Source organism: Amycolatopsis sp. NPDC114505 (assembly GCF_055633615.1).
Genome location: NZ_JBVKDV010000002.1, coordinates 1,227,489 through 1,339,714, shown reverse-complemented (window position 1 = coordinate 1,339,714; position 112,226 = coordinate 1,227,489). Strand labels below are relative to the sequence as shown.

Here is a 112,226-nt window from a genome sequence, read left to right as displayed (position 1 = left end):
TGCACGTGACCGATTCGACCTCGCCCGCGAAGTCGAGGAAGACGTCGGCGCCGCCGGTCCGCGCCGTGAACCGGACCACGGCGGTCGTCGCGAACTCCCGCTCCCCCGCGGTCAGGTCGAGGTCCACCGCGTACTCGACGTCCGAGACCTCGGCCGACCGCGCCGCCGCCTCGGCCCGCGTCAGGGTCATCGTGCGCGGGCCGGCACCGTCGGTCGGCGGTGGACGAGCCGGCCCTCGGCCGCGTCCTCCTGGTTGGCCCGGACGAGCGCGTCCCGCACCAGGTGGTGGTCCGGCGAGTGCCGGCACACCGGGTCGGTGCGGCCCGCGTCGCCGGTCAGCGCGAAGGCCTGGCACCGGCAGCCGCCGAAGTCCAGCTCCTTGCGCGGGCAGCCGCGGCACGGGTCGGGCATCCAGTCCGTGCCCCGGTACGCCTCGAACGCGGGCGACTCCGCCCAGATCCACGCGAGGTCGTGGTCGCGCACCGAGGCGAACTCCATCGGCGTGATCTCCGCGGCGACCGGGCACGGGTAGACGACCCCGTCCGGGGCGACGGTCAGCGCGTTCCGCGCCCAGCCACCCATGCACGGCTTGGGGTAGGGCTCGTAGTAGTCCGGGAGGATCCAGAGCAGCTCCAGCCGCTCGGCCAGCTCGGCCTTGCGGCGTTCGTAGACGCCGACCGCCGCGTCCAGCTGGGTCTTGCTCGGCATCAGCGGCTCGCGGTTGCGCAGCGCCCAGCCGTAGTACTGGGCGTTGGCGAGCTCCAGCCGTTCGGCGCCCCACCGCACGCAGACGTCGATGATCGCGTCCAGCCGGTCCAGGTTCAGCCGGTGCAGGACGACGTTCATGTTCAGCGGCAGCCCGGCGTCGCGGATGATGCGCGCGGCCGCTTCCTTCTTGTCGAACCGCTTGCTCGCCGCGACCAGGTCGGTCGACTCGGCGGCGTCGCCCTGGATGCTCAGCTGGGCGCTGTTGAGCCCCGCCGCGACGAGCGACTCCGCCCGTTTCTCCGTCAGCCCGAGGCCGCTGGTGATCAGGTTCGTGTACAGGCCGAGGCGGCGACACTCGGCGACGAGCGTCTCCAGGTCGCCGCGGACGAGGGGTTCCCCGCCGGAGAAGTGGACCTGCACGACGCCGAGCTCGGCGCCTTGGCCGATCACCCGTACCCAGTCGCCGGTGGTGAGCTCGTCCTGCCGCTCGATCAGCGCCAGGGGGTTCGAGCAGTAGACGCAGTGCAACGGGCACCGGTGGGTGACCTCGGCCAGCAGGCCGTAGGGCCGCGGCGTGCCGGTCACTTGACCACCACCCAGCCCCGGCCGCTGGCGTCCTCGAGGAACGACATGACGTCGCTGGTGAGATCGGTCGCCTCGAAGTCGCGCTCGAGCTGGTCGACCAGCTGCCGCACGGTCCGGCTGCCGTCGCACAGGCCCAGGATCGCCGCACCCGACTTGTTCAGCAGCACGACCCGTTCGGGCAGCAGGAGCAGCTCCACGTCCCGGACGCTGTCGTGCTTGAGCATCGCCTTGGTCGCCAGCCGCGGGGTGGCGGTCAGGTCGCCGGTGCCCATCACGAGCTCTTGCCGTACGCGAGCTCGACGGCGTCGAGCAGGCTCCAGAGGACGTCGCACTTGAACTCCAGCGCCCGTGCGCACGCGTCCTGCTCGTCCCGGGACGTCGCGTGGTCGAGCACCAGCTCGAGCAGGTGCGCGATGTCCTTGGGCTGCTGGGTGAGCCGCGCCCGGAAGTACTCCAGGCCGCGCGGCGCGATCCACGGGTAGTGGTGCTCGACGTCGGCGATCCGCCGGCTGAGCAGGTCCGGCGCGAACAGCTCGGTCAGCGCCGACGCCACGGACTCCAGCCACGGCTTCCGGCGGCAGAAGTCCACATAGGCGTCCACGGCGAACCGCACGCCGGGCAGCACGGTGTCGTTGTCGAACAGCTCTTCGCGCGTCAGGCCGACGGCCTCGCCGAGGCGGACCCACTTTTCGAGGCCGCCTTCGTCCCCGGTCCGCCCGTCGTGGTCGATGATGCGCTGGATCCACCGGCGCCGGTCGTCCCGGCCGGGCAGCTTGGTCAGGATGAACGCGTCCTTCACCGGCAGGTTCACCTGGTAGTAGAAGCGGTTCCGCACCCACCCGCGGAACTCCGCTTCGGTCAGCGAGCCCGCGTGCATCCGTTCGTTGAACGGGTGCAGATGGTGGTACCGCTTTTCTCCGATCGACCGCAGGCGCGCTTCGAACTCTTCCGCGGACCAGGCGTTCACACTTCCACCTCCAAGCCGGCTCGTCCGACCTCGATGCCCAGCCCCGTCAGCCACTGCCGTTCCGGGGACTCTTCGTCGAGGATCGGGTTGGTGTTGTTGATGTGCGTGTAGATCTTCCGCTTCGCGCCGAGGGCGGCCAGCGGGCGAGCGGAGCCGTCGGCGCCACCGACGGGCAGGTGCCCCATCGAGCGTCCGGTCCGGTTTCCCGCGCCCTGGCACGACATTTCGTCGTCCGTCCAGAACGTGCCGTCCAGGAAGACGCAGTCGGCCGACGCCACCTGCGCGGCGAACTTCCCGTCCCACCGGGGCAGCGTCGGCGCGTAGACCACGGTTCCGCCCGTCACCTCGTCTTCCAGGCGGAAGCCCACTTCCCACTCCGGGGCGGAGGGGGGCGAATGCTGTGACCGCCCGACGTAGCGCGGCGGTTTGGCCCCGGTCGGGAAGGCGGTCACGCGTAACCGGTCGTCCAGGTCCAAGGGCGTGCCGGTGCCGAGCGGGGACCAGGAGATGTCCGCGTAGTCGCTCAGCAGCTCCCGGACCGGGAAGGACGAGGTCAGCGCTTCGAGCACGGGAGGCGCCCCGTACACGGTCAGCGCCGACCCCTCACGCAGCACCAGCAGGCCGATCGTGTGGTCGAACTCCGCGTCCGTCAGGAGCACACCGGCCACCGGTGTTTCGCGGATTCCCGGGCCCGGGTGCAGCGAGGGGTCCGCCGCGATCTGGTGGTGGACGTCCGGGGTCGCGTTCAGCAGGAACCACCGCTCGCCGTTCCCGGAGACCGCGATCCCGGCGTGGGTCGTCGCGGCTTCGGGTTTCGCGCGGGCCTTCCGGCAGCCGCCGCAGGCACAGTTCCACTGCGGATAGCCGCCGCCGGCCGCGACTCCGAGACAGTGCACGAACATGTCGCGTCCTCCCGGCTCGTTTTCCTCCCACCACCTTCTGGGCCGGCGCCGGCCCTGGCAACCGGTCCCGAACGACCGGCTCCGGATCACGGACGAACGGCGACCGTCCCGGCACGAGCGGTCCGCCCCCGGAAGGGTTATTAGGTGTGCGCATTGGGGGATAGCGGTTTCGCATGTGCCGGTGTGTTGCCGCGCATCGGATGAGCGGGTGATGGTTGGCGGACTCGACCGATCACACAGCGATGAGGAGAATGTCGTGCAGTTGCAGGTGGCGTTGGACGTACTGGACCTTCCCGCGGCGTTGACCCTGGCCAACCAGGTCGCCGACCACGTCGACATCCTCGAACTCGGCACCCCCTTGGTGAAATCCGCCGGCATCAGTGCGGTGAGCGCGATCAAGGCCGCCCACCCGGACAAGCTGGTGTTCGCCGACCTCAAAACGGCCGACGCAGGTGAGCTGGAAGCGGCGCTGGCGTTCGAAGCCGGGGCGGATCTGGTCACGGTGATGGGGTCGGTCGATGACGACACCATCCGCGGTGCTGTCGCGGCGGGGCGCAAGTACGGCAGGCAGGTCGTGGCGGACATGATCGGTGTCGTCGACGGACGTGTCGCCCGGATCCGCGAAGTCGCCAAGCTCGGTGTCGCGTTCGTCGAGATCCACGCCGGCCTCGACGAACAGGCCCGCCCCGGGTATTCGATCGCGCAGCTGCTGGAAGACGGCCGGCTCGCCGGAGTCCCGTTCTCGATTGCCGGTGGGGTGAAGGCCGACACGATCGGATCGGTGCGGGACGCGGGAGCGGTGGTCGCGGTCGCGGGTGGGGCGATCTACAACGCCACCGACCCCGCCGCCGCGGCAGCCGAGCTGAAGAAGCACGCCACCCGCTGACCCACCCCAAGACCCGGAAGGAGTCGGTGTGGAAGCCCGGAAATCGGCCACCCGCGACACCTACAGCTCGTTGATGCTGCAGGCCGCCGGAGTGATCCGGTTGCGCTACGTGGAATGCACCCAGGACACCGGCCTGTCCCCCGCCGCGGCGAACGAGCTGGCGGACGTCTTCGAGAGCGTCGCCCACGGGGATCCCGCCTTCGACCAGGTCGATCCGAAGGAGGCGATCGCGCTGGCGAACCGCCTGCTCGACGACGACCACCCCGAGCTCTCGGGGATGTGGCCCGGGATCCGCTGAACGCGCGAAGGATCGATCGCAGCTCGACGAGGAGTAGACGATGACCACTGACGTCGCCACCGAAGCCCCCGCCCGATCGGCACCCGCGGGTGACCCCGCGCTGATCGGCGTACCCACCTTCATCGTCGGCGCGACCGCGCTCGGCCTGGTGCTGACCGGGTACGTCCCGGCGGCCGCCGTCGGTGCGTCGATCGCGATCATCCTGCCCGCGACCGGGGTCGGCCAGCTCGTCGCCGCGGTGTGGGCGGCCGCACTGGGCGAGAGCGCCGTCGCCGCCGTGTTCGGGGTGTTCGCCGGGTTCTGGCTCAGCTACGCGGCTTTGGTGCTCGGCCTGATCCACGGCTGGTTCGGCGTCTCCCCCGACGCGGCGGTCGCGACGCAGGGCCTGTTCCTGATCGCCTGGCTGGTCACGATCGGCTTGCTGACCCTGACCACCCTGCGGCTGCCCGCCGCGTTCACGGTCCTGTTCGCACTGGTCGACGTCGCGCTCGCGCTGGTGCTGTACGGCACGGTGACCGCCTCCACGGCGGCGACCACCGCGGGCGGGTACGCGGTGTTCGCGTTTACCGCGGTCGGGGTGTACCTGTTCGCGGGCGCGGTGTCCGCCGCGACGGGCGGCAAACCGCTGCCGCTGGGCCGTCCGGTGCTCAACTGACGTGACCCCGGGTGGGCGCGCTCGAACGCCCACCCGGGGTCAGCCGCGACGGGCGGCAAACCGCTGCCGCTGGGCCGTCCGGTGCTCAACTGACGGGACCCCGGGTCAGCCCGCCGAGGTCCGGATCCCGGCCAAGCGGGCCGCCGCGGTGAAGCCGTCGTCGGTGCCCGGCCAGTGGGCGCGCACGGCGTCTATCCCCGCTCGGCGGACCACACCGCGCAGGACGGCGGTCGCGATGATGGCGTCGTCGGCGTGGCCCAGCACCGGGATGAAGTCGGGGATCAGGTCGATGGGCAGGGCGAGGTAGACCAGCAGCAGGCCGAGCCGGATCCGGATGCCGCGGGGCAGCGTGGGGTCCGCGGCCAGGCGGCGGATGAGCCTCAGCACGTCGGGCAGCAGCCGCAGGGCCTCACGCAGGAGACCGCCCCGGGGCCGGACGAGGACGAGCGCCACGATCAGCGCGAGCCACGCCAGCACCAGCGCGACGCCGGCGCCGATCAGCAGGTCGCCCCACAACGAGCCGGTCACCGCTCTTCCACCGCGCGGAGCCGGGGCGCCGGACGGTCGGGCGCTTCGGCGTGGAGGGCGGCTTCTTCGAAGTCGGCGAGTTCGGCCGCGGCCTCGTCGACGGCGTCCCGCGCGTCCTGGCCGCCCGGTGCGGCGAAGTAGTCGCGGGCGGCGATCTTGTCCATCCAGCTCCGGAACCGGTGCAGGTCGGCCTCGGACTCCTCGACCTCGGCGTAGGTGACGTTGCCGCGGGCCCGTTCGTCGGCGAGCTCCCGGCGCAGCGCGGGCAGCCGTTCGAGGACTTCGTTGTATTCGACGTCGCGGGCAGCGTTGAACTCGGCGATCACGCCGTCCTCCTCCGCCGGGTCGGTGAAGGTCATCGCCAGTACCCGCGCGGTGCCGCCCTGGTGGCGCACCCGGTCGACCAGGCGGCGGATCTCCCGCACCACCCCGGTCCGCGCGGGCAGCAGGCACACCGACTGCTGCAGGTAGAGCGCACCGAGGGAGCGGAGCTTGCGCCAGACCTGCACCCGCAGCGAATCGGGCCCACCGGCGGTCGACACGCTGATCACCAGCCAGCCGTGGTCACGCGGTTCGATACTCACGGTGCCATGTTACGTCCGTAACATCAGGCTGGTCCAGCCGTAACCAACTGCCGGGCCAGCGCATACCCGCGGGAGAGCGTCTCGATCGGCAGCGGTTGCGTGGCGAGGACACCCTCGTGCAGCAGGAGCAGCTGGGTGGCGAGAACGGCGGGGCTCGGGCAGCGCGCGGCGGTGGCGAGCTCTTCGAACAGGGCGAGCAGCCACCGCTTCTGGTCCGCCGCGACCCGGTGCGCGGGGTGCGCGGGATCCGGGAGCTCGGCCAGCGCGTTGACGAAGGCGCACCCACGGCCGTTGGTCTCGCTCCAGATCCGCAGGGCCTCGAAGGGCGCCGTGACGGCCTCGACGGGGTCGTCGCAAGCGTCCACAGTGGACTGGACGAGCGACCGCCAGCGCCGGTCACGCTCTTCGAGATAGGCCGTGACGAGGTGGTCCTTCGACCCGAACTGGTTGTACAGGGTCCGTTTCGTCACGCCCGAGTGCTCGGCGATCAGGTCGACGCCGACCGCCGTGATCCCGCGGTTGTAGAACAGCTCTTCGGCGGCTTCGACGACGCGGCGGCCCGCCGCCGTCCGGTGTCGCGGATCTGGCACCCGGCGCTCCTTCACTGATCGGTGTACCGTGACCGATGTTCACAGAACAGTATATCTATTAAGGCGGTGACGGGAGCATGCGCGCTGCGCGGATCGCGAAGCACGGCGGACCCGAGGTGATCGAGCTGGTGGAGGTGGCCGTACCGGCCCCCGGGCCGGGCGAGGTGCTGGTCCAGGTCAGCGCGGCGGCGCTGAACAACACCGACCTGTGGACCCGCGAAGGCGCCTACGGCCGCCCCGGGGACCCGTCGGCCCTGTCGGGCTGGCGAGGGCCGATCGGCTTCCCGCGCATCCAGGGTGCCGACGTCGCCGGCCGGGTGGTGGCGACCGGCGACGGCGGCGACGAGCGCCTCCTCGGCCGCCGCGTCCTCGTCGACCCCGCGATCTACGACGGCGAAGGGCCGGACGCGAACCCGGTCGGCCTGATGGGAAGCGAGCGCGACGGCGGGTACGCCGAGTACGTGACGGCGCCCGCCGAGCGCGTCCACGACGTGACGGAGTCACCGCTCACGGACGACCAGCTCGCGACGCTGCCGACCGCCTACGGCACGGCACTGGGCATGATCGAACGCGCCCGGCTCCGGACGGGCGAGACCGTGCTGGTCTCGGGCGCGTCCGGCGGGGTCGGCCTGGCCCTGATCCAGCTCGCCCGCGCCCGCGGCGCGAAGGTGCTCGCCATCAGCAGCGGGCCCAAGATCGACGCGGTGCGCGAGGCCGGCGCGCACGCCGTCGTGGACCGGGCCGGGGACATCGCCGGCCAGGTCCGCGCGGCCGCCCCGGAGGGGGTCGACGTCGGGCTCGACGTCGTGGCCGGAGCCCTGGTGGGCGCCGGGCTGCCGTTGCTGCGCGAGGGTGGCCGGTGGGTGATCGCGGGCGCGCTGGGCGGGTACGACGTGTCCTTCGACGTCCGCCGGCTCTACCTGCACAACGCGCAGGTGATCGGGTCCGCCATGCACACTCCCGCGCACTTCGCCCTGCTCGTGGACCTGGCCCGGCGGGCCGAGATCGAGCCCGTCGTCGCCGCGACGTTCCCCCTGTCCGAAGCGGCTCGGGCGCAAGAACAGCTGGCCCGGCGGGAACACGTGGGAAAGATCGTCCTCCACCCGCGGTGAGCCCCGGCCTCACTCGCGGCACCGCGGGGCGGCGCCGACGTTGAACCTCGCCATCAGCTCGGCGAAGGTGCGGATGTCGTGGTCATCGGGAAGGAGACCCTTTCGGAGGAAGAATGCGTACCGGTGTTCCGCCCACCCGATCACCGCGGGCGGGACACCGGCCGGGTCGGTCAGCGGCCGTACGCTTCGAGCAGCCGCAACCAGACTTCGCTGACCGTCGGAAAAGCCGGGACCGCGTGCCAGAGACGGTCCAGCGGGACCTCCCCCGCGACCGCGATCGTCGCCGCGTGCAGCATTTCCGCCACGTCCGGGCCGGCGAGGGTGAAGCCCACGATCACCCGGCGGTCCTCGTCGACGACCATCCGGGCGTGCCCGCGGTACCCCTCGGCGTGCACGGCGGATCCGGCCGTGGCGGCCAGGTCGTGGTCGACGACGCGGATGCGCAATCCGGCGGCTTCGGCGGCGGCCGCGGTCAGGCCCACCGAGGCGATCTCCGGATCGGTGAAGACCACCTGCGGCACCGCGCGTTCGTCGGCGGTCGCCGCGTGCCGGCCCCAGTCGCCGTCGTCGACCGCTTCGTCCTTGACGCGCGCGACGATGGCGTCACCCACCGCGCGGGCCTGGTACTTGCCTTGGTGCGTCAGCAGAACACGCCGGTTGACGTCGCCGGCGGCGTACAGCCACCCGCCCTCGACGCCGTCGGCCCGCAGGGTGGCGTCGACCGTGAGCCAGGCACCCGGCTTCAGGCCGACGGTCTCCAGGCCGAGGTCCGCGGTGTTCGGCGTGCGGCCGATCGCGACGAGCAGCTCGTCGGCGTCGACCTGCTCGCCGTCGGTGAGCGTGATCGACACCGTGCCGTCGTCGGTGCGCTTCACCGACGCGGCCTCGGCGCCGACGCGGACCGAAACCCCCTTGTCCCGCAACGACTCCGTGACCAGTTCGCCGACGAACGGCTCCGCGAGGTGCAGCACGCCGTCGCGGGCCAGCATCGTCACCGACGAGCCCAGCTCGGCGAACGCGGTGGCCATTTCCGAGGCGACCACCCCGCCGCCGATGACGGCGAGCCGGCCGGGAACCTCCTTCGCCGCCACCGTTTCGCGGCTGGTCCACGGCGCGGCCTCGCGGAGGCCTTCGATGTCCGGGACCAGTGCGCCGCTGCCGGTGGCGACGACGACGGCGTGCCGCGCGGTCAGCGTCGTGGTGGTGCCGTCGGCACCGGTCACCTCGACCACCTTGGCCGAGCTGATGCGGCCGTGGCCGCGGACCAGCGTGATGCCCGCCGACTCGAGCCAGGACACCTGGCCCTCGTCGTTCCAGTGCGAGGCGAAGGAGTCGCGCCGGGCGAGCACCGCCGCCACGTCCAGCTCACCCGTGACGGCTTCCCGGGCGCCGGGCACCCGCCGGGCCGCGCGGAGAGCCGCTCCGCTGCGCAGCAGGGCCTTGGTCGGCATGCAGGCCCAGTAGGAGCACTCGCCCCCGACCAGCTCCCGCTCGACGATCGCGGCGGTCAGCCCGCCCTGGACCACCCGGTCGGCCACGTTCTCCCCGACCGGGCCCGCGCCGAGGACGACGACGTCGTAGGTGGTCACGTCAGTTCCCCCGGGCGGCGCGGCCGAGCCGGATCGCCGAGACGAGGAAGAAGATGCCGCCGAGGACCGCGTACCCGGCCACATTGGTCAGCGCCGGGTTCGGCGCCGTGGCACCGATGATGAAGTTCGCCCCGGCGAGCACCGAGATGCCGCCGCTGAGGATCATCGGCCACTGGCCGCCCATCTTGCGGCGGCTGACGGCGACGATCAGCTGGATCAGCCCGGCGACGATCGCCCAGGCGCCCCACACCCGCAGGACCCCCGGCACCCCGGAGGCGCTGGCGATCCCCAGGCCGACGGCGGCCAGCAGGCTGATCGCGATGTTCACGTACAGGCCGCGCGCCGTCCCGGTGGCGCGGGAGGAACGGGAGTCCACCACGGCCGCCGCGACGTCGAACAGCGGGTAGACGATCACCAGGGTGATGCCGAGGGGCCCGAGCTGCGCCTTGGTGACGAACAGCAGGGCCGCCCAGACGATGGCGAACCCGAACCGCACGAAGTAGAGCCGGCGCAGCGCCGGGGCGATTCCCGCGGTGGCGGGTGAGTCGACGGTGGTCACGATGATCCTCTCGAGGCAGTGGTGAACGCCCGGCACGAGACCGAACGTTCTATCTCAATTCAGCATGGCGGCCGGCTCACGCACTGTCAAGACAGAACGTTCTATCCGAAGTCTTACGTCAGGCCCAGCGCCGGTATTCGTCGGCCGGCAGCGGGTGATCCACCGGCACGACACGGGAGTCGACCGCGGTCAGGCACCCGGGACAGCACCACTGCCGGAAGACGATCTCCGCGTCGACGTATTCCAGCGGGTCATGCCAGATGTGCGGACCCGCTTCGGTCGGCGCGGTGTCCCGGCGGGCCAGCGCCGCGACGAACGCGCCCCCGGCCAGCGGCCCGATCTCGGTTCCACAGTGGACACACGCCACCACGCCGCTCTCCAATACCGCGAGGTTGTCGTCGATGCGGCGCTCCCAGCGCAGGTCCGGCGGGCCGATCGGAACGAGGGCGGTAACGGCCAGCCCGGCACCGGACGCACGCCGGCGACGCAGCTTCTCGCGCGCCTCGCCGGTCGCGGCCACGTCCACTTCACCGGAGCGGAGCACGACGCCATAGACGTCCCGGGCGGCATCGGCCGACACCCGTACTTGCGAAACGTCTTCGCGGACGCTCTCGGGCGAGCGCAGCAGCGGGTCGCCGTACCCGCCGCCGGCCTGCCAGTGCAGGTAGAGCGCGTCGCCGGGACCGAGGTCCGACTCCCCCTCGCACGGCAGCACCTCGATCTCCCCGCCCAGCTCGCCCAGGTGGGCGGGGATGGTGACCGCCTGGGCGAGCTGGGGTTCACGGACTCCGCGCACGACCAGGTCGAGCTGCGAGTTGCCCGGATAGCCGCCGGCCAGGCCGACGTTCTGGTTCGCGACCTTGCCGGTGCCGGAGACGACCAGGGACAGGGTCCCCGTCTGGTCGGGGTGCTGGACGTAGCAGACCGAGCCGCTCATCCCGCCCCGCTGCCGCCCCGGTCCACCGGAGTCGGTCTGCTCACGCCGCCACAGCGCGACGAGCGGGTACAGGTACTCGGTCATCTCGACGTCCGGCGCCCGCGCGGCGGGGATGATCAACCGGCCGCCGGTGTCGACACCGTCGTGGTACACCTGCGCGCCGTAGCCGCCGGCCATGACGTCGAAGATGGGTGACACGAAGCCTTTGCTGCCACCACCTCGAACGTCCACACCGGACACCACGCAGAGGTCGGTGGTGCCGTTGCAGATGGACTGCACATCGGTGCGGTGGTCCGGTTCGGCGTCCAGCATCTTGGCGAGGACCTCGGCGACCAGGTTGCCCGATCCCCAGGCCGGCCCGAAGGGACCTTTGCCGACCGCGGCCGGGAAGGACGCGTTGGTGATGGTGTCCTCGTCGGTGATGATCTCGAAGCAGCGCATCAGCCCGCCCGCGGCCCACGGGATGTCCCCGGCCAGCAGCGGCAGCATCGTGAAGACGATCCCGGCCCGCAGGCCCGGGTACGGGCAGTTGATGATGCCGGTCTGCCCGGCAGTGCCGCGGAAGTCGAAGACGAGCTTGTCCGCTTCCTTGGTCATCGCGACCTTGATGGCGTGCAGGCCGCGGTCACCGGTCCCGGACTGTTCCTGGTAACCGACCGCGCTCCAGGTCCCGTCGGGCAGCGTCGCGAGCTTGGCGCGCAGCCGGCGTTCGGCGTCGTCCATCATCCGGCGCATCACGGACTTGACGGTGTCGGCGCCGTACTTGGTGATGAGCCGGAGGACCTGCTCGGCCGCGTTCTTGTTGGCGGCGATCTTGGCGCGCAGGTCGAGGCCGACCAGGTGCGGCAGCCGCGACCGGCGGACCCAGGCGTCGGCGACGTCGCGCTGCAGCACGCCGTCGCGCACGACCTTCAACGGCGGCGTCGGGACGGCCTCGCCGAAGACGTCCTGGGCGGACGGGCTGAAGGAGCCCGGTCGCGGGCCGCCCAGGTCGACCTGGTGGGCGATGGCCGTCGTCCAGCCGAAGAGCTTGCCATCGTGGAAGATCGGGGCCAGGATCGCCGCGTCGTTCTGGTGCAGGCCACCGCCGATCCACGGGTCGTTGCACAGGAACATGTCACCCTCGGCGATGCCGGGGTTGTCACTGCGGTGGCGCAAGGTCCAGGTGATGGCCAGGTCCATCGAGCCGATCAGGCCGATGTTGTAGGTGCCGACCTGGACCTGCTCGCCGAGCTCGTCGCAGATGGAGAAGTTGAAGTCGTTGGACTCGGTGACGACGTGCGAGCCCGACATGCGCCGCAGCGTCTCCCCCATCTCCTGCGTGATCGCCCACAGCCGGTGCCGGACGACCTCGTAGGTCAACGCGTCGACGTCGACGGCGCCGACCTGGTGCAGCGGCAGGGTGGGCGAGATCTGCCGCAGCAGCTCCTCGCGCGGCATGGGCCGGCTGGTGAACTCGTCCGCCCCGGGGATTCGAGAAGTCATGATGTCCTCACTGGTAGCGCAGCACGAGGTTGCCGAGGTGGTCGACGCGGCCGGTGACCCCGGCCGGGACCACGACCACTGTCGTCGGGACGTCGACGATCGCGGGCCCGACGAGCTCGTGGCCCGCGCGCAGCCGTGCGTAGTCGTAGACGGGGGTCGGCACGAAGCCGGTCCGCGAGTCGAGGCAGACCGAGCGCTCGCCGAGCAGGGCCTCCCGCGGGTCGGGCCCGGCGGCCTCGGGGATGGCGGGCAGCGCGATCGGGAAGCCGAGGCCCGCCTTCGCGCGCACGCGGTAGGTGATCGCCTGCACGCCGGCCTCGCGGTAACCCGCACCGCTGCCGTTGATGCGCTCGTACTGCTCTTCGAAGCGTTCGAGGATCTCGTCGCCGGTGCGCTCGGTGAACTTCGCGTCGGGAACGGCGGTCGCGAGCTCGGTGACCTGCATCGAGTACCGCAGGTCGATCTCGCGGTGCAGCGACACGTCGTGGAACTTCACCTTCTGCCGGTCCAGCGCGCGCTGCAGGTCGGCCTCCAGCCGTGCGAAGTGCGACTCGAGCACGGCGGGGCCGACCGGGAAGGACGACGGGTCGGACAGCTCCGCGCTCAACGCGACGTCCGAAGCCGCCAGCCCGTAGGCCGAGAAGGCGGACGCGACCGGACCGAGCGGCACCACGACCTCGCTGACGCCCAGGTCCTGGCAGTAACCGGCGCAGTGTGCGGGTCCCGCTCCCCCGAAGGCGTAGGCGACGAAGTCACGCGGGTCGTAGCCGGCCTGCACGACGGCCCGCCGCAGGAGGTCGCCCGCCTGGGCGTTCTGCACCTCGTGGATGGCGATTGCGGCCTCTTCGACGGTGAGGCCGAGCGGCTCGGCGACGTGCTCGCGGATGGCTTCCCGGGCCAGGTCCAGCCGCAGTGGCTTGCGCCCGCCGAGCAGCCCGCGCTCACTGAGGATGCCGAGCACGAGGTTGGCGTCGGTGTTCGTGGGCCGGGTCCCGCCGTTGCCGTAGCAGGCCGGGCCGGGGACGGCTTCGGCGCTCTGCGGGCCGAGCCGCAGGTTGCCGCCTTCGTCCACGGACGCGAGCGCCCCGCCGCCGGAGCCGATGGTGTGCACGCGGATCGTCGCCGCGTTGATCGGGAACTGGTTCACGATCGAGCCGGGCGCCATGACCGGTTCGCCGTCGACGATCAAGCCCGCGAGGAACGTCGTGCCGCCGACGTCGGTGGTGATGACGTTGCGGTGACCCAGTTGTTCGGCCAGGCGCATCCCGCCGATGACGCCGCCGGAGAGGACCGACCCGATCGTGGTGATGGCGTGCTCCGGGGCCCGGTCGGCGGTGATGGTGCCGCCCTCGCTCTGCATGACCAGCAGCGGTCCCTTGAGGCCGCCCTCTTCCAGGTGCTTCTGCAGCGGGAGCAGGTAGGTGCGCAGCCGCGGCCCCACCTGGGCGTTCATGATCGTCGTGGAGGTCCGCGCGAACTCGCGGATGCGGGGACTGACCTCCGAGGACAGCGTGACGTACAGGTCCGGCGCGATCTCGTGGACCAGCTCCCGCACGCGCTGCTCGTGGACGCCGTTCTTGAACGACCACAGCAGGCAGACGGCGATCGCCTCGACACCCTGGTCCACCAGGGACTGGGCGACGCGGCGGACCTCGTCTTCGTCCAGAGGCACCAGGATCTTCCCGGCGTGGTCGATCCGCTCGGTGACCTCCAGCGCCCGGTTCTTGGGGATCAGCGGCGCGGGCTTGCGCTGCCGGAGCGTGTCCTGGATCTCGTGGGCCGACCGGCCGAGGGTGCGGCCTTCGGCGTTCATGATGTAGATCGCGTCCCGGTGGCCCTTGGTGGCGATCAGCCCGACGTCGGCGACCTGGCCCTGGACGAGCGCGTTGATCGACGCGGTCGTGCCGTGGGCGATGAAGTCGGTCTGCGACAGCAGTTCGCCGACCTCGACGCCGAGTTCGGCGGCGAGGTCCTCGATCGCGCGCATGACCCCGGCTTCGCGGTTCGGCGGAGTCGTCGGCGTCTTGGCGGAGACGAGCCGCCCGGCGCCGTCGGAGGCGACGGCGTCGGTGAACGTGCCGCCGACATCGATGCCCAGTGCGTATGGCATGTCCGTTCCTTACCGCTGGCGGGCGGCGACGCGCCCGGTGACTGTGTGGAGGAGCCGGTCGGCCCGGGCGTCCGCGCCGCCCATCCAGGCGACGTGCTGGTCCGGGCGCACGAGCAGCAGCCCGTCGGGGTACCGGCCGGGCAGGTCGACGACGGCGAGCGGGATCCCGAGGTCGCGGGCGGCGAGGGTCCACGGCGTCACGGCGACGCCGGGGTCCGTGCGGAGCAGGGTGAAGCCGGGGCCGAGGACGTCGAGCACGGAGCGGCCGTCGTCGAGCCAGGCGTGCGGCAGCCGGAAGCCCGGTCGCGCGCGGTCCTGGTGCTCGCCCATGGTGATCGCGGCCTGGTCCTCGCCGCCGACGACGAGCGGTGAACCCGCGTAGTGGTAACCGAAGCTGAAGCCGTCGGGTGAGTACCGGCGCGGCTCGGTGACCGCGAGCCGCTCGGCGAACTCGGCGCGGGCCCGCTCGCCGTCCGGGCCGTCGAGGTGGATGTCGGGCGAGACGTCGGCGAAGGACGTGCGGGCCTGGGCGCCCACCGCGGCGGCGAACTGCTCGCCGACCGGCTTGCGCTCGAGTTCGTAGGCGTCGAGCAGGTCCGGCGGGGCCCATCCGTGGTGGACCGCCGCCAGCATCCAGCCCAGCGTCGCCGCGTCCTGGATGCCGGCGTTCATGCCGAACCCGCCGACGGGGATCCAGATGTGGGCGGCGTCGCCGGCCAGGAACACCCGGCCGCCGCGGTAGCGCCCGGCGACGAGCTGCCGGCCGGTCCAGCGCACCACGCCGAGCACCTCGTGCTCGACGGGCCGGCCGACCGCCTCCCGCAGCAGCTGTTCGGGATCTTCGTTCTCGGTGTCGTGGCCGGGGGCGAAGGCGACGTGGTTGAGCCACAACGACTTCCCGTCGATGGCGATCAGCGACGCGATCCGGCGGCCGTAGGTCCAGTACGTCCAGGCCCGGTCGCGGGCGGCCAGCCGGCCCAGCTCGGGCGAGCGGACGAACGTGGACACGAACTGCTGGATGGCGTCGACGCCTTCGTACCGGATGCCCAGCTGACGGCGGACCGTGCTGTGCGCGCCGTCGCAGCCGACCACGTACGCGCAGCGCAGGGTGCGCTTCTCCCCCGCGGTCTCCACGACGGCCTCGACGTGGTCCTCGTGCTGGCGGAGCTCGACCAGCCGCGTGCCGCGTTCGAGGGTCACCCCGGGCAGCTTGCTCGCGCGCCGCTCCAGGATGGGCTCGAGGTACAGCTGCGAAATCCGGTGCTGCGGCTCCGGTGTCGGCCAGCTCTCCTTGCCGGCCCCGGCCAGGACGTCGCGAGTGGACGGCAGATCGAGGCGGAAGATGTCCTCGCCGCTCAGGGTCGTCCGGTAGTGGATCGACGCCGGGTAGTCCTCGGGCAACCCGGCGCGCCGGATCTCGTCGGCGAGCCCGAGCCGCCGGAAGATCTCCATCGACCGCGCGGACGTCGTGTTGCAGCGGGGGTTGACGGGCCGTTCGGCGGTCGCCTCGACGACGTGACAGGCCACCCCGCGCTGGGCCAGGTCGATGGCGAGGGTCAGGCCGGCCGGGCCGGCGCCGACGATCAGGATGGCGGTCATGCGCTCAGGAACTCCCCTACCAGCTCGGTGAACTCGGCCGGCCGGTCGACGTGGATCCAGTGCCCGGCGCCGGCCACGACGTGCAGCCGGCCGTGCGGCAGGGCGGCGGCGAGACGTTCGGAGACCGCGACGGGCGAGACCCGGTCCCGTTCCCCGTGCAGGGCGAGCACCGGCGTCGTGATCCTGGCCGGGTCGACGGGTGGCGGGCCACCGGCCGCGGCGGCGAACATCGCGCGGAACGCTCCTTCCGCGGCGGGGCGCAGAGCCTGCCTCAGCCGGAGCTCGGCGAGGTCGTCCAAGAGTCCTTCGTGGACGCTCTCGTCGGCGACCAGGCGGCCGAGGGTGGCCCGCATGGACTCCTTGGTCGGGTTGTCGTAGAAGGGCACCACCGCGGGCGGCGGCCCGGTCCCGGCCCCGCCCATGACGACCGCGCGCCCGACGCGGTCCGGCGCGACCGCCAGGAGGGCCAGCGCCGCGGCCCCGCCGGCGGCCGAGTTGCCGACGAGGTGCACGCGGTCCAGGCCGTGGCGGTCGAGCAGGTCCAGCACCTGCCGGGCCCGGGCGATCGCCCAGGCGTGCGGCCCCCGGAGCCCGGCGGTGCCGGCGATCTGCGTGCCGAACCCGAGCAGATCGGGGGCCAGGCACCGGAACTCGGCGGACAACCCGGACCGCACGCTCGCCCAGTTGCTCGCGGCGTCGACGCCCGGTCCGCCACCGTGCAGCAGCACCAGGGTGGGCACTTCAGGCCTCCTCTGTGGATCGTAAGTCGGGCCGCCCGGTCATGCGTCGGCCACCGCGCTTTCGACGGGCTGGGTCGACGCGCTCCGCGACGAGCGCCCGAAGCGGGTGAGGAACAGGACCGCGAGGGCGCCGAGCACGCCCGGGATCGCGAACACCCGGTACATCGAGCCGGGAGCCCAGCCCGCCTGCAGCAGGAAGCCGGCGAGCAGCGGCGCCAGCACGGCACCGAGCCGGCTCACCGCCACCGCGAGGCCGAGGGCCGTCGCGCGGGCTTCGGGCGGGTAGAGGCTCGGGATGATGACCGTCATCCCGGAGACCGTCCCGTTGAGGAACAGCCCGACCAGCACCGCCACGACGAGCGCGGTGGCCAGCGTCCCGAGCGACACCGAGAAGAGGATCAGGGCGAGGGCCCCGATTCCGAAGTAGGCCGCGGTCAGCCGCCGGGTGCCGGCGCGGGCCGCCAGCAGTCCGAACAGGACCGCGCCGGTGACCCCGCCGAGGCTGAAGAGGACGCCGCCGCTGATGCCCTGCTGGCTGGACATGCCGGCCTTCAGCAGCAGGCTCGGCGTCCACGAGCTGGCGAAGTAGAACATCAGCTGCGCCGCGATGAACGCCACCCAGACCAGCGCCGTCCGGACGGCGTTCCCGCCGCGGAACAGGGCGTCCAGGGCCACTTTGCGCGAAGACGCGGGCACCGCGGGCAGGTCCGTTTCGGGGGCACGGCCCATCGAGGCGAGGATCCGGTTGAGCTTCTCCAGCGCCTGACGCGGCCGCCGGGCGACGAGGTAGTCCATCGACTCGGGCAGGGAACGCAGCGCGACGGCGAAGAGGATCGCCGTGGCCACGCAGCCGAACACGAAGACCGAGCGCCAGCCGAACGCGCCGATCAGGATGCTCGACGCGATCCCGGCGATGACCGAGCCGAGGCCGTACCCGGTGGTGATCAGCGCGACGACCAGCCCGCGGCGCCGGTGGTTCGCGTATTCGGAGGTGAGCACGGGCAGGCTGGCCGCCATCGCGCCCACCGCCGCCCCGGTCACCAGCCGGCAGGCGAGCAGCTGGCCGAAGTCCTGCGCGGCGGCGGCGGCGAGCATGCCCAGCGACGCGAGGGCGAGACAGCCGAGCGTGAGCCGCCGTCGTCCGACGCGGTCGGCGAGCGGGGCCAGGAAGAGCCCGCCGATGGCCATGCCGGCCAGTCCCCCGCTGAGCAGCACCCCCACTCCCGACGGGGAAAGGCCCCACTCGCGGGTGATCGCCGGGCCGACGAAGGACGTGACCAGGAGGTCGAACCCGTCGACCAGGTTGATCACGAGGCAGAGCGCGACCGCCCTCACCTGGGCGCGGCTCATCGGTGAGTTCTTCACCTGTTCGAGAACGTTCAAGGCAAACCTCGCTTCGTTGCGGCGGTCGGTCACGCCCCGGGGAAAGCTCTGTATGTAGCGCTCACTCTACAACTTGGAGCACGCGTTGGCTATGCCCGAGTGCGTGACCGGTCGAGAGCGAAAGCGAAGCGGGTGAAGGACAACTGCCGCGGCGAAGGCGCGCGCGGGCTACTTCGCGGCGGTGCCGGTGCGGAACTGCAGGATGCCGTCGACGCCCTGCAGGAAGGTGTCGCAGACTTCCGCCGGGTCCGACAGGCAACCGGACACCATCGCGCCGTCCCGCAGCATCACGAAGTGCCGGCCCGCGAGCTCCGGCGGCGTCTCGCCGACCTGCGCGAGCAGGTCCGTGACGGTGCTACGGAACCACTCGCGGTGGGCGAGAACGGCCTTGTGCACGGGGTGTTCGGGGTCCGGGTACTCCGCGACCGCGTTGAGGAAGGCGCAGCCACGGAAGTGGGCCGACCGGATACCCTCGGTGATCGACTCGGCGATGGCCCGCAGGAGGTCGGCCGCCGGCAGGTCGGCGGCGAGGGCCTTGTCGACACCCTCGCGCTCCATCTCGGAGACACCCTGCAGGTAAGCGAGGACCAGGTCTTCCTTACCGGGAAAGTGCCGGTACAGCGTGGCGCGCGTGACCTGCGCCTCCGCGACGATCCGGTCGATCCCCACGGAGTGCAGGCCCTCCGCGTAGAAGATCCGCGTCGCCGTCGCGAGCAGCCTCGACCGCGCTTCGGACACCTTGCCCCGTGTGCTGTGCTCCATCCGTTCGAGTCTAGCAGAGAGAACGGTCGGTATCTCCCCGCGAAGCCGGGGTCAGGAGGCGCTCCAGCCCCCGCCGAGGACCCGAAGGCTCACGACTTCGGCGCAGCGAAGGGGTTGGCGTCGGCGTGGTGGTGACCCCACTCGTCCGGGCGCCCGAAGTCGTGCGGGACCCAGTCGTCGCCCACTTCGATGCCGCCGCAGCCGATCTCCAGGTGGAACCCGCTGGGATTCCGCACGTAGAAGGAGATCGCCTTGTCGTTCATGTGCCGGCCGAGGCTGATCGAGATCGGCACGTCGTGGGCCTTGGCCCGGTCGTACGCCCGCCCGACGTCGTCGATCGAGCCGTGTTCGAGCTCGAGGTGGTGGATCGACGGCGTTTCCGCGTTCGCGAGCGCGATGCTGTGGTGCGTCCGGTTGCACCGGAAGAAGAACAGGCCGGGGGCGCGGTAGTCGGTGAGCTTGAACTCGAGCACGGACTCGTAGAGCTCGCGCAGTTCCGGCAGCTTCGGGCCGGCCAGCACGAAGTGCCCCAGGCCCGTGACGCCGGCCGGGCGGTCGGCGCCGAGCCGCACCTTGGCTTCCCCGACCGCCAGCTCGACGCGGTACCCGACCGGGTCGGTGAACCAGCGCAGGTGGGTGGCGCCGCGCAGGTCCCGTTCGTCGGCGGTCCCGTCCGCGACGGCGAACCCGGCGTCGGTCAGGCGTCCGGTCAGCCGGTCCAGCTCCGGGACGGAGTCGACGACCCAGCCCAGCTCGCGCGGTCTGTCCTCAGTGGACGGATGGAGCGCGAGGCGGTACTTGAACTCGTCGAGCTCGGCCAGCACGACCTCGGCCGTGCCGGACTTGGCGTGCGTGACGCCGATTCCCAGCGTGCGCCCGAGCAGTGCGGTCCACGCGTCGACGTCGGTGACGTCGAGCCCGACGTAGCCCAGCTTCCTGATGCCCACGGGTCATCCCTCCGCTGCCGCGGCGGCGCCGCCCCGCAGGAACTCGCGGACGATGTGGTTGAACTCGGGTGCCCGCTCGTACTGGACCCAGTGGCGGGAACGCGGCAGCACGCGCAGCTCCGCGTCGGGGATCCCCTCGAGGATCTTCGTCGCCCAGGCGAGGGGAACGGTCTGGTCCTCCCGCCCCCAGACGAGCAGCGTCGGGGCGGCGATGCGGCCCAGGTCGGGCGTCAGGTCGCCGAAGTCCGGCGGGATCGGCAGCTCGGGGTGGGCCCGGAGGCTCGACTCGTAGCGCTCGTCGATGAGCTCCTCGGTCGCCAAGGACTCGTCGAAGACCATCAGGCGCACGAACTCGGCCATCGCTTCGCGCGAAGGCTTTTCCGCGGCCATGTAGGCGAAAAGGTGCTCGAGCCCGACGGGCCAGGGCGGGGCGTCCGCCGGGAGGACCCCGCCCGGCGCCATGAGCACGAGCCGGTCCACGCGGTCCGGGTACCGCATCGCGATCCGCATGGCGACGGCGCCGCCGTAGGAGTTGCCGACCAGGTGCGCCCGCTCGATCCCGAGCGCCGTCATGGCTTCGCACACCCGGTCGGCGGCGTGGAAGATCAACGGCTCGGCCGACTCGGGCCGCGGGGACCGCCCCCAGCCGGGCAGGTCGACCACGACGTTGCGGTAGTCCTCGAACGCGGGCAGGTTGCCGCCGAAGTTGCTCATCCCCGTGGCGCCCGGCCCCGAGCCGTGCAGCCACACGACCGGGTGGCCCGAACCGGCCTCGGTGCAGGCCAGTCCCGCGTCACCGCCATCCAGAGTACTCGTCACCGTGCCACCCCATTCGTTGTATGTAGCGCTCACTATACAACGGGCGGCAGTGTTATCAAGGCCGGATCGGACGGCGGTGGTCTCGGCTAGCGCTTCCGCTTCGCGGCACCGCGCCGCTGCTCCGCCAAGCCGCGGATCAAGGAGACGAACGGCGCGACCTGCGAGCTGTAGCTCAGGCCGTCGAAGCTGCTGGTCACCGAAAGCCCGTCCGTCAAGGCACGCCCCAGCACGGCCAGCTGCTGCACGAGAGCTTCGTTGTGCTTGCCGCCGTTCGGCGCGAAGACCGGCGTGAGCGCGTCCACCCAGGACGCGTGGGCGTAGTCGCGGACGCGGCGCACGGTCGCGTGGATGGCCTCGGCCTCCTTCTGCGGGCCGACGCTGATGGCGACCAGGAGCTGGAGGTAGTCCGGCCGCCGGTCGAGGGAGTCGCAGGCCGCCGAGAACCACGCCTCGAGACGTTCGAGCGGCGCGAGGTCGTCGAACGAGGACGGGTTGGGGAACAAGGCGTGCAGCTCTTCGAAGGTGCGCTCGAGGAGCGCCGCGAGAACGCCGAGCTTGTTCCCGAAGTGGTAGTAGATCGAGCTGGGCGGAAGGCCGGACTGCGCGGAGAGGTCCGAGATGGCCATGCCGTCGTAACCCTTTTCGCCGACGAGGGCACGAGCCGCGTTCAAGATGACCTCTCGGCTGCTCAGTCCGGCAGCAGCCGGCGCGGAGCCGGAATCCCTCACCATGCGGTCATGATAGGTCCGCGCCGGCGCCACTCCCCGGCCGGAGGGATGTTCCCGCGCGTCGCGTTCGAGTACGGGCACACGGCGTGGGCGGCGAGTGAACCGCCCGACGCGGCCGCGGTGGCGCGGCGTCAGGCGACCGGGACGAGCGGCGCGTCGAGGAGGCTCCGGTCGCCGTCGATGCCGTGGGCCAGCGCCGCCGCCACGTCCTCGTGGGGCGTGCCCAGCCGGACCGCGCTGGCCTCCTCCAGCAGCCGGTACTGCTCCCCGCTCAGCTCGACCGCCAGCGCGTCGAGGTATCCCTCCAGGTGGGCCGGGGTGCGCGGGCCGACGATGGGGATCATCGACGTCCGCACCCGCGCGGCGCGCTGCCGCAGCCAGGCCAGAGCGACCTGGACCGGACCCGTCCCGATCTCCCCCGCGACGGCGAGCACCGCGTCCAGCACGGCGGAACCCCCGGCTTCCGTCGCCCGGCCGCTGAGCCTCCCCTGCTCGCCGTGGCGGTACTTGCCGGTCAGCAGGCCGCCCGCCAGCGGCGAATACAGGACGACGCCGAGTCCGTGGGCCTGCGCCATCGGGAGGAGCTCCCGGTCCGCGGAGCGTTCGGCCAGGCTGTACTCGGTCTGGATGCCGGCGAGCGGCGGGTGCCCGCCCAGCTCCGACCGGACGGCGGCGCCCGCGACCCGCCAGGCCGGGAAGTTCGACAGTCCGCCGTAGCGGATCTTGCCCGCGCGGATCAGGTCCTCGAAGCCGGCCAGGATCTCCGCGGTCGGGGTCACGCCGTCGGGGAAGTGCGGCATGAAGACGTCCACGTAGCCGGTCTTCAACCGCCGCAGGCTTTCCTCCAGCGAACGGATCATCGTCTTGCGGCTGTTGCCGGTGGTCCCCGGCCGGACGCCGGCCTGCCTGCTCCCGCTGTACTTGGTGATCACGACGAACTCGTCGCGGTCGCGGCCGAGGAGCTCGCCCAGCACGGTTTCGGCCTCCCCGTTCTGGTAGACGTTCGAGACGTCGAACGTGGTGCCGCCGGCCGCGACGAAGGCCTCGAAGATCGCCTTGGCGCCCGGCAGGCCGGCGGCCGTGGGTGCCGACCCGAAGGTGGCGGTGCCCAGGACGTACTCCGAGACCCGCAGGCCGCTCTGTCGTCCGAATGTCCGGTAGCGCACGGATGTCTCCTCGAGGCACGGCGGTGGGGTATGGTTCGGACGTTAGCACAAAAAACGAATGGTCGTTCTTTTATGCCGAGAGTCACGCAAGCCCACCTCGACGCCCGCCGTCAGCAGATCCTCGACGCGGCCCGCGCGCGCTTCGCCGGCCACGGCTTCGCCCGGACGTCCATGCCCGACCTCGTCGAGGCCTCCGGCCTGTCCATCGGGGCGATCTACCGGTACTTCAAGGGCAAGGACCAGATCGTCGCGGCCATCTGCGAGCAGTCCACCCAGGCGCTCCCCGCCGAGCTGACCGCCGAATCCACGGCCGGGTTCCTCCACCACATCCGCACGATGGCGCGCGAGGAGGACCACGCCCGGCTGGTCGCGCAGATCTACGCCGAGGCCGCGGTCTCCCCACCGCTCGCCGCCGTCGTCCAGCGGCAGCTCGACGACCTGCGCACCGACGTCGCCGCACTCCTGCCCGGCCGAGAGCCGGCCGAAGCGGCGCGGATCGCGGAGGCGTTCGTGGCCCTGTGCCACGGCTACACCCAGCAGCTCGCCGTACGCGGCGACGTCGACCCGGCCCCCTTCACCGCGGCGCTCGTGGCGATCATCGGGTCGTGAAGCTCAGGCCGGCGGCCAGTTCCGCGGCACGGCGTCGGCCGGGGTGTTGGCGCGGTGCCCGCAGCGCCTCGACGACGTAGGCGCCGGGAGCCGCCGTCAGTCGGCGGAGAGCGCGAAACCGTGCAGGGACAGCGCGGAGGGCGCGGGCAGCCTCCCGTTCGCCGCGTCGGCGCGAAAGGCCTGGAGCAGGTACGCGACCAGGCGACGGGACGCCGCCGCATCGGCGGGCAACGCCGTCACCAACCCGCCGTGGGCCAGGAACGCCACCGCGAGGTCCGAGAGCCGGAAGTCGGCCCGCAGCTCCCCCGCCGCCTGCGCCCGGCGGATCAGGGTCGCGAGCGCTCGTTCGGTCTGGCTTCGCGACCGGCTGTGGGCCGCCGCGGCGTCCGGGAAGGCCGCCATGAACGCGGCCGGGAAGCCCCGCTCCTCCCGCTGCAGCGCGCAGATCGTCTCGAACAGCCGCCGGAACCCGTGCCATGGGTCGGGATCGGCGATCGCGTCGGTGAAGGCTCGCGTGCACGTCTCCATCTGCCGCGTGAACGCGGCCCGCACCAACGCGTCGCGCGTCGGGAAGCGCCGGTACAACGTCGCGACGCCGACACCGGCGCGCCGGGCCACGGTCGCCATCGGGGCGTCGATCCCGCGCTCGGCGAAGACCGCGCGGGCGGCGACGAGGATGCGCTCCTGGTTGCGCCGCGCGTCCGCCCGCAGCTCGGTCGGGGCCGCTATCCGAGAAGGTGCTGCGGGCATTGTCTCTCACCTCGGCAGAAACGGATGATCTCGTCCATTTGCGAGTCTACGGTCACGGGCAAAGCCCCCTGACGAAGGTGAGAACGGTGACCGACCGCACGATGAAGGCAGTGCTCTTCGACCGCTACGGCGACCCCGACGTGCTCTACGTCGGCCAAGTTCCGCGGCCGGCCCCGGCACCGGGCGAGGTTCTGGTGCGGGTACGCGCTTTCAGCGTCAACGGCGGTGAGCTGGCGGCCCGCGCCGGAAAGCTCCGCCTCCTCACCGGGAAGAAGTTCCCCCAGCGAGTCGGGCTGGACTTCACCGGCGAGGTCGCCGCCCTCGGTGCCGGCACGACGGCGTTCGCGATCGGCGACCGCGTGTGGGGCGTCCTGCCGCGCACCGCCGGCTTCGGCAGCGCCGCGGAGTACGTCACGGTGGCGGCCGATCGGGTCGGCTTGGTCCCCGGCGGCCTGGACCTGGTGGACGCCGCGGCGCTGCCGGTCGCCACCACGGCGGTGACCGCGTTGCGGGACAAGGCCGCGCTGCGCCCCGGCGAACGGCTGCTCATCCGGGGCGCGGCGGGCGGCGTCGGCAACGCCGCCGTCCAGCTCGGACACGCGTACGGCGCCGAGGTCACGGCCTTGGCGCGGGCCGCCAACCTCGACTTCGTGCGCGAGCTCGGCGCCACCGAGGCACTCGACCACCGGACCGCCGGGCCCGCCGAGCTGGGCCGGTTCGACGTCGTCCTGGACACCGCGGGCACCGACCTGGCGAGCTTCCGGCGGCTGCTGGCGCCGGGCGGGCGCATGGTCACCATCGCCTTCGACCTGACCAGAATCGTCACCTCGCTGGGCTCGATCGCGGCGAGCGCGGTGCACGGCCGCGCCCGGGTGCGCGCGTTCAGCGGCAATCCGAAGCGGCCGGAGTTCGACGACCTCGCCCGGCACGTCGCCGAGGGCAAGCTCGAGCCGGCGGTCCACAAGGTGTTCTCCCTGGCGGAGACGGCGGCGGCACACCGGGCGCTGGAAGCCGGTGGCGTGCGGGGCAAGTACGTCGTCGAGGTGGGCTAGGCGATCAGTTCCGCGAAGCGCTCCGGACTGACGTTGCCGCCGCTGATGAGCACGCCGGCCCGTCCGGACACGGGCACCTGGCCGCTGATCAGCGCGGCCAGGCCGGTCGCGCCGCTGGGCTCGAGGACGAGCTTGAGCCGCTCGAAGGCGAACCGCATCGCCTCCCGGACGGCGTCGTCGGAGACCAGCGCGATGGCGTCGACCAGGTGCCGGTTGATCGAGAACGTCAGCTCGCCCGGGATCGAGGCGGCCTGGCCGTCGGCGATGGTGCGGGGAACGGGGATCGAGACGCGTTCGCCCGCCTCGAGCGAGCGCTTGGTGTCGTCGCCCGCCGCCGGTTCGACACCCACGACGCGAATGCCCGGTCGCAGCGCCTTCGCGGCGGTCGCGCTGCCCGCGATGAGGCCGCCACCGCCGACCGGGACGACCAGCGTGTCCACCGGACCCGCGTCTTCGAGCAGTTCCAGCGCCGCGGTGCCCTGGCCGGCGATCACGTGCGGGTGCTCGTAGGGCGGGATCAGCGCCAGGCCCCGCTCGGCCGCCAGCGCCTCGCCGAGCGCGACCCGGTCGCCCGTGTACCGGTCGTAGGTGACGATCTCGGCGCCGTACCCCCTGGTCGCGTCCACTTTGGACTTCGGGGTGTCTTCGGGGACGAGGATGACCGCGCTGCTGCCGAGCTCCCGGGCGGCGAGCGCGACGGCCTGCGCGTGGTTGCCCGACGAATACGCGGCGATGCCCTTCGCCAGCTGCTCCGGCGACAGCCGCGAGGCGGCGTTGTACGCGCCGCGGAACTTGAAAGCGCCGATGCGCTGGAGGTTTTCGCACTTCAGCAGGACTTCGGCGCCGACGAGGTCGTCGAGGGTGCGGGAGCGCACGACCGGCGTCCGGTGGGCGACGCCGGCCAGGCGGGCGGCCGCGTCGCGGACGTCGTCGAGGGTCACGAGCGGGTTCACGGTGCTCCTTGGTCACGGATTTCGGCGAGGTAGGTGTAGGCCGAGGCGCGGGAGATGCCGATCCGCGCGGCGACCCGCGGCACCGCACCCCGGACGGCGAAAACGCCCCGGTCGCGCAGGCCGCGGAACAGGTCGAGGCGTTCGTCGCGGCCGAGCGCGGCCCAGGGTTTGCCCAGCCGCAGCTGGTGTTCGTCGACGATCGCGGCCACCACGGCGCCGACGTCGTCGCCGAACGTCGTGGTCGGCGTTTCCGCGGCGGTCCCGACGTCGGCGAGCTCGCCGACCAGGGTCCGCAGCTGGCCCAGTGCCGTCACGTCGAGGTTCACGCACAACGCGCCGAACACCGTGCCGCCGCTGTCCCGCAGCACCATCGTCGAGGACTTGACGAGCTTCCCGGACGCCGTGCGGGTGACGTAGTTCAGCTGGTCCTCGGCGTCGTCGCCCCGCGCGAGCAGGCCCATGCCGATCTCGCTCATCGAGCCCCCGACGCCGCGTTCGGTGACCGAGCCGGCGATCGCCACCACCGACGTCTCCGGGCGGCGGAAGTCGTGGACGACGACCTCGCAGAACGAGCCCAGCGTCGCCACGATGCCCTCGGTCACCGGGGCGAGCGCCGCGAGGATCGCGTCCTGCTCAGACATCGCGCACCCGGGCGAGGGCTTCGACTTCGACGACGGCGCCGTAGGGCAGCGCCGCCGCGCCGATGCAGCTGCGAGCCGGCCGGGGCTCGGCGAAGAACTCTTCGTAGACGCGGTTGAGGCCGTCCCGGTCGGCGATGTCGGTCAGGTAGACGACGACCTTCACCACGTCGGCCCGGCCCGCTCCGACCGACCGCAGGGCGGCGTCGAGGTTGGCGAAGGCCCGGGCGCATTCGGCGTCGAACCCGCCGGGCACCAGCGCGCCGGTCTCGGTCACGCCGAGGCGGCCGGAGACGGTGACGAGGTCGCCACTGCGGAAAGCGGCGGGATACGGGTGGTCGTTGCTCACCAGACAGACTGTACAAGCCGTGGACTGAACGTCCAGATGATGCCCGTCACGCGGTCAGCGGATGCGGTCGATCACCGGCACGAGCCGGCGGAGCAGGGCGACGAGCTGCTCGCGCTCGGCGGAGGAGAACGTGCCGAACGCTTCGGCCTGGCGTTCGCGCCGGCGGGCCAGGAGCCGCGCCAGCCGCTCGCGACCCTCCGGCGTCAGCGTCACCAGGACTTTGCGCTCGTCTTCGGGTGACCGCCGTCGCGTCACCACCCCGGCGCCTTCCAGCTGCTGGAGCATCCGGGTGGCCGTGGGGATGGACACGTCGGCGGCGGCGGCGAGCCTGCCGACCGGCAGCTCCGGCTCGCCCGCCAGCGGCTCGAGCATCGTGACCTGCGGCAGCGACAGCCCGGCGTCCCGGTCCGCGCCCGCCGAGCGGGCCTTGCGCATGGCGAAGAACACGGCGTCGGCCGCCTGCACCAGTTCGTCGACCTCCGCCGCGTTCGGAGGCTTGTTGCCGGTCGTCATGCGAGCTACTCTAGCAAAGCAATAGTTAGCAACCTAGCTATTAGGAGGCTAGACATCATGAGTGACCGCATCGACGTCCACCAGCACCTGATCCCGGCCCGGTACCAGCAGGCGCTGGCGGACAGCGGCCGGACCGCGGGCGGGTGGCCGATGCCTGCGTGGAGCCCCGGTGCCGCGCTCGCGATGATGGACGAGGCGGGGATCGCCACCGGGGTGCTGTCCATCAGCGCGCCGGGCGTCCACTTCGGCGACGACGCCGCGGCCCGGGACCTGGCCCGCGAGATCAACGACTTCCAGGCGGAGCTGGTCAAGGACACTCCCGGCCGGTTCGGGCACTTCGCCGTGCTCCCGCTGCCGGACTTCGACGGCGCGGTCGCCGAGGCGGCGCGGGCACTGGACGAACTGCACGCCGACGGCGTCGTCCTGCTGTCCAACTCCGACGGCCACTACCTGGGCCACCCGGCGTACGAGCCACTGTGGACGGAACTGGCCGCCCGCGACGCCGTGGTGTTCGTGCACCCGGCCGAACCGCCGATCCCGCGGCTCGACGGCCTGCCCAGTCCCCTGCTGGACTTCCCGTTCGACACCACGCGCACCGCGCTCGACCTGGTGGCCCACGGCGTGTTCGACCGGCATCCGGACCTGCGGATCATCCTGTCGCACGCCGGCGGCTTCCTGCCCTTCGCCGCGCACCGCTTCACCGGCGCGGCGATGTTCAACCCCGGCACCACCCCGGAAAGCATCATGGCCGGGCTGCGGAAGTTCTACTTCGACACGGCCCTGTCCGCGTCGCCGACCGCGCTCCCGTCGCTCTTCGCGTTCGCCGAACCCGGCCACGTCCTCTACGGCAGCGACTTCCCCTTCGCGCCGAAGGAGTGGCGCGGGGAGTTCGACCGGTACCTCACCGCCTACGACGGCCCCGGTGCCGAACGCTTCCCCGACGTCGACCGCACCGCGGCGGAAGCGCTGTTCCCCCGGCTCCGCGCTCGCTGACGGTCCCCTCCGCGGGAGGGCCCGGGAATGAAACCCGGGTCCGGGGTGTTGATCAAGGGCATGTCCGACGAAACCGCAGAATTCAGTCCCACCGAGTGGGTGCAGGGTCAGACCAAGACGATCCTGGAGACCGGAACCACCGAGGGGATCGAGGTGCTCGGGTCGCCGATCGTGCTGCTGACGCTGCGCGGCGCGAAGACCGGCAAGCTGCGCTACACCCCGGTCATGCGGGTGGAGCACGCGGGCAGCTACGCGGTGGTGGCGTCCAAGGGCGGCGCCCCGGAGCACCCCGTCTGGTACCACAACATCAAGGCGCACCCGGAGTTCCCCCTGCAGGACGGAACCACGACGAAGACCTACGCGGCACGCGAGGTCGAGGGCGCCGAGCGCGCCGAGTGGTGGGAGCGCGCGGTGGCGGCCTACCCGTCGTACGCCGAGTACCAGACGAAGACCGACCGGCAGATCCCGGTGTTCGTCCTCGACCCGAAGTAGCACGACGGCCCGGTCTGCCGCGGCAGGGTACCCGCCGCGGCAGACCATTCCGTGTCCCCCGCACCTCGCCACGCGGTCAGAATCCCGAGTTCCCCGTCCCTCGGACGAGTGAAAAACCGCCCGGGTTGGTCAGCCCGCCGGACGCCGCGCCCGTCACCGACGTGTTCGACACCGAACCCGACCCCGCCGAGCTGAGGTCGATCCCGTAGGTGCCGGCGCCGGTGATCGTCACGTGGTCCAGGCTGAGCTGGGTGATCTTCCGGCCGACGATGGCCGCGCCCGGGTCGAGGCGCTCGTCGGTGACCTGGACGGCCTGCCGGGTGGTGTCGGTGATCGTCAGGTCCGCCAGCACGATCGGGGCGCTGATGTCCTTGGTCAGCGCGAAGATCTGCACGGCTCCGAACGGCTTCTTCCAGTTGGGCTCGTCCCCGCCGGTGCGGACCAGGGTGTTCCGTCGCACCGCCGTGGTCCCGCTGAACGCCACCGGGTTGAAGCGCGTGCTCACCGCGATGCCCGACGACGCCGCGACGGTGTCGCTGATCAGGTTGTCCTCCGCGCGGTTGCTCGTGCCGCCGTAGATCCCGACGCCGTTCGCCAGCATGGGCGACTGCACGGTGTTCGCGGTGAACGCGCTGTTCGTCACGGCGTTGCCTTCGGAATACATCGCCAGCGCGTCGTCACCCGTGTTGCGCAAGACCGACTGGTCCACGCGGACGTTGTTCGTGACCCCGCCGCCGGCGTGGATGTTGACGCCGTCCGCGTAGGTGTCGCGGACGCGCAGGCCCACGGCGTACAGGCCGTCGGTGCCGGAGTCGGCCCAGAGCCCGACCTTCGTGTGCTCGACCCAGAGGTTCTGCAGCAGCGAGCCGGTGCCGAAGTTGCCTTCCAGCGCGGCGTTCCCGTTCGCGTCGTCGCGGGTGCGGTTGTCGCCGAAGATCGCGAGGTCGGCGATCGTCACGTTCGGGCCGCTCGCGAAGAACCCACCCTTGAGGCCAGTACCTTGCAGCACTGACGACCACGGCCCGGCGCCGAAGATCTTCACGTCGGCGACGCTGATCGGCGCGCTGATCCGGAACGTCCCCGCCGGGACGTAGAGCGGCTTGTTCTGCGACCGCGCCGCCGCAATCGCCGCCGTGATCGCGGAAGTCGCGTCCGAGCCGTTGTCCGGCACGGCGCCGTACGAGGTGATCGACAGCGAGCCGGCCGGTGCGGGCAGGGCGGCCGGTACCTGCTCGGCGTCGATCAGGTCGACGTCGATGGTCGATGCGGCCGCCGAGTCCTTCTGCAGCTTCAGCACGGTGCCGGCCGGGAAGTCCCCGATCGTCGTGCGGACCTCGTCGAAGAACCGGTGCGCCAAGCCCTGCGACGGCGTGTTGCTGAACGGGTAGTCGCCGTAGACCCAGCTGTACTGCGACGTCAGCGTGAGGTCCTTGACCTTCGTGCCGTTCGCGTAGAGCGCCAGCGGCGCCGTGGTGCCGGTTCCGTCGGCGGAGTCCGGGATCGAGAACCGCACGACGACCGCGTTCGCCGGTTTGGTGAGGGTGACGGCGACCGACTGGCCGGTGCCACTCAGCCGCACCGCGCGGCGGCCGCTCGCTTCCGACGACACCGTGCGGTAGGTGCGATCCGCCGCCGGCGTGGTGGCGCCGCCCGCGAGGGTCCCCTCCTCGGCCTCGTACTCGGTGTACGGGGTGGTCGCGCCGCGCGTGGCGGCCGCCGTCTCGCCGCCGACGGTCACGCTGTCGACAAGTACGTCACCTCCGGTCGCGGACGTGCTCGCGAGGCCGACCGTGTTCAGGCCCGCGCGCAGGGGAACCGAGATCGTGGCGGTGCGCCACCCGGTGCCCGAGGTCAGCGAGACGCTGCCGGCGTCCTGCCCGTTGGCGGACACCGCGAGCACGCGGTTCGCGCCGCTGGTGTTGGCGAACCGGACGGTGGCGGTCGCGGTGCCGGCCGAAGCCAGGACGACGGTCCGGATGACCCGTGCGCCGACGTGGTCGAAGCCGGCGACGTACCCGTTGCCGTTGTAGCCGGAAGTCGCGGTGGCGAGGGTCGCGCCGGAGGACAGGAACGCGCTCTCGGCTTCGCCAGGACCGGCCGGGGTGTTCGCCGACACGGACAGGTTGTCGAGGTTGACGTTCCCGCTGTCGGTGGTGTCGTAGAAGTAGGCGACGGTGTGGGCGCCCGCGGAGAGCGTCTCGGTCTCGGTCGCCCACGTGTCCCAGTTCGCGGTCGTGGGGAACGAAACCTGCCGCAGCTTGACGCCGTCCACCAGCAGGGAAAGCGTTTGCGGGACGCCGCTTCCGTTCGCGTAGCGCAGGGTGAGGTTCGTGGCGCCCGTGGCCGTCACCGAGAAGGTCGTCTTCGCGGTGCCGCGGTTGCCGTCGGTGTACCCGCCGACGAACCCGCTGCCGGTGTAGCCCGCGTGGTCGGTCGCCACCACCGCACCGCCCGTCAAAGCGGCGGACTCCGTCTCCAGCACACCCGATTCCGACGTCGATCCGGCGGTCACGTCGAGGTAGTCGAGGTTGACGTTGCCGTTGTCGGCCGTACCGAACGAGTAGGCGACGTGGTGAGTGCCGGACGACAGCGTGGCCGTCGTGCTCGCCTGGCCCCAGGTGTCCCAGTTCGCGGTCGCGGGCAAGGAAATCTGCCGGGCGGCACCGTCGATCGACAGGGACAACGTCCGGGCCGAGCCGGTGCCGTTGGCGTAGCCGAGGACGAGCGTGGTCGACCCGCCGGTGGAACTGACCGTGAAGTCGGTCTTGGCGGTGCCGCGGTTGCCGTCGACGTACCCGCCGACGAACCGGCCGCCGCTCGCACCGGGGTGATCGTTCTGGGTCACCGCGCCGCCGGACAGCGCGGCGGACTCGGCTTCCAGCCTGGTCGTCGCCGCGGCGGCCGGTGGTGCGGTGGCGAACGACGCGACGACCGCGGTGACCGCCAGCAGCAATAACGGTTTCTTCATGAGTCGCTCCCGAAATGGGTCAGTGGAGTCAGCCTTTGACCGCGCCGCTGAGCGCGTCGCCGCGCAGCACCAGGCGCTGGAACACGAGGAAGAGAGCCACGGGGATGACCGTGGCGATGGCCAGTGCGGCCAGGAAGACGTCGAGCTCCACGAAGGTCTGCAACGCGGGCAGCCGCACCGAAAGCGGCTGCACCGCCGGGTCGGGCAGCACCAGCATGGGCCAGAGGAAGTCCTTCCAGGACGCGATGACGGCGAACACCGACACCACGCCGAGGATCGGCTTCGACATCGGCAGCACGACGAACAGGAAGATGCGCAGCGGCCCGGCGCCGTCCACCCGGGCCGCCTCGAACACCTCACTCGGCAGGTTCGCGAAGAACCGCTGCACGAGGATCACGTTGAACGCGTTGGCCCCCGAGGGCAGCCACACCGCCCAGAACGTGTTGATCAGCGACAGGTCGACCATGCTCAGGTACAGCGGCACCAGCAGCACCACCGACGGCACGAACAGCGTCGCCATCACGATCGCGGTGACGACCTTGCGGTAGCGGGGTTTCAGGACGGCGAGGGCGTACCCGGTGGTCGTCGCGACGAGCAGCTGGACCAGCCACGCGCCGAGCGCCACCCAGATCGTGTTGAGGAAGTACTTGCCGACCTCGACGCGGGTCCACGCCGTGACGAGGTTGGCGAAGTCGATGCCGTGCGGCCACAGCGCGAGGGGGTCGCGCAGGGTGTCCTGGGTGGGCGTGACCGCGGCTTTGGCCAGCCACAGCAGCGGGCCCAGCCCGGCCGCGAACAACGCGGCCAGCAGCGCACCCTGCAGCGTCCGGGTGAGGCGCCGGACGCCTGGCCGCCGCCATTCCGTGGGGGCGATCAGGCCACGGTCGACGCCGCCGCTCATGACGTGCTCCAGGACCGGGTCAGCCGCAGGAAGACGGCGGAGAAGAGCGCGAGGGTCCCGGCGAGCAGGACGCTGAGCGCGGTGGCCGCGCCGTAGTCCCCGCCGAGGCTGTCGGCGAAGGCGTAGTTGTAGATCAGCAGCAGGATCGTCGTGGTGGCGTGCGCCGGGCCGCCGCCGGTGAACAGGAACGGTTCGAGGAACACCTGCGTGGTGCCGATGATCTGCAGGATGAACGTCGTCAGCAGCACGCCGCGCAGGTGCGGGAGCGTGACGTGCCGGACCTTGCCGCGGATGGTCGCGCCGTCGAGCTCGGCGGCTTCGTAGAGCTCGGGCGGCACGCTGGTCAACGCGGCGAGGTAGATGATCACGGTGCTGCCGGCCGCGGCCCAGGTCGCTTCGATGACGAGCGAGCCCATCGCGGTCGACGCGGACTGCAGCCACGGCGCCGGCCCGATCCCCACCAGGCCGAGGACCTGGTTGAAGAGGCCGTCCGGGCCGGCGTCGTAGAACACCTTCCACAGCAGCACGGCCACGACCGGCGGGATCACCACCGGCAGGTAGGCCAGCGCGCTGAACAGGCCCCGCCCCTTCCGGACCTCGCTCATCAGGACGGCCAGCGCGAGCGGGATCGGATAGCCGATCAGCAACGCCAGTACCGCGAAGAGGCCGGTGTTGCCGACGGCGGTCCAGAACATCGGGTCGCCGAGCACGGTCCGGTAGTTGTCCAGGCCGACGAACACCGGTGCGGTGACGAGGTTCGTCCGCTGGAAGCTCATCAGCGCGGACTTGCCGATGGGCAGCCAGGCGAACATCCCGAAGACGACCAGCGCCGGCAGCAGGAACAGCACCGGGGCGAGGCCGCCGCGGCGCACCCACCGCAGCGGCCTTCGCCGGGCCCGTTCCCGGACCGGTGCGGGCGCGTCGATCCGGGGCGGGGCCGCGGTCGTCACGGCCGGTCCAGCAGGGCCTGCACCTGGGTCTGGGCGTCCGCGAGCAGCGCGTTGACGTCGGCGCCCCGGTCGGTGAGGACCTTCTGCACCACGGTGTCCAGCACCCCGTAGACCTTCTGGGTCGCCCGGGTGGGCTCGGGCAGCAACGGCTGGCCGAACATCTTGCTGGTGTACGGGGTCATCTGCGCCAGCGGCACGGTGACGTACCGGCTGATCCACCGCAGCCGCTCGTCGTAGGTGGCTTTGTCGAACACCGGCAGCTCGGGCGAGCCCACGGCCTGTTTGGCGTCGGCGTTGGTCTTCGCGTCGGCCTCCGCCGCGGCCTGGTCGGTCAGCTTGCGCAGGTAGTAGAAGTCGATCCACTTCACCGCGGCGGACTGGGTCTTCTTCGACGCCTTGACGTTGACCACGGCGAGGGTGCCGCCGCCGAGCGCGCCGGCGTCCGGGCCGGTGAGCGGCAGCGCGGTCACGCCGTAGTCGGCGGGCTTGATCGCGTTCTGGGCGAGCAGGTCCTTGTAGTTGCCGCCGCCGGAGACGTACATGCCGATCCGGCCGGCGGCGAAGTCCTGGTTGATGCCGTTCCAGTCGTAGAGGAAGTTCGCGCCCATGCTGTCGTCGTCCCAGCGCATCGCGCGCAGGTTCTGCAGCACCTGGCGCAGCTGCGGCGTGTCGATCGTGGCGGTGGCCTTGTCGCCGTCGAGCTTCTCGGTGCGGCCGCCGAACGCGTAGTCCTGGGTGACGAGGATCCAGCCGCCGGTGTTGTCCTTGGTCATCTGGGCGTACCCGGCGGCGCCGGTGCGCTGCGCGATCTGCTTCGCGGCCGTGCGGACTTCGTCCCAGGTGGACGGTGGCTTGTCCGGGTCGAGGCCCGCCTGCTTGAACAGCGTGCGGTTGTAGTGCAGGGCCTGGGTGTAGGCCGCGATCGGGATCGCTTCCTGCTTGCCCTGGGCGTCCTGACCGGTCTTCGCCACCTCCGGGTTGAACTTCCCGGCGTAGGGCAGCTGGGCGACGTCGGCGCTGATGTCGGCGATCTGGTGGCGCTCGATCAGGCCGCGCCCGTCGGTGAACGGGACGGTCACCACGTCCGGCAGCGTGCCGCCGGCCAGCTGCGCGGTGAACTTCGTGGGGTCCCACTTGAACTCCTGGACCACCAGGTCGATCCCGGGGTTCGCCTGCTCGAACTGGGCGACGCGGGCGGTGAACGCGTCGACGGCGCTCTTGTCCTGGCCGGGCTCGAGGGCGACCTTGACGACGGTCTTCCCGTCGGCGGTGGTGTCCCCGCCGTTGTCGGTGCCGCAGGCCGTGAGCACGCCGAGCCCGAGCGCGGCGGTGAGCACGATGGTGAGGGTTTTCGAGGACATCAGTGTCCCTCCTTAACTACTGAAGGCGTAGCCAGACGGCCGTGTCGGCGGGCAGCAGCCCGGAAAGCTCGCCGCTGCCCAGCAGGACCTCCGCGTGCGGGGGCAGCGGCCGGGCCTCGGTGGTGAAGTTGACCAAGCAGGCGAAGTCCTCGCCGCGGCGGAAGCCGAGCACGCCCGGCGCCGGCTCCAGCCAGGCGAAGTCCTCCCCGGCCAGCGCCGGGAGCGTGCGGCGCAGGTCCAGGACGGCGCGGTAGAGCATCAGCATCGAGGACGGCGTGCTTTCCTGGCGCCGCACCGAAAGCTCGGCCCACGTCGCGGGCTGCGGCAGCCAAGCCGTCGCGTGCGGATCGGTGCTGAAGCCGTAGCTGGCCCCGGTTTCACCCCACGGCAACGGGACCCGGCAGCCGTCCCGGCCGGGGTCGGCACCGCCGGTGCGCCGGAAGACCGGGTCCTGGCGGGCTTCCGCCGGCAGGTCGTCCACTTCGGGCAGGCCGAGCTCGTCGCCTTGGTAGATGTAGAGGGACCCGGGCAGGGCCGCGGTCAGCAGCGCCGCGGCGCGCGCCCGGCGGTGCCCGAGCTCGAGGTCGGTCGGGACGCCGAAGGTGCGGGCGTGCAGGAACGAGCTGTCCGCACGGCCGTAGCGGGTGACGGGCCGGGTGACGTCGTGGTTGGACAGCACCCACGTCGGCGCGGCCAGCACCGGCCGGTGGCTGGCGAGGGTCTCCGCGATCGACTCCCGCAGCTGTTCCGCGTCCCACGGGCGGCGCATGAAGTCGAAGTTGAACGCGCTGTGCATCTCGTCCGGCCGCAGGTAGCGGGCGAACCGGGCCGGGTCGTCGAGCCACACCTCCCCGATCAGCACCCGCTTCTCGGGGTAGGAGTCGGCGACGGACCGCCAGGAACGGTAGATCTGGTGCACCTCGTCCCGGTCCACGAACGGGTGACCCGCGCCGGTTTCGCCGTCCAGCTCCGGCAGCGCCGGGTCCTTGACCGGCATGGTCGCCGAGTCGATCCGCACCCCGGCCACCCCGCGGTCGAACCAGAAGCGCAGGACGTCCTCGTGCTCCCGCCGCACCTGCGGGTGGCTCCAGTTCAGGTCGGGCTGTTCCGAGGCGAACAGGTGCAGGTACCACTCCCCCGGCCGGCCGTCGGGCTCGGTCACCCGGGTCCAGGCCGGCCCGCCGAACGTCGACGGCCAGTCGGTCGGCGGCAGCTCGCCGTGCTCACCCCGCCCCTCCCGGAACCAGAAGCGTTGCCGCTGCGGGGATCCCGGCCCGGCGGACACCGCGTCGAGGAACCACGCGTGCTGGTCCGAGACGTGGTTCGGGACGACGTCCACAATGGTCCGGATCCCGTGCTCGCGCGCCTCGGCGATCAGGGCTTCGGCCTCGGCGAGCGTGCCGAACGCGGGGTCGATCGCCCGGTAGTCGGCGACGTCGTAGCCGCCGTCGGCCAGGGGCGAGGCGTACCAGGGGGTGAACCACAGGGCGTCGACGCCGAGCGAGGCCAGGTACGGCAGGCGGGACCGGACGCCGGCCAGGTCGCCGGTGCCGTCGCCGTCGCCGTCGGCGAAGCTGCGCGGGTACACCTGGTACACCACGGCGTTGCGCCACCACAGGTCCTGCCCGGTTTCCCGCGGCTCGGCCACGGCCGGTGAGCTGAGCGTCGTCAACGGTCCCCCTCGGCGGTTTAGCGCTATACCTGATGGCAGGACGTTAATGTGCGCTTGCTAGGCTGTCAACACCGGAGTCGGGAAGGACGGTGCGCGTGCGGGTCACACTGCGGGAGGTCGCCGAAGAGGCGGGCGTCAGCATGATGACCGTGTCGAACGTGATGAACGGCAAGGCGGCGCGGGTTTCGGTCGCCACCCGGGATCGCGTGCACCGGATCGCGGCGGAGATGGGGTACGTCCCCAGCGCGTCGGCGCGCAGCCTCGCCAGCAGCTCCTCGAAGCTGATCGGCCTGCTGGTGCCGGCGGCCGACGAGGACAGTCTCATGATCAGCCCGCACCACATGGCGATCGCCGGGCACGTCGAGCGGGAGCTGCGGAAGTCCGGCTACCACCTGCTGCTGCGCGGCATCGCGCGGCTCGAGGAGGTCACCGAGGCACTGCACTCGTGGAGCCTCGACGGCGCGATCCTGCTCGGGTTCGTCGACGAGCAGATCGACAAGCTGACCAAGGCCACGGCCGGGCCGGTCCCGATGGTCGCGATCGACAGCTACTCGCGCAACCGGCTCACGACCGGCCCGCGGTCCGACGACTTCGTCGGCGCCCGCCTCGCCGCCGCGCACCTGCTGGAGCTCGGCCACCGGAAGATCGTGTTCGCCGGGCCCGCGTTCGGCCGCGCCGGCGTGGTCCGCGAACGGTTCGACGGCTTCCGGGCGGCGTTCGCCGACGCCGGGACGCCGTGGGACCCGGAGCTGGTCGAGGTCGTCAACACCACGCACGACGAAGGGTTCGGCCGCGGAAGGGTTCTCCTGGACCGGCATCCGGGCACGACGGCCGTGTTCGCCACCGCGGACGTGCTGGCGGTCGGCATCATGGAAGGCCTGGCTTCGGCGGGGGCGACGGTTCCCGCCGACGTGTCCGTCGTCGGGTTCGACGACCTGGAGTTCAGCAAGTACGTCACGCCGAAGCTCACCACGGTCACCCAGGACATCGGCCGCAAGGGAGCGACGGCGGTCGCGATGCTGATGGAGGCGATCGAGCACCGCACCCGCCCGCGCCGGCCGGTGACCCTGGACGTCACCCTCACCGTCCGCGACTCGACGGCCCCGCCGAAGAAGAATGGTGGACAGCGCCGCGGATCATCAGCATGATCTCCGCATGCTGACGAAAACCCCCAGATATGTGACTATTCGGGCGATCGGTGTCACAGTGCTGGCCGCCGCTTTGACCGTGTCCTGCGCCGCGAAATCGTCGAATGCCACGGGAAACGTTCCCGCACCCTCCACGCCGGCCGCGACCAGCAGCGAAAACGCGCCGGCCACCGATGCGACGGCCGCGGCGTCGACCGCGGAACAAGCGCTGGCCCGGTGGGTCGGCGCGGTCGTTTCCGGCAACTTCGCCCAGGCTTGCGCCGTCATGGCCGATGCCGACCAGACCCCGCCGAAGGTCTTTTCCCCCGAAACGTGCGCCGGCGAAGACAAAACGATGAAATCGATGCGCAAAGTGCTCGACGGACTGCGCACCGCGTTCACGCCGGACAAGGCGGCGAACCCACCCCAGGTCGAGGTCGCGGGCCCGGCCGCGACCGGCGACTCGACGAAGATCCCCGCCGGCAAGATCTCGGTCGACGGGAAGACCCTCGACGACATCGTCCTTTCCCATTCCACCGGCGTGAAGCCGGGCCAGACGAACATCACGTTCAGCCTGCAGAAGCTCAAGGAAGCCTGGTACGTCACGAACTTCGACCTGGACTTCTGACCCCGGCCGCGCAGTCCGCCCCCGGCAGGCGACGGCGCGCCCCGGCGCCCAGCCCGAACCCCGCTAGACCGCCTGCTCCGTCCACCCCACGATGTCCGCGACGACCTCGGCGCGGTTCGTCTCGTTGAGGATCTCGTGCCGGGCCCCCGGGTACACCCGCGTGGTCACGTCCTTCAGTCCCGCGTCCCGGTAGCGCTGCACCAGGACCTCGAACAGGGCGAGGTTGCCGTTCACCGGGTCCTGGTCGCCCACCGCCAGGTACACCGGCAGGTCCGAACGCATGCGCGCGACCTCGGCCGGGTCGGCGAGCCGGCGCGCGCCCGCGAACATGGCCTTGGTGCTCGCCGGGTCGATTCCGAAGCCGCACAACGGGTCCGCCACGTAAGCGTCCACTTCGGACTCGTCGCGGCTGAGCCAGTCGTAGTCCGTGCGCTGCGGCTGGAACGGCGCGTTGAACATCGCCAGGTCCAGCGGCTGGTCGAGATCCAACGCCGGCTCGAGGACGTCCAGCGCGGCGGTGCCGGTGAGGATCACCGCGTCGACGTCGGCGGAGTGGTCGAGCAGGTACTGCTGCGCGGCGAACGAGCCCATGCTGTGGGCCAGGAGCACCACCGGCACGCCGGGCTGCTCGGCACGGGCCCGCGCGGTGAGCACGCCGAGGTCGGCGACCAGCGCCGGCCAGCCGTCCGGGCCCAGGTCGCCGGGCTCGCCGGTGATCGACGCGCCGTGGCCGCGGTGGTCCTGGCCGTAGACCGCGAACCCGCGCGCGGTGAACGCGCGCGCGACCCGGTCGTAGCGCAGGACGTGCTCGCCCATCCCGTGGGTCAGCTGCACGACCCCGGCCGGCGCGCCGTCCGGGTCCCAGCGGTAGGCGGTCACGTCGGTGGGCAGGGTGAACTTCGCGTCGGGCATCGGCGCCTCCTCAGTCGGCCCACCCTGCCGCACCGGCGGGGGCGATTCGACCCCCATCGGGAGGGTTCTTCTCTCCCCTTGGGGAGCAAAAATCCCTCCCGGCTGGGCATTCCCCACGGGCGCCGTCAGACTCGGCCGAACAGAGCAACCGACGAAGGGAGCCGGCCGTGACCGACGACGTTCACCCCGGGCCGCCCCGCTGGCACGCTCCGCAGCCGGCCGACGCGATCCTGCGGACCGCGCGGGACCTCCTGCGCATCGTCGCGACGCTTACCGGAGACCCCGACCTCGCGAGCGGGGTCCGTGACCTGACCTCCGCCGAATCCGCCCTGCGCGCGGCCGAACACCGGGTGCTGCGGCAGCTCGGCCACGGCGAAGGCATAGCCGCCGACCGGCTGGCGGCCGCACTCCCCCGGCTCGGGAGCACCCTCACCGCCATCCGGGACCTCCGCCTCGAAGCCCGCGCCGCCACCCTCACCGGCGTGCAGCACGCCCTGGCCCGGCTGCGCTCGGTGACGTCGCTGCGCGACCTGACCACGCAGATCCCGGTGGAGATCAACCGGCTCGGCTACCGGCGCGCCCTGCTGTCCCGGGTGTCCGGCCCGCAGTGGAGCGCGCGGGCGGCGTTCGCCCACGACGACCCGCAACTGGCGCGCGACCTGGTCGAGGTCGGGTCGTCGCTGCCCGGGCGGATCGGCCGCGAGCTGCCCGAGACCGAGGTCGTGCGCAAGCGGCTGCCGGTGCTGGTCGAGGACGCCCAGCACAACCCGCGGGTGCACCACCGGCTGATCACGCTCGCGCGGACCCAGGACTACGTCGTCGCGCCCCTGGTCGGCCGCGGCGAGGTCGTCGGCCTGCTGCACGCCGACCAGCACGCCGAACGCCCGAAGGTCGACGAGTTCGACCAGCGGCTGATCGGCCTGTTCGCCGAGGGGGTCGGCTGCGTGTTCGAGCGCGTCGTGTTCCTCGAGCAGCTCGGCAGCCTGCGGGAACGGCTGCGGGAGCAGACGCGCTCGGTGGACGACCTCCTCGACGGTTTCCTCGGCCCCGACGTGCTCGCCGCGCCCACCACCCCGGCCGACCCGCTGGGCCACCTCGAAGGCCCGCTGGCGGCGCTGACCCGCCGCGAGCTCGACGTGCTGCGGCACCTGGTCCGCGGCCGGACCAACACCGAGATCGCGGCGGAGCTGTTCGTCGCGCCGGGAACGGTGAAGTCGCACGTCAAGAGCGTGCTGCGCAAGCTCGGCGTGGCCAACCGCGCCGAAGCGACGTCGCGCTACCACGCGTTGATCCGCCGGTAGCCGTCTCCGGGAGAGGCACGGGGGAGAAATCTCTTCCCCGGGGGTGATGCACGCCACGTCTCTTGGCCCAAAGATTGGACCAATAACGTGCACCGTCGCCCGTCTTCCCGGAGGAACCCGCATGACCACCACGCCCGAGGTCACCACCCGCCCGATCCCGGACGAGATCGCGCGGCAGGTCGTCCTGCCCGAAGGCCACCGCTACGACGTCCCGCTGTTCGAGGCCTACCGGTGGCTGCGGGAGAACCACCCGCTCGGCCAGGCCGACGTCGAGGGCTACGACCGCGTCTGGCTGGTCAGCAAGCACGCCGACATCATGGAGATCGAGCGGCAGCCGCACGTGTTCACCAGCGGCGGCGGGGACGAACCCGGCTCGCACAACCCGATCCTGCAGAACCAGGCCGGCGACGCGTTCACCCGGCAGCTCACCGGCGGCAGCCTGCGCATCCTCGAGACCCTGACCTACCTCGACCCGCCCGAGCACACCGCGGTCAAGGACATCGCGAACGACTGGTTCCGGCCGGCCAACCTCAAGAAGTGGGAGGACCGGATCCGGACCCTGGCCAAGGAAGCCATCGCGAAGCACCTGCGCAGCGACGGCAACGACCTCGACTTCGTCCAGGACTTCGCCGTCTACTACCCGCTGCACGTGATCATGAGCCTCTTCGGCGTCCCCGAAGCGGACGAGCCGCGGATGATGGCCCTGACGCAGGAGTTCTTCGGCACCGCCGACCCGGACGCCCAGCGCGAGGACATCGAGCCGCTCACCCCGGAGGCCGCCGCGCAGCAGTGGTCCGCCGCGATCAACGACTTCTACGCCTACTTCGACCAGCTCGTCGAGGACCGGCGCGCCGCCCCCGGGGACGACCTCGCCACGATCATCGCCCGCGCCCGCAAGCCGGACGGCGAGTACTACCCGAAGGAGGTCGCCTACGGCTGGTTCATCGCGATCGCCACCGCCGGCCACGACACGACGTCGAGCACGATGTCCGGTGCGATCGAGGCACTCGCCCAGTTCCCCGATCAGCTGGCGAAGGTGCGGGAGAACCCCGCGCTCATCCCGGACCTCGTCAACGAAAGCCTGCGCTGGGTCTCGCCGGTGAAGCAGTTCACCCGCCAGGCCACCCAGGACTACGTGCTGCGCGGGCAGCGGATCCGCAAGGGCGACCGGTTCATGCTGCTGTACCAGTCGGCCAACCGCGACACCGACGTCTTCGACGCCCCCGACGAGTTCCGCCTCGACCGCAAACCCAACCGGCACATCGCCTTCGGCTACGGCCCGCACATGTGCATCGGCCAGCACCTGGCCAAGCTGGAGCTGCGGATCATGTTCGAAGAGCTGCTGCCGCTGCTGAAGAACGTCGAGATCGCGGGTGAGCGCAAGGCGGTGATGACGAACTTCGTCGGCGGGCTGCGGAAGCTGCCCGTGCGGCTGGAGCTGGCGTGAGCGAGCGGGTCCTGATCGTCGGTGCCGGTCACGGCGGCGCCACCCTGGCCGGCCTGCTGCGGCAGGCCGGCCACCGGGGCCCGGTCGAGCTGTACGGCGACGAGGCGGACCTGCCCTACCACCGGCCTCCGCTGTCGAAGAAGTTCGCCCACGGCGAGCTCGAACAGTGGCTGCGCCCGGCGGAGTTCTACCGGGAGCAGGACATCACCCTGCGCCTCGGCGAGGACGTCGTCACCCTCGACCTCGCCGGACGCCGGGTGCGCACGGCGTCCGGCGAGACCCGCCCGTACGACCACCTCGTGCTGGCCACCGGCGCGAGCCCGCGGCGGCTCGAGCTGCCCGGCGCCGACCTCGCCGGGGTCGTTTCGCTGCGCACCCTCGCCGACGCCCGGATCCTGCGCGAGTGCGTCGAAGAGCGGCGGGCGCTGGTGATCGTCGGCGGCGGGTACATCGGCCTCGAAGTCGCCGCGGTCGCGCGGGCGAACGGCGTCGACGTCACCGTGCTGGAACGGGAAGAGCGGGTCCTGGCCCGCGTCGCCAGTCCGCGGCTCTCCGAGATCCTCGCCGGGCACCACCGCGCCCGGGGCACGCGGATCGTCACCGGCGCACGGCTCGGGCGGCTCGCCGGACGGGCCGGCCGGGTCGCGGCCGCCGTCCTCGACGACGGCACGGAGATCCCGTGCGAAGCCGTGCTCGTCGGGGTCGGCGCGCGACCGCGTCAGGAGCTGGCGCTCGCGGCCGGCCTGCACTGCGACCACGGTGTCGTCGTCGACGAGCACGCCCGCACCAGCGACCCGCACGTGCTCGCGATCGGCGACGTCACGCGCCGGGCCGGGTGCGTCCGGCTCGAAAGCATCCCCGGCGCCACCGAGCAGGCCCGCCAGGCGGTCGCCACGATCACCGGCGGCGCACCGAACCCGGCCGAGGTGCCGTGGTTCTGGTCCGACCAGTTCGACCTCAAGCTCAAGATCGCCGGGCTCGTCCCGGCCGAGCCGAGCACCGTCGTCCGCGGCGACCCCGCGACCGGCCGGTTCGCCCTGTTCCACCTCGACGGCGGCGCGCTGACCGCCGTCGAGTCGGCCAACAGCCCTGCCGAGTTCATGGCGGGCAAGAAGTTCCTCGCGGCCGGCACGCGGCTCGACCCGGCCCGGCTGGCCGACCCGTCGACCCCGCTGCGCGACGCCGTCGCCTGACCACCCGGAGGAAACCCGTGCCCGACGTCACCTACGAGCTCCCCGACGGCAGCGTCCACCAGGTCGAAGTCCCTTGTGGACAGAGCGTGATGGACGGCTCGGTCCGCAACAACCTGCCCGGCATCGTCGCCGAATGCGGCGGCAGCTGCTCGTGCGCCACCTGCCACGTGTTCGTCGAAACCGGACAGTCCACTTTCGACGATCCGACCGACGAGGAGCGCGAGCTGCTCGAGTACGCCGACGGCGCGCGGCCGAACTCACGGCTGTCGTGCCAGCTCATCCTCTCCGACGGCTGCCCCGGGGTGCGCGTCACCGTGCCGGGCACCAACGGCTGATCCCCCTTCCCCTTCCGGACAAAGGAGTGCGCATGGACATCACGGCCGCCGTGGCCACCGAGCTGGGTGGCGCGTTCACCCTGCAGCGGGTCACGCTCGACGATCCCGGACCCGGCGAGGTCGTCGTCGAGATCGCCGGGGTCGGGCTCTGCCACACCGACCTCGCCGCCAAGGACGGGCACCTGCCGTTCCCGCTGCCCGGCGTGTTCGGGCACGAGGGCAGCGGGGTCGTCACCGCCGTCGGCGAGTCCGTCACCAAGGTGGTGGTCGGCGACAAAGTGGTGCTGAGCTTCAACAGCTGCGGCGAATGCCGCGAGTGCGAGCGCGGCGAACCCGCGTACTGCCACGAGTTCATGGCCTACAACTTCGGCGGCGCGCGGCCGGACGGCCGCAGCACCCTGCACGACGACGGCACTCCCCTGGGGTCGGAGTTCTTCGGGCAGTCGTCGTTCGCCACGCACGCGATCGCGCACGAGCGCAACCTCGTCAAGGTCCCCGGCGACGCGCCGCTCGCCGTGCTGGGCCCGCTGGGCTGCGGGGTGCAGACCGGCGCCGGCGCGGTGCTGAACTCCATGGACTGCCGGCCGGGAGCGGTGCTGCTGGTGCTGGGTGGCGGTTCGGTCGGCCTGTCCGCCGTGCTGGCCGGAGTGGTCCGGGAGCTCGCGCACATCATCGTCGTCGAGCCGCACGCGGGACGCCGTGACCTCGCCCTGTCCCTGGGCGCGACGCACGCGCTCGACCCGGCCGCCGGGCCGCTCGCCGACCAGGTCCGGGCGATCGTGCCCGGCGGCGCCGACTACGCGATCGACACCACGGGCATCGCCGACGTGCTGCAGCAGGCGATGCAGGCCCTCGCGCACCGCGCCACGGTCGGCATCATCGGCGTGCCCGCCGACCCCGAGGCGGCGCTGGCGCTGAACCTCATCCAGGCGCAGGTGCTGGGCGTGCGCGTGATCGGGATCGTCGAGGGCGACAGCGACCCCGACGTGTTCATCCCGCAGCTGCTCGAACTGCACCGGACCGGCCGGTTCCCGTTCGACAAGCTCGTCACCACCATGCCGTTCGACCGGATCAACGAAGCCGTGGCCGCCCAGCACCGGGGTGACGCCGTCAAGATCGTGCTCGTGCACGAGGGAACCCGGGAGCAGTCATGACGATCGACTACGACCAGCTCTACGTGGGCGGTACGTGGGCCGCCCCGGCCACCGGCCGGCGGATCACCGTGCACGCGGCAGCCACCGAGGAGGTGCTCGGCAGCGTCCCGGAAGGCGCGGAGGCCGACATCGACAACGCCGTCGCGGCCGCCCGGCGGGCCTTCGACGACCCGGCGGGCTGGCCGCGCTGGGAGCCGTCGCGGCGCGCCGAAGTCCTCGAACGTTTCGCCGTCGCGCTCGAGAAGCGCCGCGCCGAGACCTCGCGGCGCGTCAGTGCCCAGAACGGCATGCCGATCGGCCTGGCCCAGCAGTTCGAGGGCGGCTTCCCGCCGGTGCTGCTGCGCTACTTCGCCGGGCTCGTCACCGGTACACCGCAGGAAGAGACCCGGCCGGGCATGCTCGGCGGCAGCTCCCGGGTGCTGCGCGAGCCGGTCGGGGTGGTCGGCGCGATCGTGCCGTGGAACGTGCCGCAGGCGATCACGTTCCTCAAGCTCGCCCCGGCGCTGGCCGCGGGCTGCACGGTCGTGCTGAAGCCCGCGCCGGAGACGGTGCTCGACGCGCTGCTGATGAGCGAGGCCGCCGCGGAAGCCGGGCTGCCGGAAGGCGTGCTCAGCGTCGTCCCCGGCGGGCGCGAGCTCGGTGCGTACCTGGTGTCGCACCCGGGCGTCGACAAGGTGTCGTTCACCGGGTCGACGGCGGCCGGGCGCTCGATCGCCGAGACGTGCGGGCGGCTGCTGCGGCCGGTGACCCTGGAGCTGGGCGGCAAGTCGGCGGCGATCGTCCTCGACGACGCCGACCTGGCGTCGACGATCGAGAGCTTCTTCGCCGCCACCCTGCTCAACAACGGCCAGATCTGCTGGCTCGGCACCCGGGTCCTCGCGCCGCGGTCGCGGTACGCCGAGATCGTCGACACCGTCAGCGACCTGGCGAAGTCGTTGCGCATCGGCGATCCCCTCGACGAAGGCACCCAGCTGGGCCCGCTCGTGTCGTCGCGGCAGCGCGACCGCGTCGAGTCCTACATCGCAAAGGGGCTCGGCGACGGGGCCCGGCTGACCGCCGGCGGTGGTCGTCCGGCCGGCCGTGACCGCGGCTGGTACGTCGAGCCCACGGTGTTCGCCGACGTCGACAACGGGCACACGATCGCGCAGGAGGAGATCTTCGGCCCGGTCCTGTCGGTGATCCCGTACTCGTCGGAGGACGAGGCCGTGGCGATCGCCAACGCGACCGAGTACGGGCTCGGCGGCACCGTCTGGACCGCCGACCCGGACCGCGGTGAGGCGGTCGCCCGCCGGGTCGCGTCGGGCACGGTCGGGATCAACGCCTACGTCAACGACCCCACCGCGCCGTTCGGCGGGATCAAGTCCAGCGGGCTCGGCCGCGAGCTCGGGCCCGAGGGCCTGCACTCCTACCAGGTCTTCAAGACCGTCTACCTCGACCCGCAAAAGGGGTAGCCGGGCTCTCCCATTGGGGAGAAATCCCCGGTCGCCGACGGCGGCGCCCTTGATAACGATCGTTCACAGACCTAGGTTCGGGTCAGGGCGGTCGCGAGGGTGCCGCCGTCTCGCCGTTCTTCCGATGACGAAAGGACCACTCGCCGATGGACGAGTTCACCGACGTGACGTACAAGGTCGACAACGGCCTCGCGTGGATCACGATCAACCGGCCCGAGCGGTACAACTCCTTCCGCGCCCGCACCGTCGACGAGCTCGTCAAGGCGTTCAAGCGGGCCTGGAACAGCGACGAGGTCGGCGTGATCTGCCTGACCGGCGCCGGCGACAAGGCGTTCTGCACCGGCGGCGACCAGAAGCAGCGCGCCGAGACCGGCGACTACGGCCCGTCGGACTCCGGCCTGTTCGAGATCGACGCGCTGCACCACGTCATCCGGGACGTGCCCAAGCCGGTCATCGCCGCGGTGAACGGCTTCGCCATCGGCGGCGGCCACGTGCTGCACGTGCTCTGCGACCTGACGATCGCCGCCGACACGGCGAAGTTCGGGCAGAACGGCCCGCGCGTCGGCTCCTTCGACGCCGGCTTCGGCACCGGGTACCTCGCCCGGATCCTCGGCGAGAAGCGCGCCCGCGAGGTGTGGTTCCTGTGCCGCCGCTACACCGCGGCCCAGATGGAGAACTGGGGCCTGGTCAACCAGGTCGTGCCCGCCGCCGAGCTGCACGACGAGGTGCGCAGGTGGGCCGACGAGATCCTCGCCCTCTCCCCCACCTCACTCAAGGTGCTCAAGCAGTCGTTCAACACCGACACCGAGCAGTTCGCCTCCACCGGCCAGCTGGCGTACTCCTACCTCAAGACGTTCGGCGAGTCGGCCGAGGCCCTGGAGGGCATCACCGCCTTCAGCGAGAAGCGCACCCCGGACTTCTCCGCGTTCCGCGGAAACTGATAACGGTCGTTCACGATGCGGTTCACCGAAGAGCAACGGGCGTTCGCCACCGCGGTGCGCGAGTTCTGCGCCCGCGAGTGCGGGACGAGTTCGCAACGCGAAGCCCTCACCGAGGGCGGTGAGCTGGACACCAGCCGGGAGCTTCTGGAGCGCCTGGCCGGGCACGGCTGGCTCGGCGTCTCCGTGCCCGAGGAGTACGGCGGGGCGGGCGCGGGCATGGTCGAGGAATGCCTCTTCCTCGAGGAGACGGCTCGCGGCCTCGCCCCGATCCACGCCTACGGGACCGGCCTCACCGCGGCGCAGACGTACCTGCGCTACGCCACCGAGGAGCAGAAGAAAGAGGTCATCGGCGGCCTGTGCCGGGGCCGGGTCGAGGCCATCGCGCTGTCCGAGCCGGGCGCGGGCTCCGACCTGGGCTCGGCCCGGCTGAAGGCGGTCGCCGACGGCGGCGACTACGTCATCACGGGCCAGAAGACGTGGACCACGGCGGCGCACCTGGCCGACCACGTCCTGGTGCTCACGCGCACGTCGTCCGGCGCGAAGAAGCACGACGGCCTGACGCTGCTGGTGGTGCCGGCCGACGCGCCGGGCCTGACGATCCGCCCGATCGCGACGATGGCGGCCCACACGGTCAACGACCTGTACTTCACCGACGTCCGGGTGCCCGCCGCGAACGTCGTCGGCGAGGTGGGCCAGGCGTGGCGGCACCTCATGCGCGGGCTGAGCGTCGAGCGGCTGATCATCGCCGCGATGTCGCTCGGGGCGGCGGAACGGGCGCTCGACGACGTCGTCGCCTACGTGGGCGAGCGGGAGCAGTTCGGCCGGACCATCGGGAGCTTCCAGGCCGTCCGGCACCGGATCGCGGACCTCGCGACGGAGATCGCGTGCAGCAGGGCGTTCGTCTACGACGTCGCCGAGCGCATCGACGCCGGCGAGGAGGACCAGCTGGCCCGCGAAGGGGCGATGGCCAAGCTCAAGTGCACCGAGGTCGCCAAGCTCGCGACGCTGGAGGCGATGCAGCTGATGGGCGGCGCGGGGTACGCGCGCGAGTACGGCATGGAGAGCCAGGTGCGGAAGGCGCTCGCGCCGCCGATCTACGGCGGGGCCAACGAAATCCAGCGCGAGATCATCGGCAAGAGCTTCGGGCTCTGATCGGGAAGGTGGGCGGATGAAGGCGATCTTCGCCCCGGACGTGCTGTCCGGCCAGCGGATCCTCATCACCGGCGGCGGCACGGGGCTCGGCCGCGGCGTCGCGCGGTACCTGACGGACCACGGGGCGGAGGTGCACCTGTGGGGCCGCCGCGAAGCGGTCCTGGCGGAGGCGGCGGCCGAGGCGGGCGCGCACTTCCAGGCCGTCGACGTCCGCAAGGCCGACCTGGTGGACGCGGCGATGGCGGAGATCTGGGACCGCCACGGCCCGTTGACCGGCGTGCTGAACAACGCGGCGGCCAACTTCATCGCCCCGACGGCGAGCTTGAGCGCGCGGGCGTTCGAGGCGGTGAGCGGAACGGTGATGAACGGCTCGTTCAACACGACGCACGCGGCCGGCCGCCGCTGGATCGCCGAGGGGCGGCCCGGCGTGGTCCTGTCCACGCTGACGACGTGGGTGTGGTCGGGTTCGGCGTTCGTGGTGCCCTCGGCGATGGCCAAGGCGGCGGTCCACGCGATGACGATGTCCCTGGCGGTGGAGTGGGCGCGCTACGGGATCCGCCTCAACGCGCTGGCCCCGGGCCCGATCCCCACGGACTACGCGTGGGAGATGCTCAACCCGACGGAGAGCAGCGCGGTCGGCGCGACGCAGGTCGACCAGATCCCGATGGGCCGCGCGGGCACGATCGAGGAACTGGCGAACCTGACGGTGTTCTTGTTCTCGGACGGCTGCAACTACTTGACGGGCGAGACGATCGCGATGGATGGTGGGCAGAGATTGGCCGGACCGGGGACATTCGCGGGCTTGACGTCACTGTCCGATGAGGACTGGCGGGAAGTTCGGGAACGGTCGCAAGCGGCCAGCGCGGTGGCGAAGTCGCAGCGGTCGGTCTGAGCAGGCCACGAAGGGGTTCTTTGCGATGATTGATCACCCTTTCTTGACCCGGACATCCGGTTTCGAGCCTTGGTCCAGATAGCAGTAGAGCCTCGAAAGCACGTCGCGCGCACCAGCACCCTGTGCGCGTTCAAGAGCGCGCCGGACCTGCGGGCTGCGCACCGCCAGACGAATGTCCTCCGCAATCAACTGATCGGCAGTCTCATCAGGCTCTTCCTGACCGAACGCGCGCAACCGGGACTTCGCCCGCACGAACTCGTAGAATTCCCAGCCACGCTCGCCCACATCATCGCGGCAGACGATCGCACGGGTAAGGGCATCGACAGCGCCGGAGTCATCGGGCGGGACCCGCTCAGCCAGTGCGAATCCAAGTTCGCCCCAATAGCGATGATTCGTAGGTTCGACCGTCGCCAATGCCTGGAAAACCGTTACCGTCCGCGCCATGACGAGTTTCGTTTCCGGCGATTTCCAGGTTTGCCGTCGCTGAGTCCACGCAAGCTGGAACATCTGCGCCCTCGCCGCAGGCGAGGCGTTGCGCAATGCGCTCACCAAGTCCTGCTCGACCACCTCGGGCTCATCATCGGCCAGTTGTTGCATCACCGATCTCATCGCGTCGCTGTCCTGGGTAAGCCGCCTGCTGACCTCATGATCGACCAGCGACTTCAGCTCCCCGAGATCGACTTTTCTGAAGATCTGAGTCAACCGGGTACGAGTGGCGACGTATCCCCCCAAGAAGCCCGCTACCGCTCCGGCGATCACGATCGCCCCCGCGATGACAGGGGCATCCGAACGATCACCGAACGCGGCCCCCACTCTGGAGAACAGACCGGCCGAGGCCGAGACCAGTCGCGTCAGCTCGATGAGTCCGACACCGATGAGGATCTTCGTCAGCCAGTCGGAGACCTGTTCGAGGTTGGTGTTGACCAGGTGGGTGGGCGCCTGGTTGCCGGCTCCCCGTTGCTCGCCGACCTGGAGAACTCTCGGTATGCCGAAGAGAAACCCGAGAAGACCACCGCTGAGCGCAGCCGCGAAAAAGACGAGAACGCCAGCAAACATGGGCTCGCAAGCCTTCCACATGGTCGACGGACAACGACATGACGTCAACACCTGTCGTCCGCACGCGGCTTGAAGTTACAGAATCGCCGGGCGTTCACCTGTTCAGCCGTCTTGACGAATGCGCTATCAGCATCCGGTCGCGCGTTGGGCTGCGTCCAGGAACGACTTCACCAACCCCGGGTCCGCGTAGTACTCATCCACCGCCCGCCGTCGGCCGTACTCGTACAACACCGCCAGCTTCCACAGCGCCAGCGTCGTGTACCAGTCCAGTGTGGACAGATCACGACCAGTCCGTTCGGCGTACCGCAAAGCCAGCTCCGCCCGGGTCGGATAACCAGGCTCCAGCGCCGCCACCCCCAGCTCCTCCGTCGGCGTCAGGGGTTCGTCCGGCGAAGGCCACGAGGCCAGGAAGTAGCCGACGTCGAAGAGCGGGTCGCCGATCGTGGCCAGCTCCCAATCCAAAACCGCCGCGATGCGGCCCGGGGCCGCCAGGATCACGTTGCCCAGCCGGTAGTCGTTGTGGACGATCGATGCGCCGGACTCCGGGGGCACGTGCGCGGCCAGCCACGCGTGGACCTCGGCGAACTCCGGTGGCGGATTTCCCGATGCGTCCGCGACCAGCCGGCCCATCCGGCGGAAGTGCCGCGCGTTGAACCCCTCCGGGCGGCCCAGGTCGGCCAGGCCGCGGGAACGCCAGTCGACCGCGTGCAGCGCCGCGAGCGTGTCCGCCAGCGCGAAGCCGATCTGGCGCCGCGAAGACGGCGTGTCCAGCGGGGACGGCGTCCGCTCGGTGACGACCGGGCCTTCGACGTGGCTCATCACGTAGAACGGGACGTCCAAGACCGCCGGCGCCACCGCCAGCACCTCCGGCACCGGGACGTCCGTGCCCGCCAGGGCGCCGATCAGCCGGGCCTCCCGCAGCATGTCGTGCGCGCCCGGGGGGACCGGGGGCGGTGGGGGACGGCGGACGACCACCTGGCGCGCGCCGTCCGACACCAGGAACGTCAGGTTCGAATGGCCGTCGCCGATGCGGCGGGTCGTCACCGGGCCCGTGCACAACCCCCGCGCGGCCAGGAACTTCTCCAACGCGGCCCGCGAAGTCGCGTCCCAGTTCCAGGTCACCGGGTGCTCTCGATCAGGTGCTGGAGGTACTGCCCCGGCCAGTGCGTCTCGAACTGCCCGGCCCCCTCCTCGCCGTCGATGGTCGCGTGGCACGCGGCTTCGTAGATGACCGTTCCCATCGGGTCGCGCGTCGGCAGCTTCACGACGCCGAACGCGTCCAGCACCAGGTGGGTCGTCTCGCCGGTGATGTCGACGACGTCGGCCTCCAGGCGCTTCTGCGTCATGTCGTCGTCGTAGTCCGCGTGGTGGCGGATGTGCGACACCGGGATCGTCACACCGTCCTTGACGACGTACCCCGCGAAACCCCACTCGCCGCGGGCGATCCAGATCCAGCCGTTCACTGCCCGGCCGCTCTCGGTGTAGGCGATGAACCACTTCCAGTGGTGCGGCACGCCCCAGTTCCGCACACCCCACGAGTGGTCGCGGTGGCCCTTGCGGTCCAGGGTGACGCGCCGGCCGGCCACCTCGAGGAAGCCGGTCACGTGCCCGGTCTGCTCCAGGCGGTTCTCCGCGAACCACGCGGGCAGCCCGTCCGGGTTCGACCGGTAGCTGAACGCGTCGTGCAACGCCGTGAAGTCGTACTCCAGCTTGACGTCGTCGCTCGTGTAGGACACCGAGGCGGTGCGCCGGAGCTCGGGCTGCTTGACGCCGAGCCCTTCGAAGTGGAAGTTGTCGAGGTCCGCGTCGTCGCCGACCACGCCCTGCGCGAGCTTCACGGCGACCGGCTCCGGTCCCCACACCGACACGTTGTAGCCGGTCTTGCCGCGGTCGGTCAGGTACAGGTACACCTGAAAGCCCAGCTGCTCGTCGGGCAGGATCATTTCCCAGAACAGGCTGTCGCGCATCCGGCCGCCCGGCGCGGGCCGGTGCCGGAGGTCGTCGGCCGGCCCGAATCCGGGGTCGATGTCTCCGAGCGTCGTCATGGATGCCTTACCTTCCGGTGAACTGCGGCCGGCGCTTGTCCTTGAACGCGGCCAGCGCTTCGGTCATGTCTTCGCCGCGGGTCAGCAGCGCCTGCCCGCGGTTCTCCAGCTCCAGCGCCCCGGCGTACGAGGTGATCTCCTGGTTGCGCTGCAAGGCCTGCTTCGACAGCTTCACGCCGCCCGGCGAGTTCCCCGCGATCTGCCGGGTCAGCTCGAGCGCTTCGCCGAGCAGCCGCTCGCTCGGCACGACCCGGTTCACCAGGCCGATCCGCTCGGCCTCCCCAGCTTCGAAAATCCGCCCCGTGTAAGCGATCTCGGCCGCCCGGCCGGGACCGACCAGGCGGGTCAGCTGCCACGACGTGCCCAACTCCCCCGCCGACAGCCCGACCTTGACGAAGGCGGCGTTGAACTTGGCCGTCGGCGCGGCGAGCCGGATGTCCGCGCTCAGCGCCAGGGACAGCCCGCCGCCGGACGCGGCGCCGTGGATCGCGGCGATCACCGGGAACGGCAGCTGCCGCAGCGCGGCGAGCCCGCCGGTCGCGAGCTCCTGGAACTTGAGGAACTCCCGCACGCCCATGCGCGTGATGACCTCGATCTCGGCGAGGTCGAACCCGGCGCAGAACGCGCGTTCGCCGGCGCCGGTGAGGATGAGCGCGCGGGCGCCGCTGTCGCGCAACGCCCGGGCGGCGGTGCGGATCTCGCCGAACATCTCGACGGTCATGGAGTTCAGCCGGTCCGGCCGGTTCAGCTTGAGCAGCAGGACGCCGGGTTCGGGCTCCTCGATGAGGAGCGTCCGGAAGTCGGGCACGGCGGTCTCCTAACGTCCGGTGAAGTTCGGCGCGCGCTTCTCCTTGAAGGCGGCGAGCGCTTCGGGCATGTCCTCGCCGCGGGTCAGCAGCGCCTGGCCGCGGTTTTCCAGTTCGAGCGCGGCGGCGTACGAGCCGATTTCCATGTTCGCCTGCAGCGCCCGCTTCGACAGCTGGACGCCACCCGGGGAGTTCGCGCAGATCAGCCCGGCCATCGCCAGGGCCTCGTCGAGCAGGACGTCGTCGTCGACCGTGCGGTTGACCAGCCCGATCCGCTCGGCTTCGTCGGCCAGGACGAACCGGCCGGTGTAGGCGATTTCGGCGGCGAGCGCGGGCCCGATCGTCCGGGACAGCAGCCAGGACGCGCCGAGGTCGCCCGCCGACAGTCCGATGCGGACGAACGCGGCGTTGAACTTCGCCGAGCGCGCGGCCAGGCGGATGTCCGCGGCCAGCGCCAGCGAGAGCCCGCCGCCCGCGGCGGCGCCGTTCACCGCGGCGATCACCGGGACCCGCAGCGCGCGCAGGGCGGAAAGCCCTCGCGCGGCCCGTTCCTGGCGGTCGAGCATGCCCAGCGCCGTCAGGCCGGCCAGCTCGTCGGCGTCGTCGAGGTCGTAGCCCGCGCAGAACGCCTTGCCTGCGCCGGTCAGGACGACCGCGCGGACGTCGTCGTCCTCGCCGAGAGCGAACGCCAGCTCCTCCAGCTCGGCGAACATCGTCACGGTCATCGCGTTGTACCGGTCCGGCCGATTCAGCGTCGCCAGCACGACGCCGTCGGCGGGCCGGGTCAGGTCGATGGTCTCCATCAGCGCATCCCTTCGAGAACCGCGAGCGTCGCCGCTTCGGCCTCTTCCGGTTTCAGGCCCCAGGGCGGGACGACGAGGTTCAGGTGGTCGTAGTCGCGGGCGTGCTCGGCCACCCGCGCGGCCACGTCGGCCGGACGGCAGGCCACCCCGACCGCGTCGAGCACGTCGTCGGGGACGGCCGCGACCACGGCCGCTTCGTCGCGGGCACGAACGGCCTCCCGGATCCGCTCCTGCGCCGAAGACCAGCCGTGCAGGGCGAAGAGCCGGTCGTAGACGCGGGACGCGGCGTACTGGGCCACCGCGAACGCGAGACGGCGGCGCGCGGCCTGCTCGTCCTCGTCGACAGCGCACATCAGGATGCCCATCAACGTCAGGTCGGCGGTGTCCCGGCCCGTCTCGGCCAGCCCGGCCTCGAGCTCCGGCCGCACGACCTCGCTGATGTAGCGGCCGGTGTACATCGGGTGCCCGACCAGGCCGTCGGCGACGCGGCCCGCGACGCGGACCATGCGGCGGTTCACCCCGGCCGTCCAGATCGGCAGCCGCTCCTGGATCGGTGGCGCGGTGTCGGCGGTCGGGCGCAGGTGGACGCGGTAGAACCGGCCGTCGTGCTCGACCGGGCCTTCGTGCAGCCGCCACAGCTTACGCAGGACCGTGACCAGCTCTTCCATCCGCTCGGCGGGCGCTTCGCCGCTGACGCCGTGCCAGTCCTCCATCATCCGGGGCGTGCCGTTGCCGAGCCCGAGGATCAGGCGTCCACCCGAAAGCTCGTCGAGGTCGCGGGCCTCGGCCGCCCAGACCAGCGGCGTGCGGCCGACGCCGTAGGCGATGTTGCAGCCGATCCGGACCCGCTCGGTGGCCTGGGAGAGCACGGCCATCGGGATGGTGGCCGAGCGGTTGTACAGCTCGCCGGTCCAGACGGCGTCGAACCCGGCCGCCTCGGCCCGGACGGCGAGGTCCGCGGCCCGCCGGAACCGCTCGGGGCCGGAGCCCGCGCTGAAGATCGTCAGTCCGTACACGGCTCCCCCTCAGGCGAACTTCGGCGGGCGCTTGGCGAGGAACGCGGCGAGGCCTTCCCGCGCCTCACCCGCTTCGAAGAGGTCCTGTTCCTGCTCGGCCTCGAAGCGGAAGCCCTCCTCCAGCGGCAGGTCGAACGCGGCGTCGACGGTGCGGATCACCGCGCTCAACGCCGGCCGCGACAGCGTCACGAGCTTCTCGGCCAGCTCCAGGGCGGCCACCTCCGCCTTGCCCGCGTCGACGAGCCGGTCGGCCAGGCCGATCGCGTGCGCCTCGGCGGCCGGGACCTGCCGGGCGGTGAGCATGATGTCCAAGGCCCGGCCCCGGCCGACCAGCCGCGGGAGCCGTTGCGTGCCACCGGCGCCGGGAATGAGACCCAGCTTCACCTCGGGCAGGCCGAACCGGGCGTCGGCGCCGGCCACGCGCAGCGTGCAGGCCATGGCCAGCTCCAGGCCGCCGCCCAGGGCGAGGCCGTCGACCGCGGCGATCGTGACGCGCTCGGGTGCGGCCAGCCGGTCGAGCACCCCGCGCAGCCGGTCGCCGTAGGCGGTGAACGACGCCGCGTCGATGCCGGACATGTGCTTGATGTCGGCGCCGGCGGCGAAGAACCCGGTCACCTCGGAGGCGACCACGATGACCTTGGCGTCCCCGGCGGCGTCCAGGGCCGCGTTCAGCCCGTCGATGATCGGCAGGCCGAGGGCGTTGGCCGGCGGGCGGGCCAGGGTGAGCACGCGGATGCCGGGACCGGCTTCGCGGGCGCCGACGGCGTCAGTCATGGTCTTCCTCCACAGTGGACGGGTTCAGGGGCGGCGCGGGAACCGCGCGAAGTCGGGGGCGCGTTTCTCCTTGAACGCCTCGCGGCCCTCCTTGGCCTCTTCCGAGGCGTAGAAGAGCAGGTTGGCGTCGTGGGCGAGCTGCTGGATGCCGGCGAGGCCGTCTTCGGCGGCGTGGAAGCCGGCCTTGAGCATCCGCAACGCGAACGGCGACAGCGCCAGCATCTCCCGGCACCACGCGACGGTCTCGGTCTCCAGGTCGGCCAGCGGGACGACGGTGTTGACCAGGCCCATCTCCAGGGCCTGGTGGGCGTCGTACTGGCGGCACAGGAACCAGATCTCCTTGGCCTTGCGCGCGCCGACGACCTGGGTGAGCAGCCCGGCGCCGAACCCGCCGTCGAACGAGCCGACCCGCGGACCGGTCTGCCCGAAGCGGGCGTTGTCGGCGGCGATGGCCAGGTCGCACACCAGCTGCAGCACCTGTCCCCCGCCGATCGCGTACCCGGCGACCATCGCGACCACCGGCTTGGGCAGCCGCCGGAGCTGGACGTGCAGGTCGGTGACGTGGAACCGGCCCGGCCGCCCGGGCTCGGAGACGTACCCGGTGTCGCCGCGCACGCGCTGGTCCCCGCCCGAGCAGAAGGCCAGCTCGCCCTCACCGGTCAGGATGATCACGCCGATCGAGGTGTCTTCGCGGGCGGCGTCGAGCGCGTCGGAGATCTCGACCAGCGTCTGCGGCCGGAAGGCGTTGCGCACCTCCGGGCGACAGATCGTGATCTTGGCGATCCCGTCGCCGCTGTGGTCGAGGCGGATGTCCTCATAGGACCCCACCTCCTTCCAGTCCACGCTCATGCCATGGTCAATCCGCCGCTGACCGAAAGCGTTTGCCCCGTGATGTACCCGGCCGCGTCGGAGGCGAAGAACGCGACGGCGGCGGCGACGTCCGCCGGCTGCGCGAGGCGCTTCATCGGGACCCCACGGACCATGCCGCCGAGCACCTTGTCGGCGTCCTGGCCGGAGCTGTCGGCGAACTTGCGCAACGCCGGGGTGTCGGTCGGGCCCGGGCAGACGGTGTTGGCGGTGACGCCCTTGGTCGCGACCTCGCGGGCGAGGGTCTTGGTGAAGGCGATGATGCCGCCCTTGGCCCCCGAGTAGACGGCTTCCAACGACGAGCCGACGCGTCCGGCGTCGGACCCGATGTTGATCACCCGGCCGTGGCCCCGCTCGATCATGCCCGGGACGACCGTCCGGATCACCCGCAGCGCGCCCTTGAAGTTGATGTCGAGGATGCGGTCCCAGAAGTCCTCGTCGGTGTCGACGAACTTCATGAAGTCGTCCCAGCCGGCGTTGTTGACGACGATCTCGACCGGGCCGAGCTCCTCGGTCACCGTCTTGACGGCGGCCTGCACGGACGCGGTGTCGGTGATGTCGGTCCGGACGGCGAGCGCGCGACCGCCGGCTTCGGTGATCCGGTCGGCCGTGGCCTGCGCGGCCTCGAGGTTGAGGTCGGCGATGGCGACGCGGTGGCCGTGCTCGCCGAGGGCCAGCGCGATGCCCTGTCCGATGCCCTGCGCACCACCGGTGACGAGGGCGACGCGGTTGCTCATGGGGGTTTCCTCTCTCAGTTCCAGTTGACGGGGCCGGCGACGATCGAATGGCTGGTGAGCTTGCGGCCCAGGACGTCCTGCGCGGCCCGCGCGGCGTCGATGAGACCGGGCAGCGACAGGCCGGTCGCCACGCCCATCTCGTGGAACATGCTCACCAGGTCCTCGGTCGCGATGTTGCCGGTGGAGCCGGGCGGGACCGGGCAGCCGCCCAGTTCGCCGAAGCTCGACTCGAAGCTCACGCACCCGGCTTCGAGGGCCGCGTAGGCGTTGGCCAGGCCCTGCCCGCGGGTGTTGTGGAAGTGCGCGGTGACCTCGACGCCGGGCAGCCGGTCCAGCGCCGCGGTGAAGAACTCCGAGACATAGGCGGGGTTCGCCATGCCGGTCGTGTCGCCGAAGCCGATCTCCGTCGCGCCCGCCGCGGCGAACCGCTCGGCCAGGCCGAGCACGGTGTCCAGGGGCACCTTGCCCTCGTAGGGGCAGCCGAAGGACGTCGCGATGACGGCCGCGCAGTCCAGGCCCTCGGCGCGGATCCGGGCGGCCATCTTGTCGTTGTCGGCCATCGTCTCGGCGACCGTGCGGTTGACGTTCTTCTTGTTGTGCGTCTCCGACGCGGACACGAAGAGGGCGGCCTCGTGGAACTTCTCGCGCACCTTCAGCGCGTTGTCCAGCCCACGGCTGTTGGGGATCAGCACCATCAGCCGCACGTCGGCCGGGACGTCGATCCGGTTCAGCACCTCGACGCCGTCGGCCAGCTGCGGGATGACGTCGGGCCGCACGAAGCTGGCGACCTCGATGCGCTTCAGGCCGGTGCGGCCGAGCGCGTCGATCAGGCGCACCTTCTCGCCGGTCGGGATGTGCTCGGGTTCGTTCTGGAACCCGTCGCGCGGCCCGACTTCACGGACCCGCACGCTGTCCGGCCTCATTTCTTCCCCTTCAGCAGGTCTTCGCGGAACTCGGGCGCCGCGATCGCGGCCAGCCGCTTCGTCCGCTCGGTCAGGTCACAGCCGCGCAGGTGCGCGACGCCGTACTCGGTCACGACGTGGTCCACATCGGACCGTCCGGTGGTGACCGGGCCGTGCAGGCGCGGGACGATCGTGGAGTGCTCACCCGAGCGGGCGCGCACGGTGATGATCGAACGCGCGGCCGCGCGGGAGAAGTCGGCTTGCCCGCCGACGGCTCCGATGTGGACACCGCGGCGGAGCTCGGCGCCCACCTGCCCGGTCAGGTCGACCTCGATCGCCGAGTTGACCGAGACGAACGCGCGCAGCCGGGCCAGGATGTGCGGGGCGTGGGTGTAGCTCGCGGGCCGGAACTCGACCGGCAGCTCGGGCAGGCGCTCGTACAGCTCGGTGCTGCCCAGCGCCGCGCCGGTGACGATCACGCCGCGGTCGATCTCCTTGCGGGCGCCGGTGAGCACGCCCTTCTCGACAAGCCGCAGCACGCCGTCGGAGATCATCCCGGAGTGCACGCCGAGGTCCTGGTGCCCGGCCAGCGCGTCGAGCACGGCGGTGGGCAGCGACCCGACGCCCAGCTGCAGGGTGTCGCCGTCCTCGACCAGCTCGGCCACGTGCCGAGCGATGGCCAGCTCGACGTCGTCGGCCGCGCGGATCGGGGCCTCGGTCAGGGGCCGGTCGGTCTCGACGACGGCGGCGAACCGGCTCAGCGGGATGCGCGGGGTCCCGGTGGTCGCCGGCATCCGCCGGTTGACCTCGGCGATCAGTACCGGCGTGTGCGCGAGGGCATCGGCGATGTAGTCGACGCCGACGCCGAGCGAGCACGTCCCGCCGGCGTCCGGGGAGGACACCTGCACGAACCCGACGTCGGACGGCAGGGCGCCTTCGGCGAACAGGCTCGGCAGGGCCGAGTAGTGACACCGGACGACGTCGAGCCGGCCGGCCTCGCTGAGCTTCCGCAGGTCGCCGAGTGCGCCGTAGGACGACAGCGTGACGCTCTCCGGCAGGTGCCGCGTCAGGCGTTCGTCCCAGCTGAGGCCGCAGAACGCCCGCACGTGGCCGAGCGCGTCCGCCTGGTCGAGCAGGGCGTGCACGAGCGGCGTCGGCTCGGCGCTCGCCTGGCTCCACCAGACGCCGTCGCCGGGCCGGACGAAGGCGCCCAGGTCGATCATGCGCCGATCCGCTGGATCAGCGTCGCGGTGCCGAGCCCGCCGCCGCAGCACATCGTGACGAGGCCGAACTCGGCGTCCCGGCGTCCCAGCTCCGCGACGAGCGTGGCCATCAGCCGGGCGCCGGTCGCGCCGACGGCGTGGCCGAGGGCGATGGCACCGCCGTTGACGTTGACGCGGTCCATGTCCGGCTTCAGCTCGCGCTCCCAGGCCAGGACGACGGAGCTGAACGCTTCGTTGACCTCGAAGAGATCGATGTCGCCGACAGACATGCCGTTGCGGTCCAGCAGCTTGCGCGTGGCCGGGATCGGCCCGGTGAGCATGATGACCGGGTCCACGCCGACCGTGAGCTGGTCGACGATCCGGGCCCGCGCGCGCAGGCCGTGTTGCTCGGCGGCGTCGCGGGAGGCCAGCAGGACCGCGGCGGCGCCGTCGGAGATCGGCGACGAGCTGCCCGCTGTGATCCGGCCGTTCTCCTTGCGGAAAGCGGGTTTCAGCCCGGCCAGGGTCTCGACGGTGGTGCCGGGTCGGACGCACTGGTCACCGCGGCGGACCTCCCCGGCCAGGTCGAGCGGGATCATTTCGGCGTCGAACCGGCCGGCTTCCCCGGCTTCGGTGGCCAGCCGGTGGGATCGGGCGGCGAACTCGTCCAGTTCGGACCGCCCGAGGTCCCAGCGGTCCGCGATCAGCTCGGCGCTTTCGCCTTGGTGCACGAAGGAGTACCGCTCGCGCAGCTCCGCCGGCCACGGGTCGCCGTAGAGCTCCTGGAGCTTCACCGGCGAGTCGATGGGCACGTGGCCCATGTGCTCGACGCCGCCCGCGATGACGACGTCGTGCGTCCCGGTGCCGACCAGCCCGGCCGCCATCTCGATGGCCGTCTGCGCGGAGCCGCACCGGCGGTCGAGCGTCACGGCCGGGACCTCGGGCGGGTAGCCGGCCTGCAGCCAGGCGTTGCGGCCGATGTTGCGCGACTGCTCGCCGAACGGCGCGGTGCAGCCGATCACGAGGTCCTCGACGACGTCCGGCGCGATCCCGCCCCGGGTCAGCAGCTCGGTGTAGCAGGCGCCCAGGATCGTGTTCGGGTGCGTGTCGCGGTACCAGCCGCGCTCGGCGTGCGACTTCCCGATCGGCGTCCGCACCGCTTCGGCGATGACGACTTCCCGTCCGTGGCGCATCAGATCACCGTCCCGCCGTCGACCGGCAGCACCTGGCCGGTGATGTACCCGGCGGCGTCGGAGGCGAAGAACACGAAGCTGCCGGCGATCTCGTCCGGCTCGGCCCAGCGGCCGAGCGGGATGCGGGCGAGGGTCTTCGCCGCGAGCTTCTCGTTGCCGCGGATGTTCTCGGTCATCGCCGTCGCGGCCAGCGGCGCGAGGGCGTTCACGGTCACCTTGCGGCGGGCCAGCTCCTTGGCCAGAGACTTCGTGAAGCCGATGATCCCGGCCTTCGCGGCGCCGTAGTTGGCCTGCCCGATGGTGCCGGTCAGGCCGGCGGCCGAGGTGACGTTGATGACCCGGCCGGTCCCGTCGTCCGGCAGGTACGGCAGGACCGCCTTGCTGCAGACGAAGCTCCCGACGACGTGGATGTCGAGGATCCGCCGGAACGCCTCCTCGGTGAGGTCGGGGAACATCGCCGGGGCGATCGCGCCCGCGTTGTTGACCAGGATGTGCACGGTCCCGTCCGCCAGGGCCGCCGCCTGGCGGGCCGCGTCGGCCGCGGCTTGAGCGTCACGGACGTCGAGCGCGCAGTACTCCGCGCCGATGGCTTCGGCGGTCGTCTTCGCCGCCCGCTCGTCGATGTCGGTGACGAGGACCTTCGCGCCGGCACCGGCGAACGCTTTCGCCACGGCGGCACCGATTCCGCCGCCGGCCCCGGTGACCAGGGCGGCGCGGCCGTCGAGTCGGAACATCAGTAACTCCTGGGGAGGCCGAGGACGTGCGAGCCGAGGTAGTTGAGGACCATCTCCTGGCTCAGCGGGGCGATCTTGAGCAGCCGGGCTTCCCGGAAGTACCGCGCGACGTGGTACTCCTCGGAGTAGCCCATGCCGCCGTGGGTCTGCAGGGCGCGGTCGGCGGCCTGGAACCCGGCGTCGGCGCAGAGGTACTTGGCCGTGTTCGCCTCGCGGCCGCACGGTTTGCCGTTGTCGTAGAGCCAGGTCGCCTTGCGCAGCGCCAGTTCGGCGGCGTCGAGCCGGGCGAGCGAGTCGGCCAGGGGGAACTGCAGGCCCTGGTTCATCCCGATCGGCCGGCCGAACACCTCGCGCTCGTTGCCGTAGCGGACCGCGCGTTTCAGCGCGGCCCGGCCGAGGCCGAGCGCTTCGGCGGCGACGAGCATCCGTTCGGGGTTGAGGCCGTCGAGGATGTACTTGAAGCCCTCGCCCTCTTCGCCGACGCGGTCTTCGACGGGGACGCGCAGGTCGTCGATGAACAGCTCGTTCGACGTCACGGCGTTGCGGCCCATCTTGCGGATCGGCCGGATGTCGACGTGCGCGCGGTCGAGGTCGGTGAGGAACAGCGTGAGCCCGTCGGTCTTCTTCCCGACGTCCTCGAGTTTCGTGGTCCGGGTCAGCAGCAGGATCTTTTCGGACTCCATCGCCTTGGAGATCCAGACCTTGCGGCCGTTGACGACGTAGTGGTCGCCGTCGCGGCGGGCGAACGTCGTGATCCGCGTGGTGTCGAGGCCGGCTTCGGGTTCGGTGACGCCGAAGCAGACGTGCAGGTCGCCGGTCACGATCCGGGGCAGCGTCCGCCGTTTCAGCTCTTCCGAGCCGTGCACGATCACCGGGTGCATGCCGAAGATCGACAGGTGCATCGAGCTCGCGGCGTTCATCCCGCCACCGGACGCCGAGACTTCTTCCAGCAGCAGCGACGCTTCGGTGATGCCGAAGCCGTGGCCGCCGTACTCCTCCGGCGTGGTGATCCCGAGCCAGCCGCCCTGGGCGAAGGCGTCGTAGAACTCCTTCGGGAACTCGTGGGCCTCGTCCTTGGCGAGCCAGTAGTCGTCGTCGAACTTGCCCGCCAGCTCGGCCACCGCCGTGCGGATCGTGGTCTGGTCCTCGGTCAGCTCAAAGTCCACAGCAAGTCTCCCGCTACTCCTTGTATGGACTGACTATACAAAAGGACTGACCAAATAGCTAGGCCACCGGAACCAGCGGAAGGGCGGCGGCGAGCCGTTCGTTCCAGACGTCGGGACCACCGAACAGGCGGTTGTTCAGCTTGGCGCGCTTGTAGAACAGCTGCAGGTCGTGCTCCCACGTGTAGCCGATCGCGCCGTGGACGGTGAGCGCGCTGTCGGCGACGCGCTCCGCGGCCGCGCAGACCTGGGCTTTGGCCGCGGCCGCGTGCAGGACGGCGTCTTCGTGACCGGCCTCGACGGACGCGGCGGCGTAGTAGACGAGCGAGCGCGCGGCCTCGACGTCCACCAGCATGGTCGCGGCGGCGTGCTTGACCGCCTGGAACGAGCCGATCGGGACGCCGAACTGGTGCCGCTGCTTGCTGTATTCGACGGCGAGGTCGAGCATCCGTTCCGCCGCGCCGAGGCTGTCGGCGGCGACGAGCACCGCGGCCCGCGAAGCCGCCTGCCGCCGCAATTCCCGCGCACCGGCGAAAACCACCGTCTCCCCCGCCGTCACCGTCAGGTCGGCGACCGACCGGCTGCGGTCCAGGAGTTTCCGGGGCACGGCCGAAGCTTCGGCGAGCAGCATCCGGTCGCCGTCCGGAACGAGGAACCGGCGCGCCCGATCGCCGGCGAGGACGTACCGCCCTTCCCCGCCGTCGACGTCCGGCGGGCGATCGGCACTCGTGGCGAGGACGGCGAATTCGCCGTCCTCCAGCGAAGCGGCCGCCAGTTCCGGCTTTCCGGACAAAAAGGGTGCCGCCAGGACGGCGGCCAGCCAGGCGGCCGACGGCGCCGCGGACCGGCCCAGCTCTTCGGCGGCGAGCGCGAGCTCCACCAGACCGCCGCCCTGGCCACCGTTTTCTTCCGCCGTGCCGACGGTGAACCAGCCTTCTTCGACGAACCGCCGTTCGAACGGGGTGGGATCGCCGGCCGCCAGCCAGCTCCGCACCCGGTCCGCCGGGGCGAACCGGTCCAGCCAGCCTTTGAAGGAGTCCCGGAACAGTTCCTGGTCCTCGGTCAGGGTCCACCGCATGCCCGCGCCTCCCGGAGTCCGGTGCCGTTTGATGCTTCACTGCATCGCGGACGATACCGCCGAAATGGTAACTTAGGTCAGACCGTTAGACCACTTGTTGGGAGAACCACATGACGGGCGCTCGCGCGCAGGAGCCGAAGACCGTCCGATCGTCGGTCCGGCTCCCTCCGATGGAGGTGCCGAAGGCCTCCGACGTGCTCGCGAACGAACTTCGCGAGCGCATCCTGACCGGCGAGTACCCGGAGGGCACGGCCTTGCCCCCGGAGCGCGAGCTGGTCGTCCAGACCGCGATGAGCCGCACCACGGTGCGGGAAGCGTTGCGCATCCTCGAGGTCCAGGGCCTGGTCCGGATCAAGACCGGCCGGGCGGGCGGCGCGTTCGTCCAGCGGCCGGGCCAGGACTCGGTGGCGTCCTCGGTCAGCCTGCTGATCCGCGGTCAGCAGATCCGGCTGGCCGACCTGCTGGAGACCCGCGAGGCGATCGAGCCGTTCTGCGCCCGGCTGGCGGCCCGCAACCGCACGGACGCGGACCTGGCGCGGCTGGAGGCGGCGAACACGGCGATCGCGGACTCGTCCAGCAGCCTGGCGCAGTTCCTGCAGGCCAATGTGGACTGGCACGTCGGAGTCGCGACGGCCGGCCACAACGAGCTGCTGACCGGGTTGATGACCGCGTTGTCCCGCGCCATCTACGCGGCGACGGAGAACGAGGAGTTCGTCGACGCGGAGGTCCGCAAGACGACGGTCCGCGCCCACCGCTCGATCACCGACGCGATCCGCGCCCAGGACCCCGACGCGGCCGTCCGCCGCATGGGCCGCCACGTCCACGCATACGCCGAAGCAGTCCTGCAGGTAGACGAACGCACAGAAATCCTCGTCGAAGACTCGTGACCCACGGGGCATCACGCGTGATTGAGCAGGCATCACGCGTGATCAGACGGGCATCACACGTGATTGAGCGGGCATCACGCCGATGCCCCTCCAGTCACGCGTGATGCCCCTCCAGACACGCGTGATGCCCCTCCAGTCACGGGTGATGCCCCTCCAGTCACTCGTGATGCCTGTCGGCGACTGCGGTGCGGATTGCTTCCAGTGCTTCGGGGTTCTCCGCGCCGGACAGGTCTCCCGGGTCCTGGCCGAGCGCGGCCGCGCGGACCGCGCGGCGCAGGATCTTCGCCGAACGGGTCTTGGGCAGTTGCGTCACCCGCCGGACGAGGCTCGGCGCGAAAGGCTTGCCGACCTCGGCCGCGACGAGGTCGCGTAGCTCCGCCGAGACGTCGTCGGCGGCCGGCGCGCCGGTGCGCGGCACCCAGAACGCCCAGACGGTCTCGCCCTTCTTCGGGTCCGGGACGCCGACCGCCGCGGCCTCCGCGACGGCCGGGTGTGCCGTCAGGACCGCCTCCACCTCGGCCGGGGCCAGGCGCTTGCCCGCGATGTTCATGACGTCGTCGGACCGCCCGCGCAGGAACCACTGGCCGTCGGCGTCGACGATCGCGTGGTCGCCGTGGCGCCACATCCCGGGGAACGTCGACCAGTACGCCTCGCGGTAGCGCTCGTCGTCCTTCCACACCCCGCGCGTCATCGCCGGCCACGGTTGGCGGCACACCAGCTCGCCGACCTCGCCGCGGACCGGGCGCCCGGCGTCGTCGACGACGTCGACGTCCATGCCCAGCGACGGCCCGCCCAGCGAGCAGCTGCGGATCGGCTCGACCGGGTACGGCGCCAGGAACGAGCCGCCGACCTCGGTGCCGCCGGAGAAGTTGATGATCGGGACGCGGCCGCCGAAGACCTCCGCGGCCAGCCAGTCGTACGAGTCCGGGTCCCACGGCTCGCCGGTCGAGCCCAGCGTGCGCACCGAGGACAGGTCGAACGACTCCGGCGACGACGTGCGAAGCGTCCGGACCAGCGTCGGCGACACCCCGAGCATCGTGACGCGGTGGCGTTCGGCCAGGCGCCACAACCGGTTCAGGTCCGGCACGTCCGGGGATCCCTCGTACAGCACCAGGGTCGCGCCGTTGGCGTGCGTGCCGAAGATCGACAGCGGGCCCATGATCCAGCCCATGTCGGTGATCCAGCAGAAGACGCCGTCCGCGCCGACGTCGAACGAGTACGCGACTTCACTGGCCGTCTTCACGAGGAACCCGGCGTGCGTGTGCACCGCGCCCTTGGGCTTGCCGGTGGTCCCGGAGGTGTAGGCGAGCAGCAGCGTGTCCGTCGCGGCCATCGGTTCCGCCGCGACCGGCTCACCCTCGGGCAGCCCCCAGCCGGGCTCCCCCACCACGACGACGTGCCGCACCGACGGGCACGACCGCAAAGCCTCGTCCAGCAACGGTTTCATCGCGACTTCCCGGCGACGGCGCACCGTCCCCTCCGCGACGATCACCGCCTTCGCGTCGGCGTCCCGCAGCCGGGCGGCGACGGCGCCGGGCGCGAACCCGGAGAACAGCGGCACCAGCACGGCACCCACCCGCGCCACGGCGTAACAGGCGACGACGGCCTCGGGGATCATCGGCAGGAACAGCCCGACGGCGTCGCCGCGGCCGATTCCCAGTGCCCGCAGCCCGGCCGCCACCCGGGCGACCTCCGCGCCCAGCTCGGCGAAGGTCGACGTCCGGACGGTGCCGTCCTCGGCTTCGTGCACCACCGCGGTCCGGTCGGGGGCCGAAGCCACCCAGCGGTCCAGGCAGGCTTCGGCGATGTTCAGCTCGCCGCCGGCGAACCAGTCCGGGTATTCGATCCCCCGCGAGAGGTCGACGACCTGGTCGTAAGGCTTGCGGAACGGCAGCCCCAGGTCCCGCACGACCGCGTCCCAGTACCAGCCGATGTCGGCCACCGAGGCCGCGCGCAGATCGGCGATCGAGGCCAGGCCGTGCGCCCGCCCGAGCCGGGTGACGTTGGCCTGCTCGACGTGCTCGTCGGTCGGCGTCCAGGTGTACACGTCAGCTCCTCGGCAGGCCGAGCATGCGCTCGGCGACGATGTTGCGCTGGATGAAGGTCGACCCGCCGGCGATCGCCGTGCCGCGGGCCTGGTAGGCCAGCCGCAGCCAGCGCGCGTCCGGTTCTTCGTCGAGGCCGAGCTGCCCGCCCAGCGGCTCGAGCGACAGCCGGAAGTCGGCCAGGTCCTCGACCAGGGGGCAGAAGTACAGCTTCCCGATCGACGTCACCGGCCCCGGCGGCGCGCCTTCGCTGGCCTGGGTGATGACGCGCTGGCCGATCAGGTAGTGGGTCAGCGCCCGGCCGTAGAGGTCCGCGACGCGCTGGCGGATCCGCGGATCCGTCCCCAGTGGACGGCCGTCCGGCCCGGTCCGCCCCGCGATGTCGGTGATGATGTCTTCCACCGCGCGTTTGGTGTTGACGCGGCCGGTGGCGATGGCGACCCGTTCGTGGCCCAGCGTCCCCATCGCGACGCGCCAGCCGCCGTCGACCTCCCCGACGACGAGGTCGTCCGGCACGAAGACGTCGTCGAGGAAGACCTCGTTGAACTCGGCCTCGCCGAGCATGTGCGCGAGCGGCCGGACCGTGACGCCGGGGCTGTCCATCGGCAGCAGGAAGTACGTGATGCCCTTGTGGCGCGGGCCGCCGCCGGTGCGGGCCAGGAGGATCGCGTGCGACGCGAGCTGGGCGCGGCTGGTCCAGATCTTCTGGCCCTGGATCCGCCAGCCGCCGTCGGCCTTCGTGGCCTTGGTGCGCAGGGACGCCAGATCGGACCCGGCGTCGGGTTCGGAGAACAGCTGGCACCAGATCTCGGCGCCGGTGAGGATCGGCCGGAGGAACCGCTCCTTCTGCGCGTCCGTGCCGAAGCCGGCGATGGTCGGGCCGGCGAAGTCCTCGCCGATGATGTTGAGCCGCTCCGGCGCGCCGGCACGGTCGGTCTCCTCGGTGAAGATCGCGCGCAGCTTCTCGTCCGCACCTTGGCCGCCGTACTCCTTCGGCCACGACAGCCCGGCGTACCCGGCGTCGACCAGGAGGGTCTGCCACTGCCGCCAGAACGGCAGCTTGCCTTCGAGGTCCGGCGGCTCCGGCCAGGGCAGGAGCGGCAGCGCGTCCGCGAGCCACTTCCTGATCTCGGCCCGGAACCGGGCCTCCGCCGGTGAGTCCGCGAGATCCATCAGCACTCCTTCGTGATTCTACGGTCCGATGTTAATATAGGTCAGACCGAAACGGGAGGGCTTGTGACACCGGACTTCGTCGACGAGGTCACCTTCGACGTCGAGCAGGGCAAGATCCTGGAGTTCGCCCGCGCGACGTTCGCCGAAGACCCCGTCCACGTCAGCGAAGCGGCGGCGCGGGACGCGGGTTTCGCGCGAGTGCCGGCGACGCCGACCCACGTCGTGGTCGCCGGGCACCACCGCGACCAGCGCGGCTTCGTCGGCAAGCTCGGACTGGCGTTCGAACGCGTCGTGGTCGGTTCCGTCAAGTGGACCTACCGCCGTCCGCTGCTCGCCGGCGACCGGCTGCACGGCGTCCGCCGCGTCACCGGCGACCGGCGCAAGGGCGCGCTGCGGATCGTGACCCTGGAGACCGACTACGTCGACGCGGCGGGCGAGAGCGTCGTCCTGGTGCGGGAAACCCTGATCGAGCGAGGAGCGGACGCATGAGGACACCGGTGCGGGTCACGGTCGGCGAGCGGGTGCCGGCCCGCGAGATCGGCCCGGTGACCCAGACCGACGTCGTCCGGTTCGCGGGCGCGGGCGGCGACTTCAACCCCCTGCACCACGACCCCGCCTTCGCCGAGGCGGCCGGGTTTCCCGGCGTGCTCGCCATGGGCCAGCTGCACGCCGGGATGCTCGCGGCGTGGCTGAGCGACTGGGCGGGCGTGGAGCACGTGCGCGAACTGGAGGTGCGGTTCGTCGCGCCGGTCTTCCTCGGCGACGTCCTGCGGTTCACCGGCGAGGTGACCACTGTGGACGGTGACCGCGCCGGACTGGAGCTGGTCGCGGCCCGCGGCGGCGAGCCCGTGATCCGGGCCCGCGCCGCGGTCGCCACCGTCACGCCGGGAGCTTGACCTTCTCGGCGATGTCCGCGCGCAGCACGTGCTTCTGGATCTTGCCGGTCGCGGTCATCGGGAGCCGCTCGACCACTTCCAGCCGTTCCGGGAGCTTCTGGATCGCCAGGTCCTGCCCCAGCAGGAACGCCTTGAGCTCGTCGAGCGTGACCGCCTGACCCGGCCGCGGCACCAGGTAGCAGCAGATCCGCTCCCCCAGCCGCTCGTCCGGCATGCCCACGACCGCCACCGCCGCGACGGCGGGGTGCCCGGCCAGCAGGTCCTCGATCTGCCGGACGCTGATGTTCATCCCGCCCCGGATCACGATGTCCTTGAGCCGCCCGGTGACGCGCACGTAACCGTCGGCGTCCATCACCCCGAGGTCGCCCGAGCGGGAAAAGCCGTCGGGCGTGGCCAGCGCGGCGGTCTCGGCGGGGTTGCCGAGGTAGCCGAGCATGTGCGTCGGGCCGCGGTAGGCGATGTCGCCTTCAGTGCCACGCGGTACTTCCTCGCCCAGCTCGTCGACGATCTTCACCGCGCTGCCCGGCAGCGCCCGGCCATCGGACGTCACCGGCCGCACCGGGTCGTCGTCGACCGTGCACGTCGTCGTGGTCAGGTTCTCGGAACGGCCGTAGAGGCTGAGGACCCGGCAGTCCGGCAGCAGCCGCCGCGCGCGTTCGACGAACGTGCCTGGGATCGGCGAGCCGGCGGCGACCCAGAGCCGCATGCTGCCGGCGTCGTGTTCGGCCGGGTCGTAGACGTCCATCAGCATCTGCAGGAACGTCGTCGCGGTCACCGCCGCGGTGCAGCCGAACCGGCGGATGTGCTCCGCGCCGGCGCGGGGCTCCCAGGCCGCCATGAGGTGCGAGCCGGCGCCGTGCAGCAGCGGCAGGAAGACGCTGGTGACCAGGCCGGTCGTGTGGGTGATCGGCGACGGGCCGAACTGGACGTCGTCCGCGGTGTAGCCGAACGCCTTCGCCAGCAGCCGGGACCCGCAGGCCATGGTGTTGAACGTGTGGACGCAGCCCTTGGGGCGCGACGTCGTCCCGGAGCTGTAGACGATGACGAAGGGGTCGTCGGGGTCCGCGGCGGGGCGGAGCTCGGCCGCCGCCTCGTCCGGGTCGACGTCGGCGAACAGCGACGCGAACGGGGTGCCGCCCGACCCGCGCACCACGACCACCCGCTCGAGGTCGAGCGAGCGGTACATGCCGGCGTAGTCGAACGCCTTGAACGTCTCGGCGGTGATCGCCATCCGCGCACCGGCGTTCCGGGCGATGAAACCGACTTCGTCGCGCCGGTAGATCGGCATGATCGGCACCATGATCGCGCCGAGGCGCGAGAGCGCCGCCGCGGCCTGCACGAGCTCGACCCAGTTCGGCAGCTGGACGCAGACGCGGTCCCCCGCGCGGACACCCTGGCGCCGCAGGCCGATCGCGAGCCGCAGCACGCTGTCCCGCATCCCCTTGAACGTCAGGGATTCCGTGTCGTCGGTCAGGAAGACCTTGTCCGGACGTGCGGCCGCCTGCGCGTCCAGCAGGTCGGCGAGGGTGTCCCGGCGCCAGCGGCCGGTCGCGTAGTACTGCCGGATTTCTTCGGCGGAGTAGCGGTCGTGGACCGTCATCATCGGCGATCATCCTCGATCTCGGCGATTCTGGCTCAACGATAATATGGTTAGACCAAAGCGTCAACGCCGCTGCCAGACCGGCTCACGCTTCTCCTGGAACGCCCGCACGCCTTCGACCAGGTCTTCCGTCGTGAACGCGAGCGCGAGCTGCGCCTGCAGGACGTCGAGCGCCTTGCCGAGCTCCAGGTCCCGCGTCGAGTCCAGCGCGTTCTTGCCCAGCTTCATCAGCAGGGGCGACTTCCCGGCGACGCGATGGGCCCACGTACGCACGGTCTCGTCGAACTCGGCGTCGGGGACGACCTTGTTGACGACGCCGAGCGCCGCGGCTTCGGCGGCGGACACGGTGTCCCCCAGCATCATCAGCTCGTTGGCCTTCAGGCGGCCGACGTTGCGGAAGATGAGCGCGGAGATCATGAACGGGAAAGCGCCCACGTTGATCTCCGGGCAGCCGAACCGCGCGGACTCCTTGGCCAGCACCAGATCGCAGGCCAGCGCCAGGCCGAACGCCCCGGCGAGCACGTCGCCGCCGGCCGCGCAGAGCACCGGCTTGCCGAGCGCGGCGATGAGCTTGAACAGCCGCGGGAACCGGTCGAGCCCGGCGTACTTGGCGATCGGCGGCCGGTCGTCGGCGAACGCCTTCAGGTTGCCGCCCGAGGAGAAGATCCGCTCGTGCGACGACGTCAGCACGACGACCCGCACCTCGTCGTCGTCCCGCGCGTTCTCCAGCGCGGCCAAGAGTTCGTCGAGGAGCTCGTCGCTCAGCGCGTTGCGAGTCCCGGGGTCGTCGAGGGTCACCCAGGCGGCGCCCCGGTCGTCGATCCGGTAGCGCACCAGGTCCGGCATGCGTGCTCCTTCAGTGTGTCAGTACGACTTTGCCGAAGCCGTCGCCGCGTTCGAGGTGCTCGTGCGCGGCCGCGGCCTCGTCGAGCGGGAACGTCCGGTCGAGCACCGGCGGCGCGACGTCGTACTCGGCCAGGAAGGCCAGCAGCGCGGCGAAGTCGCGGGGGCTGCCCATGGTCGTGCCGAGCAGGCTGAACTGTCCGAAGTAGAACGACCGGACGTCGAGCGGCACCCGCTCGGCGCGCGACGCCCCGAGCACGACCAGCCGGCCGCCCGGTTTCAGCGCCCGCAGCGAGTCCTGCCAGGCCCCGACGGGATCGAGGACGACGTCGAACCCTTCGCCACCCGGGGAGACCGCCCGCGCCGCGGCGGCCCAGTCGGGCTCGGTGTACCGGACTCCCGCGGCGGCGCCGATCCCCCGCGCCCGCTCGATCTTCGCCTCCGACGACGACGTCACGCAGACGGTCGCCCCGGCGGCCGAGCCCAGCAGCACGGCCGTCGTGGCGACGCCCCCGCCCGCACCGAGCACCAGCAGCGACTCGCCGCCGCGCAGCCCGGCTCGCGTGAACAGGGCGCGGAACGCGGTCACGCCGACCAGGGGAAGGGCCGCCGCCTCGGCCCAGCTGTAGCCGGCGGGCTTGGGGACGACGTTCCCGGCGGGGACCGACACCGCCTCGGCGTACGTGCCGGGCCGGTGGTCGCCGAGGATCTCGAAGCCCGGGGCCGGCGCGGCGTCGCCGGCACCCCAGCACAGCGACGGCAGGATCACCACTTCCTCGCCGGTGTCCAGCACTCCCGCGCCGTCGGCTCCGATGATGTGCGGCAGCGGCGAACCGTAGCGGCCCTGCCGGACCAGGACGTCGTGCCAGTTCAGCGCGCTCGCGCGCAACCGGACGAGCACCTCGCCCGGCCGCTCGGCCGGCGCGGGCACCTCTTCCGGGCGCAGGCACGCCGCCGTCCCGAACTCCCGCAGCACCACCGCGCGCACGTCGACCTCCTCGTTAAGGTCTTACCATTAGACCCTAAGTTGGAGACACGCTCAAGAGGGGTCGGCCATGGTCAGACGGAGGTACCGCGAGATCGCCTCGGCCCGGTTCTCCGCGCCCAGCTTGCGCAGGATGCGCTTGACGTGGGACTTGACGGTGCCGCTGGTGATGACGAGCTCGTCGGCGATGCGGTTGTTGGTCGCCCCGGTCGCCATGAGCGCGAGCACCTCCCGTTCGCGCGCGGTGAGCAGCTCGTCCAGGGCCGCCGACGAGCGGGGCCGCGTCCGCGCGGGCCGCAGTTCGGCGACGGCGGCGTGCCGGGTCAGGTCGATCTCGGCGGACGCGAGGTCGTCCAGGACGGCTTCGACCGTGCGCATCGCGACCCGCACCTGCTCGCGTTGCTCCCGCAGCCGCGTCAGGAGCACGGCGCGTTCGAAGAGCCGGCCGAAGCCCAGCGCGAAGGCCCACAGCAGGTCCCGGTCGAAGGCGGTCACGGCGGCGTCGACGTGGTCGGCGTGCAGGAACCCGATGACCCGGCCGGTCGGCAGCAGCGGCGCCGCGACGTACGACGTGAGCGCCGACGCCCGGATCAGCGGCCGGTACACCCGCGGGTCGTGCGCCGGGTCGGTGACGAGCGCCGGCTGCCGTTTGCGGACCATTTCGGTCTCCAGCAGCATGTTGTCGAGCCGGATCTCGGGGATCGCGGTGATCCAGTCGCGGAAGGTGCGTTCCGCCTCCCGGTCGCCGACCGCGTAGGACTTCCACGGCCGCCACAGCGAACCGTCGACCCGCGAGAGCATCAGCCGGCCGAAGCCGCAGCCCTCGACGACCGCCTCGCACGCGCGGGCGAGCAGCTCGTCCGGGTCGGTCACCGCGCCCAGCCGCGCGAGGCTCCCGTCGAGCGCCGCCCGTCGCCGCGCCCGCTCACTCGCGCGGAACTCGCTCAGCTCGTGCCGCAGCGCGTAGACCTCCGCGAGCAGCGCGCCGGTCTCGGCCGGATTCGCGGTTCCCGCCGCCAGCCGCTCGCTCAGCTCGTCGGCCGCGACGGTCAGGCCGGCCTCGGCGGACTCGGGATCGGCCACCCCGGCCGTCGGCGTCCCGGCCGCTTCCAGGGCCTTCCGCACGTTGGTGAGCAGCTCGGACGTCCGGCCGTCGGACGTCACGGCCGCGGGCCCGGCAGGTGTGCGCGCACGTCGTCGTGCCCCTCTCGTCGCGATCGGGAGTCGACGGCCATGGTAACCCGGGAATAACGATCGTTCACAGTTCTGTGTTAGGTTCGGCGGGTGGACAGGGACCGCAAGATCCTGGATACGGCCGCCGCCGTCTTCTTCGAGAAGGGCTTCCACGGGGTCGGGGTCGACGAGCTCGGCAAGCGGGCCGGGCTCAGCGGCCCGGCGCTCTACCGGCACTTCTCCGGCAAGGACGAGATCCTCGCCTCGCTGTTCAACGAGGCGCTCGACGAGCTGCTCAGCGCCACCGCGCCGGTGCACGAGGACCCGGCCGAGGACCTGGACCGGCTGATCCGCCACCACGTCGGGTTCACCCTCTCCCACCGGCACCTGGTGAACGTCTACCAGCGCGAGGACCGCTCGCTGGTCGAGCCGTGGAAGCGCCAGTTCGACCGCCGCCGCCGGCAGTACATCGGCCGCTGGGAGACCGCGGTGTCCCGGCGCTTCCCGAAGGCGAGCGCCGCCGAGGTCGCCGCGGGTACGCAGGCCTGCCTCGGGGTCATCTTCTCGGTCGCCTACTGGCCCACCGCGCTGGCGAGCACGCCGTCACTGGCCGACCTGATCACCGGGTACGCGGCCACCGGACTGTCTACTCTGGACTGAGCTTGCGCCGGACGTCGGCGCGCAGCACGTGCTTGCGGACCTTGCCGGTCGCCGTCATCGGCAGCTCGGGCAGCAGCTCCAGCCGCTCCGGCAGCTTCGGGGTCGCGACGTCCCGCTCGCGCAGGAACGACGTCAGGCCGGCCAGTGACGGCGGTTCGCCCGGCGCCGGGACGACGTAGGCGCAGACGCGTTCGCCGAGCCGCTCGTCGGGCATCCCGACCACGGCGACCGCGGCGACCCGCGGGTGCTCGGCGAGCAGCTCTTCCAGCTCCCGGGCACTGATGTTGAGCCCGCCGCGGATCACGATGTCCTTGAGCCGCCCGGTGACGCGCACGTAGCCGTCGGCGTCCATCACGCCGAGGTCGCCGGAGCGGGAGTGGCCGTCGGCCGTGAACAGCGCGGCCGTCTGGTCCGGGTCGCGGTAGTACTCCAGCATGTGACTCGGCCCGCGGTAGGCGATGTCGCCCTGCGTGCCCCTCGGCACCTCTTCGCCGTGTTCGTCCACGATCTTCACCGACGCCCCCGCGATCGCGGAGCCGTCGGACGTCGCCGAGCGGTCGGGCGCGTCGTCGAGGGTGCACATCGTGGTGAGGAAGTTCTCCGAACGGCCGTAGAGGCTCAGCACCCGGCAACCGGCGAACTGCTCCCCCGCGCGCCGCACGACGGAGCCGGGGATCGGCGAGCCCGCGCAGACCCACAGGCGCAGGCTGCTCGCGTCGTGCCGGTCCGGGTCGTAGGCACCCATGAGCATCTGCAGGAACGGCGTCGCGGTGACCGCGGCGGTGCAGCCGGACTTCGCGATCCGCTGCCAGGCTTCGGCCGGGTCCCACGCCTCCATCAGGTGCGACGCCGCGCCGGTCAGCAGCGGCAGCAGGAAGCTGGTCGCGAGCCCGGTGCTGTGCGTGACGGGCGACGGTCCGAACTGGACGTCGTCCTCGCGGTAGCCGACGCTGCGCGCGATCGCGGCGGCGCTGGCGCGCACGGTGTTGAACGTGTGGAAGCAGCCCTTGGGCCGCGCGGTCGTCCCGGAGGTGTAGACGATGAGGAAGCCGTCGTCCGGCGACGGCGCGGGGGCGAGCTCCGCGCCGGCCCGGAAGAGCTCGTCGAGCCGGACGTCGCCGTCGCCGCGGACCGCGACGACCGCCGTCAGGCCGGGGCAGCTCCCCCGCAGCGAGGCGAACATGGCGTAGTGGTCGAAGCCCTTGAACTCCCGGCAGGTGACCGCCACCTTCGCGCCGGAGTGCCGCAGGACGTAGCCGACCTCCTCGGCCCGGTAGATCGGCATGATCGGCACGAGCACCGCGCCCAGCCGGCTCACCGCCGCGGCGACCACGAAGAACTCGGTCCAGTTGGGCAGCTGGACGGCGACCCGGTCGCCGTGGCCGACGCCCAGCCGGGCCAGCCCGCCGGCCAGGGCGAGCGCCCGGTCGCGAAGGTCCGCATAGGTGAGCTCGGTGGTCCCGTCGGAGACGAAGACCTTGCCGCCACGGGCCTCGGCCTGACTGTCCAGGAGGGCGGAAAGTCCTTCGGGGCGCCAGAACCCGGCGTCGTAGCAAGCGCGAATGTCGGCCTCGGCGTACCGGTCGTGAACGGAGATCGTGTGCGTCATCGGCAGCCCTTCCGGCCATCTCAGTGATCCACACCACACTGAACTGGTCGAACGATATAATGGACTGACCTTTTAGGGCAAGAGTCACCCGATCCGGACTTCGCTGAGGAATTCGTACGCCGCCAACCGGTCGCTCAGCATGTCCGCGAATCCCCGGCCGCCCGCCGCCAGCGACACGATCACGCGGGGCCGCGGGCCGGCGTCTTCGACGTGGACGCCGTGCTCGTGCTCGGCACCCGACAGCTCGGCGACCAGCGCACGGATCTCGCGGCGCAGCGCGTCCTGGCGCAACGCCGGCTTGGACACCTTGCCGACCGGGGTCACCGGCAGCCGGTCCAGCACGACGACCTCGGCCGGCACGGCGGCCCGCTCCTGCACGTGCTCGCGGCAGAACGCCAGCAGCGCGTCCGGCCGCGCCGTCGCCCCGGCCTTCAGCTCGACGTAGGCCACGGGCAGCTCCCCCTTGCCCGCCGCGGGCCGCCCGACCGCCGCCGCCATGCTCACCTCGGGGTGGCGGGACAGTGCCTCCTCGATCTGGCCGGGATCGATGTTGTGACCACCCCGGATGATGAGGTCCTTGGCGCGCCCGGAGATCCAGACGTACCCGTCCTCGTCGACCGTGCCGAGATCGCCGGTGTCGGCCCAGCGGACGCCGTCGCCGAGGCCGTGGACGTGCAGGGCGGCGTCCTGCGCGGCGTCGACGTAGCCGTCGGTCACGGTGGGCCCGCCGATGACCAGCGCACCGCGCTCGCCGGGCGCGCACACCCGGACGACGCCGCCGGCCCCGTCGAGCTCGACCGCGCGGACCCGGAAGTGCGGCAGCACGCGGCCCGCGGAGCCGATCCGCGGCCGCGAGCCGTCGTTGTAGTGCCCGGTGGTGGTGCCGTGCAGCTCGGTCATGCCCCAGTTCTCGCGCAGCCACACGCCGAACCGCTCGTGGAACTCGGTGGCGAGCGCGACCGGCAGCTGGCTCCCGCCGACGTGGAAGTCCGCCAGGCAGTGGCCTCCGGCGTCACCGCCCGCGTCGAGGATCGCCCGCGCGGTCGTCGGGGTGGCCAGCAGGGACGTCATGCGGTAGTGGCGGACGATGTCCCAGAACGACGCCACGACCTCGCGGGACCGGAACCCCGCCGTGGTGAGCGTGAGCAGGGTCTGCCCGAACAGCATCGCGCGCAGGCCCAGGGAGATCGACCCGCCGCAGTGGAAGTTCGGCATCCCGTGCCCGACGACGCCGGCGCGCTCCGAGCCCATCAGGGCGCCGACGTTCCACGCCACGGTGAGCTGCGCGCGCTGGGTCATCCGCACGAGTTTCGGGGTGCCGGTGGTGCCCCCGGTCGGCATCGCCATGACCGTCCGGTCGGGATCGGGATCGAAGACCCGGTCGTCGTGGTCGTGGGCGCGGACGGCGTCGGCGAAGTCGTCGCCGACGTGGAACACGTGGCGCAGGCCGGGCACGTGCTCGCGTGGATCGCCTTTGCCTTCCGCGATTTCCCGGGTGGTGACCAGCGTGGTCACGCCCAGCTCGGTCAGGATCCGGTGCAGGGAACCGGGTTCGAGGAACGGGTTGAGCGGCACGGCGACGCCCGCGGTCGCCGCACCCCACAGCGCGGTGAGGCCTTCGGGCACCATCGGCAGCATCAGCGCGGTGACGCCGCCGCACACCCGGAACAGACGCGCCGACAGCTCGACCTCGCGCACGAGGTCCCGGTAGGTCACGACCCGGGCCGGGGCAAGGAAGTCCGGCGGTTCGACGAGCACGATCGCGGGCTTGCCGGGATCGAGCGCGGCCGCGGCCGACAGGCAGCCGAGGATCGTGTCGGCGGGACGCAGGTCTTCCGGTGCGCGCGACTCGAGGTCCGTCACGTCGGCGGCGGAGGTCACCCGCCGCCGGACCGGTTCGGGCCGGCGGGTCACGGCAGCTCCGCCCGCACCGGCTCCGGCGCGGCGGCCGGCGCCCGGACCGCTTCGCGAGACCGGTACAGCGCGATCGCCGCGCCCGCACCGGCGAGGCACAGGGCGAAGCAGACCACGATGATCGTCCAGATGCCGAACACCGCGTCTTCGAGTGCGACCGCGGCCAGCGGCGCGAACCCGGCGATCACGCCGGCGACCTGCATGCCGAGCGACCCGGCCGTGTAACGGACCTCCGTCGGCAGGCAGTCCACGATGAACGCCGGGAAGATCCCGTTGGCGGCCGCGTGGCCGAGCCCGGCGACCGCGAGCAGCGCGCCGAAGATGAACGGGACGCTGCGGCTGTCCAGCGCGACGAAGTAGACGAACAGCAGAACGCCTTCCAGCAGCAGCCCGGCGGCCAGCAGGCGGCCGCGGTGCACGCGGTCGGACAGCGCGCCCCACACCGGGTTCAGCACGACGACCAGGAACGTCGCGACGGCGATGACCCACAGCATCGTCGTGCGGTCGACGCCGATCGTGTTCACCGCGTAGCTGAGGCTGTAGATCGTGAGGACGTACCAGATCGACATCATCCCGGCCATGACGAGGACGATGCCGAAGATGGCACGCGGATACCGCGTGAGCGCGGTGCGGATCGGCGTCGTCCGCCCGCTCGCCGCGACGAAGTCGGGCGTCTCCTCCAGGCCGTAGCGCAGCAGCAGGCCGACCAGGACGATCAGCGCGCTGCCCAGGAACGGGACGCGCCAGCCCCAGGATTCCAGCTGGGCCTGGGGAAGCAGCGTGACGAGCGCGAACACCGCGGTGGCCAGCACGGTGCCGGCCTGCGCGCCCGCGGTCGAGAAACTGCCGTAGAAACCACGTTTGCCCTCGGGCGCGTGCTCGACCGAAATGAGCACGGCTCCCCCGAGCTCACCACCGACCGCCAGCCCCTGGCAGAGCCGCAGCACCACCAGCAGCACGGGCGCCAGCGGGCCGATCGCGTCGTACCCGGGCAGCAGGCCGACCAGGACCGTCGCGACGCCCATCAGCGCGATCGTCAGCAGCACCGCCGTGCGCCGGCCGCGCCGGTCGCCGATATGACCGAAGAGCAGGCCGCCGAGCGGGCGGACGAGGTAGCCGCTCGCGAACGTGGCCAGGGACAGCACGAGCGCCACCTGCGGGCTCACGCCGTGGAAGAACTGCTTGCCGAACACCAGCGCCGCGGCGGTGCCGTAGATGACGAGGTCGTAGTACTCGACGACGGAGCCGAGGAACGCGGCCGAGGCCGCTCGGCGGGGACTGCCGGTCTGTGCTGCCATGCGAACTCCACTCGAAACCGGGGAAACGATGGGATGGCCCTAGCTGCCGGCCGCGCTCGCCGTCCGGACGACGTCGAAGGTGAGCGAGCCCTTCTCGGCCTGCTCGCGCAGGACGAACTTCTGGATCTTGCCGCTGGCCGTGGCCGGCATCCGGTCGACGAACGTCCAGAACACCGGCGTCTTGTGCGGGGCGAGCTGCGACCGCAGGAACCCGGTCAGCTCCTCCACCGAGGGACGCTCGAACCCGGGGCGGAGCTGCAGCACCGCGCCGATCTGCTCGCCCCACTTCGCGTCGGGGACCGCGATCACGGCGGCGTACTCGACCGCGGGGTGCTCCTGGAGCGTGCCCTCGATCTCGGCGGGGTAGATGTTCATGCCACCCCGGATGATCATGTCCTTGCTCCGGCCGCGGATCCTGAGGAACCCGCGCTCGTCCATGGCGCCGATGTCGCCCATGTGCAGCCAGCCGTCCGGGTCGATCGCCGCCGCGGTCTCGGCGGGCATGCCGTAGTAGCCGAGCATGTTCTGGTAGCCGCGGCAGCAGATCTCGCCGCTCTCGCCCAGCCCCACCGGCTCCCCCGTGACCGGGTCCGCGATCTTGACCTCGAGCCGCGGCAGGGGTTGTCCCACCGTGTCGGCCTGGTCCTCCGGGGAGTCGGTGACCCGGGTCTGGCTGACGACGCCGTGCGCCTCCGTCTGTCCGAAGAGGATGCTGAACTGGCAGGCGAGCGTCGACTGCGTCCGGCGCACGAGCGCGGCGGGAACGGACGCCGCGCCGCTCAGGATCGTCCGCAGGCTGCTCAGGTCGCGCGTGGCGAGGTCCGGGTGGTCCAGCAACGCGATCAGCATGGTCGGCACGACCAGGGTGTGCGTGCCGCGGTAGGTCTCGAAGGCCTCCAGCAGCAGCCCGGGGTCGAAACCGGGCAGGATGACGAAGGTGCCGCGCTTGGCCCAGGCCCCGAAGGAGGTCACCGCGCCGCCGCCGATGTGGTACATCGGCATCGCGTTGACGTACACGCCGCCGTCGGTCATCCCGGCGCGCTCCGCGACGTGGCGGGCCTCGTTCACCAGTCCTTTGTGGTGCAGCATGGCGCCCTTGGGGAAGCCCGTGGTGCCGGACGTGTACTGGATCTGCAGCACGTCCTCCGGAAGCACCTCCGGCAGCTCGCGATCGGGGTCGCCGCTCGCGATGAACGCGTCCCACTCGTCGAAGGTGAAGATCTCGCGCAGCTCCGGCGTCTCGCCGCGGATGTCGTCGAGCATGGCGCGCATGGCGAACTCCCGGTGCACGGCCGGGCAGAACAGGCCCACCGCACCGGACTGCCGGAGCACGAAGCCCACTTCCCTGGCCCGGTACGCGGGGTTGAGAGCGACGAGCACCATCCCCGCGAGCGCGGCACCCTGCTGCAGGACGACCCACGCCGCGCTGTTCGGCGCCCAGACGGCGATCCGGTCGCCGGGGGCGAACCGGCCGAGCAGGGCCCGGGCGACGCGCTCGGCATCGGCGAGGAACTCCGCGTAGGTCCACGTCTTCCGCGCGCCGGGGTCCGCCACGCAGTCGACGAGGGCCGGCCGGTCCGGCACCGTCGCCGCGGCGTGCCGCAGGGTGTCGCACACCGTGACGTCGTGGACCTCGCCCGGCTCAGCCGGCCAGTAGGACGTTGCGAGAACGGGCACGCCGACCATCCCCTACTCCCTTGTACGCGATGTGATGCGGGCCACCGGACTGTACATCGTCGGTCGGACCAAATAAATGGTCTGACCCGAATTTATATGACAGACTGCGGAAGTTGATCGCAGCATACGTAGATAACAGGAGGTCTCCATGCCCCTCGTCCGCGACTACCCGGAGTCGGCCGTGGTCATCGCCGGCGGAACCTCGGGCGTCGGCCTCGCCACCGCGCTCGCCTTCGCCGACGCCGGAGTGCGGCGGATCGCCCTCCTCGCCCGCAACGCCGAGCGCGGCAAGCTCGCCCGCGACCGCGTCCTGGCCGGGCACCCGGCGGCCGAGGTGGTGTTCATCCCCGCCGACGCCGAAGACCTCGGCCAGGTCAACGCGTCCGTCGCCGAAGCCCAACGCGCACTCGGCGGCATCGACGTGCTGGTGAACTCCACGACCGCGACCTACCGGCCGGAACTGCTGCACCGCACCCCGCAGGCCGACGTCGAGGGGATCCTGACCCGGCAGGCCCTGCCGCCGATGCACCTCACCCGCGCGGTGCTGCCGCTGATGCGGGAGCAGGGCGGGGGCAGCATCGTGAACATCGCTTCCGACGCCGCCAAGGTGGCGACGCCGGGCGAAGCAGTGCTGGGCGCCGCGATGGCGGCCATCGTGATGTTCTCGCGGGTCACCGCCATCGAAGCCAAGCGCGACGGCGTGCGCGTCAACGCCGTGACGCCGTCCCTGATCTCGGGCACGCCGACCGCCGACAACGTCCTGCGCGAAGGTTTCAGCAAGAAGCTGTTCGAGAAGGCGGCGAGCCAGGCACACCTGGGCGTCGCGGAGCCGGCCGATCTCGCCGCGCTGATCGTCTTCCTGGGCGGACCGGCGGCCGCCAAGCTCACCGGCCAGGCCATCAGCGTGAACGGCGGCATCTCCGCCGCGTAACGCAGTCGACATACACGACTACAGACCTGGTCGCAGAGCCTGTAGAGTCCGGTCCATGCCGACACCGGGGGCGCTCGAGACGCCCGGCTCCGCCGACACGACGTTGACGCACGGAAGCGCGCGGTCGCTGCTGATCACGATCCTCGGCGAACTGGTGTGGCGGGCCGGGGAACCCGTGTGGACCGCGACGCTGGTGCACATCCTCAAGGGGCTCGGCTTCGAGGAGCAGACCGCCCGGCAGGCCATCGCGCGGGCGTCGAGCTCCGAGTGGATCGTCCCGGAGCGCCACGGCCGCGAGGTCCGCTGGACGTTGAGCGACAAGCTGATCCACATCTTCGAGACCGGATCCGGCCGGGTCTACTCGCTGAGCGACCCGTTCAGCAGCTGGGACGGCACCTGGCTGGCGCTGTGGACCAGCATCCCGCAGTCGCTGCGCGGCGCCCGGCGTCCGCTGTACGCCGGGCTGACCTGGGCCGGCTTCGGGAACCCGGTCCCCGGGCTGTGGCTGACCCCGCACGTCGAACGGGCCGCCGAAGTCGGCAGGCTCCTCGACGAACTGGACCTGCGGCAGCACACCGTCGCGTTCACCGGCAACGTCGACGCGGTCGGGATCCCCCGGGACGAGATCGTCGCCCGCGGCTGGGACCTCGCCGGCCTGCGGTCCCGGTACGAGGACGTCTGGACCGCGATGAACGCCCTGCGCCCGACTGGCGACGACGAGATCCTGTTCGCCCACATCCGGCTGGTCAGCGAGTGGCAGGAGTTCCCGCGGGTGGACCCGCAGCTGCCCGAGGCGCTCCTGCCCGACTGGGTCGGCCGGCGGGTGGCCCGCCGGATCGAGGCGTTCCGGGCGGAGTGGACGCCGATCGTGCGGCGGCGGTTCGCCGAGCTGAACGCCGTCTGACCTGTCCCTGCACGTCGATCACCCCGGGAATCCCTTTGCACCCCACCGCTTCACAGCACCGGCCCGTCGCACTGGGCGGCGGCCCCGAGGCCCTGTTCGGGGTCGAGGTCTTCGCCGACGGCCGCCTGCCGGAGATGACCACGGGACCGTGGTCGAGCACCCCGGGATCGCTCGGCGTCTTCGCCGACATCGTCCTCGGGTACGCCCTGATCGACGAGGCACCGGCGGGACTCTGGTCGGTGAGCACGGAGATCTCCCTCGACTTCTTCCGGCCCCCACCCGGCGACGGGACGAAGCTGCGCGGCGAGGGACGCACGGTGCACTCGACCGGCGCCATCGGCTTGGCCGAGGGAACGATCTTCGACCACGAGGGCCGGCCGCTGTCCCGCTGCCGCCAGTGGGGTCGCTACGTCGGACTCAACGGCCCGGCCCCCGACCGCCGGCCCGCGACGGTGGCACCGGCCGCGGGGCTCCTGGGTGAGCTCCGCGAGCGGGTGTCCACCGGGGAGGGAACCGCGGAGCTGCGCGTCGACGTCGGCGACGACCTGGTCAACCCGATCGGCACGCTGCACGGCGGAATCTCGTTGTGGCTGGCGGAACTGACGGCCGAGGCGGCCCTCGCCCGCCCCGACCTCACCCCGGCCTCGCTGACGGCGACGTACCCGCGTCCGTTCCCCCACGGGGAGGTCGCGACGTTCCGGGCGGAGGTCGTCAGCCACGGCCGGCGGATGGCCGTCACCCGGATCGTGGGGTCCGGGCGGGCGGGCAAGCCGTGCGTCGTCGCGACCGTGCACCACCACGACCCGCACTGACGCCTCTTACGCCCGAACCTCGACCCGCGATGCCAACGACCGCAGGATGTCCGCCGCCTCCTCGGCCATCCGGGGCACGAACTCCGCCACCGTCACGAGGTCCGTGATCCCGGCGGCCACCTGGCCGGTCATCACCAGGCTGTCGACCGTGTCGCCCTCGGTCTGGGCTCGCCGCATCGACTCGATCTTCCAGCGGGTCAGCTCGACCGGGTCCGCGTCGATGTGCTCCGCGAGGCGCTCGGATGCCGCGTTGCGGAGGCCGCGGCACGGGCCGTAGACGCCGTCGAACGCCACGTCGTCGCCCTCCCGCGCGTTCAGCAGGGCCTGGAGGTAGGCCGGGTGCCAGTCCGAGTTGTCCGTGGTCGTGATGAACCGGGTGCCCATCGCGACGCCGTCGGCGCCGAGCGCCAGCGCGGCCGCCAAGCCGCGGCCGTCCCGGGCTCCGCCGGTCAGCAACACGGGGACGTCGACGGCCTCCGTCACGTTCGGCACCAGCACGAACGTGTGCACCGCCTTGCTCGGCGCGTGCCCGCCCATCTCGAACCCCGCCGCGATCACCACGTCGACGCCGGCCTCCGCCGCCTTCACCGCCTGCCGCGTCGAGCCCACCTTGTGCTGGTGGACCAGCCCGGCGTCCTTGATCAGCGCCACGTACTTCCCCGGGAAGCCGGCCGACGTGGTCATCACCCGCAGCCGCCGCGCGACGGCGGGGTCGGCCTCGCGCACTTCGAGCGCCGTGCGGATATAGGCGTCAGTGAACGGGAGCACGTCCCCGTCGCTGTCGACTCCGACCGGGATGTTCACCGCGAACGGGCGGTCGGTGAGAGACGCGCATTCCAGGATGTGCTCCCGGAACGTCCGCGCGCCGGCGTCGATGTCCTCGGGCATGCCGGGCATCGAAACCGTGCCCAGCCCGCCGGCTTCCGACACCGCCGCGGCCAGCCTCGGCGTGCGGAACGGCCCGAGCCCCTCCTGGACGATCGGGTGTTCGATGCCCACGAGCCGGGTGTAGCGATTCGCGATCGACTGCATGCGATGGCCCTCCAACAATCTACGGCGATTGTGATCGAGTTACTTCACGCGTAGAGTATCGCTCATCGCCCAGGAGAGGAACCACGCTGATGACCGACCCGGCAGCCATGACCCGACTGGTGGCGGCGGCTCGCGACCCACGCGCCTACGTCGCGCGCTGGCGGTCCGAGCACCCCGGCGCGAAGGTGCTGGGCGTCCTGCCGATGAACTTCCCCCGCGAGCTGGGACACGCCGCCGGCGCGCTGCCGGTGATCGTCCCGGACGACCAGCAGCCGATCACCGAAGGCCGCGCGCTGCTCGCGGAGTTCTACTGCGGCTACACCCGCAACCTGGCCGACCAGGCGGCGACCGGCCGGCTCGACCTCTACGACGGGATCTTCACCGCGGACCACTGCGTCCAGCTGATCGGCTCCGCCGACATCGTGCGCACGCTCGAACCGGACAAGACCGTCTTCCTGGGCATGCTGAACTCGTCCATGAACGACCCGTGGGCGGCGGAGAAGGTCGACGGCACGATGCAGCGGATCCGGGCGGAAATCGAGTCCTTCACCGGAAACCCGGTCACACCCGAAACGCTCCGGGCGAGCATCCAGGCGTACAACCGCGACCGCCGGCTCATCCGGCGGCTGCTCGACGAGCGCAGCGCCGGGAACGCCGCCTTCGGCCCGGTCGAGCTCCAGGACATCATCGCCTCGAGCATGGTCATGGACCCCGCCGAGCACCACGCCCTCCTCGCCGAGGTCGTGGCGGAACCCCGTGCGGCCGAACGGGACGACCGCGTGCGGGTGCACCTTTCAGGACACCTGTGCCACGCGCCGCGGCGTGAGCTGCTCGAGCTGATCGAGGACAGCGGCGCCCTCGTCGTCGACGACGACCTCTACTACGGCAGGCGCTACGTCTCCACGGACATCGCCGAGGACGTGGATCCCGTGCGGGCCTTGGGCGAGTGGTACGCGCGGCGCAACGTGACCATCCCCTGCCCGACCCGCGTCCAGCAGGACGTCGACTGGGACGCCTACCTCGTCGACGCGGTGCGCCACAACGGCGCCGAGGTCGTCATCCACCTGATGCCCAAGTTCTGCGAACCGCACATGCTCTACTACCCCGAACTCCGCAAGAGCCTCGAAGCCGCGAACATTCCCCAGCTCCAGCTGGAAACCGAGCACGAGGGCATGCCGCTGGAGACCTTCCGGACCCGCGTCGAAGCCGTGGTCGAGCGCGCCCGCCGGCGCCGGCCTGTCCGGGTCTGAGCCCCACCCATTCCCCAGGAGGACGAAGACGCATGACCGCAACCGTCGAGGACAAGAGCAACCGGCTGGGTGTCACCCGCCGGGGTGGCCAGATGATCACCGACTACTGGGAGGACCTCTTCACGGCGCGGGAGCGGGGAAAGCAGATCGTCTGGTACAACGGCGGCGCGCTCAACCCGATCTTCCAGGCCGCCGGCCTCGCGTGGTGCCACGGTGAGGCGTTCGCGGCCCGGCTGGCCGCGCAACGGCTGGAAGGCCCGGCCCAGCTGGCCGGCGCCGAATACGGCTACAACTCGGAACTCTGCTCGTACTCGCGGACGCACCTCGGGTGCTCGGTGCTCACCTTGCAGGGCACGGAAGGCGACCAGACCGGTGTCGTCGGCGCCCACGACCAGGAGGTGCTCGCCGCCAAGCTGCCGGCGCCGGACTTCTTCGTCAACAACTACGCCGGCTGCAGCACCGGGCAGCAGTGGGACGGCATCTCCTACCGCGTCTTCGGCAAGGAACTGCCGATCTTCAACATCTCCCACCCGTACCTCTGGGGCAACCAGCCCGACGCCGGCTACCTGCGGGGCGAGGAATGGGAGAACGCGTCGACGTTCGTCACCGACCAGCTGCGCGAGCTGATCGGCTTCCTGGAGCACCAGACCGGCCGGCCCTTCGACTACGACGCGCTGTCGGAAAGCATGACCCACATCAAGCGCGCGGCCGAGCTGCGCCGGGAAGGGCTGGACCTGTGCAAGGCCACCCCCGCGCCGGCGACGTTCTGGGACTGGATCGCCAGCGTCGCGCCGATCAACTTCCTGCCCGGCAACCAGGACCTGGTGGACTACTTCGCGGCCGTGCGCGACGAGATCCAGGACCGCGTCGACAACGGCGTCTCCGCGGTGAAGGACGAGAAGTACCGCCTGTACTTCGACGGCATCATGAACTGGAACAAGCTCGGCTTCCTGTCCCGGAAGTTCGCCGAGTACGGCGCTTCGGTGCTGGCCGGGCGCTACATCCAGAACGCCTTCTGGCAGGAGCCGCACCTCATCGACACCGACGACCCGCTGCGCGGCATGGCGCAGCACTACCTGCTGTGCCCGACGAACCACGGCGCGAAGACCCTGGACTACCTGACCCTGCGCGACTGCCGCGACTACGGCCTCGACGGGATCGTGTTCCACTCGACGCGCACCTGCCGTGCCTTCACCGGGCCGCAGCGGCTGCTGGCCAAGTCCGCGCGGGACAAGCTGGGCATCCCCTCGATCTTCTTCGAGGGCGACGTCGCGGACGCGTCGTTCTACAAGGACGGCGTGCTGGAGAGCCGGCTGGTGGCCATGCTGGAGGCGATCGACGTCCGCCGCGAGCGTGGTGCGCTGCCGGAGGACTACTCGGCCGTCTCATGAGTCACTACCTGGGCGTCGACCTCGGGTCGACCACCGCCAAGGCCGTCGTCGTGGACGACCGCGGGTCCCTCGTGGGCCAGAGTGTCGTCCAGATGGGCGCGGTGAGCCGGCAGGGGATGCAGCGGGCGATCGACGCCGCACTGGCGGCGGCGGGCAGCTCCGAACACGACGTCGCGGCCACCGTGTCGACCGGGTACGGGCGCAAGCTCGTCCCCGGCGCGCACCGGACGTTCACCGAGATCACGTGCCACGCCCGCGGCGCCGCGGCGATGTGCCCGGGCGTCCGGCTGATCATCGACGTCGGCGGCCAGGACAGCAAGGCGATCACCGTCGACGGCGAGGGGCTGGTGGACGACTTCGCGATGAACGACCGCTGCGCCAGCGGCACCGGCCGGTTCTACGAGGTGCTCGCGCGCGCCGTCGAGTGCGGCATCGAGGACCTGGGCGAGCTCGCGCTGACCGGCCGCGACGACCTCGAGGTCAGCAGCATGTGCGCCACGTTCGCCGAAACGGAGATCATCTCGATGCTCGCGGAAGGCCGGTCGACGGCGGACATCGCGGCCTCGGTGCACCGCGCGATCGCGGGCCGCACGCTGGCCCTCGTGGCGCAGGTGGGCCGGCACGCGCCGGTCGTGATGACCGGGGGCGTGGCCCGGAACAAGGCGGCCGTGCACTTCCTCGAGCGGGCCCTCGACCTCGAGGTCGGGGTGCCCGACCGCCCGCAGATCACCGGTGCCTACGGCGCGGCCCTGCTCGCGATGGAGTCGAAGCCGTCGGAGCCCGACGCCGGTCCGAAGGGAGGCCCGCATTCCTGCGCCGGCTGCGACGGCGGACCCGTCCACCTCGGCACGCCGGTCGCGCTACGCCGGCGATAGGCCGCCGAGCAGGCGGTTCAGTTCGGGCAGCAGGGTGGTGAGGTCCTTCTTCGTCCGGAAGACCACAATGGACTCTTCGGCGCCGTCGCCGTCCCGGGTGAAGAGGGTGACCGTCGTGGCCATCGCGGCGTCGAACTCCCGCTCCGGGTCGTCCGCCTGCCCACGCAGCCAGCGCCGCAGGACGTGGTTGTGCGCGGTCACCACCGCGCCGGCCATGAGCTCGGCGCGCAACGCCGTGTCGTCGCCGCCGCCCATCCAGCGGTGCAGGAAGACGCGGAACATTCGTTGGTACTGCTGCACTCCCGCGATCTCGCGGTCGCGCAGGGCCGGGACGCTGCGGGTCAGGCGGTAGCGGGTCAGCGCCCGCTCTCCCTCGGCCAGGTAGTGCCGCAGCACGAGCCGGGCCGCCTCGGTCACCGCGATCAGCGCCGTGCGGTCGGTCGAGCCGCGCAGGCGTTCCTCGATGGCCCGCAGCAGGACCTCGTGGTCCGGGAAGATCACGTCTTCCTTCGTCCGGAAGGCGCGGAAGAACGTCGTGCGGCCGACGCCGGCGCGGTCGGTGATGTCGTCGACCGTGGTCTGGTCGTAGCCGCGTTCGGCGAACAACGCGAACGCCGCCTCGGTCAGGCGGTCCTTGGCCGACATCCGCTCCTCCTCGCTGCCGGGGCCCAGCGTAGGGCGTGGCGGTCGTCATAGCCGCGAGCCTTCAGCTACCGATCGGTACTGAGTACCGTCGAAATGATACCGAGTACCGGAGAGGTGGCGGCGATGGAACGCGTGGGCGTGGTCGGATGCGGGCAGATGGGGGCCGGGATCGCCGAGGTGTGCGCCCGGGCCGGCCTCGACGTCGTGGTCGTCGAATCGAACCCGGCCGCCGCGGAGGCCGGGCGGCGCCGGCTGGAAACCTCGCTGACCCGCGCCGAGGCGAAGGGCAAGATCCCGGACGCCGCCGAGGTCCTGCGCCGCATCCGGGTCACCGAAGCGCTGGACGACCTGGCCGACCGCACCTTCGTCGTCGAAGCGATCGTCGAGGACGAAGCGGTCAAGACGGAGCTGTTCGGCCAGCTCGACAAGATCGTGTCCGCGCCGGACGCGATCCTGGCGTCCAACACCTCGTCGATCCCGATCATGAAGCTGGGCACCGCGACGCAGCGCCCGGCCCAGGTCATCGGAGTGCACTTCTTCAACCCGGTGCCGGTGCTCCCGCTGGTGGAGCTGGTGCCCAGCCTCCTGACCGCGGCGGCGACCGTCGAGCGCGCCCGGACGTTCGCCCAGGACGCCCTCGGCAAGCACCCGATCCGCTGCCAGGACCGCGCGGGGTTCGTGGTCAACGCGCTGCTGATCCCGTTCGTCCTCGCCGCGATCCGCATGCTCGAATCCGGCTTCGCCACCCGCGAAGCGATCGACGAAGGCCTGGTCCGCGGCGCCGCGCACCCCCAGGGACCGCTCGCCCTGGCCGACCTGATCGGCCTCGACACGACCAAGGCCGTCGCCGAATCGCTGTACGAAGAGTTCAAGGAGCCGCTCTACGCACCCCCGCCGCTGCTCGCGCGCATGGTCGACGCGGGCTTGTACGGCCGCAAGAGCGGCCGCGGTTTCTACACGTACGACCGGCCGTGACGACCTCGGCCACGGAGTGCCGCTGCCTGTGCGCACCGGCCGGCCACCAGCACCAGATCTGCACGGGATCCGCCCACCCGGGCAAGACGGTCCGGCTACCGGGCACCCCGGCGGACACGTTCGTACCGGCATGCGCACCGTGCTTCGCGGCGATGGCCGCCCGGCGGGGGTTCAGGCATTTCGCGCGGAGCCGCGGTGTGCCGCGCGTGCTTCCTCAGCCGGACAGCGCGCCTCGGCAGCTCGGGGTGCGCGACTGGGACAACGCCGCACCCGGCCGGCGCTCCGCCCGCTGGCCGGGCTCCACTGGTGCGCCGGGCTAGAGTCTGGCGCCGCGGAGGGCTCGACGCATTGCCGCAGCCACGTGCACTGACCCCGGCCGATCCGCGCACCGGCGTGGCGCAGCAACGCGGCCACGTGGGCTGAAGAGCCCTTCAGCCCAGCCCACTCACCGGTGCCCCCGACCGATCCGCACACCGACCCGGCGCAACAACCCGGCCCCGCGCGCGTTCATGGCACCTCAACCCAACCCACGCACCAGTGCCCCCAGCCGATCCGCGCACCCGTCCGACACAACCACCCGGCCACGCGGACCGACGAGCCCCCTCAACCCAACCCACTCACCGATACCCCCGACCGATCCGCGCACCGGTCCGGCGCAGCAACGCAGCCGCGTTGGTCAGCGCGTCCTCGCGATCCGCGGCCAGCTCGACAAGCGCATACACAGCAGCGAAACCAGCCGACCGCCACTCGTCTTCGGTCAGCAGGCACTCCCCCGTCACCGCGACCACCGGCACCCCGGCCGCCGCCGCGACGGCCGCCGGGGCCTTGCCGTGCAACGTCTGCCTATCGAGCCGGCCCTCACCCGTCACCACCAGCCGCGCCCCCTCGAGAGCCGCGGGAAACCCCGTCAGCGTCAACACCGCGTCCGCCCCCGAACGGCGAGTCGCGCCGAGCACAGCGCCGAGTCCGCAGGCCGCACCGCCCGCCGCGCCGGCGCCCGGCCAAGCCGCGATGGTGGCGGGATCCTGGCCGGTCGCCCGGCCCAGGACCGCGGCCCAGCGCGCCAGCGCGGCGTCGAGCTCCCGGACCTGGCCGGGATCCGCGCCCTTCTGCGGCCCGTACACCGCGGCCGCACCCTCCGGCCCGAGCAACGGATTGTCGACGTCGCAAGCGAAAGAGAACCGCGCGCGGCGGGCCAGCGGGTGGAGTCCGTCGAGGTCCACCCACTCGGCGCGGGCCAGCGCGCCGCCACCGGGCGGCAGGTCCCGGCCGTGCGCGTCGAGGACCCGGGCGCCGAGGGCCCGCAGGATCCCCGCGCCGCCGTCCGTCGTGGCGCTCCCGCCCAGACCGATGACGATCTCGCCCGCGCCGCGCTCCAGCGCGTGGACGACCTGGGTGCCCAGGCCCTCGGTCCCGGCGTCGAGCGGCGCGAACTCGCCGCCGGGCAGAACAGCCAAGCCCGCCGTCGTCGCCAGCTCGAACAGAGCCGTGCCCCCGCTGCGGGCGTATGGGGCCACCAGCGGTGCCCCCGTCGGCCCGGTCGTCGCGACGCGGACCTCCGACCAGCCGGCGGCGACGGCGGCCGCGACCGTGCCGTCACCGCCGTCGGCGACCGGGCACCGCCGGACCTCTTGGGCCGGGTCGGCGTCGGCGATGCCCTCGGCGAGCGCGTTCGCCACGCCCGCCGCGTCCAGTGAACCCTTGAACTTGTCCGGAGCCAGGAGGATGTGCCCGGTCACCGCGACCCGACCGCGGTCGGCGCGTCTTCCGGCGTGGTGGCCAGGTCCTCGAACTCGGTGACCGCGTCGATGTCCGCCGCGCCCATGGCGATGTTGGTGACGCGTTCGAGGACGACCTCGACGACCGCGGGCACCTTGTGCTCACGGGCCAGCCGCCAGGCTTCGCGCAGTGCCGCTTCGAGCAGCTCCGGGTCGGTGACCCGCAGGCCGACGCACCCGAGGCCCTCGGCGACCCGGATGTGGTCGACGCCGTAGCCCTTCGGCAGGGCTGGGCCGTCGTCGGTGGCGTTGATGTTGTCGAAGCCCAGCTGGACGCAGTAGTCCATGTCGAAGTTCCGCTGCGCCTGCCGGATCAGGCCGAGGTAGGAGTTGTTGACGACGACGTGCACGTACGGCAGCCCGAACTGCGCCCCGACGGCCAGCTCCTCGAGCATGAACTGGAAGTCGTAGTCGCCGGACAGCGCCACCACCGGAGTCTCCGGGTCGGCGGCGACGGCGCCGAGCGCGGCCGGGACCGTCCAGCCGAGCGGACCGGCCTGGCCGGCGTTGATCCAGTGCCGCGGCCGGTAGACGTGCAGGAACTGGGCGGCCGCGATCTGGGACAGGCCGATCGTCGAGACGTACCGGGTCTCCGGGCCGAACACCCGGTTCATCTCCTCGTACACCCGCTGCGGCTTGATCGGGACCTCGGTGAAGTGGGTGCGCCGCAACAGGGTCGCCTTGCGCGCGCGGCACTGCTCGGCCCACTCCGAGTAGTCCGGCAGGGTTCCCGCGCGGCGGCGGGCCTCGTCGAGCAGCGCCCGCAGCGCGGCCCCCGCGTCGGAGACGACGCCGTAGTCCGGGGCGAACACCCGGCCGATCTGGGTCGGCTCGATGTCGACGTGCACGAACCGCCGTCCGCGCCGGTAGGTGTCCAGGCCGCCGGTGTGCCGGTTGGCCCACCGGTTCCCGATGCCGAGCACGAAGTCGGACTCCAGGAACGTCGCGTTGCCGTACCGGTGCGACGTCTGGAGCCCGACCATCCCCGCCGACAGCGGGTGGTCGTCCGGGATCGTGCCCCAGCCCATCAGCGTCGGGACCACGGGCACGCCCAGCAGCTCGGCCAGTTCGACCAGCTCGGCGGAGGCGTCGGCGTTGATGATCCCGCCGCCGGCGACGATCAGCGGCCGTTCGCTCTCGGTGAGCATGTCGAGGATCTTCGCGGCCTGCGCGGCGGTCGCCGCCGGTCGGTGCACCGGCAGCGGGGTGTAGGTGTCCGGGTCGAACTCGATCTCGGTCTGCTGGACGTCGATCGGCAGGTCGATCAGCACCGGCCCGGGCCGGCCGGACCGCATCAGGTGGAACGCCTGCGCGAAGGCGCCCGGCACCTGCGCGGCCTCCAGCACCGTCATGGCCATCTTCGTGAGCGGCGCGGCGATCGACGTGATGTCGACGGCCTGGAAGTCCTCCTTGTGCAGCCGCGCGACCGGCGCCTGCCCGGTGATCGCCAGGATCGGGATCGAGTCCGCCGCCGCGGAGTACAGGCCGGTGATCATGTCGGTGCCGGCGGGCCCGGACGTCCCGATGCAGACGCCGATGTTGCCCGGCGCGGAGCGGGTGTAGCCCTCGGCCATGTGCGACGCACCTTCGACGTGCCGGGCCAGCACGTGGGAGATCCCGCCGTGGGCGCGCAACGCCGAGTAGAACGGGTTGATCGCGGCGCCCGGGACGCCGAATGCCTGCGTCACGCCTTCGATCTCGAGAATCCGCACGGCCGCGTCGACGGCCCTCATCCTGGTCACGAGGCACTCCTTGGGTTCGCGATGGTCTGGAACAGCGCCGAATGGTCGAGCCCGCCGAGCCCGGCGTCGCGGGTCTCGGCCACCAGCCGTGCCACCCGCTCCCCGACCGGGAGGGCCACTCCGGCTTCGCGCGCGGCGGTCGTCACGATGCCCATGTCCTTGTGGTGCAGGTCGATCCGGAACCCGGGCGTGAATTCGCGGTCGAGCATCTTCGCCGCTTTCTGGTTCAGCACAGCGGATCCGGCGAGCCCGCCGCCGAGCACCTCGACGGCGGCCGGCAGGTCGGCGCCGTGCGCTTCGAGGAAGACGAGCGCCTCGGCCAGCAGCGCGAGGTGGCCGGCGACGATCAGCTGGTTGGCGGCCTTGACGGTCTGCCCGGCCCCGGCCGGTCCGACGTGCACGACGGTCTTCCCGATGACGTCGAGCAGCGGGTGGGCGGCCACGAAGTCGTCCTTGGCGCCCCCGGTCATGATCGACAGCGTCGCGTTCTCGGCGCCGGCCTGACCGCCGGAGACCGGGGCGTCGATCAGGTGCAGGCCCCGCTCTTCCGCCCGCGCGGCCAGGTCCGCGGCGACGTCCGGGCGGATGGTCGAGAAGTCGATGATCAAGGTGCCCGGCGCGGCCGTGGCGAACACGCCGCCGTCGCCGGTCAGCACCTCGGTCACGTCGGGGGAGTCCGGCAGCATCAGCGCGACGACGTCCGCGTCGCGCACGGCCTCCGCGACCGACTTCGCGGCCCGGCCGCCGGCCGCGACCAGTGGCGCGGCCTTCTCCGGCGTGCGGTTGAACCCGGTGACGTCGTGGCCTGCGGCGGCGAGGTGGCAGGCCATCGGGCTGCCCATGATGCCGAGCCCGATGAACGCGATCCTGGTCATGGGGCACCTTCTTCAAGGGGTCGGGCGAGCCAGCCGAACGGGTCGGCGGTCGCGGGCTTGTACTCCAGGCCGACCCGGCCGCGGTAGCCGGTGGCGGCGATCCGGTCGAGCAGCGCGGCGATCGGGAGGGTCCCGGTGCCGGGCTCGCCCCGGCCGGGCGCGTCGGCGATCTGCACGTGCCCGATCCGGCCGGCGAAGCGGTCGATCGCGGTCGCGGGATCGTCGCCGTTGACGGCCAGGTGGTAGACGTCCAGGAGCAGGCGCACGTGCTCGGAACCGGCTCTGTCCAAGATCGCGACGGCGTCGGCGGCGGTGCGCACCGGGTAGGCGTCGATGCCGCTGACCGGTTCCAGGAGCGCGACGGCGCCGATCTTGGCGGCGGCCGTGCCGGCGAGCACGAGGTTCGCGAGCGCCAGCTCGTCCTGCTCCGCCGGGTAGAGACCGTCGCGGCGGTTGCCGTAGAGCGCGTTGAACCCGGTGGTGCCGAGCCGTTCGCCGATCCCGACGGCGACCTCGACGTTGTCGGCGAACTCCGCGGACCGGGCGGGGTCGGAGAGGATGCCGCGCTCGCCGGCGGGCATGTCGCCGGCGGCGAAGTTGAGGCCCGTCAGCGTGACCCCGGCGTCGGACACCGCGGCGACGAACGCGTCGACGTCGCGGTCGGCGGGCACGGACCGCTCGAACGGCCACCAGAACTCGACGGCGTCGAACCCGGCGGCGGCCGCGGCGGCCGGCCGCCGGAGCAGCGGCACGCCGGGGAAGAGGATCGAGCAGTTCGCCGTCGTGGGCAAGGGAAGCGTCATCGGTGTGGTCACGGGGTCTCCTCGGCGAGGGCGCGGTAGGCGCGCCAGCCGCCGTGCTCGGTGACGTCGGTCAGCTCCCGCGCCGGTACGCCCGGCCGCAGCCCGACGGCGAGCACGTCACGGCCGTCGGCCAGCTCGATGACGGTCAGCTCCAGCTCCGGCGGCTCGCTCGGCAGGAAGTCGGTGCGGATCGCCGAGAGCGGGACGTCGTAGATCTCGCCGGCCAGCGGCACGCCGGCGGACGGGTCGTCCGCGAGCGCCGGGAACTCGTCGCGGACCGAGTACATCCGGTAGCGCGGCGCGGTCCGGACCTCGCCGAGGAACGGGTGCGCGGACACGGTGTGGTGCAGCCGGCCGCCGCGCATCGCGTCACCGGAACAGAACAGCGCGGTCACTACGACCTCCAGATTTCGTATCGCGGAAGATTGCTTCCACTATGCGATACAGATCGCAGCATGCTCAACGTCGGGTGTCAAGGGGACGGGGGCTGTTGACAGCGAAGACGCAGGTACCTAGCTTGGAGTCACAAAGCGGAATAACTTTTCCATGATGCGGAAGCTCGGAGAGGAGTTCGGATGCCGGGCCTCCCGGTGGTGGTGACCGGCATCGCCAAGGCGCCGCACAGCGTCGGAGTCCGGACACTCCTGGCGCCGGACCAGCCGGCGGACGCGGTGGAGCCGACCGAACCCGTGGAGGTGGCACGATGACCTACTACTCCCCCGGCGGCGGCCTGGCGCCGCAGACGGCGCTCACGACCGACCGCGCGATGTTCCGCGAGGCGTACGCGGTGATTCCCCGCAGCACCAACGCGGACATCGTGACGAGCTTCCTGCCGTTCTGGACCGGCACCCGGCTCTGGGTCCTCGCCCGGCCCCTGTCCGGGTTCGCGGAAACCTTTTCCCAGTACCTGATGGAGGCGTCCCCCGGCGGCGGCAGCGACCAGCCGGAGGGCGACCCGGAGGCCGAGTCGGTCCTGTTCGTCACCGCGGGCCGGCTCGACCTCGGCCTGGCCGGCGAGAACCACGTGCTGGAGCCGGGCGGGTACGCCTACCTCCCGCCGGGCGCGGCGTGGACCGTCCACAACACGGGAGCCGAGCGCGCGGTGTTCCACTGGATCCGCAAGAAGTACCAGCGCGTCGCGGGTCTCGAGCTCCCCGAGGCGTTCGTGACGAACGAGCGCGAGGTGACGGCGGGCTCCATGCCGGGCACCGACGGACGCTGGCGGACCACCCGTTTCGTCGACCCGGCGGACACCCGCCACGACATGCACGTGAACATCGTGACGTTCGAACCGGGCACGGCGATCCCGTTCAGCGAGACCCACGTGATGGAGCACGGCCTGTATATGTTGGAGGGCAAGGCCGTCTACCGCCTCAACGAGGACTGGGTGGAGGTCCAGGAGGGCGACTTCATGTGGCTGCGCGCGTTCTGCCCCCAGGCGTGTTACGCGGGCGGCCCGGGGCTGTTCCGGTACCTGCTGTACAAGGACGTCAACCGGCACATGAGCCTGTCCCTCTGACGGGCTCCAGCTCGCTCTCGCCACCCGCTGCCCGCCGGCGCGAGCCGGTAGCGGGCGAAAGTCCTTTCAGCGGAACGCGTAGGTGACGTGGGTCAGCTCTTCGGAGAGCTCCCACAACCGACGCCCGACGGCGGGATCGGTTGCGGCGGCGGGCATTTCGGCGACATGAGGAGCGCCACGCAGCTCGGCGCGGCCCTCCGGCACGACGAAGTCGCCCGGCTTGATGCCGGGGTTCGTCGCGGCGTAGAGGGACGGGCGGGCCGCGTCGGCCGGGCTCTGGCCCACGAACCGTTCGAGCACCGCGGACGCGATGACCTGCATGTACTTCGGCAGGTGCTGCTGGAGCCCGGTGTTGCTCGTGCCCGGGTGCACGGCGACCGCGGTGATTCCGGTGCCGCTCGCCCGCCGGGCCAGCTCCAGCGTGAAGACGACGTTCGCCAGCTTCGACTTCGTGTACGCGGCCATCCCCGAGTAGGACGCCTTGCTCAGCGGGTCTTCCAACGTCGCGTTCTTGGTGCGCGCGACTTTCGCGCTGACCGTCACGACCCGGGCCGCGGGCGCGGCGAGCAGGGCCGGCAGCAGGCGTCCGGTGAGCGCGAAGTGCCCGAGGTGGTTGGTGCCGAACGTCAGCTCGAACCCGTCGGCGGTCTCCCGGCGCTCCGGCACGGCCATGACGCCCGCGTTGGCGATCAGCAGGTCCAGCGGTTGTCCGGCGGCGAGGACTTCGGAGGCGGCGCTGTCGATCGACATCAGCGAGGCGAGGTCGAGCACCAGCCCGTCCACCTTGCCGGCGCCGACGGCCTCGCGGACCACCGCGACAGCCTGGTCGACCTTCGCCGTCCCGCGTCCGGCGATGATCACGTCGGCACCGGCCCTGGCCAGCGCCAACGCCGTTTCGAGCCCGATTCCGCCGGTCCCACCGGTGACCAGCGCGCGTTCGCCGACTAGCGGAGGGACAACCATCTCGACTCCTAAATGAACGTTCATTCAACTCGACGTCGCCAGGTAAGCACGACGTGGCTCCGGTTGTCAAATGAACGTTCATTCAATAGAGTGGGCGCATGGCACCACGAGACCCCGAGGCCAAGCGCCGCGCCCTACTGGAGGCCGCGCTGGCCGAGTTCGCCGAGCACGGCATCGCCGGCGCGCGGATCGACCGGCTCGCCGGCCGGGCCGGCTGCAGCGCGGGCCTCGTCTACACCTACTTCGGCAGCAAGGAAGAGCTTTTCACCGCGGTGTTCGACCAGGTCGTCGTGCAGGCGACCGAGCTGGCCCCGATCGCCCCCGACGACCTGCCCGAGTACGCGGGCGCGCTCTTCGACGGCCAGACGGCCCACCCGGAGGTGATGCGCCTCGCGACGTGGCACCGCCTGGAACAGCAGGGCGGCCGGCCCCCGATCGAGGCCATCGCGAGGTCGAACCAGACCAAGGTCGATGCGATCCGCCAGGCCCAGGAGGACGGCAGGCTCTCGACCCGCTTCACCGCCCCGGAACTGCTGATGCTCACGATCAACACCGCCTCGATGTGGGCACTGCAAAGCCCGGAGATCAGCGACCTGGGCCCACAGGAGCACGAGGCCAGGCGGGCAACGGTGGTGGAAGCCGTGCGGCGGCTGGTCGAGCCATAGCCGATCGGCAGTGGGCGGCGATGGTGAAAGACCCTGCCACGCAAGGGTGTAACAACTGCTGCGCATCGACGACTTGGTGGTGGTCGATCAAGGAGGCAGTCGGTGACGGACCTGGCCGTGGTGGAACCACTCGAGGAACTGGCGGCGTTGTGGGCGCCGGGGAGCGCCGTGCTCTGCGTGAGCGCCGGTGACCGCGAGGTCGAGTCGGTGGCGACTTGGCACGTCAGCCCGACCGGTGATCCGACCGGCGCCTGGATCGTCCCCGCCGGCGAAGCTTTCGGCTCTCCGGAGGCGGCGCGACGTCTCCTGTCCCTCGTCGAGCGCCGCGCGATCGCCGCCGTGCACCCGCAGAACCTGCAGGTATGGCTGGAACAACTCACCACGGCCGCGAAAGTGGACGTCGAGGACGGCTGGTGGAAGCGGCAGCTGTTCTCGCCGGTGGACGCGTTCCGCGAGACGGCCGAGCGACGTCAGCGGTACACCGTGACGGTCGAGGCCGCACGCGAGGCCAGCAAGACCATCACTCCCCTGGAGTGGACGCACGACCTTCCCGATGACGCCGAGGTCCACGACTTCGCTTCCCTCCGGCACATCGCTCGCATTTCGCCCGCACCCGGGACGCCGATCGTGTCCGAGGTCCTGTCGATCGCCCGTACGCTGCGGTGGCTGGTGTCCCTCTGGGCGGAGACCGAGCAGGTGAAGAACCGGCGCCGCTACGTGCGGGCCGAACACGGGGTTCCCGAGCCACTGCCGCCGCAGTGGCTGGCCGCGGTCCAGGCCGCCAGCACCAACCGGCTGCCGCTGTGAACACCGCACACGGTTACGCCGTCATCGACACCGAGACCACCGGGATCCTCACCGGCTGGCACCACCGCATCGCCGAGATCGCGGTCGTCCACGTGGACCCGGACGGGCGCATCACCGACGAATGGGTGACGCTCGTCAATCCCGACCGGGACCTGGGCCCTCAGGCCATCCACGGCATCCGGGCGGCCGACGCGCGCCGGGCACCCCGGTTCGAGCACCTCGCCGGTGAGCTCGTCGAGCGCCTGAGCGGTCGCGTCGTGGTGGCACACAACTGGACTTTCGACGCGATGCACCTGCGCGCCGAGTTCGGCCGGCTGGGAATCGACACGCCGTTCGAGCCCGACGCCGGGTTGTGCACCATGCGAGCCGCCGGCCGGGCGCGGCTGAGTTCCGGACGGTCCCTGATCGACTGCTGCGCGGCCGCGGGCCTGTCCGAACGCTCTTGGCACACCGCGCTCGACGACGCACGAGGAGCGGGCGACCTCCTCGCCTTTCTTCTTCGGCACGCACCCGATTCCGTGCGTGCCACCGGCGCCCAGCTGCGGGCCGCGAACTGGGCTTGGCCGCGGCTCGACCGACGTCGCGCCCCCGCGGTTCGGCGGACGGCGATCGGACACGTCGAGCCGCACTTCCTGGCCAGGCTTGTCGAGCGGATGCCGCGGGATGGCGAACCGGTGGTCGACGCGTACTACGCGATGCTCGACGACGCCTTGCTCGACCGGCAGATCTCGGCCACCGAAGGCGATGCGCTCGTCGAGATCGCCCACGACCTCGGGCTGCACAAGAGCGAAATCATGGCCCTGCACTTGAGCTACTTGCGCGACCTGGCGCGCGAAGCCTGGGCCGACCAGGTGGTCACCGACGAGGAGCGGACCGACCTGCTCACCGTCGCCATCCTCCTCGCGCTCGACCCGGCGATCGTCGAAACGATCCTCGACGAAGAACGCGACGCCGCGCAGGCCCCGGCATCGCGACCGGAACCGAAGGTCGGCGGACTCGTCTTGCGACCGGGCGACAAGGTGGTCCTCACCGGCACCATGAAGCGCAACCGCGCCGACATCGTGGCCGAAGCCACCGCGGCGGGCATCCGCGTCACCGGAGCGGTCAGCAAGCAGACGCGCGTCCTCGCGGCGGCCGATCCGGACTCCCTGTCGGACAAGGCCACGCGAGCCCGCGAGTGCGGGGTCCCGGTCGTCTCGGAGGACGCTTTCCTGCGGGCGCTCGCCCGGGCCTGATCGCCGAACACGGACTGACCCCGCACTGCCTGACCCGGGCAGGCCACGCGCTTCGTGTCACGGCCGGAGGATGGGACGCACTGCGAAAGGCCGGTAGCCGACCAGATCCGGCAGCTCGTAATGGTCGAACCGCCCGGCCGCCACGTGCCAGCGCACCATTCGGGTGCGGGCGCCGTGCTCGTGCTGAAACACCACTGTCGATCGGTTCTCCCAGAATGGGGCCGAGGGTATCGCCGTGCTCAGCTCGCAGCCCTCGGGCAACGGATGCTCCTCCGGTTCCGTCGCGCCGATGTCGAGCAGCCACGCCGAATGCGCCGGGTAGTCGTACGCCACGAGCCGCTCGCCGCCGGGGGCCAGCTCGTACGGCCGGTCCGTGGCGATCGGGATTCGGGCGCCCGCCGGGGTGTGGACGAACACTCCCCCGGCGCCGCGTTCCAGGGCCGCTCCGGAAATCGGGTCGATCTGCCAGAGGTCGGGGGCCAGCGGCTCGGGCTCGGTGCCGGGGCGCCAGCGGAACGTGCGTGTGCCGGTTGGCCGGCTCTCGGCGTAGTACAACGCGCCGTCGATCACCGCGAGCGCGTGGCGGGTCAGCCCGTCGGACTCGGGCAGGCTCGCGACCTCGCCCGTCGTCACGTCCAGGAGGTGGGGCCGGTCCCAGGACCGGCGCCCGACGTGCAGCTCGAACCCGCCCAGGAACCGCCCGTCCGCGCTACGAACCGGACGCGTCCCCAGGTCGACGGGCAGTGGCTCGGTGGTGCCGTCCCAGCGCACCAGCGTTCCCGGGCCGCCGGACGTCGCCACCGCGATCCCGGCCGGCGTTTCGCAGGCGTGGTACCGGTACTGGTGCGGAACCTGGCCGAGCACGACCGGCCCGTCGAGCCGCCACACCACGACGTCGCCGTTGCCGCCCATCACGCCGGCCCGTGGCGGTGCTCCCTCGAACGTCTCGGGGTTCGCCGTGCGAGGCGGGCGGACCGCCGCCACGGGGAGCACGACCGGTTCCGGTGGACGCCGTGGCAGCGCCACGATTCCGTTCCCGGTTTGCCGGACCAAGCCGGTGGCGACGGCGTGGGCGAGCAAGCCGGGCAGCTCGTCCGGTGCGAGGAGCAGCCGTTCCGCTAGATCGGCGACCGGTGCCGGGTCGCCCCACGCCGCGACGCTGGTGAGGTCCGCGGCGGCCCACGTGTACCGCGCGCGGTCCGCGGCGTCGGTGACCCGCGCCGCGAGCGGGCCGGGCAGGTCGAGCCGTTCGGCCGCGAGCGGCGGACTTTCGACGAGCCGCCAGCCGTCCCCTTCGGACGCGAGAACCCCGGCGGTGACCAGCAACGCCACCGCGTCCCGCTGCGACTCGGGCGGCGCCACGCCCAGTTGCGCGCAGATCGCCGCGTCCGGCGGGTCGCCGCGCAGGGGCTCGTCGAGCCAGGTGTCCGGGCGGGGCGGCCCGTACCCGGCGGCGGTCCAGGCGACGTCCAGCACCGCGAACCCGAGGACCTCCCGCCAGCCGTCGCCCGGCGCGGGCAGCGCCGGCCGGGTCCGCCGCACCCAGCGAGGCAGCCCCGGTTCGGCGGACGGCCAGAACTGCATGAGCCAGACATCGCCCTCTTCGCCGTCGTCCGCGGGACGGCGTGCCACCCGCACCCGGAACAGGCCTCGCCGCCCCAGATCCAGACCCGTGTCGTCCTCGCCGCCGGTGAGGTAGCCCAGCGCGATCCGGCCGGTCCGGCTGTGGAACGGCGACTCGACGACGTCATCCCACTCCTCGACGACGAGGGACGGAAGCACGTCATGAGACTCGAGGCGCACCGCCTGGAACGGGTCGCCGGCGTGGCCGTGCAGCCAGCCGTCCCCGGCCGTCGCGACCGTTCCGGACAACGCGTCGGTCGCGAGCTCGGCGAGCACCGCGTTCTCCAGCGGGTCCGACGCGTCAACGGCGTGACAGTCGCGGACCACGACCGTCCCGTACTCGGGCAAGTACTCGTCGTCTTCGAAAGCCTCCAATAACGTCACGTCGCGACCGTAACGGAGGGCACCGACAAAATCCGTCGATCACGGTCCGGCGGCGAGCACCGTCGGCAGGATCGACGTCGGCATCGGCCCCTTGTTGCGCCGGCCCTGCGTCGTCTCTTCCCAAGCGTGGGCCAGGATTCCGACGCTGCGGCTCAGCACGAACAACCCGCGCGCGAGCGGTGCCGGGAAGCCCAGCTCGGCGTAGATCACCGCGGTGGCGCCGTCGATGTTCATCGGCACCGGCTTGGCGCGTCCCCTGTTCAGCAACGCTTCGACCGCGAGTGCGGCACGCAGGTACCTCCCTTCGACGACCCCGTCGGCGACGGCTTCCTCCACCAGCCCCAGCAACGGGTCGCGACGCGGGTCGCGCGGGTGGAACCGGTGGCCGAAGCCGGGCAGGTAACGGCTGTGCTCCCGGAACTCCGCCACGACGGCCACGGTCGCGACCTCCAGCGAATCGCCGGCCGCCTCACGCTCGACGATCGCCGTCAGCAGTTCCACGCACTGCTGACCGGCGCCGCCGTGGGAGTCGCCCAGCGCGTTCACCCCGGACGCCATCGCGTTGTTGAGACCGACCCCGCACGTCGCGGTCATCCGGGCGATCGCGATCGACGGCGCCTGCGGGCCGTGGTCGACCGACGCGACCATCGCCGCTTCGAGCAGGGCCGCCTCCCGCGGATCGGGGCTGGTTCCCCGCACCATCAACCAGATCGTGGCGACGAAGCCGTGCGAGCCGATCAAGTCCTGCACGGGCGTCCCGCGCAGCTCGACCACGCCGGGTTCCATCCGGCAGATCGCGTTCGCCCACCAGTCCGCGACGTCGGCGGCGGTTGCTTCCTCGGCCATCTCAGTCCTTGTCCACGGGCGCGAGCGACGGTTCCGGCGCCGGCCGGGGAAGCGGCGTTTCGGCGTTCCAGCGGCGGGCCAGCTCGACGGCTTGGTCGTTGTGCTCCCCGAGCAGCGGCGGCCGCGTGCCCGGCCGCAGCGGCTCCCCGTCGAGCAGGACGCCGTTGCCGCTGGCGCGCAACGTGCGCTCGGCCTGGCCGGGGAACGGCAGTTCGGTGAAGAAGCCGCGGTGGGTGAGCTGGTCGGAGTCGAGGGCCTGCGGGACCGTGAGGATCCGGGCCGCCGGGACGCCCGCGTCGGAGAGCAGCCGCTCCCATTCGAGGGCGGGCCGCGCGCCGAGGGCCTGGTTCAGCTCGGCGTCGAGGACCGCCCGGTGTGCCTTGCGATCCTCCCGGTCGGCGAACCGGGAGTCCGTGACGAGGTCGGGCCGCCCCACCAGCGTGCACAGGGTGACGAACTGCTCCTGCCGGTTCGCCGCGATGTTCAGCGGCCCGTCCGCGGCGAAGAACGTGCCCGACGGCGCCGCCGTGGCGTTGTCGCGGCCCATCGGCACCGGCGCGACGCCGCTGATCACGTAGTTCGACACCGCCCAGCCCATGGCCGAAATGGACGCTTCTAGCATCGACAGGTCCAGGAAGCTGCCTTCGCCCGTGCGGTCCCGGCCGACCAGCGCCGCCGAGATGGCGAGGGCGGCCATCAGCCCGCCGACGGTGTCCGAGACCGGGAAACCCACGCGCAGCGGCGCGGTTTCGGGGGTCCCGGTCACGCTCATCATGCCCGACAGGCCCTGGATGATCTGGTCGTAGGCCGGGGCCTGGCTCATCGGTCCACTTTGGCCGAACCCCGAGATGGCGCAGTACACCAGCCCGGAGTTGAGCTCCCGCAAGTGTTTCCAGCCGAAACCGAGGCGGTCGAGCACACCCGCCCGGTAGTTCTCGAGGACGACGTCCGCGCCGCGGACCAGGTCCTGGAACAACTCCCGCTGCCCGGCGTCCTTGAGATCGAGCTCGATCGACTTCTTGCCGGCGTTCTGTGCCAGGAACGACGTCCCGATCCCGGCGCGGTTCAGGACCGCGTCCGGTCCCAGGTTCCGGGCGAGGTCACCCGAACCCGGCAGCTCGACCTTGACCACCTCGGCGCCGAACAGCATGAGCTGGTAGCTGCAGTACGGTCCCGCGAGGACGTTGGTCAGGTCGAGCACCCGGATACCGCGAAGCGGTCTTTGCGTCATTCCCTCTCCTTGCACCAGACGACGAGCGCCGCCGGGGTCAGCCGGCGAACGGATGGTCGAAGCCCCGCTCGCTCATCCGCGAAGCGGACTCGGTGAGATCGGCGACGAACTCGGCGATCCGGTCTTCGGAGAAGCGGACGGTGGGGCCGCTCAGCGACAACGCGGCGGCGACGGAACCGTTCTTGCCGAGCACGGGAACCGCCACGGCCGACAGTCCGGCCTCGCGTTCGCCGTGACTCACCGCGAACCCCTGTTCGGCCGCTTCGGTCAGTCCTTTTCGGAGGCTTTCCGCATGGTCCGCACCGTAAGGGGAACTGCGTGCGATCCGCTTCAGCAAAGCAGGAGAAGCCTCGCGGAGCAAGACTTTCGACGAAGCGCCACCCCACAGCGGCAGCTCGTCACCCACCCGCACCACGTGCCGCAGCGGCTGCGAACTTTCCTGCTGGGCCACGCAAACCCGGTACATGTCGCGGATGACGTACAGGTTCACCGTCTCCCGCTGGCGATCCCCGAGCTCGCGCATGAGCTGCTTCATCTCGGCCGGCAGCTCCCAGGTCTGCCGCGCGAGGTGCGCCCACCGCCAGAGTCCCGGCCCCGCCATGTAGCCCTTGCTGGTCGACCACAGCAGGCCGTTCAGCTCCAGGGTCTGCGCCAGCCGGATCGCCGTCGTCTTCGCGAGACCCGTCGCCTTCACGATGTCGGAGATCGTGACGGTGGGCCGTTCGTCGGTCAGCAGCCCGAGGATGTCCAGCGCACGCTGGACACTCCGCACGCCTCCTTCGCCGGATGAGCCGTCGCGCTCCTCGGCTCCGTCAGCCTTCATCACTGCACACCCTTCGTCGCGTTGCGGGTCCCCGGCCGGTGGACCAGTTCGCAACAGTTTCAGATCCCGCTCTTGCCACCGACAGGCGGCTGACCGTACGTTACACGGAGTCCGCAGAGCGGTCCAGATGTGCCGTTTGATGGTTCACAAGGGAGTGTGGCGGTGCTGGAGCAGATCCTCGAAGCCGCGAAATCCGATACCCCGATCGAGGCCGCCGCGTTCGTCGCCGGCCAGTGGTCCCGCGAGGGTTCACCGGCCGAGCGCATCGGCCCCCACCAGCGAAAAGTCGTCACGACGTCGTTCACCGCGGACGAGGGCCAGGTGGCCCGCGCGGTCGCGTACGCCGCCGCTTCCGCCCCCGCCGTCGCCCGTCTGGCTCCGGCCACCCGCGCGGCGATCCTCGACCGCGCGTCCCGGCTCGCCGGAGACCACCGGGACGACATCGCCCGGCTGATCGCGCTCGAGCTCGGGAAGCCGCTCAAGGACGGCCGGGGCGAGCTCGACCGCGTCGCCGACACCTTCGCCGTCTGCGCCGCCGAAACCCGCCGCATCGGCGGGGAGAACCTGCCGGTCGCGGGCTGGGAACGCGGGGTCGGCAACACCGCGCTGACCTACCGCGCGCCGGCCGGCGTGGCGCTCGCGATCACCCCGTTCAACGCGCCGGCGAACCTGCTCGCTCACAAGCTCGGCGCCTCCTTCGCCGCCGGCAACACCACGCTCGTCAAGGCCCCGCCCCAGGCGCCGGCCACGACCGCCGCCGTCGTCGCTCTCCTGCTGGAAGCGGGCATGCCGCCGGAAGCGGTGCAGCTGCTGCACGGCGGCGGTGACGTCGGCGCCGCCCTGTGCGCGGCTCGCGAGGTCGCGGTCATCAGCTTCACCGGCAGCGCGGAGACCGGCAACGCGGTCGCCCGGGCCGCCGGGGCGAAACGGCTGGTGCTCGAACTCGGCGGCAACGCCGCGACGCTGGTGTGCGCGGACGCCGACCTCGCCCTCGCGGCGCGGACCTGCGCGCGCACCGGCTACAGCAACTCCGGCCAGAGCTGCATCTCCGTCCAGCGGGTCTACGTGCACCGCAGCCGCTTCGAGGACTTCCTCGCCGCCTTCCGCACCGAGGTCGAGGGCCTGCGGGTCGGCGATCCGCTCGACCCGGCCACCGACATCGGCTCGATGGTCGACGAAGAGGCCGCGGCCCGCGTCGAAAAGTGGACCGCCGAGGCGGCGGCCGGTGGCGCGCGGGTGCTGCTGGGCGGCAGCCGGGACGGCGCGACACTGCTGCCCACGATCGTCGCCGACCCCGCGCCGGACGCGACGGTCGTCGTCGAGGAGGTCTTCGGCGCACTGGTCGCCGTGCTGCCCTTCGACGACCTCGACACCGTCATCGCGTCGTGCAACACCAGCCGGTTCGGCCTGCAGGCCGGCATCTTCACCCGGGACATCGGCACGGTCTTCACCGCCTGGCGGGAGCTGCAGGTCGGCGGCCTGATCGTCAACGGCTCGTCGAACTTCCGGCTGGACCACGTGCCCTTCGGCGGGGTCAAGGACTCCGGCTTCGGCCGCGAGTCCCCCGCTCCCATGATCGACGACTACACCGTCGTCAAGACCCTCGTGCTGCGCGACCTGTCCATCTGGGGCGAGCAGTGACCGAAACCGCCGAGCGACCGAGGAGTTCGACTTCGATGAGCGACCCCGCCCCGACCATCACCGCCGCCGACGCGCTCGTCCGCCAGCTGGAGTCCTACGGCGTCGAGTACGTCTTCGGCCTGTGCGGGCACACGAACATCGCGCTGCTGGACGCGCTGGGCCGCAGCGGCATCGAGTTCGTGATGGCCCGCCACGAGCAGGCCGCGGCCCACGCCGCCGACGGCTACGCCCGGGCGTCGGGCAAGCCCGGCGTGCTGCTGGTGCACGTCGGGCCCGGGATGATGAACGCGGTCACCGGCGTGGCCACCGCGGCGCTGGACTCGGTGCCGCTGATCGCGATCTCCGGCGACATCCCGTCCTACTACCACGGCCGGGGCCCGCACCAGGAAGTCAACCTGCACGCCGACGCCGACCAGACGGCCATCTACCGGCCCTTCGTCAAGCGGGCCTGGCACGTGCACCGCGCCGAAGACCTCGCCCGGTTCACCGAGCGCGCCTTCTGGACCGCGACGTCCGGCCGTCCCGGCGCCGTGCTGCTCAACGTCCCGATGGACCACTTCTCGCGCGAAGTCCCGCTCGCCGAGTACCCGCTCGTGGCGCACACGGCGAAGCCCGCGCTGTCCGACGCGGACGCCCGCCGGATCGCGGAGGTGCTGGCCGGCGCCGAACGCCCGCTCGTCTACCTCGGCGGCGGCCTGCGCTCGCCCGAGGGCCGCGCCGCGCTGCTCGACCTGGTCGAGCACCTCGACATCCCGGTGGCGCACTCCCTGATGGCCAAGGGCACCCTGCCCGACCGCCACCCCCTCGTGATGGGCATGACCGGGTTCTGGGGCCTCGAGCTGACCAACGAGTACACCCGCAAGGCCGACGTCGTCCTCGCCCTCGCGACCCGCTTCGCCGAAACCGACGCCAGCTCGTGGAACTCCGAGTACACCTGGGCGTTCCCGCCGGGCCGGCTGATCCAGATCGACCTCGACGCCGCGGAGATCGGCCGCAACTACCCCGTCGAGATCGGCGCGGTCGCCGACGTGAACCACGCCGTGCCGGCCATCACGGCCGCCGTCAAGAGCCTCGTGGCCGAACCCGTCGAGCGCACCGACATCCGCGAGCAGATCGGCACGGTGCGCTCGGACCTCTTCGCGGCGAGCCAGGAGCGCGGCCGCAGCGACGACTTTCCCCTTCGCCCCGAACGGATCCTGGAGGACCTGCGCACGACGCTCCCCGCGAACGCCGTGCTCGTCACCGACGTCGGCTGGAACAAGAACGGCGTCGCGCAGTGCTACGAACTGCCCGAAGAGGGCCGGTTCATCACGCCCGGGGGCGCGTCGACGATGGGCTTCGGCCCGGCCGCCGCGGTCGGCGTGCAGCTGGCCTGGCCGGACCGCGTCGTCGTCGCGCTCGTCGGCGACGGCGGGATGAGCTCGCAGCTGCCCGCCGTGCCCCTGGCCGTCGAGCGGGGCCTGCCCGTGCTGTTCGTGGTGATGAACAACAAGGCGCACGGCACCATCGCGGACCTGCAGGCCCACAACTTCGGCCGGAGCTTCGGCTGCGAGTTCCGCGACCGCGACGGCAACCCCTCTTCCCCGGACTTCGCGGCTTTCGGCCGGGCCTGCGGCGCCGACGGCTACCCCGTCGACCGCCCGGAGGACCTCGCCGCCGCACTGCGCGAGGCGATCGCGAACCGGCGCCCGGCCGTGCTCGACGTCCCCATGGTCAACGAACCGGTGCCGACCCCGGGGCACTGGAACATCACCGACATCTACCAAGGCGTCTTCGAATGACCCCGCAACCGCACACAATGGAGTGTCCCCGATGAACCGACCCGGAACCAGACGTCTGCTGGCCGCGCTGACCCTGCTCGCCGCGGGAGCCGCGACCGCCTGCAGCGCACCCGGCGGCTCGACGCCGTCCACATCGGACAGCAGCGGCCCGATCAAGATCGCGGTGGTCGACGCGCAGAGCGGCCAGCTCAGCTCGCTGGGCGCGTGGGAGTACAAGGGCGCGAAGCTGGCGGTCGAGCAGTGGAACGCGAAGGGCGGGGTGAACGGCCGCAAGATCCAGCTCGACGTGTTCGACGACGCCGGCGACCCGACGGTCGGCACGAACCTGGCGCGCAAGATCGCCAGCGAGGGCTACATCGCGATGATCGGCACCGCCGAGAGCGCGGTCACCGTGGCGATGGCGCCGGTCCTGCAGCAGGCGAAGATCCCCAGCATCACCTCCGGGCAGTCGCCGTCGATCATCGCGGTCAAGAGCCCGTTCCAGTTCCTCAACGGGCCGACCAGCACGACCTACGACGAGACGCTCGCGAAGTACCTGGTCGACCAGAAGGGCCAGAAGACCATCGCGTTCATCACCAACAACGGCTCCTACGGCAAGGGCGAACACGACGCGTTCGGCAAGGCGCTGGCCGGGCGCGGGGTCACGCCGGTCGACGACCAGGTCGTCACCACCGACCAGAAGGACTTCAGCGCCGCGCTGACCTCCATCCGGCAGAAGAACCCGCAGGTGCTGTTCGTCGGGACGGAGGAGGTCGAGGCGGGGCTGATCGTCAAGCAGGCGCGTGAGCTCGGCATCACCGCGACGATCGCCGGCGCCGCCCCGATGGGCACGACGGTGTACCTGAGCACGGCCGGCGCGAGCAACGCCGAAGGCACCGTCGTGAGCAGCCCGTACCTGAGCAACGAGAGCAGCGACGCGGCCCGTCAGTTCGCCCAGGCCTACAAGGCCGCGTACAACGAGGACGCGGAGCTGCACGGCGCCAAGAGCTTCGACGGCACCAGCATCTTCCTGACCGCGCTGAAGACGTCGAACGGCGCCACCGGCCAGCAGCTGGCCGACGCCATCCGCGGCACGAAGTACGCCGGGCTGCTCGGGAACTTCACGTTCGACCAGACCGGGGTCGGTATCCACGCCACGTCGATCGGTGTCATCACCGGCGGCAAGCTCATCGCGGCTCCCGCCAGCTGACCCGCCCTCGGGGGGCCGCGCCGTCGAGCGCGGCCCCCTGCCGGGGAAAGGACCCCTCAATGCAAGTTCTGCTCCAGACCCTCGTCGGCGGGCTGAGTTTCGGCGCCGTCTACGCCCTCGTCGCGATGGGCTTCTCGATCGTGTACCGCACCATGGGCCTGGTGAACTTCGCCCACGGACAGGTGGTCATGGTGGGCGCTTACGCGGCCTCGACGTTCTACATGTCCTCACGGCTCCCGTTCATCCTCGCGATCGTCGTCGCGATGGTGGTCACCGGGCTCATCGCGCTGGTCATGGAGCGGGTGCTGCGGCCGTTGGAGAACAAGGACTTCGACCTCATGCTGATCGGGACCATCGGCTTCGGCGTGGTGCTCGAGTCGCTGGCCACGATCATCTGGGGCGCGACCGGGCACGCGGTCCCGACGCCGGTGGACTCCGGTCCGCTGGACCTGTTCGGCGTCCGCGTGCGCACCTACAACCTCGTGGTGCTCGGCATCGCCGCCGTCGCCACGGTGCTGCTCCTGCTGTTCCTGCAGCGCACCAAGCGCGGGGCCGCGATGCAGGCCGTCGCGATGGACCACGAAGCCGCGACGGCCGTCGGCATCCACGTCGGGCGCAGCAACGCCATCGCGTTCGCGATCGGCGCGGGACTGGCCGCGCTCGCCGGCGGGCTGGTCGGGCCGCTGCTGTACGTCAGTCCCACCCTCGGCGGCACGCTGGGCATCAAGGGGTTCGCCGCGGCCATCCTCGGCGGCTTCGGCAACATCGGCGGCGCGATCGCGGGCGGGCTCGCCATCGGCGTGCTCGACTCCTACGCGTCGGGTCAGTTCCAGGGCTATTCGGACCTGGTGGTGTTCCTCGCGTTCACGGTCATCATCATGATCCGCCCGACCGGGTTCTTCGGCGAACGGACGGTGAACCGGGCATGAGCTCCTTCCCGCGCACCAGACCGGCCGCGGTCAAGGTGATCGCGGCCGCCGCGATCGCCGTCGCCGCCTGGTTCCTGCCCTACGGCCTGGACACCTACGGCATCCACGTCGTCAACATCGCCGTGGTCTTCGCGCTGCTGGCCGTCGGCCTGGGTCTCGCGCTCGGCGTGGCCGGGCAGATCAACCTGGCCCAGGTGGCGTTCTTCGGCATCGGCTCGTACGCGCTGGCGATCTTCACGACGAACTCGGGGCTCGGCTTCTGGGTCTCGGCCGTGCTCGCGATGCTCGCCACCGCACTGGCGGGCCTCTTCGTCGGCGTCCCGGCCCTGCGAGTCCAGTCGCACTACCTCGGCATCGTGACCCTCGGCCTCGCGCTGGCGTTCACCAACTGGGTCACCAACGCCCAGGTCGCCGGCGGCGCGTCCGGCATCAACGGGATCCCGGCGCCGCCGCTGTTCGGCATCGACCTGACCAACGAGTACCTGTACTACTACTTCGAGCTGATCGTCTTCGCGCTCGCCATCGGGTTCGCGCTCTTCCTCGTCCGCACCGCGCTCGGCCGCCGGCTGCGGGCGATGCGCGACGACTCGCTGGCCGCGGGTGCGGTCGGTGCCCCGGTGCCGTTGCTGCGGATGACGGCGTTCCTCACCGCGAGCGTCTACGGCGGAGCGGCCGGGATCCTCTACGCCGGGCTGATCCACTACATCGCGCCCGAGTCCTTCAGCGTGGCCAACATGTTCCTGCTGCTGGCGATGGTCATCATCGGCGGCAGGCAGAGCATCATCGGCTGCGTCATCGGCGCGATCGCGCTCGCGCTGGTGCGGGAGGCGCTGGTCGACTTCTCCGTCTACGCGCAGCTGGGCTACGGCTCGGTCGTGGTGCTGATGGTCGTGTTCGCCCCCACCGGCCTGGCCGGTCTCCCCCGGCGGGTCCGGGCGGCGATCCAGCGCCGGCGGCACCGGGAGGCGGGCGCGCTCACCGCGTTCCGCCCGTACGAACCGGCGTCGGCGCCGGCCGGATCGGGCTCGCTCGAGATCTCCGGCATCAGCAAGCAGTTCCGCGGCCTGCGGGCCCTGGACGGCGTGACGCTGTCGGTCGAGCCGGGTGAGATCCGCGGCATCGTCGGGCCCAACGGCTCCGGGAAGACGACGCTGTTCAACGTGATCAGCGGGATCTACACGGCGAGCGGCGGCACCGCGAGCTTCGGCGGACGGCCGCTCGTCGGGCGGCGGCCGCACCAGCTCTCGCACCAGGGGATGTCGCGGACGTTCCAGAACCTGCGCCTGTTCGGGGAGATGACGGTCGAGGAGAACCTCCTGGTGGCGCTCGACCGGACGCCGATGCGCGCGGCGTGGCGGTACGTGGTGTGGCCGGTCGGCATCTGGCGTCAGGAACGCCGGTTGCGCCGGGCCGCGACGGAGCTGCTGGAGCGGTTCGGCCTGACGGCCTTCGCGGACGCGGCCCCTCGCTCGCTCCCGTACGGCATACAGCGACGCGTGGAACTGGCACGGGCGATGGCGGCGGAGCCGAGCTTGCTGCTGCTGGACGAGCCGGCGGCCGGGCTCAACGGCCAGGAGGTCGGGCAGCTGCAGGAGATCGTGCGGTCCATTCGCGACAGTGGCGTGACGGTGGTGCTGATCGAGCACAACATGGGTCTGGTCATGTCGTTGTGCGACCGCGTCACGGTGCTGGCGAGCGGCCGGGTGATCGCCGAGGGCACCCCGGCGGAGGTCGCGGTCCGGCCCGAGGTGATCGAGGCCTACCTCGGTGACTCGTTCAGCACGGCCGAGGTCGTGGAAGCAGTCGAGACGGAGGCGTTGCCGTGAACCCCTCGGCACAAGGCGATCTGGTCGTCGAGGACCTCGCCGTCCACTACGGCGGGGTCCAGGCGGTCAACTCGGTGTCGTTCACGGTCGGCGCGGGCCGTTGCCTGGGCATCATCGGGGCCAACGGCGCGGGCAAGACGTCGACGTTGAAGGCGCTGATGGGGCTGGTGCCCCACAAGGTAGGCACCCTCCGCCTCGGCGACCGCGACCTGACCAAGGTGAAGCCGAAGGACATCGTCCGC

General features: G+C 71.6%; 108 protein-coding genes (1 of these 108 only partly in view). 41 read left to right on the top strand and 67 right to left on the bottom strand.

Features of this window, described 5'->3' with window-relative positions; all coding sequences use genetic code 11:
* Positions 1-186: 186 nt before the first annotated feature.
* From pqqE to pqqB, 4 genes are read right to left on the bottom strand one after another with little or no spacing between them, the layout of a single operon-like run.
* Positions 187-1,293, bottom strand: a complete 1,107-nt coding sequence (gene pqqE / locus ACZ7OU_RS24440; protein ID WP_470256838.1) for a pyrroloquinoline quinone biosynthesis protein PqqE — start codon at positions 1,291-1,293, stop codon at positions 187-189.
* Positions 1,290-1,565, bottom strand: coding sequence for a pyrroloquinoline quinone biosynthesis peptide chaperone PqqD (pqqD, locus tag ACZ7OU_RS24435; RefSeq protein ID WP_470256837.1), 276 nt, complete (start codon positions 1,563-1,565; stop codon positions 1,290-1,292). The genes pqqE and pqqD overlap by 4 nt, the downstream gene beginning before the upstream one ends.
* Positions 1,565-2,260 carry a pyrroloquinoline-quinone synthase PqqC gene (gene pqqC, locus ACZ7OU_RS24430; protein ID WP_470256836.1) on the bottom strand — a complete coding sequence of 232 codons (696 nt, stop codon included), beginning with the start codon at positions 2,258-2,260 and terminating at the stop codon, positions 1,565-1,567. The genes pqqD and pqqC overlap by 1 nt, the downstream gene beginning before the upstream one ends.
* The gene (gene pqqB, locus ACZ7OU_RS24425) at positions 2,257-3,162 is read right to left on the bottom strand and encodes a pyrroloquinoline quinone biosynthesis protein PqqB (RefSeq protein WP_470256835.1); all 906 of its coding nucleotides are present in this window, start codon (positions 3,160-3,162) and stop codon (positions 2,257-2,259) included. The genes pqqC and pqqB overlap by 4 nt, the downstream gene beginning before the upstream one ends.
* 256 nt (positions 3,163-3,418) lie before the next feature.
* Here pqqB and hxlA point away from each other — a divergent pair, with 256 nt between their 5' ends.
* From hxlA to ACZ7OU_RS24410, 3 genes are read left to right on the top strand one after another with little or no spacing between them, the layout of a single operon-like run.
* Positions 3,419-4,048, top strand: coding sequence for a 3-hexulose-6-phosphate synthase (gene hxlA / locus ACZ7OU_RS24420; protein ID WP_470237779.1), 630 nt, complete (start codon positions 3,419-3,421; stop codon positions 4,046-4,048).
* A gap of 28 nt (positions 4,049-4,076) precedes the next feature.
* On the top strand, positions 4,077-4,346 hold the full coding sequence (locus ACZ7OU_RS24415) for a hypothetical protein (RefSeq protein ID WP_470237780.1): 270 nt from the start codon (positions 4,077-4,079) through the stop codon (positions 4,344-4,346).
* A 40-nt stretch (positions 4,347-4,386) separates the two neighbouring features.
* Entirely contained in the window at positions 4,387-5,001 is a 615-nt protein-coding gene (locus ACZ7OU_RS24410; protein WP_470256834.1) for a GPR1/FUN34/YaaH family transporter, read from the top strand.
* Between the two features lie 105 nt (positions 5,002-5,106).
* Here the strand turns inward: ACZ7OU_RS24410 and ACZ7OU_RS24405 are convergent, their stop codons facing one another.
* From ACZ7OU_RS24405 to ACZ7OU_RS24395, 3 genes are read right to left on the bottom strand one after another with little or no spacing between them, the layout of a single operon-like run.
* Positions 5,107-5,529 (bottom strand): YkvA family protein, encoded by a 423-nt coding sequence (locus ACZ7OU_RS24405; protein WP_470256833.1) that lies wholly within the window; start codon positions 5,527-5,529, stop codon positions 5,107-5,109.
* The gene (locus ACZ7OU_RS24400; protein WP_470256832.1) at positions 5,526-6,113 is read right to left on the bottom strand and encodes a Chromate resistance protein ChrB; all 588 of its coding nucleotides are present in this window, start codon (positions 6,111-6,113) and stop codon (positions 5,526-5,528) included. Before ACZ7OU_RS24400 ends, ACZ7OU_RS24405 begins: the two co-directional genes overlap by 4 nt.
* 23 nt (positions 6,114-6,136) lie before the next feature.
* Positions 6,137-6,703 carry a TetR/AcrR family transcriptional regulator gene (locus ACZ7OU_RS24395; RefSeq protein ID WP_470256831.1) on the bottom strand — a complete coding sequence of 189 codons (567 nt, stop codon included), beginning with the start codon at positions 6,701-6,703 and terminating at the stop codon, positions 6,137-6,139.
* 77 nt (positions 6,704-6,780) lie between these two features.
* Here ACZ7OU_RS24395 and ACZ7OU_RS24390 point away from each other — a divergent pair, with 77 nt between their 5' ends.
* Positions 6,781-7,815: a zinc-binding dehydrogenase gene (locus tag ACZ7OU_RS24390; RefSeq protein WP_470256830.1), complete on the top strand. Its 1,035-nt coding sequence runs from the start codon at positions 6,781-6,783 to the stop codon at positions 7,813-7,815.
* 170 nt (positions 7,816-7,985) lie between these two features.
* Here the strand turns inward: ACZ7OU_RS24390 and ACZ7OU_RS24385 are convergent, their stop codons facing one another.
* From ACZ7OU_RS24385 to ACZ7OU_RS24330, 12 genes are all read right to left on the bottom strand, one after another.
* Positions 7,986-9,404 (bottom strand): dihydrolipoyl dehydrogenase family protein, encoded by a 1,419-nt coding sequence (locus tag ACZ7OU_RS24385; RefSeq protein WP_470256829.1) that lies wholly within the window; start codon positions 9,402-9,404, stop codon positions 7,986-7,988.
* A gap of 1 nt (position 9,405) precedes the next feature.
* A complete protein-coding gene (locus ACZ7OU_RS24380; protein ID WP_470256828.1) occupies positions 9,406-9,963 on the bottom strand; it encodes a hypothetical protein in 558 nt (185 codons plus the stop codon).
* A gap of 118 nt (positions 9,964-10,081) precedes the next feature.
* Complete coding sequence (locus tag ACZ7OU_RS24375) at positions 10,082-12,385, bottom strand: hydantoinase B/oxoprolinase family protein (protein WP_470256827.1); 2,304 nt, start codon at positions 12,383-12,385, stop codon at positions 10,082-10,084.
* A gap of 7 nt (positions 12,386-12,392) precedes the next feature.
* A complete protein-coding gene (locus tag ACZ7OU_RS24370) occupies positions 12,393-14,495 on the bottom strand; it encodes a hydantoinase/oxoprolinase family protein (RefSeq protein ID WP_470256826.1) in 2,103 nt (700 codons plus the stop codon).
* Between the two features lie 9 nt (positions 14,496-14,504).
* Positions 14,505-16,094, bottom strand: coding sequence for an FAD-dependent monooxygenase (locus ACZ7OU_RS24365; protein ID WP_470256825.1), 1,590 nt, complete (start codon positions 16,092-16,094; stop codon positions 14,505-14,507).
* Positions 16,091-16,834 (bottom strand): alpha/beta fold hydrolase, encoded by a 744-nt coding sequence (locus ACZ7OU_RS24360; RefSeq protein ID WP_470256824.1) that lies wholly within the window; start codon positions 16,832-16,834, stop codon positions 16,091-16,093. Before ACZ7OU_RS24360 ends, ACZ7OU_RS24365 begins: the two co-directional genes overlap by 4 nt.
* A 39-nt stretch (positions 16,835-16,873) precedes the next feature.
* A complete protein-coding gene (locus tag ACZ7OU_RS24355; protein WP_470256823.1) occupies positions 16,874-18,184 on the bottom strand; it encodes an MFS transporter in 1,311 nt (436 codons plus the stop codon).
* Positions 18,185-18,385: 201 nt separating this feature from the next.
* Positions 18,386-18,979: a TetR/AcrR family transcriptional regulator gene (locus ACZ7OU_RS24350; RefSeq protein WP_470256822.1), complete on the bottom strand. Its 594-nt coding sequence runs from the start codon at positions 18,977-18,979 to the stop codon at positions 18,386-18,388.
* Positions 18,980-19,068: 89 nt separating this feature from the next.
* Entirely contained in the window at positions 19,069-19,926 is an 858-nt protein-coding gene (locus ACZ7OU_RS24345; protein WP_470256821.1) for a VOC family protein, read from the bottom strand.
* A 3-nt stretch (positions 19,927-19,929) separates the two neighbouring features.
* Positions 19,930-20,745 carry an alpha/beta fold hydrolase gene (locus tag ACZ7OU_RS24340; protein ID WP_470256820.1) on the bottom strand — a complete coding sequence of 272 codons (816 nt, stop codon included), beginning with the start codon at positions 20,743-20,745 and terminating at the stop codon, positions 19,930-19,932.
* 86 nt (positions 20,746-20,831) lie between these two features.
* Positions 20,832-21,476, bottom strand: coding sequence for a TetR/AcrR family transcriptional regulator (locus tag ACZ7OU_RS24335; RefSeq protein ID WP_470256819.1), 645 nt, complete (start codon positions 21,474-21,476; stop codon positions 20,832-20,834).
* Positions 21,477-21,604: 128 nt separating this feature from the next.
* Positions 21,605-22,639, bottom strand: a complete 1,035-nt coding sequence (locus tag ACZ7OU_RS24330) for an aldo/keto reductase (RefSeq protein ID WP_470256818.1) — start codon at positions 22,637-22,639, stop codon at positions 21,605-21,607.
* 72 nt (positions 22,640-22,711) lie between these two features.
* Between ACZ7OU_RS24330 and ACZ7OU_RS24325 the strand changes: the two genes are divergently transcribed.
* A complete protein-coding gene (locus ACZ7OU_RS24325; RefSeq protein ID WP_470256817.1) occupies positions 22,712-23,248 on the top strand; it encodes a TetR/AcrR family transcriptional regulator in 537 nt (178 codons plus the stop codon).
* A gap of 96 nt (positions 23,249-23,344) precedes the next feature.
* Here ACZ7OU_RS24325 and ACZ7OU_RS24320 read toward each other — a convergent pair whose 3' ends face one another.
* Complete coding sequence (locus tag ACZ7OU_RS24320) at positions 23,345-23,998, bottom strand: TetR/AcrR family transcriptional regulator (RefSeq protein ID WP_470256816.1); 654 nt, start codon at positions 23,996-23,998, stop codon at positions 23,345-23,347.
* 86 nt (positions 23,999-24,084) lie between these two features.
* Here ACZ7OU_RS24320 and ACZ7OU_RS24315 point away from each other — a divergent pair, with 86 nt between their 5' ends.
* Positions 24,085-25,050: an NAD(P)-dependent alcohol dehydrogenase gene (locus ACZ7OU_RS24315; protein WP_470256815.1), complete on the top strand. Its 966-nt coding sequence runs from the start codon at positions 24,085-24,087 to the stop codon at positions 25,048-25,050.
* Here ACZ7OU_RS24315 and ACZ7OU_RS24310 read toward each other — a convergent pair.
* The 4 genes from ACZ7OU_RS24310 to ACZ7OU_RS24295 are packed head-to-tail and all read right to left on the bottom strand — an operon-like array spanning position 25,047 to position 27,503.
* Positions 25,047-26,003, bottom strand: coding sequence for a pyridoxal-phosphate dependent enzyme (locus ACZ7OU_RS24310; protein WP_470256814.1), 957 nt, complete (start codon positions 26,001-26,003; stop codon positions 25,047-25,049). The genes ACZ7OU_RS24315 and ACZ7OU_RS24310 overlap by 4 nt on opposite strands.
* Positions 26,000-26,644 (bottom strand): helix-turn-helix transcriptional regulator, encoded by a 645-nt coding sequence (locus ACZ7OU_RS24305; protein WP_470256813.1) that lies wholly within the window; start codon positions 26,642-26,644, stop codon positions 26,000-26,002. The genes ACZ7OU_RS24310 and ACZ7OU_RS24305 overlap by 4 nt, the downstream gene beginning before the upstream one ends.
* Positions 26,637-26,990, bottom strand: a complete 354-nt coding sequence (locus ACZ7OU_RS24300) for a RidA family protein (RefSeq protein WP_470256812.1) — start codon at positions 26,988-26,990, stop codon at positions 26,637-26,639. The genes ACZ7OU_RS24305 and ACZ7OU_RS24300 overlap by 8 nt, the downstream gene beginning before the upstream one ends.
* Positions 26,991-27,044: 54 nt before the next feature.
* On the bottom strand, positions 27,045-27,503 hold the full coding sequence (locus ACZ7OU_RS24295) for a MarR family winged helix-turn-helix transcriptional regulator (RefSeq protein WP_470237803.1): 459 nt from the start codon (positions 27,501-27,503) through the stop codon (positions 27,045-27,047).
* A 57-nt stretch (positions 27,504-27,560) separates the two neighbouring features.
* Between ACZ7OU_RS24295 and ACZ7OU_RS24290 the strand changes: the two genes are divergently transcribed.
* Positions 27,561-28,496 (top strand): amidohydrolase family protein, encoded by a 936-nt coding sequence (locus ACZ7OU_RS24290; RefSeq protein ID WP_470256811.1) that lies wholly within the window; start codon positions 27,561-27,563, stop codon positions 28,494-28,496.
* A gap of 60 nt (positions 28,497-28,556) precedes the next feature.
* A complete protein-coding gene (locus tag ACZ7OU_RS24285) occupies positions 28,557-28,988 on the top strand; it encodes a nitroreductase family deazaflavin-dependent oxidoreductase (RefSeq protein ID WP_470256810.1) in 432 nt (143 codons plus the stop codon).
* A 76-nt stretch (positions 28,989-29,064) separates the two neighbouring features.
* Here the strand turns inward: ACZ7OU_RS24285 and ACZ7OU_RS24280 are convergent, their stop codons facing one another.
* From ACZ7OU_RS24280 to ACZ7OU_RS24260, 5 genes are read right to left on the bottom strand one after another with little or no spacing between them, the layout of a single operon-like run.
* Positions 29,065-31,956, bottom strand: a complete 2,892-nt coding sequence (locus ACZ7OU_RS24280; protein ID WP_470256809.1) for a CBM35 domain-containing protein — start codon at positions 31,954-31,956, stop codon at positions 29,065-29,067.
* A 28-nt stretch (positions 31,957-31,984) separates the two neighbouring features.
* Complete coding sequence (locus ACZ7OU_RS24275; protein WP_470256808.1) at positions 31,985-32,857, bottom strand: carbohydrate ABC transporter permease; 873 nt, start codon at positions 32,855-32,857, stop codon at positions 31,985-31,987.
* Positions 32,854-33,807, bottom strand: a complete 954-nt coding sequence (locus ACZ7OU_RS24270; RefSeq protein WP_470256807.1) for a carbohydrate ABC transporter permease — start codon at positions 33,805-33,807, stop codon at positions 32,854-32,856. The genes ACZ7OU_RS24275 and ACZ7OU_RS24270 overlap by 4 nt, the downstream gene beginning before the upstream one ends.
* On the bottom strand, positions 33,804-35,168 hold the full coding sequence (locus ACZ7OU_RS24265; protein WP_470256806.1) for an ABC transporter substrate-binding protein: 1,365 nt from the start codon (positions 35,166-35,168) through the stop codon (positions 33,804-33,806). The genes ACZ7OU_RS24270 and ACZ7OU_RS24265 overlap by 4 nt, the downstream gene beginning before the upstream one ends.
* A 16-nt stretch (positions 35,169-35,184) precedes the next feature.
* Positions 35,185-36,840 carry a glycoside hydrolase family 13 protein gene (locus ACZ7OU_RS24260; RefSeq protein ID WP_470256805.1) on the bottom strand — a complete coding sequence of 552 codons (1,656 nt, stop codon included), beginning with the start codon at positions 36,838-36,840 and terminating at the stop codon, positions 35,185-35,187.
* A gap of 95 nt (positions 36,841-36,935) precedes the next feature.
* On the opposite strand from ACZ7OU_RS24260, the gene ACZ7OU_RS24255 reads away from it, so the two are divergent.
* Together ACZ7OU_RS24255 and ACZ7OU_RS24250 are read left to right on the top strand one after the other, a co-directional pair.
* The gene (locus ACZ7OU_RS24255) at positions 36,936-37,988 is read left to right on the top strand and encodes a LacI family DNA-binding transcriptional regulator (protein WP_470256804.1); all 1,053 of its coding nucleotides are present in this window, start codon (positions 36,936-36,938) and stop codon (positions 37,986-37,988) included.
* A complete protein-coding gene (locus ACZ7OU_RS24250) occupies positions 37,960-38,595 on the top strand; it encodes a hypothetical protein (RefSeq protein ID WP_470256803.1) in 636 nt (211 codons plus the stop codon). The genes ACZ7OU_RS24255 and ACZ7OU_RS24250 overlap by 29 nt, the downstream gene beginning before the upstream one ends.
* Positions 38,596-38,658: 63 nt before the next feature.
* Here ACZ7OU_RS24250 and ACZ7OU_RS24245 read toward each other — a convergent pair whose 3' ends face one another.
* Positions 38,659-39,507 (bottom strand): alpha/beta hydrolase, encoded by an 849-nt coding sequence (locus ACZ7OU_RS24245; protein ID WP_470256802.1) that lies wholly within the window; start codon positions 39,505-39,507, stop codon positions 38,659-38,661.
* A gap of 167 nt (positions 39,508-39,674) precedes the next feature.
* Here ACZ7OU_RS24245 and ACZ7OU_RS24240 point away from each other — a divergent pair, with 167 nt between their 5' ends.
* The 9 genes from ACZ7OU_RS24240 to ACZ7OU_RS24200 all read left to right on the top strand — a co-directional run bounded on the left by ACZ7OU_RS24240 (position 39,675) and on the right by ACZ7OU_RS24200 (position 49,373).
* Positions 39,675-40,808 (top strand): helix-turn-helix transcriptional regulator, encoded by a 1,134-nt coding sequence (locus ACZ7OU_RS24240; RefSeq protein WP_470256801.1) that lies wholly within the window; start codon positions 39,675-39,677, stop codon positions 40,806-40,808.
* A gap of 121 nt (positions 40,809-40,929) precedes the next feature.
* The gene (locus tag ACZ7OU_RS24235) at positions 40,930-42,255 is read left to right on the top strand and encodes a cytochrome P450 (RefSeq protein ID WP_470256800.1); all 1,326 of its coding nucleotides are present in this window, start codon (positions 40,930-40,932) and stop codon (positions 42,253-42,255) included.
* Positions 42,252-43,448 (top strand): NAD(P)/FAD-dependent oxidoreductase, encoded by a 1,197-nt coding sequence (locus tag ACZ7OU_RS24230; RefSeq protein ID WP_470256799.1) that lies wholly within the window; start codon positions 42,252-42,254, stop codon positions 43,446-43,448. The genes ACZ7OU_RS24235 and ACZ7OU_RS24230 overlap by 4 nt, the downstream gene beginning before the upstream one ends.
* 17 nt (positions 43,449-43,465) lie before the next feature.
* On the top strand, positions 43,466-43,783 hold the full coding sequence (locus tag ACZ7OU_RS24225; protein WP_470256798.1) for a 2Fe-2S iron-sulfur cluster-binding protein: 318 nt from the start codon (positions 43,466-43,468) through the stop codon (positions 43,781-43,783).
* 32 nt (positions 43,784-43,815) lie between these two features.
* Complete coding sequence (locus ACZ7OU_RS24220) at positions 43,816-44,937, top strand: NAD(P)-dependent alcohol dehydrogenase (RefSeq protein ID WP_470256797.1); 1,122 nt, start codon at positions 43,816-43,818, stop codon at positions 44,935-44,937.
* Positions 44,934-46,388, top strand: coding sequence for an aldehyde dehydrogenase (locus tag ACZ7OU_RS24215; RefSeq protein WP_470256796.1), 1,455 nt, complete (start codon positions 44,934-44,936; stop codon positions 46,386-46,388). The genes ACZ7OU_RS24220 and ACZ7OU_RS24215 overlap by 4 nt, the downstream gene beginning before the upstream one ends.
* A 146-nt stretch (positions 46,389-46,534) precedes the next feature.
* Positions 46,535-47,329, top strand: a complete 795-nt coding sequence (locus ACZ7OU_RS24210; protein ID WP_470237820.1) for an enoyl-CoA hydratase-related protein — start codon at positions 46,535-46,537, stop codon at positions 47,327-47,329.
* A gap of 15 nt (positions 47,330-47,344) precedes the next feature.
* The gene (locus ACZ7OU_RS24205; RefSeq protein WP_470256795.1) at positions 47,345-48,481 is read left to right on the top strand and encodes an acyl-CoA dehydrogenase family protein; all 1,137 of its coding nucleotides are present in this window, start codon (positions 47,345-47,347) and stop codon (positions 48,479-48,481) included.
* Between the two features lie 16 nt (positions 48,482-48,497).
* A complete protein-coding gene (locus ACZ7OU_RS24200; RefSeq protein ID WP_470256794.1) occupies positions 48,498-49,373 on the top strand; it encodes an SDR family oxidoreductase in 876 nt (291 codons plus the stop codon).
* A gap of 33 nt (positions 49,374-49,406) precedes the next feature.
* Here the strand turns inward: ACZ7OU_RS24200 and ACZ7OU_RS24195 are convergent, their stop codons facing one another.
* The 15 genes from ACZ7OU_RS24195 to ACZ7OU_RS24125 all read right to left on the bottom strand — a co-directional run bounded on the left by ACZ7OU_RS24195 (position 49,407) and on the right by ACZ7OU_RS24125 (position 63,749).
* Positions 49,407-50,429: a hypothetical protein gene (locus ACZ7OU_RS24195; RefSeq protein ID WP_470256793.1), complete on the bottom strand. Its 1,023-nt coding sequence runs from the start codon at positions 50,427-50,429 to the stop codon at positions 49,407-49,409.
* Between the two features lie 126 nt (positions 50,430-50,555).
* Complete coding sequence (locus tag ACZ7OU_RS24190; RefSeq protein ID WP_470256792.1) at positions 50,556-51,551, bottom strand: phosphotransferase family protein; 996 nt, start codon at positions 51,549-51,551, stop codon at positions 50,556-50,558.
* A complete protein-coding gene (locus ACZ7OU_RS24185) occupies positions 51,548-52,474 on the bottom strand; it encodes a DUF7064 domain-containing protein (protein ID WP_470256791.1) in 927 nt (308 codons plus the stop codon). Before ACZ7OU_RS24185 ends, ACZ7OU_RS24190 begins: the two co-directional genes overlap by 4 nt.
* 7 nt (positions 52,475-52,481) lie before the next feature.
* Complete coding sequence (locus ACZ7OU_RS24180; protein WP_470256790.1) at positions 52,482-53,282, bottom strand: enoyl-CoA hydratase/isomerase family protein; 801 nt, start codon at positions 53,280-53,282, stop codon at positions 52,482-52,484.
* Positions 53,283-53,291: 9 nt separating this feature from the next.
* A complete protein-coding gene (locus ACZ7OU_RS24175; protein ID WP_470256789.1) occupies positions 53,292-54,083 on the bottom strand; it encodes an enoyl-CoA hydratase/isomerase family protein in 792 nt (263 codons plus the stop codon).
* A complete protein-coding gene (locus ACZ7OU_RS24170) occupies positions 54,083-55,099 on the bottom strand; it encodes an LLM class flavin-dependent oxidoreductase (RefSeq protein WP_470256788.1) in 1,017 nt (338 codons plus the stop codon). Before ACZ7OU_RS24170 ends, ACZ7OU_RS24175 begins: the two co-directional genes overlap by 1 nt.
* Before the next feature lie 9 nt (positions 55,100-55,108).
* Positions 55,109-55,873 (bottom strand): enoyl-CoA hydratase/isomerase family protein, encoded by a 765-nt coding sequence (locus ACZ7OU_RS24165; RefSeq protein WP_470256787.1) that lies wholly within the window; start codon positions 55,871-55,873, stop codon positions 55,109-55,111.
* A gap of 24 nt (positions 55,874-55,897) precedes the next feature.
* A complete protein-coding gene (gene menB / locus ACZ7OU_RS24160) occupies positions 55,898-56,722 on the bottom strand; it encodes a 1,4-dihydroxy-2-naphthoyl-CoA synthase (RefSeq protein WP_470256786.1) in 825 nt (274 codons plus the stop codon).
* Positions 56,719-57,477, bottom strand: a complete 759-nt coding sequence (locus ACZ7OU_RS24155; protein ID WP_470237830.1) for an SDR family NAD(P)-dependent oxidoreductase — start codon at positions 57,475-57,477, stop codon at positions 56,719-56,721. Before ACZ7OU_RS24155 ends, menB begins: the two co-directional genes overlap by 4 nt.
* 14 nt (positions 57,478-57,491) lie before the next feature.
* Positions 57,492-58,400 (bottom strand): hydroxymethylglutaryl-CoA lyase, encoded by a 909-nt coding sequence (locus ACZ7OU_RS24150; protein ID WP_470256785.1) that lies wholly within the window; start codon positions 58,398-58,400, stop codon positions 57,492-57,494.
* Positions 58,397-59,602 (bottom strand): acetyl-CoA hydrolase/transferase family protein, encoded by a 1,206-nt coding sequence (locus ACZ7OU_RS24145; protein ID WP_470256784.1) that lies wholly within the window; start codon positions 59,600-59,602, stop codon positions 58,397-58,399. Before ACZ7OU_RS24145 ends, ACZ7OU_RS24150 begins: the two co-directional genes overlap by 4 nt.
* Positions 59,599-60,774, bottom strand: a complete 1,176-nt coding sequence (locus ACZ7OU_RS24140) for a thiolase family protein (RefSeq protein WP_470256783.1) — start codon at positions 60,772-60,774, stop codon at positions 59,599-59,601. The genes ACZ7OU_RS24145 and ACZ7OU_RS24140 overlap by 4 nt, the downstream gene beginning before the upstream one ends.
* Positions 60,774-61,508 (bottom strand): SDR family NAD(P)-dependent oxidoreductase, encoded by a 735-nt coding sequence (locus tag ACZ7OU_RS24135; protein ID WP_470256782.1) that lies wholly within the window; start codon positions 61,506-61,508, stop codon positions 60,774-60,776. The genes ACZ7OU_RS24140 and ACZ7OU_RS24135 overlap by 1 nt, the downstream gene beginning before the upstream one ends.
* Positions 61,508-62,674, bottom strand: coding sequence for an acyl-CoA dehydrogenase family protein (locus ACZ7OU_RS24130; protein ID WP_470256781.1), 1,167 nt, complete (start codon positions 62,672-62,674; stop codon positions 61,508-61,510). The genes ACZ7OU_RS24135 and ACZ7OU_RS24130 overlap by 1 nt, the downstream gene beginning before the upstream one ends.
* A gap of 58 nt (positions 62,675-62,732) precedes the next feature.
* Entirely contained in the window at positions 62,733-63,749 is a 1,017-nt protein-coding gene (locus tag ACZ7OU_RS24125) for an acyl-CoA dehydrogenase family protein (protein WP_470256780.1), read from the bottom strand.
* A 110-nt stretch (positions 63,750-63,859) separates the two neighbouring features.
* On the opposite strand from ACZ7OU_RS24125, the gene ACZ7OU_RS24120 reads away from it, so the two are divergent.
* A complete protein-coding gene (locus ACZ7OU_RS24120) occupies positions 63,860-64,636 on the top strand; it encodes a FadR/GntR family transcriptional regulator (RefSeq protein WP_470256779.1) in 777 nt (258 codons plus the stop codon).
* A 157-nt stretch (positions 64,637-64,793) separates the two neighbouring features.
* Here ACZ7OU_RS24120 and ACZ7OU_RS24115 read toward each other — a convergent pair whose 3' ends face one another.
* The gene (locus tag ACZ7OU_RS24115) at positions 64,794-66,683 is read right to left on the bottom strand and encodes an AMP-binding protein (protein ID WP_470256778.1); all 1,890 of its coding nucleotides are present in this window, start codon (positions 66,681-66,683) and stop codon (positions 64,794-64,796) included.
* Between the two features lies 1 nt (position 66,684).
* Positions 66,685-67,854 (bottom strand): acyl-CoA dehydrogenase family protein, encoded by a 1,170-nt coding sequence (locus ACZ7OU_RS24110; RefSeq protein ID WP_470237841.1) that lies wholly within the window; start codon positions 67,852-67,854, stop codon positions 66,685-66,687.
* A gap of 63 nt (positions 67,855-67,917) precedes the next feature.
* On the opposite strand from ACZ7OU_RS24110, the gene ACZ7OU_RS24105 reads away from it, so the two are divergent.
* Both ACZ7OU_RS24105 and ACZ7OU_RS24100 read left to right on the top strand, forming a co-directional pair.
* Positions 67,918-68,343, top strand: a complete 426-nt coding sequence (locus tag ACZ7OU_RS24105) for an FAS1-like dehydratase domain-containing protein (protein WP_470256777.1) — start codon at positions 67,918-67,920, stop codon at positions 68,341-68,343.
* A complete protein-coding gene (locus ACZ7OU_RS24100; RefSeq protein WP_470256776.1) occupies positions 68,340-68,750 on the top strand; it encodes a MaoC/PaaZ C-terminal domain-containing protein in 411 nt (136 codons plus the stop codon). Before ACZ7OU_RS24105 ends, ACZ7OU_RS24100 begins: the two co-directional genes overlap by 4 nt.
* Here the strand turns inward: ACZ7OU_RS24100 and ACZ7OU_RS24095 are convergent.
* From ACZ7OU_RS24095 to ACZ7OU_RS24080, 4 genes are read right to left on the bottom strand one after another with little or no spacing between them, the layout of a single operon-like run.
* Positions 68,734-70,353: an AMP-binding protein gene (locus tag ACZ7OU_RS24095; RefSeq protein WP_470256775.1), complete on the bottom strand. Its 1,620-nt coding sequence runs from the start codon at positions 70,351-70,353 to the stop codon at positions 68,734-68,736. The two genes, ACZ7OU_RS24100 and ACZ7OU_RS24095, sit on opposite strands and share 17 nt — an antisense overlap.
* 60 nt (positions 70,354-70,413) lie before the next feature.
* Complete coding sequence (locus tag ACZ7OU_RS24090; protein WP_470256774.1) at positions 70,414-71,196, bottom strand: enoyl-CoA hydratase/isomerase family protein; 783 nt, start codon at positions 71,194-71,196, stop codon at positions 70,414-70,416.
* Positions 71,197-71,206: 10 nt separating this feature from the next.
* Entirely contained in the window at positions 71,207-72,181 is a 975-nt protein-coding gene (locus tag ACZ7OU_RS24085; protein ID WP_470256773.1) for a zinc-binding dehydrogenase, read from the bottom strand.
* Between the two features lie 51 nt (positions 72,182-72,232).
* Positions 72,233-73,342: a LuxR C-terminal-related transcriptional regulator gene (locus ACZ7OU_RS24080; protein ID WP_470256772.1), complete on the bottom strand. Its 1,110-nt coding sequence runs from the start codon at positions 73,340-73,342 to the stop codon at positions 72,233-72,235.
* Between the two features lie 120 nt (positions 73,343-73,462).
* Between ACZ7OU_RS24080 and ACZ7OU_RS24075 the strand changes: the two genes are divergently transcribed.
* Positions 73,463-74,011: a TetR/AcrR family transcriptional regulator gene (locus ACZ7OU_RS24075; RefSeq protein WP_470256771.1), complete on the top strand. Its 549-nt coding sequence runs from the start codon at positions 73,463-73,465 to the stop codon at positions 74,009-74,011.
* Here the strand turns inward: ACZ7OU_RS24075 and ACZ7OU_RS24070 are convergent.
* From ACZ7OU_RS24070 to ACZ7OU_RS24055, 4 genes are all read right to left on the bottom strand, one after another.
* Positions 73,998-75,620 (bottom strand): AMP-binding protein, encoded by a 1,623-nt coding sequence (locus ACZ7OU_RS24070; RefSeq protein ID WP_470256770.1) that lies wholly within the window; start codon positions 75,618-75,620, stop codon positions 73,998-74,000. The genes ACZ7OU_RS24075 and ACZ7OU_RS24070 overlap by 14 nt on opposite strands.
* 84 nt (positions 75,621-75,704) lie before the next feature.
* On the bottom strand, positions 75,705-77,534 hold the full coding sequence (locus tag ACZ7OU_RS24065) for an AMP-binding protein (protein ID WP_470256769.1): 1,830 nt from the start codon (positions 77,532-77,534) through the stop codon (positions 75,705-75,707).
* Positions 77,531-78,832: an MFS transporter gene (locus ACZ7OU_RS24060; protein ID WP_470256768.1), complete on the bottom strand. Its 1,302-nt coding sequence runs from the start codon at positions 78,830-78,832 to the stop codon at positions 77,531-77,533. Before ACZ7OU_RS24060 ends, ACZ7OU_RS24065 begins: the two co-directional genes overlap by 4 nt.
* Positions 78,833-78,871: 39 nt before the next feature.
* Positions 78,872-80,509, bottom strand: a complete 1,638-nt coding sequence (locus ACZ7OU_RS24055; RefSeq protein WP_470256767.1) for an AMP-binding protein — start codon at positions 80,507-80,509, stop codon at positions 78,872-78,874.
* Between the two features lie 148 nt (positions 80,510-80,657).
* Here ACZ7OU_RS24055 and ACZ7OU_RS24050 point away from each other — a divergent pair, with 148 nt between their 5' ends.
* From ACZ7OU_RS24050 to ACZ7OU_RS24040, 3 genes are read left to right on the top strand one after another with little or no spacing between them, the layout of a single operon-like run.
* A complete protein-coding gene (locus ACZ7OU_RS24050) occupies positions 80,658-81,440 on the top strand; it encodes an SDR family NAD(P)-dependent oxidoreductase (protein WP_470256766.1) in 783 nt (260 codons plus the stop codon).
* A 55-nt stretch (positions 81,441-81,495) separates the two neighbouring features.
* Complete coding sequence (locus ACZ7OU_RS24045; RefSeq protein WP_470256765.1) at positions 81,496-82,344, top strand: PaaX family transcriptional regulator; 849 nt, start codon at positions 81,496-81,498, stop codon at positions 82,342-82,344.
* A gap of 35 nt (positions 82,345-82,379) precedes the next feature.
* Entirely contained in the window at positions 82,380-83,156 is a 777-nt protein-coding gene (locus ACZ7OU_RS24040; protein WP_470256764.1) for a PaaI family thioesterase, read from the top strand.
* 6 nt (positions 83,157-83,162) lie between these two features.
* Here the strand turns inward: ACZ7OU_RS24040 and ACZ7OU_RS24035 are convergent, their stop codons facing one another.
* Complete coding sequence (locus ACZ7OU_RS24035) at positions 83,163-84,188, bottom strand: NAD(P)H-dependent flavin oxidoreductase (RefSeq protein WP_470256763.1); 1,026 nt, start codon at positions 84,186-84,188, stop codon at positions 83,163-83,165.
* 89 nt (positions 84,189-84,277) lie between these two features.
* On the opposite strand from ACZ7OU_RS24035, the gene ACZ7OU_RS24030 reads away from it, so the two are divergent.
* From ACZ7OU_RS24030 to ACZ7OU_RS24020, 3 genes are read left to right on the top strand one after another with little or no spacing between them, the layout of a single operon-like run.
* A complete protein-coding gene (locus ACZ7OU_RS24030) occupies positions 84,278-85,438 on the top strand; it encodes a 2-hydroxyacyl-CoA dehydratase subunit D (protein WP_470256762.1) in 1,161 nt (386 codons plus the stop codon).
* A 32-nt stretch (positions 85,439-85,470) separates the two neighbouring features.
* The gene (locus tag ACZ7OU_RS24025) at positions 85,471-86,829 is read left to right on the top strand and encodes a 2-hydroxyacyl-CoA dehydratase subunit D (RefSeq protein ID WP_470256761.1); all 1,359 of its coding nucleotides are present in this window, start codon (positions 85,471-85,473) and stop codon (positions 86,827-86,829) included.
* Entirely contained in the window at positions 86,826-87,704 is an 879-nt protein-coding gene (locus tag ACZ7OU_RS24020; protein ID WP_470256760.1) for an acyl-CoA dehydratase activase, read from the top strand. Before ACZ7OU_RS24025 ends, ACZ7OU_RS24020 begins: the two co-directional genes overlap by 4 nt.
* Here the strand turns inward: ACZ7OU_RS24020 and ACZ7OU_RS24015 are convergent.
* On the bottom strand, positions 87,690-88,349 hold the full coding sequence (locus tag ACZ7OU_RS24015) for a TetR/AcrR family transcriptional regulator (RefSeq protein ID WP_470256759.1): 660 nt from the start codon (positions 88,347-88,349) through the stop codon (positions 87,690-87,692). The genes ACZ7OU_RS24020 and ACZ7OU_RS24015 overlap by 15 nt on opposite strands.
* A 123-nt stretch (positions 88,350-88,472) precedes the next feature.
* On the opposite strand from ACZ7OU_RS24015, the gene ACZ7OU_RS24010 reads away from it, so the two are divergent.
* On the top strand, positions 88,473-89,324 hold the full coding sequence (locus tag ACZ7OU_RS24010) for a 3-hydroxybutyryl-CoA dehydrogenase (RefSeq protein ID WP_470256758.1): 852 nt from the start codon (positions 88,473-88,475) through the stop codon (positions 89,322-89,324).
* Between the two features lie 617 nt (positions 89,325-89,941).
* Here the strand turns inward: ACZ7OU_RS24010 and ACZ7OU_RS24005 are convergent.
* From ACZ7OU_RS24005 to ACZ7OU_RS23985, 5 genes are read right to left on the bottom strand one after another with little or no spacing between them, the layout of a single operon-like run.
* A complete protein-coding gene (locus ACZ7OU_RS24005) occupies positions 89,942-91,063 on the bottom strand; it encodes a glycerate kinase (protein WP_470256757.1) in 1,122 nt (373 codons plus the stop codon).
* Entirely contained in the window at positions 91,060-92,844 is a 1,785-nt protein-coding gene (gcl, locus tag ACZ7OU_RS24000) for a glyoxylate carboligase (RefSeq protein ID WP_470256756.1), read from the bottom strand. The genes ACZ7OU_RS24005 and gcl overlap by 4 nt, the downstream gene beginning before the upstream one ends.
* Positions 92,841-93,719: an NAD(P)-dependent oxidoreductase gene (locus tag ACZ7OU_RS23995; RefSeq protein WP_470256755.1), complete on the bottom strand. Its 879-nt coding sequence runs from the start codon at positions 93,717-93,719 to the stop codon at positions 92,841-92,843. Before ACZ7OU_RS23995 ends, gcl begins: the two co-directional genes overlap by 4 nt.
* Entirely contained in the window at positions 93,716-94,522 is an 807-nt protein-coding gene (locus ACZ7OU_RS23990; RefSeq protein WP_470257649.1) for a hydroxypyruvate isomerase family protein, read from the bottom strand. The genes ACZ7OU_RS23995 and ACZ7OU_RS23990 overlap by 4 nt, the downstream gene beginning before the upstream one ends.
* An 8-nt stretch (positions 94,523-94,530) precedes the next feature.
* Positions 94,531-94,917: an allophanate hydrolase-related protein gene (locus ACZ7OU_RS23985; RefSeq protein WP_470237866.1), complete on the bottom strand. Its 387-nt coding sequence runs from the start codon at positions 94,915-94,917 to the stop codon at positions 94,531-94,533.
* 180 nt (positions 94,918-95,097) lie between these two features.
* On the opposite strand from ACZ7OU_RS23985, the gene ACZ7OU_RS23980 reads away from it, so the two are divergent.
* Both ACZ7OU_RS23980 and ACZ7OU_RS23975 read left to right on the top strand, forming a co-directional pair.
* The gene (locus tag ACZ7OU_RS23980) at positions 95,098-95,229 is read left to right on the top strand and encodes a hypothetical protein (RefSeq protein WP_470256754.1); all 132 of its coding nucleotides are present in this window, start codon (positions 95,098-95,100) and stop codon (positions 95,227-95,229) included.
* On the top strand, positions 95,226-96,041 hold the full coding sequence (locus ACZ7OU_RS23975; protein WP_470256753.1) for a bifunctional allantoicase/(S)-ureidoglycine aminohydrolase: 816 nt from the start codon (positions 95,226-95,228) through the stop codon (positions 96,039-96,041). Before ACZ7OU_RS23980 ends, ACZ7OU_RS23975 begins: the two co-directional genes overlap by 4 nt.
* Positions 96,042-96,107: 66 nt before the next feature.
* Here ACZ7OU_RS23975 and ACZ7OU_RS23970 read toward each other — a convergent pair whose 3' ends face one another.
* Positions 96,108-97,004, bottom strand: a complete 897-nt coding sequence (locus ACZ7OU_RS23970; protein ID WP_470256752.1) for an oxidoreductase — start codon at positions 97,002-97,004, stop codon at positions 96,108-96,110.
* Positions 97,005-97,102: 98 nt separating this feature from the next.
* Between ACZ7OU_RS23970 and ACZ7OU_RS23965 the strand changes: the two genes are divergently transcribed.
* The 3 genes from ACZ7OU_RS23965 (at position 97,103) to ACZ7OU_RS23955 (ending at position 99,711) form a co-directional block, all read left to right on the top strand.
* Entirely contained in the window at positions 97,103-97,669 is a 567-nt protein-coding gene (locus tag ACZ7OU_RS23965) for a TetR/AcrR family transcriptional regulator (RefSeq protein WP_470237870.1), read from the top strand.
* Positions 97,670-97,771: 102 nt separating this feature from the next.
* Positions 97,772-98,476: a DUF6218 family protein gene (locus ACZ7OU_RS23960; protein ID WP_470256751.1), complete on the top strand. Its 705-nt coding sequence runs from the start codon at positions 97,772-97,774 to the stop codon at positions 98,474-98,476.
* Positions 98,473-99,711 (top strand): exonuclease domain-containing protein, encoded by a 1,239-nt coding sequence (locus ACZ7OU_RS23955; RefSeq protein WP_470256750.1) that lies wholly within the window; start codon positions 98,473-98,475, stop codon positions 99,709-99,711. The genes ACZ7OU_RS23960 and ACZ7OU_RS23955 overlap by 4 nt, the downstream gene beginning before the upstream one ends.
* A 57-nt stretch (positions 99,712-99,768) precedes the next feature.
* Here ACZ7OU_RS23955 and ACZ7OU_RS23950 read toward each other — a convergent pair whose 3' ends face one another.
* Genes ACZ7OU_RS23950 through ACZ7OU_RS23935 form a run of 4 tightly spaced genes read right to left on the bottom strand, consistent with a single transcriptional unit; the run spans position 99,769 to position 104,618 of the window.
* Positions 99,769-101,718, bottom strand: a complete 1,950-nt coding sequence (locus tag ACZ7OU_RS23950) for a hypothetical protein (protein WP_470256749.1) — start codon at positions 101,716-101,718, stop codon at positions 99,769-99,771.
* A gap of 39 nt (positions 101,719-101,757) precedes the next feature.
* Entirely contained in the window at positions 101,758-102,564 is an 807-nt protein-coding gene (locus ACZ7OU_RS23945; protein WP_470237872.1) for a citryl-CoA lyase, read from the bottom strand.
* 1 nt (position 102,565) lies between these two features.
* Positions 102,566-103,795 (bottom strand): CaiB/BaiF CoA transferase family protein, encoded by a 1,230-nt coding sequence (locus ACZ7OU_RS23940; RefSeq protein ID WP_470237873.1) that lies wholly within the window; start codon positions 103,793-103,795, stop codon positions 102,566-102,568.
* A 37-nt stretch (positions 103,796-103,832) separates the two neighbouring features.
* On the bottom strand, positions 103,833-104,618 hold the full coding sequence (locus tag ACZ7OU_RS23935; RefSeq protein ID WP_470237874.1) for an IclR family transcriptional regulator: 786 nt from the start codon (positions 104,616-104,618) through the stop codon (positions 103,833-103,835).
* Positions 104,619-104,780: 162 nt separating this feature from the next.
* Here ACZ7OU_RS23935 and ACZ7OU_RS23930 point away from each other — a divergent pair, with 162 nt between their 5' ends.
* The 6 genes in view from ACZ7OU_RS23930 to ACZ7OU_RS23905 are tightly spaced (at most 59 nt apart) and all read left to right on the top strand, a layout consistent with a single transcriptional unit that may run on beyond the window.
* Complete coding sequence (locus tag ACZ7OU_RS23930; RefSeq protein WP_470256748.1) at positions 104,781-106,259, top strand: aldehyde dehydrogenase family protein; 1,479 nt, start codon at positions 104,781-104,783, stop codon at positions 106,257-106,259.
* A 35-nt stretch (positions 106,260-106,294) separates the two neighbouring features.
* Positions 106,295-108,040, top strand: a complete 1,746-nt coding sequence (locus tag ACZ7OU_RS23925) for a thiamine pyrophosphate-binding protein (protein ID WP_470256747.1) — start codon at positions 106,295-106,297, stop codon at positions 108,038-108,040.
* Between the two features lie 31 nt (positions 108,041-108,071).
* Complete coding sequence (locus ACZ7OU_RS23920; RefSeq protein ID WP_470237877.1) at positions 108,072-109,229, top strand: ABC transporter substrate-binding protein; 1,158 nt, start codon at positions 108,072-108,074, stop codon at positions 109,227-109,229.
* 59 nt (positions 109,230-109,288) lie between these two features.
* Positions 109,289-110,158 carry a branched-chain amino acid ABC transporter permease gene (locus tag ACZ7OU_RS23915; protein ID WP_470256746.1) on the top strand — a complete coding sequence of 290 codons (870 nt, stop codon included), beginning with the start codon at positions 109,289-109,291 and terminating at the stop codon, positions 110,156-110,158.
* The gene (locus ACZ7OU_RS23910; protein WP_470256745.1) at positions 110,155-111,984 is read left to right on the top strand and encodes a branched-chain amino acid ABC transporter ATP-binding protein/permease; all 1,830 of its coding nucleotides are present in this window, start codon (positions 110,155-110,157) and stop codon (positions 111,982-111,984) included. The genes ACZ7OU_RS23915 and ACZ7OU_RS23910 overlap by 4 nt, the downstream gene beginning before the upstream one ends.
* Positions 111,981-112,226 carry the start of an ABC transporter ATP-binding protein gene (locus ACZ7OU_RS23905; RefSeq protein ID WP_470256744.1) on the top strand. 480 nt of this gene lie beyond the right edge of the window, so the window shows 246 of its 726 coding nt (coding positions 1-246); it begins with the start codon at positions 111,981-111,983; its stop codon lies beyond the right edge, outside the window. Before ACZ7OU_RS23910 ends, ACZ7OU_RS23905 begins: the two co-directional genes overlap by 4 nt.

Coding starts and splice junctions, on each gene's coding strand:
- ACZ7OU_RS24020 (WP_470256760.1), top strand. CDS start 86,826: ATGAGTCACTACCTGGGCGTCGACCTCGGGTCGACCACCGCCAAGGCC.
- ACZ7OU_RS23970 (WP_470256752.1), bottom strand. CDS start 97,004: ATGGTTGTCCCTCCGCTAGTCGGCGAACGCGCGCTGGTCACCGGTGGG.
- ACZ7OU_RS24245 (WP_470256802.1), bottom strand. CDS start 39,507: ATGCCCGACGCGAAGTTCACCCTGCCCACCGACGTGACCGCCTACCGC.
- ACZ7OU_RS23945 (WP_470237872.1), bottom strand. CDS start 102,564: ATGGCCGAGGAAGCAACCGCCGCCGACGTCGCGGACTGGTGGGCGAAC.
- ACZ7OU_RS24275 (WP_470256808.1), bottom strand. CDS start 32,857: ATGAGCGGCGGCGTCGACCGTGGCCTGATCGCCCCCACGGAATGGCGG.
- ACZ7OU_RS24010 (WP_470256758.1), top strand. CDS start 88,473: ATGGAACGCGTGGGCGTGGTCGGATGCGGGCAGATGGGGGCCGGGATC.
- ACZ7OU_RS23925 (WP_470256747.1), top strand. CDS start 106,295: ATGAGCGACCCCGCCCCGACCATCACCGCCGCCGACGCGCTCGTCCGC.
- ACZ7OU_RS24070 (WP_470256770.1), bottom strand. CDS start 75,620: ATGACGCACACGATCTCCGTTCACGACCGGTACGCCGAGGCCGACATT.
- ACZ7OU_RS24280 (WP_470256809.1), bottom strand. CDS start 31,956: ATGAAGAAACCGTTATTGCTGCTGGCGGTCACCGCGGTCGTCGCGTCG.
- ACZ7OU_RS24290 (WP_470256811.1), top strand. CDS start 27,561: ATGAGTGACCGCATCGACGTCCACCAGCACCTGATCCCGGCCCGGTAC.
- ACZ7OU_RS23980 (WP_470256754.1), top strand. CDS start 95,098: ATGCCGGGCCTCCCGGTGGTGGTGACCGGCATCGCCAAGGCGCCGCAC.
- ACZ7OU_RS24175 (WP_470256789.1), bottom strand. CDS start 54,083: ATGGAGACCATCGACCTGACCCGGCCCGCCGACGGCGTCGTGCTGGCG.
- ACZ7OU_RS24155 (WP_470237830.1), bottom strand. CDS start 57,477: ATGAGCAACCGCGTCGCCCTCGTCACCGGTGGTGCGCAGGGCATCGGA.
- ACZ7OU_RS23995 (WP_470256755.1), bottom strand. CDS start 93,719: ATGACCAGGATCGCGTTCATCGGGCTCGGCATCATGGGCAGCCCGATG.
- ACZ7OU_RS24145 (WP_470256784.1), bottom strand. CDS start 59,602: ATGATCGACCTGGGCGCCTTCGTCCGGCCCGGCGACGGCGTCTGGTGG.
- ACZ7OU_RS23915 (WP_470256746.1), top strand. CDS start 109,289: ATGCAAGTTCTGCTCCAGACCCTCGTCGGCGGGCTGAGTTTCGGCGCC.
- ACZ7OU_RS24050 (WP_470256766.1), top strand. CDS start 80,658: ATGCCCCTCGTCCGCGACTACCCGGAGTCGGCCGTGGTCATCGCCGGC.
- ACZ7OU_RS24235 (WP_470256800.1), top strand. CDS start 40,930: ATGACCACCACGCCCGAGGTCACCACCCGCCCGATCCCGGACGAGATC.
- ACZ7OU_RS24125 (WP_470256780.1), bottom strand. CDS start 63,749: ATGCGGTGGACCCTGACCGAGGACCAGGAACTGTTCCGGGACTCCTTC.
- ACZ7OU_RS24305 (WP_470256813.1), bottom strand. CDS start 26,644: ATGTCTGAGCAGGACGCGATCCTCGCGGCGCTCGCCCCGGTGACCGAG.
- ACZ7OU_RS24325 (WP_470256817.1), top strand. CDS start 22,712: ATGCCGAGAGTCACGCAAGCCCACCTCGACGCCCGCCGTCAGCAGATC.
- ACZ7OU_RS24210 (WP_470237820.1), top strand. CDS start 46,535: ATGGACGAGTTCACCGACGTGACGTACAAGGTCGACAACGGCCTCGCG.
- ACZ7OU_RS24100 (WP_470256776.1), top strand. CDS start 68,340: ATGAGGACACCGGTGCGGGTCACGGTCGGCGAGCGGGTGCCGGCCCGC.
- ACZ7OU_RS24015 (WP_470256759.1), bottom strand. CDS start 88,349: ATGTCGGCCAAGGACCGCCTGACCGAGGCGGCGTTCGCGTTGTTCGCC.
- ACZ7OU_RS24375 (WP_470256827.1), bottom strand. CDS start 12,385: ATGACTTCTCGAATCCCCGGGGCGGACGAGTTCACCAGCCGGCCCATG.
- ACZ7OU_RS24215 (WP_470256796.1), top strand. CDS start 44,934: ATGACGATCGACTACGACCAGCTCTACGTGGGCGGTACGTGGGCCGCC.
- pqqB (WP_470256835.1), bottom strand. CDS start 3,162: ATGTTCGTGCACTGTCTCGGAGTCGCGGCCGGCGGCGGCTATCCGCAG.
- ACZ7OU_RS24365 (WP_470256825.1), bottom strand. CDS start 16,094: ATGACCGCCATCCTGATCGTCGGCGCCGGCCCGGCCGGCCTGACCCTC.
- ACZ7OU_RS24410 (WP_470256834.1), top strand. CDS start 4,387: ATGACCACTGACGTCGCCACCGAAGCCCCCGCCCGATCGGCACCCGCG.
- ACZ7OU_RS24265 (WP_470256806.1), bottom strand. CDS start 35,168: ATGTCCTCGAAAACCCTCACCATCGTGCTCACCGCCGCGCTCGGGCTC.
- ACZ7OU_RS24025 (WP_470256761.1), top strand. CDS start 85,471: ATGACCGCAACCGTCGAGGACAAGAGCAACCGGCTGGGTGTCACCCGC.
- menB (WP_470256786.1), bottom strand. CDS start 56,722: ATGAGCGTGGACTGGAAGGAGGTGGGGTCCTATGAGGACATCCGCCTC.
- ACZ7OU_RS24200 (WP_470256794.1), top strand. CDS start 48,498: ATGAAGGCGATCTTCGCCCCGGACGTGCTGTCCGGCCAGCGGATCCTC.
- ACZ7OU_RS23940 (WP_470237873.1), bottom strand. CDS start 103,795: ATGACGCAAAGACCGCTTCGCGGTATCCGGGTGCTCGACCTGACCAAC.
- ACZ7OU_RS24390 (WP_470256830.1), top strand. CDS start 6,781: ATGCGCGCTGCGCGGATCGCGAAGCACGGCGGACCCGAGGTGATCGAG.
- ACZ7OU_RS24370 (WP_470256826.1), bottom strand. CDS start 14,495: ATGCCATACGCACTGGGCATCGATGTCGGCGGCACGTTCACCGACGCC.
- ACZ7OU_RS24320 (WP_470256816.1), bottom strand. CDS start 23,998: ATGCCCGCAGCACCTTCTCGGATAGCGGCCCCGACCGAGCTGCGGGCG.
- ACZ7OU_RS24135 (WP_470256782.1), bottom strand. CDS start 61,508: ATGTTCCGACTCGACGGCCGCGCCGCCCTGGTCACCGGGGCCGGCGGC.
- ACZ7OU_RS24090 (WP_470256774.1), bottom strand. CDS start 71,196: ATGCCGGACCTGGTGCGCTACCGGATCGACGACCGGGGCGCCGCCTGG.
- ACZ7OU_RS23965 (WP_470237870.1), top strand. CDS start 97,103: ATGGCACCACGAGACCCCGAGGCCAAGCGCCGCGCCCTACTGGAGGCC.
- ACZ7OU_RS23990 (WP_470257649.1), bottom strand. CDS start 94,522: ATGACGCTTCCCTTGCCCACGACGGCGAACTGCTCGATCCTCTTCCCC.
- ACZ7OU_RS23920 (WP_470237877.1), top strand. CDS start 108,072: ATGAACCGACCCGGAACCAGACGTCTGCTGGCCGCGCTGACCCTGCTC.
- ACZ7OU_RS24140 (WP_470256783.1), bottom strand. CDS start 60,774: ATGCGCCACGGACGGGAAGTCGTCATCGCCGAAGCGGTGCGGACGCCG.
- ACZ7OU_RS24355 (WP_470256823.1), bottom strand. CDS start 18,184: ATGAGCCGCGCCCAGGTGAGGGCGGTCGCGCTCTGCCTCGTGATCAAC.
- ACZ7OU_RS24195 (WP_470256793.1), bottom strand. CDS start 50,429: ATGTTTGCTGGCGTTCTCGTCTTTTTCGCGGCTGCGCTCAGCGGTGGT.
- ACZ7OU_RS24045 (WP_470256765.1), top strand. CDS start 81,496: ATGCCGACACCGGGGGCGCTCGAGACGCCCGGCTCCGCCGACACGACG.
- ACZ7OU_RS24295 (WP_470237803.1), bottom strand. CDS start 27,503: ATGACGACCGGCAACAAGCCTCCGAACGCGGCGGAGGTCGACGAACTG.
- ACZ7OU_RS24285 (WP_470256810.1), top strand. CDS start 28,557: ATGTCCGACGAAACCGCAGAATTCAGTCCCACCGAGTGGGTGCAGGGT.
- ACZ7OU_RS23935 (WP_470237874.1), bottom strand. CDS start 104,618: ATGAAGGCTGACGGAGCCGAGGAGCGCGACGGCTCATCCGGCGAAGGA.
- ACZ7OU_RS24205 (WP_470256795.1), top strand. CDS start 47,345: ATGCGGTTCACCGAAGAGCAACGGGCGTTCGCCACCGCGGTGCGCGAG.
- ACZ7OU_RS24060 (WP_470256768.1), bottom strand. CDS start 78,832: ATGGCAGCACAGACCGGCAGTCCCCGCCGAGCGGCCTCGGCCGCGTTC.
- ACZ7OU_RS24110 (WP_470237841.1), bottom strand. CDS start 67,854: ATGGATCTCGCGGACTCACCGGCGGAGGCCCGGTTCCGGGCCGAGATC.
- ACZ7OU_RS24150 (WP_470256785.1), bottom strand. CDS start 58,400: ATGAGGCCGGACAGCGTGCGGGTCCGTGAAGTCGGGCCGCGCGACGGG.
- ACZ7OU_RS24335 (WP_470256819.1), bottom strand. CDS start 21,476: ATGGTGAGGGATTCCGGCTCCGCGCCGGCTGCTGCCGGACTGAGCAGC.
- ACZ7OU_RS24030 (WP_470256762.1), top strand. CDS start 84,278: ATGACCGACCCGGCAGCCATGACCCGACTGGTGGCGGCGGCTCGCGAC.
- ACZ7OU_RS23975 (WP_470256753.1), top strand. CDS start 95,226: ATGACCTACTACTCCCCCGGCGGCGGCCTGGCGCCGCAGACGGCGCTC.
- ACZ7OU_RS24165 (WP_470256787.1), bottom strand. CDS start 55,873: ATGACTGACGCCGTCGGCGCCCGCGAAGCCGGTCCCGGCATCCGCGTG.
- ACZ7OU_RS24185 (WP_470256791.1), bottom strand. CDS start 52,474: ATGACGACGCTCGGAGACATCGACCCCGGATTCGGGCCGGCCGACGAC.
- ACZ7OU_RS24035 (WP_470256763.1), bottom strand. CDS start 84,188: ATGCAGTCGATCGCGAATCGCTACACCCGGCTCGTGGGCATCGAACAC.
- ACZ7OU_RS24120 (WP_470256779.1), top strand. CDS start 63,860: ATGACGGGCGCTCGCGCGCAGGAGCCGAAGACCGTCCGATCGTCGGTC.
- ACZ7OU_RS24095 (WP_470256775.1), bottom strand. CDS start 70,353: ATGATGACGGTCCACGACCGCTACTCCGCCGAAGAAATCCGGCAGTAC.
- ACZ7OU_RS24350 (WP_470256822.1), bottom strand. CDS start 18,979: ATGGAGCACAGCACACGGGGCAAGGTGTCCGAAGCGCGGTCGAGGCTG.
- ACZ7OU_RS24220 (WP_470256797.1), top strand. CDS start 43,816: ATGGACATCACGGCCGCCGTGGCCACCGAGCTGGGTGGCGCGTTCACC.
- pqqD (WP_470256837.1), bottom strand. CDS start 1,565: ATGGGCACCGGCGACCTGACCGCCACCCCGCGGCTGGCGACCAAGGCG.
- ACZ7OU_RS23910 (WP_470256745.1), top strand. CDS start 110,155: ATGAGCTCCTTCCCGCGCACCAGACCGGCCGCGGTCAAGGTGATCGCG.